The sequence below is a fragment of the Bacillus sp. RCC_6_1 genome (assembly GCF_041360755.1).
GTDB lineage: Bacteria > Bacillota > Bacilli > Bacillales > Bacillaceae_G > Bacillus_A > Bacillus_A cereus.
In genome coordinates, this window is sequence record NZ_JBFUPV010000002.1 from 1 (window position 1) to 115343 (window position 115343).

Genomic DNA, 115343 nt, shown 5'->3' on the forward strand with positions numbered 1-115343 from the left:
AAGGCTGAGCTGTGATGGGGAAGCTCCTTATGGAGCGAAGTCTTTGATTCCCCGCTGCCAAGAAAAGCTTCTAGCGAGATAAAAGGTGCCTGTACCGCAAACCGACACAGGTAGGCGAGGAGAGAATCCTAAGGTGTGCGAGAGAACTCTGGTTAAGGAACTCGGCAAAATGACCCCGTAACTTCGGGAGAAGGGGTGCTTTCTTAACGGAAAGCCGCAGTGAATAGGCCCAAGCGACTGTTTAGCAAAAACACAGCTCTCTGCGAAGCCGTAAGGCGAAGTATAGGGGGTGACACCTGCCCGGTGCTGGAAGGTTAAGGAGAGGGGTTAGCGTAAGCGAAGCTCTGAACTGAAGCCCCAGTAAACGGCGGCCGTAACTATAACGGTCCTAAGGTAGCGAAATTCCTTGTCGGGTAAGTTCCGACCCGCACGAAAGGTGTAACGATTTGGGCACTGTCTCAACCAGAGACTCGGTGAAATTATAGTACCTGTGAAGATGCAGGTTACCCGCGACAGGACGGAAAGACCCCGTGGAGCTTTACTGTAGCCTGATATTGAATTTTGGTACAGTTTGTACAGGATAGGCGGGAGCCATTGAAACCGGAGCGCTAGCTTCGGTGGAGGCGCTGGTGGGATACCGCCCTGACTGTATTGAAATTCTAACCTACGGGTCTTATCGACCCGGGAGACAGTGTCAGGTGGGCAGTTTGACTGGGGCGGTCGCCTCCTAAAGTGTAACGGAGGCGCCCAAAGGTTCCCTCAGAATGGTTGGAAATCATTCGTAGAGTGCAAAGGCATAAGGGAGCTTGACTGCGAGACCTACAAGTCGAGCAGGGACGAAAGTCGGGCTTAGTGATCCGGTGGTTCCGCATGGAAGGGCCATCGCTCAACGGATAAAAGCTACCCCGGGGATAACAGGCTTATCTCCCCCAAGAGTCCACATCGACGGGGAGGTTTGGCACCTCGATGTCGGCTCATCGCATCCTGGGGCTGTAGTCGGTCCCAAGGGTTGGGCTGTTCGCCCATTAAAGCGGTACGCGAGCTGGGTTCAGAACGTCGTGAGACAGTTCGGTCCCTATCCGTCGTGGGCGTAGGAAATTTGAGAGGAGCTGTCCTTAGTACGAGAGGACCGGGATGGACGCACCGCTGGTGTACCAGTTGTTCTGCCAAGGGCATAGCTGGGTAGCTATGTGCGGAAGGGATAAGTGCTGAAAGCATCTAAGCATGAAGCCCCCCTCAAGATGAGATTTCCCATAGCGTAAGCTAGTAAGATCCCTGAAAGATGATCAGGTTGATAGGTTCGAGGTGGAAGCATGGTGACATGTGGAGCTGACGAATACTAATAGATCGAGGACTTAACCATATAATATGTAGCAATGTTATCTAGTTTTGAAGGAATATAAAAAACTTGTTGACTTTAAAAGTTAAATGAGTTACAATGATTCTTGTCTTAAATGAATACAGTCTGGTAATGATGGCAGAGAGGTCACACCCGTTCCCATACCGAACACGGAAGTTAAGCTCTCTAGCGCCGATGGTAGTTGGGACCTTGTCCCTGTGAGAGTAGGACGTTGCCAGGCAAATGGAGGATTAGCTCAGCTGGGAGAGCACCTGCCTTACAAGCAGGGGGTCGGCGGTTCGATCCCGTCATCCTCCACCATTTAGCCGACTTAGCTCAATTGGTAGAGCAACTGACTTGTAATCAGTAGGTTGGGGGTTCAAGTCCTCTAGTCGGCACCAGAAATCATGGCGGTTGTGGCGAAGTGGTTAACGCACCGGATTGTGGCTCCGGCATTCGTGGGTTCGATTCCCATCAGTCGCCCCATTTTTCTTAAATAAATTAATATGCGGGTGTGGCGGAATTGGCAGACGCACCAGACTTAGGATCTGGCGCCTTTGGCGTGGGGGTTCGACTCCCTTCACCCGCACTTTTAATAAAATAACTCATACATGTCTTGCGGAAGTAGTTCAGTGGTAGAATACAACCTTGCCAAGGTTGGGGTCGCGGGTTCGAATCCCGTCTTCCGCTCCAATTTTCAATATGACATGCCGGGGTGGCGGAACAGGCAGACGCACAGGACTTAAAATCCTGCGGTGGGTGACCACCGTGCGGGTTCGACCCCCGCCCTCGGCACCATATGCGCCCGTAGCTCAATTGGATAGAGCGTTTGACTACGGATCAAGAGGTTAGGGGTTCGACTCCTCTCGGGCGCGCTTTTATTAACGGGAAGTGGCTCAGCTTGGTAGAGCACCTGGTTTGGGACCAGGGGGTCGCAGGTTCAAATCCTGTCTTCCCGATATTCCCAAAAAACATGGGGCCTTAGCTCAGCTGGGAGAGCGCCTGCCTTGCACGCAGGAGGTCAGCGGTTCGATCCCGCTAGGCTCCACTTATATTAATATCATTTATGGCGGTGTAGCTCAGCTGGCTAGAGCGTACGGTTCATACCCGTGAGGTCGGGGGTTCGATCCCCTCCGCCGCTACCATAAAGGACCTTTAGCTCAGCTGGTTAGAGCAGACGGCTCATAACCGTCCGGTCGTAGGTTCGAGTCCTACAAGGTCCACCATTAGACGTATATATCTCGGAGGTATACCCAAGTTCGGCTGAAGGGATCGGTCTTGAAAACCGACAGGCGGCGAGAGTCGCGCGGGGGTTCGAATCCCTCTACCTCCTCCATTTTTTCTAAAGTGAATATTTTATCATCGCGGGGTGGAGCAGCACGGTAGCTCGTCGGGCTCATAACCCGAAGGTCGCAGGTTCAAATCCTGTCCCCGCAACCAAATGGTCCCGTGGTGTAGTGGTTAACATGCCTGCCTGTCACGCAGGAGATCGCCGGTTCGACCCCGGTCGGGACCGCCATTTTTTACATAAAGGCTCGGTAGCTCAGTCGGTAGAGCAGAGGACTGAAAATCCTCGTGTCGGCGGTTCGATTCCGTCCCGAGCCACCATTTTGAAATCACGAGCCGACTTAGCTCAATTGGTAGAGCAACTGACTTGTAATCAGTAGGTTGGGGGTTCAAGTCCTCTAGTCGGCACCACTTTCAAAATGAGCCATTAGCTCAGTTGGTAGAGCATCTGACTTTTAATCAGAGGGTCGAAGGTTCGAGTCCTTCATGGCTCACCATTTACAATTTAATGCGGGTGTAGTTTAGTGGTAAAACAAGAGCCTTCCAAGCTCTGGTCGAGAGTTCGATTCTCTTCACCCGCTTTTTAATTATGGGCCTATAGCTCAGCTGGTTAGAGCGCACGCCTGATAAGCGTGAGGTCGATGGTTCGAGTCCATTTAGGCCCACCATAATTGTTCCGCAGTAGCTCAGTGGTAGAGCTATCGGCTGTTAACCGATCGGTCGTAGGTTCGAGTCCTACCTGCGGAGCCATATTTATAGAGAAGTACCCAAGTGGCTCAAGGGGCTCCCCTGCTAAGGGAGTAGATCGCGAACGCGGTGCGAGGGTTCGAATCCCTTCTTCTCTGCCAGAACTGGCCCGTTGGTCAAGTGGTTAAGACACCGCCCTTTCACGGCGGTAACACGGGTTCGAATCCCGTACGGGTCATACTAAAAGAGATAGCATAATCTGCTATCTCTTTTTTGTTGTATAAAAGTGAACTTTGGATAGTCTGCTTTTTTATGCAATAGAAGAAATATGAAGTATGGGCTGTTGCAGTTGGGTATATAGAGCGGTAAATACAATCATGTTGTTTATTTACCCCAGCTGTATGGCTGTAGCCTCCTACACTTGGAGAAACCGATGAAAATACATCCGGGAGCTACTGTGGAAAATAAATAATATATAGAAGAAGCTGCCTCTCAATAGGGTGACCTACTGGAGACAGCTTTTTATGTTGGCATTATTGTCGAGTTTTGTCGGTAAGTCGATATATTGCAAAAATCGCTGATATAATTTGAGTTACGATCGATAAATTTTAATAATCGCTGATATATTTGGAGTTACGGTCGATATATTCTAAAAATCGCCGATATAATTTCACTTACCGATGAAAACCACAAGAAAAACCCTTTCACAATCTAAAGAAAACGCCTCCATTGAAATGGATTCCACACCTATTCCAATAACTTTACACTCTATGTGAAAAAGTTCACAAATAGGTCATAATTTGTGAAGTAATTCACAATAATACGTGCTACAATATGAATGTAAAGAAGTTAAACAACATTAAATTAGTATTTTAATTAATTACTTAAACAATCATAAAAAAATATATGTGAACAATAGAGAGGGGAAATTACCATGAAAAAAGGTATCAATCGTGTAGTATTAGTAGGAACAGGAGCTGTAGGTTGTAGTTACGCTTACTCAATGATCAACCAAGGTGTAGCTGAAGAATTCGTATTAGTAGATGTTAATGAAGCAAAAGCAGAAGGGGAAGCAATGGACTTAAGCCATGCGGTACCATTCTCTCCATCACCAACAAAAGTTTGGAGCGGTAGCTATGCAGATTGTAAAGATGCAGATTTAGTTGTTATCACTGCTGGGTTACCACAAAAGCCAGGTGAAACTCGTTTAGACTTAGTTGAGAAAAATACAAAGATCTTTAAACAAATCGTTCGCGGCATTATGGATAGCGGATTCGATGGAATCTTCTTAATCGCAACTAATCCAGTTGATATTTTAACTTACGTAACTTGGAAAGAATCTGGTTTACCGAAAGAGCGCGTAATCGGTTCTGGTACTACTTTAGACTCTGCTCGTTTCCGTTACATGTTAGGTGACTACTTAGATGTAGATCCACGTAACGTTCATGCTTACATCGTTGGTGAACACGGTGACACTGAACTTCCAGTATGGAGCCACGCTACTATCGGTGTACAAAAATTAGAAACAATCTTAGCTAACAACGAACAGTACAAACAAGAAGACTTAGACAAAATCTTCGAAAACGTACGTGATGCAGCTTACCATATCATCGAGCGTAAAGGTGCAACTTACTACGGAATCGGTATGTCACTACTTCGTGTAACTAAAGCAATCTTAAACAACGAGAACAGCGTATTAACTGTATCTGCATACCTTGAAGGTCAATACGGCGAGAAAGATGCTTACGTAGGTGTTCCAGCTGTAATTAACCGCGAAGGTGTACGTGAAATCGTAGAACTTGAGCTAAATGAAGAGGAAAAAGTGAAGTTCGCTCATTCTGTAAAAGTATTAAAAGAAACAATGGCACCAGTACTATAATAATTGCTAAATAATTCAGAGGTGGGAAACTGCTTCTTACCTCTGAACTTATATAATTTAATATAAATTCCTTTTCCGGTTTCCCTTGTATATCCCCAATATACCCCTTTTGCTGGATAAGGGTCGTTTATAGAAAAGAGCACTCTATTTTACGTAGAGTGCTCTTTATTATTCCGCTATTTGCCGGGCAGTAAAAACCCACTGATTAAAGTTTCATTTTATTATTTTTTAGGTGTTAATCCTAATTTCTTTAAAATATCTGCCAGTGTACCGCTTTTGGATTTTTCTACAGGTGTTTGTGATTTAGATGCATCTGGACCTTTTTTCAAGAAGTTCCTTTCAACGAAGCGAATATCTTTTTCGTCGACAATACCATCTTTATTAAGGTCTCCGTCTTTTACAGTTACTCCTTTTTTACCATAGTTGCTAGCGATAATTTCAGCATCTTTAATATCGATTACTTTATCAGCATTTACATCGCCGGTAAGGTTTTCGTCAGGTCTTGCATAATAATATTGGCCAAGCAGCTTACCGTCTTTTTCAGTACCAAGTTTCGTTGTTAGGCGGCTTGTTAAATGTCCTGGCACCTCTACATATAAGTTATAGTCGCGTTTATTAACTGGAAGTCCATTTAGTTTGAAGTATCCGTATTTATCTAGTGAGCCTTCAAACTTATGATGGTAAGAATCAGTCGCATATACTTTTACGCCAAGCTTTGTATAATCGAACTTTTCATCTAAATATTCGCGTTCATTTAAGAACGCACCAGGTTTAATATTTCCTTCTACTAGTGAGTTTAAGGACATAACTGAGAATGTTTGATCTTGAAGTACACGCATTCTATTTGGTTCTGATTCACCTTGTTTCCAGTAAACAAAAATTGGTGACTCTAATTGAGCGTTTGCTTCATAAAATTCATCATTTTCTACTTTGAAAGTTACATCAATGAACGGGAAATCACCATCTAATCCAGCAAAGTTTTTGTCATCGATAGCGCCGCCAACTGTAACAGAACCTGCCTCTAATTTCGGTTCATTTACTTTTGCGGTTACTCCTTTTTCGGAAAGTAGCTTTTCAAAAGCAGGATTAAATTTCGCATTTCAATAATATTGTGACAAAAAATATTGAGAAACATTTTTTTATAACAGATTATTTTGTTTTGATTTTGAGTGGAAAATAGCATGAAAAATAGGATAAACATAATAAAATAAAGGTTGAGAAAAAATAATTGGTAAAAATATAGAAGAATAATAAAGCGTTTTCAATTAATATTCGTCAAAATTCGATATTTTACACGGAAATGTGAAGAAAAACTAACATTTTTAAGAAAAAAACGAATGTTTTTTATAAATTAACAAGGATATTGCAGTTTTTCGCAGAAATAGTTAAAGTATAAAAAATTCTGTCATCTAAGTGAGGTGAGCATATTGAGTGTAATAAATTGTGAAGAAGTGAAACGAGATGAGTTTCATACAGAAAAGTACTATGAAAGTTATAACATCTTTGGCGCACATGTTGTGACGGAAGATGAGATTCAAGGGGTACGATTTACAGTCTGGGCTCCTCATGCGAAAGCAATGAGTGTTGTTGGAGATTTTAATGAGTGGGATTATGAGCAACATAAGATGCTACAAGTGACAGAAGAAGGGATTTGGTCCTTATTTATACCGCATATTGAAGAAGGAGAAATATATAAATATGCGATTGAAACGTTGGCTGGTGACGTCATTTTAAAGGCAGATCCGTATGCTATATATGCAGAAGTAAGACCGAATACGGCATCTGTAGTTTTTGATATAAAAGGATATGAATGGAATGATAAAAACTGGAATCGTAAGAAAAAGAAAAAACCGATTTATAAAGAAGCGATGACAGTTTATGAATTACATTTTGGTTCTTGGAAAAAGAAAGAAGATGGAACACTATATTCTTACAGGGAAATGGCAGAAGAACTCATTCCGTATGTGGTGGAACATCAATTTACACATATTGAAATTATGCCGCTTGTTGAGCATCCATATGATCGTTCTTGGGGATATCAAGGAACAGGATATTATGCAGCGACGAGTAGATTTGGTACACCGCATGATTTAATGTATTTTGTCGACGAATGTCATAAATATGGAATCGGTGTCATTTTAGATTGGGTACCGGGGCATTTTTGTAAAGATGCTCACGGTTTATATTTGTTTGATGGCACACCGACCTATGAATATAAAGATAAAGATGTACAAGAAAATCTAGTATGGGGAACTGTCAATTTTGATTTAGGAAAGAGAGAGGTACGTAATTTCTTAATTTCAAATGCGTTATTTTGGATGAGATATTTCCATATTGATGGTTTCAGAGTAGATGCAGTTGCGAACATGTTGTACTGGAATAAAGAAGGACAAGAGCAAAGTAATGAGTACGCTGTGTCATTTTTACGGGAGTTAAATGAAGCAGTGTTTGCAGAGGATGAAGATTTTCTTATGACGGCAGAGGATTCAACAGCTTGGCCACTTGTAACAGCACCAACGTATGAAGGTGGGCTTGGATTCAATTACAAATGGAATATGGGCTGGATGAATGACGTGCTGAAATATATGGAGTGTGCGCCAGAGTACAGAAAATATATTCATGAGAAAATGACGTTCTCTTTACTATATGCTTACTCTGAAAACTTCATATTACCCCTTTCTCATGATGAAGTCGTTCATGGGAAAAAGTCGTTATTAAATAAAATGCCAGGTGATTACTGGGATAAGTTTGCTCAGCTTCGTTTGTTATATGGATATTTCTTTACTCACCCAGGAAAGAAATTACTTTTCATGGGAGGAGAATTCGGGCAGTTTGATGAGTGGAAAGACCTTGAAGATTTAGATTGGAATTTACATGATTTTGAAATGCATCGTTATATGCATGATTACTTTAAAGAGCTCATAGCATTGTATAAGCGCTCAAAACCACTTTGGCAGCTTGATCATTCGCCTGAAGGTTTTCAGTGGATTGATGCTAATAATAACGAGCAAAGTATTTTCTCGTTTATCCGCCAAGGGGATAAACAAGAAGATGCGTTAGTTATCGTATGTAATTTTACGAAAGCTACATATGAAAACTATAAAGTAGGTGTACCAGATTTCGAGTATTATAACGAGATTTTAAACAGTGATGCACAGCAATATGGCGGTTCGGGACAAGTGAATAAGAAACGTCTTAAGACGATTCTAGAACCGTACCATAATCAAGCAGCACATGTAGAGATTACAATTCCACCATTTGGCGTATCCATATTACGACCAGTGAAGACGAGAAAGGGGAGCAAAAAACAAGATGGCTCAAAAACAAAAGTGCGTAGCAATGTTACTAGCAGGGGGAAAAGGTAGTCGTTTAAGTGCATTAACAAAGAATTTAGCCAAGCCAGCTGTTCCATTTGGTGGTAAATATCGCATTATTGATTTTACGCTAAGTAACTGTGCGAATTCTGGTATTGAAACGGTTGGGATTTTAACGCAATATCAACCACTCGAACTTCATAATTATATCGGAATCGGAAATGCGTGGGATTTAGACCGAGTAAACGGTGGGGTCACAGTCTTACCTCCTTATGCGGAGTCTTCAGGGGTTAAGTGGTATACAGGTACGGCAAGTGCCATTTATCAAAACTTAAACTATTTAAGTCAGTATGAACCGGAGTATGTTCTCATTTTATCAGGCGACCATATTTATAAAATGGATTACAGTAAGATGCTAGATTACCATATTCAGAAAGAATCGGACGTATCCATTTCTGTTATTGAAGTACCTTGGGATGAAGCGAGTCGCTTTGGCATTATGAATACAAATGAAGAAATGGAGATTGTTGAGTTTGAAGAGAAACCACAATTTCCAAGAAGTAATCTTGCATCAATGGGAATCTATATTTTTAATTGGTCAATTTTGAAAGAGTATTTAGAGATGGATGCAAGAAACCCTGAATCTAGTAACGATTTTGGAAAAGACGTACTTCCGCTTTTATTGGATGAAGGGAAGAAGCTAATGGCGTATCCGTTTGAAGGATATTGGAAAGATGTTGGAACGGTGAAGAGCTTATGGGAAGCGAATATGGATTTGCTTCGCGATGAAACATCACTGAATTTAAACGATCGTAATTGGCGTATTTACTCTGTCAATCCAAACGAACCGCCTCAATATATTGCTGAAAAGGCGAAAGTAGAAGAATCGCTTATTAACGAAGGGTGCGTCATTGAAGGGGACGTGAAGCATTCTGTGTTATTCCAAGGAGTGACGGTGGAAGAAGGAAGTATGGTGATTGATTCTGTCGTTATGCCAGGGGCTAAGATTGGTAAAAATGTTGTGATTGAAAGAGCGATTGTTGGATCAGAAATGGTTATCGAGGATGGAACAATCATTCGTCCAGAAAAGAATGTTGACGATGTAGTATTAATTGCTGAAGGGAAATAGAAAAGGGGGATGAAATGAATGGGAGAAAAAATGTTAGGAATTATTAATGCAACGGGAAGTTTTCCTTCCTTAAAGAAAGTAACAGGGCATCGTTCACTAGCGGCGTTACCGTTTGGGGGCCGTTATCGACTCATTGATTTCATGCTTTCAAATATGGTGAATTCTAGTATTCATAGTGTGGCAGTTTTTACAAGCCATAAAAATCGTTCGTTAATGGACCATGTTGGTTCAGGAAAACAGTGGGATTTAGATAGAAAAAGAGACGGACTATTTTTATTCCCGCCAAACTGCCAATGTGACCAAGATGAATTTGGGTCTTTTGCACACTTTAGAAGACATATTGATTATTTTCTAAGAAGCAGAGAAGAGTACGTTGTTATTACGAATAGCCATCTCGTAACAGCATTAAATTTTCAAGCGGTGTTAGAGCGGCATATACATACGGCAGCTGATATTACGGAAGTTTGCCATGAAGGGGTTTCACTTCAAACATATGTGTTAAAGAAACAATTATTGTTAGACTTATTTGAGTCATATAAAGATGTGGAACAATACAGTTTATTTGATGTAGTGAGAGAAAAGCGCGGGAAATCATTACACATTGCTACATATGAACATACTGGATATGTAGCAATTATTGACTCGATTGAAAGTTACTATAAACATAGCTTAGAAATTTTGCAACCTGCTATTTGGAAGCAATTATTTAAGAAAGAAGCACCGATCTTTACGAAAGTAAAAGATGAGCCACCAACTCGTTATTTAAAGGGTGCAGTCGTGAAAAATACAATGATTGCAAACGGTAGTATTATTGAAGGGGAAGTCGAAAACAGTGTTGTTTCCCGTTCAGTTAAAATTGGAAAAGGTTCAATTATTCGTAACAGTATTATTATGCAAAAGAGCCAAATTGGAGATAACTGTATAATAGATGGTGTTATTATTGATAAAGACGTGAAAATTGGTGACGGTGTCGTATTAAAAGGAAACGCCGATGGGCCGTATGTTGTAGAAAAAGGAAGCGTACAAAACAGTACGATTAATAGTTATTCTTAAAAGAATCAGTGGGGGTCTTCCTCCACTGATTAAAGTTTTAATTCAAATGAAAACTCGAAGGGAGGAAGCTGCAAGAGGAGTAATAAAAACTTTTCGCGCAGTGGGACAACAAGTGAATATTTTATTTGCAGTATCAGAATGTGTACCGTTTGTGAAATCGGGAGGATTAGCTGATGTAGCGGGTGCGCTCCCAAAAGAGCTGAAAAAATTAGGAGTGGACGTTCGTATTATACTTCCGAATTATAGCCTCATTCCGCAAAAGTTAAGAGATGGATGTACGTTACATAAAGTAATTAACGTCCCGCTTGGGTGGAGAAATCAATATTGTGGAATTTTAAAAGGTGAGCAAGACGGAATTACGTATTACTTAATAGATAATGAATATTATTTTAAGAGAGATTCTTTGTATGGTCATTATGATGACGGAGAGCGTTTTTCTTATTTCTCAAAAGCGGTGTTAGAGTGTATTCCGCACCTTGATTTTGAAGTGGATGTTCTTCATAGCCACGATTGGCATACGGCTATGGTTAATTTCTTACTTCGTGAAAAGTATCAAGATAACCCGTTATATGAGCGTATTAAAACGGTATATACAATTCATAACTTACAGTTCCAAGGTGTATTTCCTCCTGAAGTAATGTACGACTTGTTAGAACTTGGTGATGAATATTTCCACAGTGAGCAGTTAGAGTTTTATGGGAATGTGAACTTTATGAAGGGCGGTATTATCGCTTCGGATCAAATTACAGCGGTGAGCCCGACATATAAAGAAGAAATTCAATATGAATTTTTCGGTGAGAAGTTAGATGGATTACTGCGAAAATATAATGATAAGCTTAGCGGCATTGTAAATGGTATTGATACGAGCGTATATAATCCAGAAACGGATTCGTATATTAAGGCTCAGTATGATGCAGAGTCATTATATGAAAAGAGTGAAAATAAACGCGCCTTGCAGCGTTATTTTGGTTTGCCAGAAAAAGAGGATACACCAATTATTTCAATGGTAACGAGATTAACGAAGCAAAAAGGTCTTGATTTAGTACGTACTGTATTCCGCGAACTAATGGAAGAAGATGTACAATGTATTATTTTAGGTTCAGGTGATTCGGAATATGAGCAATTCTTTGAGTGGATGGCATATGAGTATCCGGAGAAGGTAAAAGTTTATATCGGATTTAATGAAGAATTAGCTCACCAAGTGTATGCGGGAAGCGATTTGTTTTTAATGCCATCGCTGTTTGAACCGTGTGGACTTGGACAACTTATCGCATTAGCGTACGGTACGATTCCAATTGTAAGAGAAACAGGTGGATTAAACGATACAGTACATTCTTATGATGAAGAAACAGGCGAAGGAAATGGTTTCAGTTTCACGAATTTTAATGCACATGACATGCTGCATACGATTCATCGTGCAATTGAATTCTATCACGATAAACCGGTATGGGAGCAGCTTGTAAAACAAGCGATGACTGAAGATTACAGCTGGGAGCAATCGGCTCTTGCTTATAAGGAATTATATAAAAGTCTCATGGAATAACATGTAGGTGGTGAAAAAATGTTTACTCATGTTGAAAGTTTTAAATCAACTTTTCTAGAAAAGTTAGAGACGATGTATGGTAAAAGTTTTAAAGATTCTACAACTCGTGATCAATATAATACACTCGGCCATATGGTACGTGAGTATATGAATAGTCAATGGATTGCAACGAATGAGAGTTATCGATCCGGAGAGCAAAAGCAAATGTATTACTTGTCTATTGAGTTTTTGCTTGGACGTTTGCTTGGAAGTAACATCTTGAATTTAGGTATTAGAGATGTATGCGAGCAAGGGTTATCTGAACTAGGGATTTCGTTACAAGAGTTAGAAGAAGTGGAAGCAGATGCAGGCCTTGGTAATGGTGGGCTTGGACGCTTAGCAGCCTGTTTTCTCGATTCACTTGCATCTTTAAACTTGCCAGGACACGGCTGTGGAATTCGTTATAAACATGGTTTGTTTGATCAGAAAATTGTTGATGGTTATCAAGTCGAATTTCCAGAACAGTGGCTTCTTCATGAAAACGTATGGGAAGTAAGAAGGCATGATCAAGCTGTAGAAGTAAGTTATTTCGGCAGTGTTGAACCGCTAGAAATTGACGGGCGTTTAGAGTTTAGGCATACAAATGCAGAAGTCATTATGGCCGTGCCATATGATGTGCCGGTAGTTGGCTATGAGACGAGTACTGTAAATACACTTAGACTTTGGAATGCTGAACCAGTTCCTTTCCCGCAAAACTGCAAAGATATTTTGAAATATAAGCGTGAAACAGAGGCTGTATCGGAGTTTTTATATCCAGATGATACGCATGATGAGGGAAAAATACTTCGTTTAAAACAACAGTATTTCCTCGTATCAGCAAGTTTGCAAAATATCGTTCGAATGCATAGAGAAAGATACGGTGACCTTCGTCAACTACATGAAAAAATTGCGATCCACATTAACGATACACATCCGGTTTTAGCAATTCCGGAACTGATGCGTATTTTACTAGACGAAGAAAAGTTAGCATGGGAAGAAGCTTGGCACATAACGACGCAGACGATTTCTTATACGAATCATACGACGTTATCAGAAGCGCTCGAAAAGTGGCCAATTCACATTTTTAAACCGTTATTACCGAGAATTTATATGATTATTGAAGAGATTAATGAACGTTTCTGTCATGAACTGTGGGAACAGTATCCGTATGAGTGGGATCGTATTGAAGCAATGGCGATTATTGCACATGACCTTGTGAAAATGGCTCATTTAGCGATTGTCGGTAGCCATAGCGTAAACGGTGTAGCGAAAATTCATACGGAAATATTAAAGCAGCGGGAAATGCGATTGTTTTATGAATTTTATCCAGATAAGTTTAATAATAAGACGAATGGAATTGCTCATAGGCGCTGGCTTATGAAAGCAAATCCACAGTTAACAAATCTCATTTCAGAGGCGATTGGAACAGAGTGGAAGAAAGAACCGATTAAGCTTCAAGAGCTACAATTAGTTCAATATGATGCGAGTTTCCAAGAGAAATTTGCAGAGGTAAAACAAGAGCGTAAAGAGATTTTAGCGGAGCGTATTCATAATACAATGGGGATTACCATTGATCCAAATTCTATTTTTGATGTGCAAGTGAAAAGATTACATGCTTACAAACGACAATTATTAAATGTTCTTCATATTTTATATTTGTATAACCGTTTGAAAGAGGATGCTAGTTTTACATTTTATCCGCGTACTTTTATTTTTGGAGCGAAAGCATCACCTGGCTATTATTACGCGAAAAAAATTATTAAATTAATAAATGAACTCGCAAGAAAAGTAAATAATGACCCGTATGTCAGTCAATATATGAAAGTTATCTTTCTAGAAAACTATCGAGTTTCTTTAGCAGAAGATATATTCCCAGCGGCGGATGTAAGTGAACAAATTTCAACGGCGAGTAAAGAAGCATCGGGAACAGGTAATATGAAATTTATGATGAATGGTGCGATTACACTCGGAACGCTAGACGGTGCTAACGTTGAAATAAAAGACCGGGTCGGTGATGATAACTGTTTTATTTTCGGTTTAACAGCAGAAGAGGTTCTTCATTACTATCAAAATGGTGGATATCGTGCAAGTGATTATTATCACCACAATGGGCACATTAAAAAGGTAGTAAATCAGTTAACGAATGGTTTCTTTGCACAGTCGGGAGCCGAATTTGAAGCAATTTACGATTCTCTCGTTATTCAAAATGATGAATATTTTGTTCTGCGAGATTTTGGTCCATATGCTGAAAGACAAGAAGCTGTCGGTAGAGCTTATGAGAACCGAACGAAGTGGCTAGAAATGTCGATTTTAAATATTGCACAGTCTGGTCATTTTGCGAGCGATCGAACGATTTTGCAGTACAGTAATGAAATTTGGGGTATTGGTAATGCAGTTAAACAGTTTTAAAGAGGTTGCTATATTGGGAGATATATTATCGATTTACCAACAGAAATGGATATTAATAAATAAAACGTGCTTAATAAAATTAAGCTCGTTTTATTTATTTTGCTTAAGAAAGAAATGGAACAGTGGTATATATGATACCTGCCCCATCATACTCTCCTGTCGCAAAGTATGAAAATGTAAAGAAACCTGTAACCGTAAAAATTATAATAAGGAAAAATGCGAAGATAAATTTTAACATGTAAGGTCCCCTCATCCAAAAATAACTTCATAGATTATTATAGTATACGAATATTTTATTTCCAATTGTTTACTGGTTAAAAATGAGAAGTCAGACATGTTTTGTATGTTGTAATGGAATGATTATTTGTAATGGATTTTGTGTTTTTTGTAAATGTCATGTTGTGATGGACGTGTGCATACTCCCAATCATGATCATTAAAATTTATGTTTCGGGGAGGGAGAAGTGGGACGACATCGAATAAGTTGACGAAACGAAAGCTACTAGCTACTTGTAGTTTATAATAATTTCGAAAAGCGATATCTCCTACTTTTGGAGAAGCGAATGTATAAAGTCCATACTGTGCGAAGGCAGTATTTATACGTGCATCTAATATGTGTAATGTGGCAAGCGCGCCACCTAGACTATGCCCAGTAGCTAGCAGTTTTTTATGTGCTGGCAATGATACGAGCATATCCATAATAGAATCACGACAAGACTCATAAATAGAGAGAAAACCGTTATGGACATTTCCGCCATTTAAAGCATAAGGATAAGGTTTTTGATTGACGAGAGAATCAATAATCCAATCTGGATCTGTTTGAGTGCCTCTGAAGGCAACGATAATTGTATCCTCAGATTCTAATATAAATCCGAACCATTCTGTTGTTTGAATGGCCTTTCCTTGAAAACCTTGTACATATTGAAAACCATCTGGTATTTCGAAAATACCATTTTGTTTATATTGTTCATACGTTAACTCACAACAAGAAGCTAACAGTATGGCAGTGTCTTTATCAAAGGATAAAGGAGTACGCATTAAGGTAGCCCTCCTTAAGAAAAGGTATAGTTTAATATATGCGGTGAGGAACTTGATTCATTCTTTTGGAGGTGGGGAATAGCTTGTATCGCTTACCTAAATCAGTGGAGGAAATTATAATGTCAAAATAAAACAGTGCCTGATAAGGACACTGTTTACTCTTTTTCATCTCAAGGAATCGACTTTTTTAGTTATTCTTAATGAACTGACGCATGCGTTAGTTGCATAAGTAAGAGGTTTGAAAAAATAGCCTGTATATATTTGAATGATGAATAACTTACCTATTTTCTTGTGTTTGTTTGCGTTACATACAGAAAAAATTCGGAAAATAAAACATATTATTTATCTGTTTGTTTTTGCTTCTTTTTCAAATACTCCGTACGCAATTTTTCAAGTTGCTGCTTTTTATCAAATTTGGCAGGCTTCTGTTTTTCATGGAACTTTGCCACAGCTACCTGACTTTTGGAATCCAATTGATATTTTCCCACTTTGTTCACCTACTTTTCTTGTCTCTAAAGAGAATCTACTCAACAAATATAATATACCTTATTTTCCTTAAGTAAACCTTATTACTTTATTTTAACTGCTTTTTCTCGTTTGTAGACGTAAATTAAAACACCCTTTCACTTTATTACTGCAAGCAAGGGTGTTTTAATTTTATTATTTTATTAGTTGATGGCCATTCCCACATAAGGGCACAGTTTACTCTTTCCCATCTAATAAACGACCAAGGCCACCTAATACACTACCTTCGCCAGTACTTTGCGCTGCTGGGCTTGTAAGGCGTGCTGCTAATCGGCTAAGTGTTAAGGACTGAATCCAAACTGTTCCAGGTCCTTCTAACGTTGCGAAGAATAAACCTTCGCCGCCAAATAGAGCTGTTTTTACTTTTCCAACGAACTCGACATCATAGTTAATGTCTTTTGTCATAGCAACAAGACAACCTGTATCAATGCGAAGTTTCTCACCAGGTTTTAATTCACGTTTATATACAGTTCCACCTGCGTGCATGAAAGCAAGACCGTCACCTTCAAGTTTCTGCATGATAAAACCTTCACCACCGAAGAAACCAGTTCCTATTTTTTTCGTAAATTCAATTCCGATAGAAACACCTTTTGCGGCACAAAGAAAGGCATCTTTTTGACAAACTACTTTTCCTTGATATTCTGTTAAATCTACAGGAATAATTTTACCAGGATAAGGAGCAGCAAATGAGACGTGGCGTTTGCCGTGACCTGTATTTGTAAATACAGTCATAAACATACTTTCGCCTGTAACGAGACGCTTACCAGCGCCCATTAATTTTCCGAATAAACCTCCAGATGGGCCAGAACCATCACCGAAGATTGTTTCCATTTCTATGTAATCTTCCATCATCATCATTGCGCCAGCTTCTGCGATCACGCTTTCTTCTGGATCTAACTCAATTTCAACAAACTGCATATCATCTCCGTATAACTTATACTCGATTTCATGTGCTCTCATTTTTTTCACCTCGTATGTAATAGATACTTATATTGTACAGAATTTAATAGGATTAGAATACTTTAGTTTTGTTAATTTTCAAATAAAGTGGAACAAACCAAAACTGATTATCAGCTCCCGCCAATCAAGCTGTCCGCAAATACCGGGCTAAAATATGAATATGGAAATTCAACATTATATTAAAATTATAAAAAAATGGTGGAATGAAAGTGTTCTCATTTGACGTTTTGGATATAGCGTGATATAGTGAAATCACTATTGAGCTACATAATGTGGTACGGAAATAAAGCACGTTGAATTAAAGGCTGTAAGCTTGTTATACATTCATGTCCTTTATATCCACCTTTTCATGTGGATTCATAGTTTCATTTTTATTTAGGAGGTACATGACATGCAAACAGGTAAAGTTAAATGGTTCAACAGCGAAAAAGGTTTCGGTTTCATCGAAGTTGAAGGTGGAGACGATGTATTCGTTCACTTCTCAGCTATCCAAGGTGACGGATTCAAAACTTTAGAAGAAGGTCAAGAAGTTTCTTTCGAAATCGTTGAAGGTAACCGTGGACCACAAGCTGCTAACGTTACAAAAAACTAATTAGCTAGCGATAAAAAGCATTCCGATTTTCGGAATGCTTTTTTTTTATTCTTTGGAACTCGACTCATTTGAAGATAATTCGCCCTTAAAGGTACGCTCTTCAAAGTCATCAAGCATTTGCTCATATTCTTCATGTTCTTCCGTAGCGAAAACTTGCGGATTTTTTCCATACATATCTGTACCAATAAAGTTTTCGAAATCCTCTACGTAGCCTACGTTTTCTTCACTATTTACGTACATGCCATTATAGTTTTTCGAATCTTGTCTTTCTAAATCAGATGGTGTTTCAGATGTTCCGTAATTAGCAACATCTTGCCATGCATCTTCTGCATCATATTCAACAGAACGATCTTCATCATGTTTGTGGAAAGAAGGAGATAACACTTCTTCTTCGACTGGTCGTGTATTCATATTTAGCTTATTTGTCGCGTGCTGGATGCATGTTGTAGCAGTCGGCATTGCTTCTAATCTTTCAAATGGAATTTCTTCGCCAGACACTTCGCAAATGCCGTACGTACCCGCTTCTATTTTTTGCAAGGCATGTTTCGTATCCTCTAGCTGTTTATGCCAAAGTTCAATAAGCCCGAAGTCTTTTTCACGTTCATATAGCTCTGTTGCCATATCAGCTGGATGGTTATCATAGCTAGATAATTCTCCAACAGACTCACGTTCAGATGCACGATCTTCATTTTCGTGTGTTTGTATCGTTTGCTCTAGTTCGTGTTTTTGTTTTTCTAAAACGGATTTAAATTGATTTATTTGTTGTGGAGTTAACATAGTCGTCCACCTTCCTACAATTCAGTTTCTTTACATAGTATGAGCGTTGCGAGTAGGAATTATGAGATGAATTTCAGATATGAAAAAGGAGCCGCATAAGCAGCTCCTTTTATAGAAAGTATCCAAGTAATAATCCGATTCCCATGAGGAGACCGAAGATCGTATTTGTTTTTGCTGTTGCAATCATCGCAGGTACCATTTCCATTGGAATGCTTTTGCCGATAAAGCCTTTCGTCGCTTTAAATGCTTTCGGTGCACTTAAAAATACGATAAGCATCCATGGTGATACGATGCCCACGATAATTAAAGCAATTGTCCAAATGTAGGAAACGATGAACATAGAAGCAAGTACACCAACCGCTCTTTCACGTCCAACGAGAATTGCTAACGTTTTACGACCGTTTTCTTTATCGCCATCTAAGTCACGAATATTATTAGCTAGTAAAATGGCACCAATTAAAATGGAGCTTGGAATAGATAGTAAAATGACTTCTGATGTTACAGTTCCAGTTTGAATAAAGAATGAAATTCCAATAATGATAACACCCATAAATAATCCGGCTGTTAACTCTCCAAATGGTGTATAGGCAATGGGAAGTGGGCCACCCGTGTAAAGGTAAGCAACGGCCATACAAACAAGACCGATTGCAGCAAGCCACCAGCTAGAATTCATACAAATATAAACACCTAATAGTATTGCGATGCCGAAAAATCCAAATGCTAAGTTAAGCACTGTTTTTGGCTGAATGCCATCGCGAACGATAGCGCCGCCGATACCAACTGAACCTTCGTGATCGAGTCCTCTTTTATAATCAAAGTATTCATTAAACATGTTTGTTGCTGCCTGAATGAGAAGACAAGCAAGAAGCATTATAAGGAAAAGAGGGAGATGTATTTGATTTATACCTCCGACCTGCATTGCATAGGCTGTTCCGATGAAAACAGGAACGAAAGCTGCTGTTAATGTATGGGGACGTAGTAAACTCCACCAAATGCGCCAGCCTGTTTGCTTGCTTGGTTTTGGCGCCGTAGGAGAGGAATTCGTTTCGACGTTCATTTCCATGTTGAATCCTCCTTTGGTCACATATTGTACACAACTAAGTGTAGAAAAAGCATCATTTAGTGTCAACGTTTATTTTCTAGGAAGAGAAGGTGAATTTCTCAGAAATGCTAAACGTTGACAGGCCTTTCGTTTGAGGTGTATCTTAAAATCAAGCGTAATTATGACTATTTTTCGCCCATAGGGGGGAGACAATTGTGATTCAAACGAAACAAAAAGGCTTGCAAGAAGTTCTTAGTGCAGCCATTAAGCATGCAACTGATGAAAAAATATTGGTTAGTTTTGTAAAACAAATAGACTGGATGGATCCGCTTCTGTTTTATGCAGCAGGAAAAAGGATTGCATTGGAAAATAGATGTTATTTTGCAGATCCAGCTCAGCATGTAATATTTGCTGGAATTGGCTCTGTTTTCACTATAGCAAATTCTTCTCACAAACGCTTTCAAGCGGCTCGTGACGAGTGGAATAAAGTAAAAGAGAAAGCATTTGTACAAAGAGAAAAATATGAATTTGGAACAGGTCCTCTTTTATTTGGTGGATTTTCATTTGACCAAGAAAAAGAGAAAACGGACTTATGGAAAGAATTCGATGATACGACATTTTCACTACCAGCATTTTTATTAACTGTAAAAAATGAAAAAGCATGGTTAACAATGAATACATTCGTTTCAGCAACAGATTGTGCAGAAACTCTTTATAACGAAATGATTTCTTTAGAAGAGAAAATTTTTGGGGAGAGTAAATGTGCGCTAAACGGATCGAAATTAACTGTTATTTCTAAAGTAGAAGTGGATCCGAAAGGCTGGATGAAAGCCATTGAGAAAGTGCAAGATGAGATGAAGCAGGGTAACGTGCAGAAGGTTGTATTAGCGAGGGAGCTAAAAGTAGAAGTGGATCATCATATTGATTCTGCTCTTGTTTTAGAAGCACTTCGCATTGGGCAACCGGATTGTTACGTATTTTCTTTTGATTATAAAGGAGCATGCTTCTTAGGAGCGACGCCAGAGAGGTTAATTCGCAAAGAAGATAAGAAGTTTACTTCGATGTGTCTTGCTGGTTCAACTGGTCATGGTCAATCTATAGAAGAAAGTAAGCGAAATAGTAATGCGCTTCTTCATGATGAAAAGAATTTAGCTGAACACGGTTATGTTGTGAACATGATCAGGTCGGTATTAAATGAGCACTGCGAATACGTTAATATTCCGGAGAGTCCAGGTCTATTAACAACGAAAAACTTAATTCATTTATATACGCCTGTAGAGGCAAAAGGCACTGCGAGTCTTTTAACGATGGTAGAAGAATTACATCCAACACCAGCTCTTGGCGGGACACCTCGTTTGGAAGCGATGAAACTGATTCGTGATGTTGAATTGTTAGACAGAGGATTATATGGTGCACCGATTGGCTGGATAGATGATGAAGGAAATGGTGAATTTGCGGTTGCACTTCGCTGCGGATTATTAAATGGCGAGAAAGCATCCTTATTTGCCGGTTGCGGGATTGTAATTGATTCAGTACCGCAACTTGAATATGAAGAGACAAGTTTGAAGTTTAGACCGATGCTTGGTGCTTTGGAGGAATTAATGAAATGAACAATCATATAGAAGCATTATCATATTATTTAGGCGCGTTCGTGGATGAACTGACGCGTCTAAATGTATGTGATGTTGTCATTAGTCCAGGCTCACGGTCAACGCCGATTGCTCTACTAATGGAACAACACGAAGGAATGAACACATATTTACATGTAGATGAAAGATCTGCAGGATTTTTTGCGCTCGGTATCGCAAAAGCGAAAAAACGTCCGGTTGCATTATTATGTACGTCAGGAACGGCAGCAGCGAACTACTATCCAGCTGTATGTGAAGCTTTCCATTCACGAGTGCCGCTTATCGTCTTAACAGCAGATAGACCGCATGAATTAAGAGATGTCGGTGCACCACAAGCGATGAATCAATTTAATTTATACGGTACGTTTGTGAAGCAATTTACAGAGATGGCACTTCCAGAAGCGAGTGAAGCGATGTACCACTACGCTCGCATGACAACGCAGCGCATGATAGCAAGTGCTTGTTTAGCGCCGCAAGGACCTGTTCATCTTAATTTTCCAGTTCGTGAACCGCTTATCCCGGACTTTTCATTAGAAAGTTTATGGGATAAAGGACGCGGGGAATATACAGGAGTAGTTCAGCAAGGGAACGTGGTGATGCCGAGTGAATATGTAGATTCTCTTGTAGGGCGCCTTTCACATATGGAAAAGGGGCTTATTATTTGTGGAGATGATAGTCATTCAGAAATCGCAACGTTTGCAACGCAACTAGCTGAAAAAACGGGATACCCAATATTAGCAGACCCACTTTCTAATATTCGTAGCGGACACCACGATAAAACGATGGTAATCGACTGTTATGATACATTTTTACGAAATGAATTGTTAAAAGAGACGTGGAAGCCGGACGTTTTAATTCGTTTTGGTGGTATGCCTGTTTCGAAAGCATTAACGCAGTTCATTAAAAAACAAACGAAAGCTGTTCATATCGTTGTTGACGAATCCGGACAATGGAGAGATCCAGCTCTTGTTGCGACAGAAGTTGTACAGGCAAGTGATATTGCATTTTGCAGTACATTAATAGAAAAAATGCCAGTTATGAAAAAGAATGATTGGTCCCAAATGTGGCAACATATAAACGAAAAAACGAAGGAAACGCTTCGTGAAATGGAAACATATGAAACTGCATTTGAAGGAAAAGTCATTACAGATATTGTACGCGTATTACCAGAAGGAGCAACGTTATTTGCGAGTAATAGTATGCCAATTCGTGATACAGATTCATTCTTCTTCACATCAGATAAAAATATTCAAGTGATGGCAAACCGCGGTGTAAATGGGATTGATGGCATCATTTCGACAGCTTTAGGAGCGAGCATGATTTGCGATCCGCTCGTATTAGTCATCGGTGACTTATCATTCTATCACGATTTAAATGGACTATTAGCTGCAAAATTACATGAATTAAATATAACGATTGTCGTTGTAAATAATGATGGTGGGGGTATTTTCTCATTCTTACCACAATATGAGAAAAAGGAACACTTCGAATCGTTATTTGGAACGCCGATTGGGCTTGACTATGAGCATGTTGTTAAAATGTACGGTGGTTCATTTAGCCGTGTAAATGGTTGGGAGCAATTCCGGGAGGAAGTACAAAAGGGAGCAACGACAGAAGGTTTACACGTTGTAGAAATTTGTACGAACCGTGATGAAAACTTAACGTTGCACCGTACGTTATGGGCAAAAACACAGGACGTAATTACTACATCATTGCAAGGTGAATCAAAATGAAAGTAACGCTGCAAGGTGTATCGTATGAATATGAAGTAGTCGGAAGCGGGGAACCACTTCTACTTCTTCATGGTTTTACGGGAAGCATGGAAACGTGGCGTTCTTTTATCTCTTCATGGAGTGGGCAGTTTCAAGTTATTGTAGTGGATCTTGTTGGACACGGAAAGACCGAGAGTCCTGAAGATGTTGCGCATTATGACATTCGAAATGTGGCATTGCAAATGAAAGAACTATTAGATTACCTTCATATTGAAAAAGCACATATACTTGGCTATTCAATGGGCGGTAGACTGGCGATTACGATGGCGTGTCTATATCCAGAATATGTACGTTCTCTTTTATTAGAAAATTGTACAGCTGGACTCAAAAGTGAAGATGAGCGAAAAGAACGCTGTGAAAAAGATGAGCGACTTGCCGATAAAATTGAGCGAGAAGGCATAGAAAGTTTTGTATCGATGTGGGAAAATATTCCGCTGTTTGAAACGCAAAAACGTTTAGCAAAAAACGTACAAGAAGCGGTGCGAAAAGAACGACTTGCTAACAATCCAAAAGGACTTGCAAATAGCTTGCGCGGCATGGGAACAGGGGCTCAGCCTTCATGGTGGGATGAGCTACACAACTTGAAAATGCCTGTTCTTTTAATGAACGGAGAGCATGATGAAAAGTTCTTTCGCATATTAAAAAACATCGAAAAATGCGTCTCTGACGCGAAATTTGTCAAAATTGATGGTGCTGGCCATGCAATTCATGTGGAACAACCGGAAAAGTTTGATACAATAGTAAAGGGATTTCTAAAAACTATGCAGTGATGCTTTTTTCAGTTAAGAATGAAGTTACACTTATAGAGGAGATCAGAAATATACAAGGAGGTAGTTGTAATGGCTATTGAATGGGTAAAAGAAGGCAATTACGAAGATATTATTTATTCAACATACAATGGTATCGCAAAAATTTCGATTAACCGTCCTGAAGTACATAACGCATTCCGTCCAAAAACGGTAATGGAGTTAATCGACGCTTTTGCACAAGCTCGTGATGATGCAAATGTTGGCGTTATCATTTTAACAGGTGAAGGTGGACGTGCATTCTGTTCTGGCGGCGACCAAAAAGTTCGTGGTCATGGTGGATATGTAGGTGACGACCAAATCCCACGTCTAAACGTATTAGACTTACAACGTCTAATTCGTGCAATTCCTAAACCAGTTATCGCAATGGTAGCAGGTTATGCAATCGGTGGAGGACACGTACTTCATATCGTATGTGACTTAACAATCGCTGCAGACAACGCTGTATTCGGACAAACAGGTCCTAAAGTAGGAAGCTTTGACGGTGGATACGGAGCTGGTTACTTAGCTCGTATGGTAGGCCACAAGAAAGCTCGCGAAATTTGGTACCTATGCCGTCAATACAGTGCTGGGGAAGCGCTTGATATGGGCTTAGTAAATACAGTAGTACCATTAGAACAACTTGAAGCAGAAACAGTACAATGGGCACAAGAAATCTTAGCAAACAGCCCAATGGCACTTCGTTTCCTAAAAGCTGCATTCAACGCAGACACAGACGGTCTAGCTGGTATTCAACAACTAGCTGGAGATGCAACGTTATTGTACTACACAACTGACGAAGCAAAAGAAGGTCGCGACGCATTCAAAGAAAAACGCAGTCCGGACTTCGGTCAATTCCCTCGTTTCCCTTGATCAAATCAAAAGCGGAGCCGACTGTTTAGCCTCGTAGGCTAAGGTTCTTTCGCACAGAAAGTGTTTTTTACTTTCTCGTGCGGAAGGTTCTTAGACGGAAGGGGCTAGGAGGCGCAGCTAGATGAAACCAAAAGCGGAAGCGGCTCGCTTAGAACAAGAGGGCGTTGGAACTCCTGACGTAGAGGCGCTTTTTGCCTCGTAGGAAGGCGTGAAACGACCGACTGTTCTAGCCGCTGTAGCTAGATGAGATCAAACCGGAAACAAAACAACTAAGAGACTTGATGTCACATCAAGTCTCTTTCTTTCATGAAAGGAGAATGTATGATGGAGACGATGCCAAATTGGTTAAAGCAACGTGCATTTTTAACACCAGATCGTACTGCAATTGAAATAGAGGAAGAGAAAGTTACTTTTATGCAGCTGCATGAAAAGGTAGTATCTGTTTGTGAACACCTCACGCATGTAGGAGTGAAGCGAGGACAAAAGGTGGCTGTTCTGATGAAAAATGGTATGGAGATGATTACAGTTATTCACGCCCTATCGTACGTAGGGGCAGTAGCTGTGCTTTTAAATACGCGTCTTTCAAGAGAAGAGCTACTTTGGCAAATGGATGATGCTGAAGTTATTTGTTTAGTGACCGATCAAGAATTTGATGCTAAAGATGTTCCTGTCTATTCATTCGCCGAAGTGATGAATGGACCAAAAGAGGAAGCCTCTATACAAGAAGAATTCTCTTTAGAAGAAGCGATGACGATTATTTATACGTCAGGGACGACAGGGAAACCGAAAGGCGTTATTTTAACATATGGAAATCACTGGGCCAGCGCGGTTGGCTCTTCGCTTAATTTAGGACTTCGTGATGATGATTGCTGGTTAGCGTGTATGCCGATGTTCCATGTTGGCGGGTTATCTCTTCTAATGAAAAATATTATGTACGGCATGCGCATTTTACTCGTTCCGAAATATGATGCTGATTTTATTCATACAGCACTTCAAACGAGAGGCGTAACGATTATTTCAGTCGTATCAAAAATGTTAACTGATTTATTAGAGAGACTTGGAGAAGAAACATATCCTTCTTCTTTACGATGTATGTTACTTGGCGGAGGACCAGCGCCAAAACCGTTACTCGAAACATGTGTAGATAAAGGAATTCCTGTGTATCAAACGTACGGTATGACAGAAACGTCTTCGCAAATTTGTACGTTGTCCGCAGATTACATGTTAACGAAAGTAGGATCAGCTGGAAAGCCACTATTTCAGTGCCAACTTCGTATTGAAAAAGACGGCGTAGTAGTGCCGCCACATGCGGAAGGTGAAATCGTAGTAAAAGGACCGAACGTAACAGGTGGTTACTTTAACCGTGAAGATGCGACGCGTGAGACTATTCAAAACGGATGGCTTCATACTGGCGACCTCGGTTATTTAGATGAAGAAGGATTTTTATACGTATTAGATCGCCGCAGTGATTTAATTATTTCTGGCGGAGAGAATATATACCCAGCTCAAATTGAAGAAGTGTTACTCTCTCATCCGATGGTAGCGGAAGCCGGTGTTGTCGGTATGTCTGACGATAAATGGGGACAAGTACCCGCTGCTTTTGTTGTGAAAAGCGGGGCGGTAACAGAAGAAGAAATTCTTCACTTTTGCGAGGGGAAATTAGCGAAATATAAAGTGCCGAAGAAAGCATGTTTCTTAGAGGAATTACCACGTAACGCTTCGAAAAAATTGTTAAGACGAGAGTTAAGAGAATTAGTGGAGGAGAAAGAAACAGTAAACAAAAACATAGACAAAAGTAGGCATATATAATAAAAAGTAATTATGAAACAATATAAACCAAAAGAATTTTCAGAAATGCTTAATGTCTCTGTTAAGACATTGCAAAGGTGGGACAATCAAGGTGTTTTAACTGCTTACCGAAACCAAAAAGGAAGATGATACTATACAGAAGAACAGTATAAGGAATATATGGGTATTCAAGAAGAAAATAAAGTAGGCAAAGTAGTTATTTACACAAGAGTATCAAATCCAGGTCAGAAAGATGATTTAGAAAATCAGGTTGAGTTTTTAAAAACATTCGCAAATGCACGAGGGATGATTGTAGATGAAGTTATCAAAGATATTGGTAGCGGATTAAACTACAAAAGAAAACAGTGGAATAACCTGATTGACAGTTGTATGGAAAGAAATATTTCGACTATCATCATTGCACACAAAGATAGATTTGTACGTTTTGGATATGAGTGGTTTGAAAAGTTTCTTCGTAAAATGGGAGTGGAAATTATGATTGTTAACAATGAAAAACTATCTCCTCAAGAAGAACTTGTGCAGGATTTAATATCTATCATTCATGTATTTAGCGGTAGAATATATGGGTTGAGAAAATACAAAAAGAAAATGTCGGAGGATGAAGATTTATGAAAAGAGCATATTTAATAGAAATCAAACCGACAACTGAACAAGTTAGTAAAATCCGTCAAACTATTGGGGTGTGTCGATATGTATATAACCTGTATATCTCTAAAAATAAAGAGGCATATGAGTCGGATGGGAAATTTCTTAGTGGCTATGACTTTTCTAAATGGTTAAACAACATTCATACAAAAGAGTGTGACCAGTGGATTAAAGAAGTGTCGAGCAAAGCGGTAAAACAAGCGATTATGAATGGAGATAAAGCTTTTAAGCGATTTTTTAAAGGTTTATCTAAGTTTCCACGATATAAAAAAAAGAAGAAGCAAGATGTGAAGTGCTACTTTCCGAAAAACAACAAAACAGATTGGACAGTAGAAAGACATAGAGTAAAAGTCCCTACAATTGGTTGGATAAGGTTAAAAGAGTATGGATATATTTCAAAAAATACAACTGTAAAAAGTGGTACAGTATATCAAAGAGCAGGAAGATACTATGTGTCTATACTCTGTGAAGTGAAAGAGGTAAAACCAAATTCAATTCTCAATGCAGTAGGTATAGGAATTGATTTGGGAATTAAAGACTTCGCTGTACGTAGCGATGGAAAAACTCACAAAAATATAAATAAAACAGTACAAGTAAAAAAGATAGAAAAACGGTTAAAACGTGAACAACGCTCTTTATCACGCAAATTTGAAAATATAAGAAAGAGAGGTGAACAACCTGTTACTAATAAAAGAGCGAATATAAACAAAAATATTCTTAGGGTGCAACAGCTACATGCTAGGCTAGCAAATATTCGATTAGCGTATGTAAAGTCTATTGTAAATGATGTGGTGAAAACCAAGCCAATGTTTATTACAGTAGAAGATTTGAATGTGAAAGGTATGATGAAGAACAAACATCTATCTAAAGCTGTAGCGCAACAATGTTTTTATGCTTTTAAAACATGGTTATCAACGAAATGTAGGGAATATGGAATTGAACTACGGCAAGTGGACAGATTCTATCCATCTTCTAAAATATGTTCATGTTGCGGTCAAAAAAAGTCGGATTTAAAGCTGTCTGACCGAGTATATACATGTGATTGTGGAAATGTAATGGATAGAGATTTAAATGCATCTATCAACCTTTTACAAGCAAAAAAATATACAATACTAACGTAAATAGATTGTATATATGTACGGTGGGCTACATCGGAATTTACGCCTGTGGAGTGTCACAGCAAACTGTAGTAGCAAGTGATTAGCGAGGCAGGGCACGTAGAAGCAGGAATACTCTAAGAATATACATTTGTCTATATTTTTAGTAGCAGATGTAGGTGGAAATAAAAAAAGCGACACTTCATATAACAGAAATGCCACTCGTAATCCCGTTTGCTGCAAGCTACGGAACGTATGAGAAGCGTGAGAGCATCGTTATTAAATTAGAGGATACGGACGGGTACATTGGATTTGGCGAAGTCGTTGCGTTCTCTGAACCGTGGTATACGGAAGAAACGGTGAAGACGGCGCTGCATGTACTGCAAGACTTTTTAATACCTGATTTATTAAAGGCTGAAATTTCTCATCCGAATGAGGTACCGGGTCTATTTCAACATATAAAAAGAAACCGAATGGCAAAGGCCGGAATTGAAGGGGCTGTTTGGGATTTATATGCGAAGTGTCAAAAGAAATCGTTAGCGACAGTGCTTGGCGGAACGAAGTCTGAAATTGAAGTCGGCGTTGTAATTGGGATCAATACGATTCCGGTTATGTTAAAACAAATCGAGAAGTACGCAGAAGAAGGATACGAGCGTTTTAAAGTGAAAATAAAGCCAGAGCATGATTACGAATTATTGAAAGAGATTCGAAAAGAGTTTCCGCATATCCCGCTAATGGCAGATGCAAATTCAGCATATACATTAGGGGATACGGAGAGGCTGAAACGACTAGATGAATTCCAATTAATGATGATTGAACAACCGTTAGCCGATTATGATTTTCTTGATCACGCGGAGTTGCAAAAGAAAATTGAAACGCCGATTTGTTTAGATGAAAGTATTCATAGTTTAGAAGATGCACGCGTTGCGATTACCCTTGGTAGCTGCCAAATTGTGAACATTAAACCAGGGCGAGTGGGCGGATTAACAGAATCGGTTCAAATCCATAATTATTGCATGGAGCACAACATACCCGTTTGGTGCGGCGGTATGGTGGAGATGGGGATTTCAAGAGCACAAAATGTTGCGCTTGCCTCATTGCCGAACTTTACGATTCCAGGCGATATATCTGCTTCTAGCAGACATTGGGAGCAGGATATTATTTCGCCGGAAGTGACGCTTAAGGGCGGAAAAGTTATGGTGCCGCAAAGTGTTGAAGCTGAGTATGAAGTAGACCGCGGAAGGTTGGCGGAGATCACGAAACAGCGAATTGTTTTGGAGCGGTAACTTGAGTCTTTAAAGTAGCGGGCGAATTTCGTTGTTAATTGTCGGTAAGTCGATATATTTCAATAATCGCTGATATAATGCGAGTTACGGTCGATATATTTGGAAAATCGCTGATATAATTTTATTTACAAAGGTTACTCTAATGGGTAACCTTTTCGTATTGTACAAATTGGATAGACTAGTTTACAATCGAGCGTATAAAAGGGGGAGTAAAATGAAGCGCATTTCAATTTTAATAGTGGATGATGAGGCAGAAATTGCTGATTTAATTGAGATACATTTAGAAAAAGAAGGGTACCACGTCGTGAAGGCAGCAGACGGGGAAGAGGCTGTTCATATTATTGAAACGCAGCCAATCGACTTAGTGGTTTTAGATATTATGATGCCGAAAATGGATGGGTATGAGGTGACGCGTCAAATTCGCGCGAAGCACCATATGCCAATCATTTTCTTAAGTGCGAAAACTTCGGACTTTGATAAGGTGACAGGTCTTGTATTAGGTGCAGATGATTATATGACGAAACCTTTTACACCGATTGAATTAGTTGCGCGTGTAAATGCACAATTACGTAGGTTTCTTACATTAAATCAGCCGAAAGTAGCGGAGAATAAATCTGCTTTAGAGATAGGCGGAGTTATTATTGATCCTGAGCGAAGAACAGTGAACGTCTATGGAGAGCAAATTGAGTTAACACCGAAAGAGTTTGATATTTTATATTTATTAGCGAGCCATCCGAAGAAAGTGTATAATGTGGAAAATATTTTTCAGCAAGTATGGGCAGATGATTATTATGAAGGCGGAAATACAGTTATGGTACATATTCGTACGTTGCGGAAAAAGCTTGGGGAAGATAAAAGAAAGGATAAATTAATAAAAACAGTGTGGGGAGTAGGTTATACTTTCAATGGCTAATATGATGAAAAGTTTTCGATTTAAAATGATTGCCTTATTTGCGTTAAGTATGGTGCTTGCAGCAACTGTAACTTATATAATTTATAAAGGATTGCAGCTGTATTATAAAACGATGGTTCGCTACGAAGAGCCTTTAGCGCAATTTAGGTCAGTGGTAAGGGAAGTTGGAGACATTAACTTCTTTTTAATTTTCTTTATTCCGTTATCTATTATCTTTTTCTTCTTTTTGACAAAACCGTATTTAAAGTATTTTAGTGAGATTTCTAACGGGATTCATCATCTTGCGAACGGTAACTTTACGAATAAAGTTCAAGTTTCATCAAACGATGAGTTTGGAGATATCGCACGTGAAATAAATGTTGCGAGTGAAAAGTTAAAAGAAGCGGTGGAAAGAGGAGACTTTGCTGAAAGTAGTAAAGACCAGCTCGTTGTGAATTTAGCTCATGATCTAAGGACACCATTAACATCCGTGTTAGGGTATTTAGATTTAATTCTTAAAGATGAGAATTTAACAAAAGAACAAATTAAACATTTTTCCACGATTGCATATACGAAATCGCAAAGGCTCGAAAGTTTAATCGATGAGTTATTTGAAATTACACGTATGAATTATGGCATGCTAAAGCTGGATAAAAAGCCGATTGATATAAGTGAACTACTTATACAGTTAGATGAGGAATTGTATCCTTTATTAGAGAAACATCATTTACAAGCTAGGTTGAATATTGATCCTCATTTGCCAATTAACGGTGATGGAAAATTGTTAGCTAGAGTATTTGAAAACTTGTTAACAAATGCCGTTCGATACGGATATGATGGGCAATTTGTTGATCTGAATGGGTATATCGATAATGGAGAAGTTGTCGTACAAGTTATGAATTATGGAGACAGCATTCCAGAAGAAGATTTACCGTATCTTTTTGATATGTTTTATACAGGTGATAAGGCAAGATCAGAGCAGCAAGGTGGTACAGGCCTTGGGCTATTTATTGCGAAAAATATTGTTGAGCAGCATGACGGGACGATTTCTGCTGAAAGTAATGTAGTTAGAACAATATTTGAAGTGCGATTGCCAAAAGAAGAGAACTTAACAATTTAATAAAAATTTAAACTTTACCCCACTTTTTATTTTAATAGTTTTTTCTATTCTATACGTAAGTTACGTTAAGGAGGAACTAGAAATGAAAAAGTGGGTATTTATTTCTTTTTTTATAGCATGCACAGTATGTGTAGGCTTTTATATATCACCGTTATTTCAAAAGGAAATCGATGTTAAAATTGTCGGAAAAGATGAGCTAGTAAAGGCGGCAAATACCGAGAGGAAAGAGATTACGAAGGAACAAATTTATAAGGGTGATTTATTATTAGTTAATAGGGATTATCCAGTAAAAAAAGATAGTATTAGGTCTGATATTATAAATGTAAATCATAATAGTGAATTAGTAAGAGGCTACGTAATATTTGATAGAAATCTTTGTTTATCAAAGTATGTTGTAAAAAAGTTTTTGAACGTTGTCGATGCGGCTGGAAAAGATGGCGTACAGCATTTCTTAATGAGTAGTGGGTATCGAGATTTTAAAGAACAAAGTAAATTATATAAAGAAATGGGATCTGATTACGCGCTTCCAGCAGGATATAGTGAACATAATTTAGGATTATCACTAGACGTTGGATCAACGCAAAAGAAGATGGAGAAAGCGCCTGAAGGAAAATGGATCGAAGAGAACGTATGGAAGCATGGCTTTGTATTACGTTATCCGAAAAATAAAAGTAACATTACTGGAATTCAATATGAGCCATGGCATATCCGTTATGTTGGCCTACCTCATAGCGCAATTATGCAAAAAAAGAATTTCACACTAGAGGAATATTTAGAGTTTTTAAAAGAGGAAAAAGAGGTTTCAACTGAAGTAGAAGGTAAGAAATATACTGTTTCTTATTATAAAGTTTCTGAGAATACGAAAGTGAACGTTCCAGCAAACAAGCAGTATGAAATTTCCGGGAACAATATGGATGGGGTTATTGTGACGGTTCAGGAATAGAGAAGAAGGCTGTGCCATTTGGGACAGCCTTTTCTTATATAAGAAAGGAATTGACGTTTCTTGTCGGTAAATCGATATTCCTTGTCGAATCGTTGATATATTATAAGTTATGATAGATATAATTGAAAAATCGTTGATATATTGTAAGTTATGATAGATATATTCAAAAAATCGTTGATATAATTTCCTATACTATTACCATTTTGGAGGAGCATCTTTTTATTCACTTTCAAACATTATAACGTTATATTTACTTCTCCCTTTTTTTGTGTTACGCTAAACGTGTGAAAGACATATAAAATGAAACTTTAATGTAAGCGTATTCTTATGGCTTCTTATAGAAAAGGGTGGAAGTACAATGACAGAACGATTCGTACTACGTAATGTAAAACGTGTGAACGGGGAAGAGATTGACATTGTAATTGAAAATAATAAAATCGCACAGGTGACGAAAGCTGGTGCTGGCGAGGGTGGAAAGGTTCTTGATTACTCTGGTACTTACGTATCGAGTGGTTGGATTGATTTACATGTTCATGCTTTTCCGGAGTTTGATCCGTATGGCGATGAGGTGGATGAAATTGGCGTTAAGCAAGGGGTAACGACAATTGTTGATGCGGGTAGCTGCGGTACTGATCGTATTGCAGATTTAGTAAAAAGTAGAGAGCAGGCAAAAACGAATTTATTTGCCTTTTTAAATATTTCTCGTATCGGTTTGAAACGAATCGATGAATTATCCAATATGGAATGGATAGATAAAGAGAAAGTAATAGAAGCAGTAGAAAAGTATAAAGATGTAATCGTTGGGTTAAAGGCGAGAATGAGTAAAAGTGTCGTTTGTGATAGCGGAATTGAACCGCTTCATGTTGCACGCTCTTTATCTCGTGAAACATCATTACCAATTATGGTACATATCGGTTCAGCGCCTCCTCGCATTGAGGAAGTTGTACCTCTTTTAGAAAAAGATGATGTCATTACACATTACTTAAACGGGAAAGAAAATAATTTATTCGATGAAGAAGGCAAACCGCTACCTGTATTACTAGATGCAGTGAATCGTGGTGTTCATTTAGATGTTGGTCACGGTAATGCTAGTTTTTCTTTTAAAGTAGCAGAGGCGGCGAAGCATCACGGTATTGCTTTTAATACAATTAGTACAGATATTTACCGGAAGAATCGTATACACGGTCCCGTGTATAGTATGGCTCACGTTCTTTCGAAATTCCTTTACTTAGGTTATCCGCTAGAAGAAGTAATTGACGCGGTTACGAAAAATGCAGCAGAGTGGCTGAAAAAACCAGAGCTTGGCCGCATTCAAGAAGGAGATATTGCAAACTTAACTTTATTTACAGTGAAAGATGAGAAGGTTACGTTAATTGATTCAGAAGGGGATCAGCGCATTGCTGAAAGAAGGATTGATACGAAAGGGGTTGTAATCAATGGGTCATTCATTGAATGCTAAGTACGGATTAAAAAGAGTAATTAATGCGAGCGGTAGAATGAGTATTTTAGGTGTATCCGCTCCTACAGATACAGTTATGGATGCGATGAAACATGGTGGACAAAATTATGTGGAAATTGCTGATTTAGTAGATAAAGCGGGAGACCATATTGCGAGAATTCTAGATTCAGAGGCAGCGGTCGTTGTGAACTCAGCATCGAGTGGCATTGCGCTTTCTATCGCTGGTATCGTGACGGAAGGAAATCGCCGTAAAAGTGAAAGACTTCATCAAGAAGTAATCGCGAAAAACGAAGTAATTATGTTAAAAGGTCATAACGTTCAATACGGTGCTCCAGTTGAAACGATGATTTATTTAGGCGGCGGTAAGCTTGTTGAAGTGGGTTACGCAAATGAAGGGAAAGCAGAGCATATTGAAGATGCAATTGGTGAAAATACAGCAGCGATTCTGTATGTGAAATCACATCATGCAGTGCAAAAAAATATGATTTCTGTTGAAGAAGCATGGGAAGTAGCGCAGCGAAATAACGTACCACTTATCGTTGATGCGGCAGCTGAAGAAGACATTCAAAAATATGTGAAGTATTCAGACCTTGCCATTTATAGTGGTTCAAAGGCAATTGAAGGACCTACTTCTGGTATTGTTGGCGGTAAACGAAAATATATCGAATGGCTGAAAGTGCAATTACATTGCATCGGAAGAAGTATGAAAGTTGGGAAAGAAACAACTTTCGGCTTACTTCAAGCGCTTGATGAGTACGGCGTAAAAGAAGATAAAAGTGAGCAAGAAAAAGAATTGCTACAAGTACTTATGCCGCTAAAAGAATTAAAAGGTGTAAATGTAACGATCGTTCAAGATGAAGCTGGAAGAGCAATCTTTAGAGCACGTATTCATATTAGCGAAAAAGAGTTAAATAAATCGGCAAAAGACGTTGTGACAGCATTACGCGAAGGGGAAATCGCAATCTATACACGTGATTACGGAGTAAGACAAGGATTCTTTGATATTGATCCACGTCCACTTCAAGGTGATGACATACATGTAATTGAAGAAAAATTGAGAGAAATTGTAGGGGGAAACTAAAATGACAAATATTCAAAAACGTTTTTATAAAGGCCGCGTAGCATTAAATGTATTAGCGAACAATACCCGAAATGCGAAAGATATTTTTGAAGCAGCAGAAGGGTATGTAGTAGTGGGGGTATTATCAAAAGACTACCCAACAGTAGAAGAAGCCGTTACAGCGATGAAAGCATACGGAAAAGAAATTGATGACGCTGTATCAATCGGACTAGGAGCAGGAGATAATCGCCAAGCGGCAGTTGTAGCTGAGATTGCGAAGCATTATCCTGGCAGCCATATTAACCAAGTGTTCCCTTCAGTTGGAGCGACACGTGCAAATCTTGGCGAAAAAGATAGCTGGATTAATAGTTTAGTATCCCCAACAGGAAAAGTGGGTTACGTAAATATTTCTACTGGTCCAATTAGCGCAGCTGGAGAAGAAAAAGCAATCGTTCCAATTAAAACAGCAATTGCACTTGTACGTGATATGGGCGGAAATTCATTGAAATACTTCCCAATGAAAGGTTTAGCTCATGAGGAAGAATATCGCGCAGTTGCGAAGGCTTGTGCAGAAGAAGGATTTGCATTAGAGCCAACAGGCGGAATTGATAAAGAAAACTTCGAAACAATTGTACGTATTGCGCTTGAAGCAAACGTAGAGCAAGTTATCCCGCACGTGTACTCTTCTATTATTGATAAAGAAACTGGTAACACGAAAGTAGAAGATGTTCGTGAATTATTAGCAGTCGTGAAGAAGCTAGTTGATCAATATGCGTAAGAAAATTGCAGCGTTTGGCGAAGTAATGATGCGCATGCAAGTACCTGGATATGAATTGTTGTCGCAAGCTAACACGTTAAATTACTCATTTTCAGGTACAGGTGTGAACGTTGCAGCGGCACTTTCTCACTTAGGGCATGAAGGGCTTCTTATTTCAACTTTACCGGAAAATTCGGTTGGAGAGGCAGCTGTATCTTACATTCAAAAGTTAGGGATTCAAACTTCTCTTGTTTCAAGAGGCGGTAAATATGTAGGTATGTATTTTTTAGAAAATGGATTCGGTGCACGTGCAAGCCGCGTTACGTATTCGAATCGACTAGAAAGTAGCTTCAATACGGCGTCTGAAGAGATGTACCAATTTGAAGAAATTGCTAAGGAAATTGATATCGTTCATTTTTGCGGTATTACACTTGCGATGAATGATACGGTGCGCCATCATATGAAGTCTTTAGCGAGAGCAGTTAAAGAAAACGGAGGAACCGTCGTTTTTGATTGTAATTATCGTCCATCACTTTGGGGAGAAGACGGATATGAACAGGCAAAACCGCATTATGAAGAAATGCTGGGACTTGCTGATATCGTTATGATGAACGAAAAAGATGCAATGTTCGTTCTTGGAATGAAAACAGAAGAGACAGAGCGAGAGGCGCAACTTGTTGATCTTATTCCAAAGGTTGCTGAAACATATCATATCGCTACAATCGCTGGTACACATCGCTCTATTAATAGTGATAATACACACTCGCTACGCGGGTTTATATGTAAAGATGGTGCGTTCACTTTTGCAAAAACACTTGCGTTTTCTGTATATGATAGAATAGGTGCTGGAGATGCTTATACGAGCGGGATTATTCATGGCGAGATAGAAGAGTTTGCACCAGAGAAAGCTGTTTCATTTGCGTCAGCAGCTGGAATGCTTGCACATACAATCGTCGGTGATACGCCCATGTCATCAGAGAAGGATATACTTCGGGCAATGACGGCATCAGTAGGTGATGTAGAAAGGTAGTGGGTGTAACGGTGAACGTAACGAGGAAAAAAGGACCATTATATTTACAAATAAAAAATATTATTCGTGATCGAATATTGCATGGTGTATATGCGATTCATACGAATATTCCTTCTGAACCGCAGTTAGAAGAAGAGTTCAAAGTGAGCAAAATTACAGTGCGTAATGCAATTAAAGAACTCGCTCAAGAAGGATATTTAGAAAAGAAAAGCGGTAAAGGAACGAAAGTTATCCGTAATACTTCTGCGACAAAGTTGTCAAAAGGTAAGAAATTTACAGAAGTGTTAGTGGAAGAAGGATATAAAGTACAAAAGAAATTGCTAAAAGCAGAAATCGTTCATAATGAAGAAGGAACGGTGCCATTTCGATTATTCGGCAAGGAGAGTTTTCGTATTGAACGTTTATATACGTTAAATGATGCACCTTACATTCATTATACGCACTATTTCTCAGCAGGAATGGCAAGTACAGATTTATCGGACTTTGACTTGCAATCGCTTTATGATTTAGTTGAAGACCGAGGCATTCACTTAGAAAACTTCAGAGATGAATTCGCTGTTGGACTCGCGCCTAGTTTCGTTGCAGAAGCGCTAGGTGAAAAAGAGGGGACAGCGCTATTAAAACGTATGCGTTATTCTTACGATGAAGTTGGCGAAGTAATTGAATATAGCGAAGGCTACTACAATACAGAGATGCAGCATTATGTAGTGAATTATGACGTATAAAAAAGAGGGGATGTTCCCTCTTTTTTTATAAAGTAAAACTTTAATTAGTGGAGGAGGGCATCATCCACTAATTATTAGCTCACACCAATCGGGATAAAAATAAGGGGAATGAGAGATGGATATATACTTATTAATCGTCACGTTACTTGCGATCACAATTGTTATTTTAGGGGTATCATGGTGGAAATGGCATGCATTTATTAGTTTAACAGTTGCGAGTTTATTTTTAGCTATTATGTCTGGACTGAACTTAACGAAAATAGTGGCTGCCTATGAAACTGGTGTTGGTAGTGTACTAGGGCATTTAGTTGGTATTTTAGCACTTGGAACAATTTTAGGAAAAATGATGTCCGATTCAGGGGCAGGCATGCAAGTTGCAGATTTCTTTATTCGATTTTTCGGCGTAAAAAAATTACCTTGGGCTATGTTATTTGCAGGGTTTGTTATAGGGATTCCCGTATTTTTTGAAGTGGGGATTGTCATTTTATTACCACTCGTTATTTCAATTCGAAAAACGACGAAGCAAAATATATTATTAATTGCGTTACCTGTCATTGCAGGATTATCTATTGTTCACGGGCTCGTACCACCACATCCAGGGGCGATGACAGCAATCGGTATTTATAACGCGAACTTAGGAAAGGTACTTTTATATTCATTAATTATCGCGTTACCAACAGCCATTATCGCAGGCCCAATATTTGCAAAGTGGGTACATAAGAGGGTTATACCTGAAAATGAACCGGAGCTTGTTCGAGTTACGACAGTATCAACTGATTTGCCAAGTCGTAAAGTTTCATTCTTTATTATTTTATTACCAGTTGTATTGATGATTTTATCAGTAGTTGCACCATATATTTCATTACCGAAAAAATTGACTGAATTTTTTGTGTTTATAGGGAGTCCAGTAATCGCCTTACTTATTTCATGTTTCGCAGCATTTTATTTACTTGGTATCAAACAAGGTATTAATAAAAAGATGATTAAAAAATTAACAGATGAAAGTTTATTGCCTGTCGGTTCTATTATTTTAATAATTGGTGCAGGCGGTGGATTTAAACAAATATTAATTGAAAGTGGCGTTGGAACGGCGATTGCGCAAATGGCAGAACATATTTCGTTATCACCAATTGTATTAGCTTTCATGGTAGCTGGATTAATTCGAATTGCAACAGGTTCAGCTACAGTAGCATTAACGACAGCAGCAGGGATTGTTTCACCAGTTATTCAGCACATGTCTGGTGTGAATTTAGAGTTGCTAGTTATTGCAACCGGTGCAGGATCATTAATGTTTTCTCACGTAAATGATGCAGGGTTCTGGCTTGTAAAAGAGTATTTAGGTTTGACGGTGAAGGAAACATTTAAAACGTGGACGGTACTCGAGACATTGTTATCATTTATTGCATTTGGTTTTGCTCTTTTGTTGAATATGTTTCTTTAGGGAGAAAAGCCCATTTTAATTAATAAAACCCACAGGAGAAATTCAATTTCTCTGTGGGTTTTGCTATTTTTTAATCGTAGTTACTTACAAATATACAGGGCAAGGTGCTTTTTATATCTTTTTTCTATTGTCCTATTATTTAATAGAACGGACATACTGATTTTCTCCATCGTCTTTGACAAAGACTCCTAGCTCATTCAAATCTTTGCGTAAATGCTTCTTTTTTTTCGAGTTTCCTTCTCGAAGGGCATTTCGTCTTTCATACAAAATAGTATTTATGCTTTTATTAAATCGCTCATCCTCTAATTTCCATAAGCTATACTCATGTTTATAAGGATCTTGTTCCACCCAGGGGAAGCCGTGCATTAAGAAAGTATCTTTAATTTTGCTTGGGGTAATGTCAGATGTTTCACGTAACCATTCTCGGTCTTCTTGATCAATGATAACCACTTGACGCTTATCTACAAAAACGGCTTTTACATTTGATCTGGTGATTTGTTTCTTTTGATCGTCCTTATTCACGTGAATGCTTTCCGAAGTAATGTTCATTTTTAAAGCTTCACTATAAATAATTAAAGAAAATAAAATTCCTGCAATAACACCAATTAGCATGAGGATAATAGGAAGCCAGAAGGGATTAATAAAATTTAAAAGTTCTATAATTTTTGAATCAGAAAAGAGAGGAATCTTTTTTATAATCTCTATTAATTTAGGTGAAAAATATCCAATAACGCCTAAAAGGATTGGACTTACTATAGCAAGTAACTTTTCTAAAAAACCTAATCCAATGACAGATGCCTTTTTCATGTGTAGTTCATCCTTTCTTATATATATTTTTTAACCAGGGCATGTTTTAAATAGTGAGTTTTTTCACCATTTTTATGAGCTCATCTGAGTAATTTTCTATGGATATAGATGAATTTGCCTTCAACATTCTTTCTTCGATTGCTCCTAAAATAAATGAAGCTAATGTGTCGGTTTGAAAAGAGTTAGAAAACACACCATTTTGTTGTCCAGTCTTCAAAATATCTAATAACATCGTTCTAAGAGCATCCTCTTCGTCGTCTTCGATTCTGTAATAAGGAATGTTCTCTTCATTTCTTGCATTAAAGACAATCTCAATTAAGGCAATATTATTTTTGTAATGAGTTTCTTGATAAGCCAAGTGTGCTTCAATAAAAGCCTCTAGTTTATTTATTTCAGATTGAGCTAATAGTACTCGATTACTAATAAATTCATGTTGTTTGGCAACTAAAAATTGTAATGTACGGTTCATAAGGTAAAGCTTATCATTAAAATGATAAGAAATAAGTCCGGTACTAATCTTAGCCTTTTTTGCCACCTTCGTTAAGCTCAAGTTGTTATATCCAACCTCTTCTAATGTATCAATACATGCAAGAATAATTTGTTCACGCCTAGCCTCTGCAATAAAAGAATCAGTCACGCTATTCAACTCCTGATTTATATAATTTGAATGTATAATCAAAAAATTGATTGATCGTTCAATTAAATATTAGTAAGAAATTATTAGTATGTCAAATGTTTTATACCTACATCTTGATAAGGCTCATTTTCTGAAACAAGCCCGTTTTTAGGTAAGCCAAGCTTCCTATTCGCCCTGAAAACATAATATAAATGGAATCCCCTCATTTAGAGCAAGGTGAACTTGTTATGAATGATACTAAAGGAGGAATAGGGTAATGAGCGAAAAGTGTGAACACAGACATGATGATTGTAACCGCAGACATGGTTGCGGAGGCGGTTTTGCGCTTCTAATCGTATTGTTTATTTTATTAATTATCATCGGTGCTAGCTGCTTCGGCGGAGGCGGCGGTTGTGGTTATGGCGGTTACGGCGGCTACGGATATGGTGGCTACGGCGGATATTGCTGCTAATTATTAAAAACTATTGAAAATGGCCTTGTGCAATATGCACAAGGCCATTTTATTCATATTTTTATATGCTGTGATAATTTATTAATGTACAGAGAGCGGATTAAGAAGAAGAAAATAATCTCGATAATCCCGAAAAAGGTGAGTACGATACATGTCTCTTTTAGTAATGAGAAAGAAAACATGCTTTGTAAAAACTTAACCGCAAATAACGTGTGAACACCAGCAACGATGTAAGGAACGAAAAATAAAATTCCTAATTGAATGGTTGCAGAGCGAAACATTTCTGATTCAGTTAAGCCAAGCTTTGTAATCGTAATATACTTTTGTCTTTCAGTTGTTAAGTCATTATACATACGGAAGTATAGAACACTAGCCGCACCGATAAAGAAAATAAAGCCGAGAAATGCCCAAATAAAAAATTGAGCAACTGCATTTCCTTTACCGTAAATGAGTTCATCCGTAGCCGTATGTATGAAGAAAGGAACTTGAGCGTTCTCTTCAGTATGCTTTTCGTAGAACTCACGTGCATCACCACTAATAACACGTAACATATTTTTTGTTGGAACGATTGCATTTTCCCAGTTTTCTACGAAATAGTTATAGATTACAGTTGTTTCAATATGAGGAATCATATTATCAAATACATAATCTTGTACGACAGCTAAATGAGGGAATGCAAATGATGGTTCGATTCCCTTATTAATAAACCCTTTAATATGAAATTCTTTTTTATTAGATCCAAGTGTAATCGTATTTTGCTTTGCAAATGGATTAGATACGAGATCGAGAAGTTCTGGTGAGTGGCGAGAAATAATATACACTTCTGTAGAATCAATTGTTATTTCCGGTCTTTTCAATTGTTTAGCAATTGCGTTATAATCACTCATCTTCATAAGCATAATATCTTCTTTGGAAGCTGTATCTTTTAATACTGTAAACTTATATTTTTTGTAAAGAAAATTATTAGTTGTAAGCTCCGTTTCAATTGTAGAAATATGCTTTTGTTCAAGGGAATTGTCACCTTCTGATGTATACGTGAAGGGAACGGGATATCGCTCTAATACTGATGCCTTCGTATTGTTATTAGCGGCGAATAATCCAATAATAATCGTAAATGCAAGTGCAGATAGCATAGAAACAATAAAGAGTACATTAATATTACTGCGTGTACGAGAAACTAAATCTGAAATCCATAACATATTTATTTGTTTCAAATAAAACTTTCTGCGCTTCTTTAAAATATAGATGAAAAGAAGGAATGTTTGTGAAAAGAATAAATATGTCCCGACTATTACGAGCGGTAAAATAGATAACATAATAAAAAAGACAGATCCATTTTGCACATTTTTTTCCGTTACGTAGCCTCGCGGATAACCAGCGATATAATAGCATAGCCCTAAACAAATTAAAGCGAATAAAGAGATGAGTATAGATGGTCTTTTTTCAGCTGGCATTTTCTTGTTCCCTTTAATGAGGTGGGCTGTCTTTCGAGTACGAATAAACATTGGTGTAAATGTAGAAACGATTAAAAATAAAATGATAAACGTTACGGTTGTAACGATAATCGCTTCTGTTGGCCAATATAAATAGAGACCTTTCGCACTTGTTAATTTCGAAGTGACTAATAAGAAAAAGTTAGAAAATACAAGTCCACCTTGAATGCCGATAAAGATAGATAATATCCCAATTATCATGTTTTCGGTAAATAACAATCTTTTTAATTGTCTCTGTGAGATACCAAGAATAGTGAGTATCCCGAATTGCTGCTTCCGAACATTTAAAAATGTTCCAATTGAATATAAGAGAAAGAAGAACGAGAACATAACGATCACAAGTTGTGCTGTACTAGCTAAGTTCATTAGAGGATCACGTTCTTGAAAGCTTTGTACACTCTGTAAGCGCGGATGATACGCGTATACAGTAAATGAAAAGAAAACCATGATAGAAAAAGCACTACTTACAAAGTAGGCGAAATATGCTTTCGAATTACGTGAGACATTTTTAAATGCGAATTGCCAAAATGTCATCCACGTCTTCCTCCTAATAACGCTAGAACATCTAATATTTCTTGATAAAATTTCTCGCGATATAATCCGCGGTGTAGTTCATTGTAAAGCTCTCCATCTTTAATGAAAATAACACGGTTACAATAACTTGCTGCAAACGGATCGTGCGTAACCATTAAAATCGTTGCATCTTCTTCTTTATTTAATTTCGTAAATAACTCCATTACGTCAATTGCCGCTTTTGAATCTAAGTTTCCTGTCGGTTCATCGGCTAGTAAGAGAGAAGGGTGATGAATAACAGCACGTGCTACTGCGGTACGCTGTGCTTGCCCCCCAGAAACTTCAAAAATACGCTTGTCCAAAATATGATCAATTCCAAGCTTTTTTGAAATGTTATCAAGCTTTTCATCCATTTCTTTTAATGGAACATTATCTAATGTTAAAGGTAGTACGATATTTTCACCGATTGTTAGTGTATCTAGTAGGTTAAAGTTTTGGAAAACAAATCCTAACTCTTGTCTTCGGAAAATAGCTAACTTCTCTCTACGAAATGTGTGCGGTTTTTTTCCGTTAATTACGACATCACCAGAAGTCGGAGAATCGATTGTAGAGATAACGTTTAAAAATGTAGATTTTCCGCTACCAGATGGTCCCATAATGGCAACGAATTCCCCTTTATCCACGTGTAAATTTATATTTTTTAAAGCAGTATGAGGGACTTTCCCCTCATATACTTTTGAGACGTTTTTTATGTGTAATACTTCTTCCATAGTAATCACCTTTCTACTTTTTAAAACTTAATGTGTTGTGATAATTTTTGCATATAAAAGGAACGAATTAAAAGGAAAAATAAAATTTCAACTGTTCCAAAAATCAACAGTACGACTGTAATTTCAGCGAAGAACGAGAGATGTAATATTTCTTGTAGCATCTTTGTCGCAAACATCGTATGGATTGATGCCATAATGTAAGGTACGAAGAAAAGAATCGCAAGCTGAATTGTCGCTGAACGTTTCATTTCAGTCTCAGTTAAGCCGATTTTCGTAATCGTTATATATTTTTCTTGTTCATTTGTTAAATCTGTATACATCCGGAAGTAAAGAACACTGCCAGCACCGATAAAGAAAATAACTCCTAGGAAAATACCAATTAAGAAGAACGAAGCGACATTTAGTTTTGTCTTATATAGAGAATCGCTCGCTTCACTTGCATGGAAAGGTGGATGCTCTGCTTGAATTGCTGCATTATCGTTATGGATTTTTGTTATAAACGATGAACCGATATTATGTGCTTTTTCCCAATCTGTAACTTTGAAGTTATATACACTCATTTGTTTGGAAACGGTGGATAAGGCTTCTACATTTTCATCAGATAGTATGAGTAATTGGTATATTAAGCTGTTTGGGAATGGGCTATAACTTTTATATTCTTTCACTTGTAGTTGTAAATTGTTTTGAGTAAGTGTAAGAGTATTTTTCTGTTCTTTATTGTGAAGTGTTCCAATAACTTGATCATCTAAGTCTTTCATAAGAATATAAGATTCATTCTTATTTACCGTGAGTTTTTCCCAATTTAACGCTTTAGCAAGTACATTATAGTCACTTTGTTTAATGGCATAATAGAGCTGCGTGTTATCTTCAGCTGAAGATACTTCATATATATCTGTTTTAAATTTTGTATAAGTAAAGTGCTCTTCATTAAATTTCTGCTCTAACCAGTTTAAATGTTCATCAGCTAACGTATTTTCAGTATGCGATAAATAAGTAAACGGGAAAGGATTTTGTCTAATCGCATCAAACTTTGTAAATTTCCCGAAGCCATATAAGAATGTAATCATTGTAAAAGCGAGCGTCGATAACATCGCCACAATAAAGAGCATATTAATATTCGTCCGAATACGTGATGCTAGATCAGAAATCCAAAGCATATTAATTCGTTTCATATAAAACTTTCTTCGTGTTTTTAAAATACGAATAAGTAAAAAACTAATTTGTGAAAAGAAAAAGTATGTTCCAGCTGCAATAAGCGATGGGATGACAAATATACTAGAGACGGCATATAAAAGCCCAATTATGTCACCTAGCGACATAAAATACAGCGGATTTGCGGCTAACGCATATCCACATATTAAACAGGTCGCACCAAATAGAGAGATGAGCACGGATGCTTTTCTTTCTTTTTGTTGTTTTCCTTCTTTTAAAAGACGTACGGCTTTTCTCGTGCGAATGAGCATCGGTGTAAAAGATGATACGAGAATGAAGAGGCCGAGAAAGATGATGATAGTTAAAACGATAGCACTTGTAGGCGGATATAAATATAAACCAGGTACGTGTGTAATTTTGGCGGTAACTAACAAAAAGAACTGTGAAAAGACAAGTCCAAGTTGAATGCCAAAAAATATAGAAAGAGCACCAATTAACATATTTTCTATAAATATGAGTCGCTTTAATTGTTTTTGAGATATGCCAAGCACTGTTAAAATCCCGAACTGTTTTTTTCGTACTTTTAAAAACGTCCCGATTGAATACAGTAAAAAGAAAAATGAAAAGAACACAATGACAACTTCTGAAATTGTCATTAATATGTTCAGAGAAAAATTCACGTCTGTCATATGCAATTTAGGATGAAATAAATAAACTGCAAATGAGAAAAAGATTGCGATGGAGAACGCACTGCTTACAAAATAGGCGAAATAAGCTCTGGCGTTTCTTGAGACGTTTTTAAATGCAAACTGCCAAAATGTCATTCACCTAAACCTCCTAATAGGGTGAAGATGAAAAGAGTATGAGAGATACTCTTTTCATCAAGTTTGTTTTAAATATTTTGTCCACTCGTGTAATGTGATAATTTTTGCATATAAAGTGAACGAATGAATAAGAAAAATACGATTTCAACGAATCCAAAAATAATAAGAACGGCTGAAACTTCTTTGAACAGAGATAAACCAATTACATCTTGTAGCATTTTTGTTGCGAACATTGTATGAATGGATGCCATAATGTACGGAATGAAAAATAAAATACTAAGTTGAATGGTTGCAGATCGTTTCATCTCTGTATCTGTTACACCGATTTTAGAAATCGTTATATATTTCTCTTGTTCGTTCGTCAAATCCGTATACATTCTAAAGTAAAGAACGCTACCAGCTCCAATGAAGAAAATAACTCCTAAAAATGTCCCGATTAGGAAGTACGCGGCACTACCTGATGTTATTTTGTATAACGATCCTGCTGATTCAAAGGATCGAATAAGAGGCCCTTCATACTGGTATTTATTTCGATCTTTTTGCACTTTTTTTATAAAATTATCAGCAATTTCATATGTCTGTTCCCAGTTTTGAATTTTGTAATTGTATGCTGATATATGTTTTACGGTGTTAGGTAAGTTATTTACGATAACATCAGGCAACACTATCGTTTGATATGAAAAGTCAGATGGGATTGCGTTTACATGCTCATAGCCTTTAACTCTTAATTTCGTATTTGTACTAGAGAGTGTAATGTAATCTCTATTGTAGCTTTGCTCAAATTCGTTGAATATGGTGATATAAGATGTCCCTGTTAGCACATATGCTTCGTTATCATCCATAAATAGTTGTTTCATTCGTAAAGAATTCGCAAGTTTGTTATAGTCACTTTGCTTAATTGCGTATACGTCATTATAAATAGCTATATCTTTATCTTCTTTTAGTGGTGTTTCATATATATCAGCTTTTATTTTTTGATAAGGGAAATGCTCTTTTTGTAATTGGTGCTCAAGCCAATTTAAATGCTCTGTAACAAAAGGGTTCGCATCATAAGAGAAATAAGAAATTGGGAAAGGGGAAGTTCTATTCACCTCTAGCTTAATAAATTTCCCGAATCCATATAGGAACGTGATCATTGTGAAAGCAATTGTAGAGAGCATCGCTACAATAAAAAGCATATTAATATTCGTCCGAATACGGTTTGCTAAATCTGAAATCCAAAGCATATTAATCCGTTTCATATAAAATCTTCTTCTTTTCTTTAAAATATAAATCAGTAAGAAACTAATTTGAGAAAAGAAAAAATATGTTCCTATTGTAACAAGCATTGGGATAACGAAAATACTCGAAACCATATATATAACACCGATTTGCGGGCTTACTGATACGAAATATTTAGGATTTCCAGCTAACGCATAACCACTAAATAAACAAATCGCACCAAATAATGAAACAAGTATGGATGGTTTTCTTTCTTTTTGTTTTCCACCATTTGTTTTTAAAAGGTGTACCGCTTTTTTTGTACGAATAAGCATTGGTGTGAATGCAGATACAATGATAAAAAGACTAAGGAAAACAATGGTTGTTAAAATAAACGCGTTAGTAGGACCGTATAAATATATTCCTGGAACATGCGTAAGTTTGGCTGTTACTAATAAGAAAAATTGAGAAAAAACAACTCCAAACTGCATGCCGAAAAAGATAGATAAAATCCCGATTAACATATTCTCCATAAAAACAAGACGATGTAATTGTTTTCTCGATATTCCTAAAATGGTCAAAACACCAAATTGTTTTTTTCTAACTTTTAAAAAAGTACCAATGGAATATAGTAAAAAGAAGAAAGAGAAAAATACAATTACTACCTCTGAAAATATCATTAATCCTGAAATTTCAGAGGTCATGTCAAAGTTTTGTAATTTCGGATGGAATAAGTAAACAGCAAACGAAAAGAACACAGCAATGGAAAAGGAACTACTTACAAAGTAAGCAAAATAAGCTCTCGAGTTGCGCGTGACGTTTTTAAATGCAAATTGCCAAAATGTCATAGATTATACCTCCGGCTAGAAGATATAGAAGTAGTTGTATTGCAAAAAATGTATGAGAGTGTGTTCTCATACATTTTGCTTGCATATGTTACGATCATGCTTCGGTCACCTTCTCCGTATGTTCTGCTTGATTATTTGCAGCGTTGTGGAAGATGATTTTAATCGTCGTTCCTTTACCAACTTCAGAATCTAGTTTGACAGAGTGACCTAAATAATCACAAATTTTACTTACAATATAAAGCCCCATACCAGTAGATTCTCCGAATGCGCGACCGTTTTTCCCAGTGTAAAATGGTTCAAATACTCTTCGAATATCTTCTTGCGGAATACCAACACCTTCATCACGAACTTCTAAAATAATATCCTTTCCGTTTCGGTAAGCAGATAAGAAAACTTTCTTTCCGCGCTCACCAGAGTAACGAACAGCATTTGTCATTAACTGATAGATGATAAATTTTAGCCATTTCGCATCAGAAGCAACTTTTAAATCAGAATGGACTTCTAAAACAGGGAAGACACCATTACGAATGAATAGTTCTTTTAATCCGTTAATATTTTTTGTTACCGTATCTTTTAATGAAATCGTCTCAACATGGAAATCTTCATGGAAGTTATTTAACCTAGCCATGTATAAAGCCATATCAAGCCCTTGGTTTAGACGCTCTAATTCTTTTTTAAACTTTGGAATTAAATGCTCGTCTTCCATTTCTAGCACCATAAGCTGCATAACAGAAACAGGTGTCTTCATTTGATGTACCCAGTGGTTAATGAATAATTGATGTTCTTGTTGTTTTACTTCATACGATTGTAGTTCTTTTTGGAAGAGGCGGTACTGCGTACGCACGAGTTCATTGACACCGTGAGGCATCGGAGCAGTTGCTCTTTCAATAAACGCATCTTCCATTTTTTCTGGTTGCTCGCTTAATCTATGGTACATTCTACGATTGCGAACGTAACGGTAAGCGAGGAAACAAATAAATAAATATAAACTTAAAACGACGAAATAAAATTTATTGTTTTGAAATCCATCTACTGCATCATAAAGAACGAAAATGATACCGAAGTTTAAAACGTACAGTAGGAAAAATGCAAAATGATCACGTAAAAATAGCTTCATGCTTATTCACTCCAAGTTGCGTTAAAGCGATATCCAAGTCCACGTACTGTTTCAATAGAGTTCTCAATACCAAGCTCATTAAACTTTTTACGAAGACGCGTAATGTTTACGTTTAATGTATTTTCTTCAACGAAGCTTTCGTCATCCCAAAGCGCAGCTAATAAATCTTCACGGCTTGCTGTACGAGGGAATTTAGATAATAACATTTCAGCTAAAATAGCTTCTTTTTTCGTTAAAAGAACTTGTTCAGATCCGAAGTGAATTTCAGGACGTTCTGGGAATAGTTTTAAACCTTCTACTTCAACGATACGTTCAGAAATATTTGGTGCATAATCACCGTAAATACGGCGTAATTGTCCTTTAATTTTTGCCATTACAACGTCGTAGTGGAATGGTTTTGTAATGTAATCATCCGCACCGCTTTCAATTGCCATAATTTGTTCCATCTCACCAGCACGCGCTGAAATGAAAATAATTGGACAAGTAGATTCATGACGAATTTGACGGCACCAGTAGAAACCATCGAATTTCGGTAAGTTTACATCAAGTAAAACAAGATGTGGTTTCACAGCGTTAAACGATTCCATAATATCATCGAAATTCTCTGCAACAACAGCTTCATAACCGTACTTCTGAATGTGAGATTGCAGTAATGATGAAATATTTGGATCGTCTTCAACGATTAAAATTTTATACATATGTATATTCCTCCTCAGAAAAACAATTGTAGCTATAGTGTATCATGTGTTTCAAGTCTTTTCATTATGTTGAAAGATAAGCTAGTAAACAGTATAGGTTAAAAGTGAGAAAAGTAAAAAGGGCCTCGTATATAATTGACAATCAACTGAAATCATTTTAACATTTAGATAAGTATCTAAATGTCTAATTATCGAAAGGAAGAAAGACATTGAATCAAGCATTCAAAGCATTAGCAGATCCAACAAGGCGAAAAATTTTAGACTTATTAAAAGAAGGTGATCTAACCGCTGGTGAGATCGCTGAACATTTCAATATGACAAAACCAAGTATTTCACACCACTTAAACGCACTTAAAAATGCTGAACTTATTCAAGATGAAAAGAAAGGGCAATTCGTTGTGTACTCTTTAAACACAACGGTCTTTCAAGATTTGTTGACTTGGGTGTTTACATTTACGAATAAGGGGGAAGAGGGGAAATGAGAAAGCATATATTTCCGTTACTATTAATAGCTTTAACGATTATTGCATGGTGCATCGCGTGGCCGCATTTACCGGGAGAGGTTCCGAGTCATTGGAATGTGTCTGGTGAGGTAGATGGGCGTATGTCAAAAATGGGCATGATGATTTTGGATGTTGCAGTTATGGTTTTTATATATGCTTTATTGACTTTATTGCCTAAGATAGATCCTAAGCATGAGAATTATGAGAAATTTTCTAAAGGGTATAATGTAATAAATTATAGCGTATTATTCCTATTATTTTTAGTAAGTATCATTGGAATTGGAGCTGGATTAGGTTATGACATTCCAATGAATAGTACACCATATATTCTTGTTGGTCTTTTATTTATAATCATCGGTAACTATTTACCACAATGTAAACCAAATTACTTTGTAGGTATAAAAACACCGTGGACATTAAGTAACGAGGAAGTATGGAGAAAGACACACCGTTTTAGTGGGAAGGTGTTTGTTGTATTAGGAGTTATTATGATTTTAAGTATTTTTGCTCCGGCAGCGTGGAAAGGTTTCCTAATCATTGGCATTATTACCGGTGCAGTAGGATTAACAATGGGATATTCATATATTGCTTATAAAAAAGAAATAGGGGCTTAATAAAAAATTATGGGGGAGAGAGGATGAAAAGACACGTATTACCATGGAGTTTAATTATTGGCATTGTAATTGGATGGTATATTGTATGGCCACATTTACCAGAACAAATTCCACGTCATTATAATGCGGCAGGAGTAGTAGATGGATATTTTTCTAAAGTAGAAGCAAGTTCTGTTTCAATAGGTAGCATGATGTTGCTGTATTTGATATGGCTAGCTCTTGGGTATATTGACGTAACGAAAGATAAGTATAAACAGCATGCTAAAGTCCTTTCCGCAATCCGTTATGCTATTCTTTTGATAGGATTCGGCTGTAACTTATTTGCGCTATTAGCAGCGTCTAATTATATTGCATCGGGCTCAATTGCATTTAATTTTGGACTTGGAACATTGTTTCTTGTACTAGGTAATTACATGCAACAAACGAAGCCGAACGGGTTAGTAGGCATTCGAATGGACTGGACATTAGAAAATCCTGTAGTTTGGAGGAAAACACATAGATTTGCTTCGAGGGTATTTGTAATAGGTTCACTTTGTATATATGCCGGGGCTTTGCTTCCAGATCCATTTAATATTTTTATAGGGATTGGAATCATATTAATATGCATTATCGTATCAACAATAAAGTCATATAGTATTTATAAAGAAGAGTTGAAAATGTAAATAAAGCTGCTTTTCCTTTTAGGGAAGAGCAGCTTTGTTTTTAGGTTATTCGAATTACTATATTTAATAAGTTATATTCAAATTTTTAATTAACCAAGGCTTTATCAATGACAGAACTGTTATAGGTTGCATAGCTTTAGTGTGATCCATATCATTTCCTCTTAAGATTTCTATATCCCATCCAAGATGTTCTAACTTTTGTTTGTTTTTTTGAAGTATACCAATAATATCAACTACTACATTGCCAAAATTTTCACCGTAAACAATAGTGTCTTTTTCCCCAGAAAACGCTAATCTCGGAATGATTAGTTTATGTTGGATGTCTTGATCATCAAACTCCATCAAATTCTCGTACATTGTAACAAACTGTTTAGTTTGACTCATGTCGATCTTTATCTGTATGTTATCCCAATCAATTTTTTCAGGATTAATATGTGCTTGATCAATAACAGGAGAATTGTGATTATTCACAGCTTGCTCATATGTTTTATTTGTTACTACCATCATTTCTTTATATGGACCATCTATTGGTGGAAACCCGCCCATGATTATACTGTCTAATCTATCCGTTCGAATGGCTAATTGTAACCCAGCTAAAGCTAACCAAGAGTAACCATAATAACTAAACGTATTAATATTCATTTCGTCAGCAATTGTTAATAGGTCTTTTACTATATTTTCAGGTGTGAGATTCTCTGGATTTGGATGTTGCAAACGATGGCCTTCGTAGTCAAAATATAAAATCTGAAACTTATCTATGAGTCCATCAATAAAATGTTTTCCAAATTCAGGATCTACTCCCCACAACTTCAAAGTTTCAGCATCTTGCCCATATACAGATTCTTTAGCAACTGGGAGCATGATTGTTCTAAATTTTGGATTTCCAACCAAACCAACCTTTAATACTGATTCGTCCGTAAGTTTTATGATTTTCTCCATTTCTATCACTCCTAAATTGTTTATACTAAAATCATATAACATTCATGCAATCTTCCGGATTTATGACTTTTTTCTCGTATATATAAGGATTTTATTTGAAATATGTTAATGTAGCACTTTAAGGTTTTACTTTAAAAAGGAGTTAATAAATGGAGACATATAGCCCTAAACAAATTGCAAATGTCTTAAATGTTAGTACAACAACTTTGAGAAGATATGAAGAACAAAATCTCATTCCTGTTGTGCCAAGAACGGAAAGTAATCACCGGTTTTATACATCGATACACTTTCAAGCATTTATTACCATTAGAGCATTATTAAAAGGATATGATATACCTATTGTTTATAAAGTTATGAGGATGATTAAAAACGTAAAGTTTGAAGAAGCACTTTGGTTAATTAATGAACAGCAATTCAATGTTCAGGTGAAGAAAAAACGAGTAGAAGAAATACTAAACATGATTCAAAATGCTGATTTTACTAAATATAAAAATGTAGAGTTAAATGAACGCATGAGCATTGGAGAGGCTGCAAACATAGCAGGCGTAAATACTTCGGCTATCCGTCATTGGGAACATGAAGGGTTAGTCCACTCAGAAAGAAATAAAGAAAACGGTTATAGAATGTTTCCAATATCTGAACTGCGTAAAATACTGGTTATAAGCAGTTTGAGAAAAACCGTGTATTATATAGAAAATATGAAAAGCTTGCTAGATGATTTAGAAACATTACACTATGGAAAAATTGAACGTTCCTTTCAGTTGGCTTTAGAAAACTTGAACAATCAACTATTACTCCAATTTAAAGGAATCGAAGAACTGATGAAATATATACACTTTTACGAGTAAGCAAATATGTAAAAAGAGCTAGGCACAATGCTTAGCTCTTTTCCTTTTGTTATCACTTCTTCAAAACCGGTATCCAAATTTCACTTTTAAAGTTTGGAGAAGATATATCTTTCTGTTTATTCCACAATATCTCCGGTCCTTCCGCTAGTTCATAGTTCGAAGAAGGGAACCATTCAGAGTAAATACGTCCCCATACATTTTGTAATGCATCAGGAAATGGACCGACAGCTTCGAATATAGCCCATGTTGAAGCAGTAACTTCAAGCTGTTTAAACTGCTCTGGACAATCCTTTGTTGTGGCTACTCCAATGTAGTGATCGAGTTCTCCTTTTTCCTCCATTCTTCCTTCAGAAAAGTTAGTAGAAGCACTAATGATTCCAGTAGGTTCAATGTTTGAAAGGGACTTTAATGTTTGAATAGAATCTGGGTTTAAACTTTTCCACATAGAAGCAATTTCTTCATTTACACCGTTAAAAACGATTGGTACTCGTTTTGTAATACCTATAATTCGAAATGGCTCTTTTTCTTCAATTCGATAGTTCATTTCATTTCCTCCTTGAATGGATAATTGGAAGGTCATTGGTGAATAAGCCTTCAAAGAATGGCTACTATTTCGGGCCTCTGAAGGTGTTATACCGTGCAAGTTTTGAAATGCACGGGCGAATGAATCTGGTGAGTTGTAGCCATATTTTATAGCGACATCAATGACTTTTGCATCGCTATTTTTTAGTTCAAAGGCAGCGAGAGTAAGACGTCTACAGCGAATATAATCAGATAGTGATATACCTGCTAAAAACGAAAACATTCTTTTAAAGTGATACTCAGAACAGAGAGCTAGCCTCGCAACTTCTTTAAAATCAATTTCATTCGTAAGGTTATCTTCAATATAGCGCATTGCAGTATTCATATTTTTAAGTGAATCCATATTATGACCTCCTCTGTACATAGAATAGCAGGAACGAAATAGCTCCATCCGATATTTCGTGCACAACTTTGTAGGGGACATTTTTAACCTTACAAAATTGTAATGTTCCTGTAAGGAGAATGAATGGATGGTATGATATCCCAATGTTATAGTAACAAAGTACTTTTGTTCAGTAGGTTAAATTTTTATATCTTTACTTATGCGTCTTACATAACTGTCATGTTTGTGTAAGAAACATCGATAGTGGCAAGAGTAGAGAGTGTATATAGTTGAAAATAGAGAATAGAAGAAATGAGGGATGTCGAGATGAAAACAGTGTTAGAAGCAAAAAATATTGAAAAAGTGTACGACACGGGTGGGAATAAATTTGCAGCGTTAAAAGGTATTAACTTACAAGTAAAAGAAGGTGAGTTCGTTGGAATTATGGGACCTTCTGGTTCTGGTAAGACGACTTTACTAAATGTTCTTTCTACAATTGATAATGCGACGAACGGTGAAATTTTAATTGATGGAAAAGATATTGTAAAGATGAATGATGATAAGTTAGCGTTATTCCGCCGTGATCATTTAGGTTTCATTTTCCAAGATTATAACTTATTAGATACGTTAACGGTGAAAGAGAATATCGCTTTACCACTTGCGTTATCAAAGGTGAAAGCGAGTGAGATTGATCGCCGCGTTCTTGAAATCTCAAAGAAATTCGGTATTGATCATATTTTAAGTCAGTTCCCATATCAAGTATCTGGTGGACAGAAGCAGCGCTGTGCAGCATCGCGTGCAATTGTTACGAATCCAAGTATGATTTTCGGAGACGAGCCAACTGGAGCACTTGATTCTAAATCTGCAACAGATTTACTTGAAAGTATGAAGTCGTTAAATGAATATGATAACTCAACAATTTTAATGGTAACGCACGATGCATTTGCAGCAAGTTATTGTAAACGAGTTATTTTCATTAAAGATGGTGAACTATATAAAGAATTACACCGCGGTGAATCGACGCGTAAACAGTTCTTCCAAAAAATTGTTGACGTAATGTCTTCTATTTCTGGAGGTATGGCTGATGACCTTATCTAGCATTGCCCTCCGCAACATACAGCGGAACTTTAAAGACTACTTTGTATATTTTGCATCTATGATTTTTAGTATCGTTATTTATTTTACATTTAAAGCACTGCAATATAATTCACAAATGGAAAAAGCAGCAGAAGCTTCAAAAAAAATTAGCGGAGCGTTCCAAGTTTCAAGTGTGATGCTTATCATCTTCGTAGCAGTGTTTATTATATATTCGAACGGATTCTTTACACGTAAACGTAAAAAAGAAGTTGGACTCTATTCCTTATTAGGTATTCGTAAAAGACAAATTGGTAAAATGCTCTTTTATGAAAATATGTTAATGGGATTAATGTCATTAGTAATTGGGATTGCGATCGGTAGTGTCCTTTCAAAATTATTCCTTGAGTTATTAGTAAATATGATGGGATTAAATTTAAACGTTCATTTTGAAGTACCGATGGCTGCCATTATTGATACAGCAATTATTTTCTTTGTGATTATTTTATATACATCACTTCAAGGATATCGTTTAATTTATCGCTTTAAGTTAATTGAACTTTTCCGTGCAGAACGTGAAGGAGAAGCAATGCCAAAAGGATCTGTCATTATGGCATTAATTTCAGTTTTCTTAATCGGTTCAGGTTATTTTTTAGCATTAATGTACATGAAAGCAGTTATGTATGCAGACTTTATGGTCGTTGCATTATATATTTTATTAGCGACAGTAGCAGGGACTTATTTACTGTTCATGTTCTTCACAGTATTTGTATTGAAACGTGCAAGAAATAATAAGTCAGCATTTTATAATGGTATGAATATGGTAACGACATCACAGTTACTATATCGTATTAAAGGAAATGCGAAATCACTGGCGACAATCGCTATTTTAAGTGCGGTAACATTAACAGCGGTTGGTACGTCAGTTACGATGTATTACAACACATTTACGCAATCAAAAGTTGCTGCGCCGTATAGTTATTCCTATGAGAAAAAAGATGCAGCATTAGATAAAAAAGTAAATGAAATACTTGCTGGAGAGAAGAATAATCACCCAGTCACATATGAATCAGAAGTTGAAATGATTCCTGTGAAGGGAACATTTAAAGGTGAAAGAGCTGATCAAGTTCTGAACACACACTATAATGTTACGAATCAGTACCAGCTTATTTCTCAATCAAGCTTTAATACACTTGTGAAACATTTAGATGTAGAACCTGTAAATTTAAGTGCGAATGAAGCTTTCGTATATGATAGCTTATATATTGAGAAACTTGATTTTGGTCCTCTTTATACAGGAAATACAGCTGTATTCCCTGTTGGAAACGAGTCAAAAGAATTAAAAATTAAAGGTGTAAATAATAGAAGCCTTACAAATTTAAATGAACTATTTGTAATCGTTCCTGATAAAACATATGAGCAAGTGAAACAAGTAAACGAAACGCGTACTGTAAAAAATATTGATGTAAAAGGTGAGCGAAATAGTAAAGAGTTAACAGCAAAATTAGCAAGCATTATGCCAGCTGGAGAATCAGAAGTTTTAAAACCATTTAACGATTTCTATACAGGATTCCAAATGGGGCTTGAAACAACAGGCTTAATGATGTTTATTGGGTTATTCTTAGGATTAGTATTCCTATTAGCAACAGGCTCAATCATTTACTTTAAACAATTAACAGAAGCAAGTGCTGACCGTGATCGCTACGTTGTTCTTCATAAAATTGGTGTAACGAAGCAAGAGATGAAGAGAGCTATCGCAAAACAAGTGAGCTTTATCTTTGCTATTCCGTTAGTAATTGGTATTTTACACAGCCTATTTGCACTAAAAGGTTTATCAAATATATTACCATTTGAAATTATGATTCCGCTTCTAATTAGTATCGGAGTATACGGCGCGATTTATATTGGATATTACTTCTTAACAGTTCGTTCTTATTATAAGATCGTGAGTGCGAAGTAATAAGGGACAGCTATCGCTAGAGGCGATAGCTGTTTTTTTATTCTTCATAAAATCTTAAGAAATCTCCTCAATTTTTGTTAAGAAATAATAGTTATACTTAGAAACAAGTTAAAAACTATTGAACGAATGAGGAGAGGTTTATATGCAACTCATAACATTCTTACATGAATTTATTAAACATCCGAAACATACTGGTGCAATTGCGCCAAGTTCAAAAATATTAGCAAAGAAAATGGTAGATGTAATTGATTTTAATAAAGCGAAATGCATTGTAGAGTTAGGGCCTGGTACAGGAGTCTTTACGAAAGAAATTATGAAGAGAAAGAAGAAGGAAACAATATTTCTTCTTATTGAAATTAATGAAGTGTTTTGCAAGGAGCTAAAGAGAAAATTTAAAGATGAGCAGAATGTCATTGTTGTACACGGTTCAGCCGAAAATATAAAAAAGTATATAGAAGAGCTCGATATAGAATGTATTGATTACATTTTATCAGGGTTGCCTTTCACTTCTTTACCAGAAGAAGTTTCAAAGCGCATTTTAAGCAATGCGATGGAAGTGATACATGAGAATGGTGAATTCATTACATTTCAATATTCACTTGTGAAAAAAGGATTTATACAGCACTTCTTTCCTGAAATTACGCTAGAGAAAGTGTGGCTCAATTTCCCACCAGCGTACGTCTTTAGCTGTAAAAAAGAGCTAAGGAGAGCATATGCATAATGGAATTACATGAATTATTATCTTATATTGAACAATACGGTTATTGGGCATTATTTTTCTGTTTATGGCTAGGTATTATCGGTATGCCAATTCCAGACGAAATGATCGTAATGAGTGGTGGCTTTGTATCTTCACTAGGGATATTAAGTGTCATTCCTGCATTTTTATTAACATATTTAGGTGTTGTATCTGGGCTTTCTTTAGGTTATATATTAGGGAAAATATTTGGTACGAAAGTACTTGATAAGCTAATGAAAAAGAAAAAGGCGAAATATCTTTTGAAATCTCAACAAATGGTAGAGAAGTATGGTCATTATGCGTTAGTCACAAGTTACTTCATACCAGTTGTAAGACATATCGTACCGTATTTAGTTGGAATGAATAACATGTCATTTAAGACGTATGCTTTGTATTCTTATATGACAGGATTTGTTTGGACACTCGTTTACTTTGTGCTCGGTGCTTTATTTGGACAACATATTGAAAGTATTGTAGCGATCGCGATAGAATATGGCGTGTATTTTGGCGTGATTGTTTTTATAGTTACAGGTATTCTTTATTTATATAGACAAAAAAGAATCACACTGATGAGTAAATAGAAGTAAAGAAAGTTTCTTCCAGTATGAAGGACAAGATAGGATTATAAGTATAAAATTATCTTTATTTAATGGTAAAATATAGGTAAGTAGTTAAGGGAGGAAGAGCGTTGTGCTACTCATTTTTAGCCTTATCTTAATTGGAATTATGTGCAGTATGAAAATAGTATCTTTACACATGATAGAACGACAAAAGGTAGAGGAACGATATGTATATTGTCCAAAATGTGATACAAAAATTAGAAGAGGAAATTCAGCTCCTTTTTGTTCGAAATGTAATTTAATATTTTAAAAATAAAAAGTCCGAAATCACTTTATATAGTTTCGGACTTTTTATTCTTAAGTAAACATTAATCCACCTAGTTCTCTTTCGTTTGTTTATTAGCTAAAATGGATTATGAATAACAATAGTATGTAAACGAAAATAAATATAAATGTACACATGGAGTGTTATATTTGGAGATTTTAATCATAGTAGGATGTCTAAACTGTATGGATGTTAACCTTTTTAGAGAAAGATATCCCAGCTAATTTAGTTTGGAAGATTGAAAGAATAGATTGAAAATAGATGAGAAGTGGAGTGCATATGATGGAGACACAAATCGTTATTGGAGTACCTGGTTTATGGAAAGATAGAACAGAATTAATACAAGAAGTTGTGAGTAAAAGTAACTATATATTAGCGGGAAATGTTATGCACCATAAGGAGAAAGAGATTGGCTTTGAAATTGATATATATGAACAAGAGGATCCATTTTATAATCCGTGTGGGGTATGGAAGTTAGAGAGTGCTTCGGCAAAGAAATCTATCTTTCAAAAATTGGGGAGTGTGCTAAAAGGGTGGAAAAATACATAAAAGAACAGAAGAGTATATGTGATAAATATAAAGCGGAGTATGTAGAATCTCCGAATGATTTGAAATTAGGAATAGCGCAAAATGTGAAAGATGGTATCGCTCCGATTAATGGGTTACGAATGCCTATAGAAAATGGAACGACAGGTTGGTACATTTGGGCTGGTGAAGAAATGGGGACAGAAGAAGATTTCTTTCTTCCTTTACACGTTCAACATATTGATGAATGGGCACCTGAAATAAAGAAGTATTTAGGGTTACCACCTGGTTGGAGATTTTTAATTGCTGGAGATTACGAGGACGTGTGGTATGATCCGAATTTGTTTGATGAAGATTTAGAAGAGGATGCAGATGAATGGGAAGAAAATATGCTACAAGAGTATGGATGGTACATGCATAGCATATTAGCAGAAGATATTGATGGCATCCATGCTAATTATCATACGCATGGTCTAAGAGATAACTTTAATCATCAAGATTTACAAATAGCATTAAATATGGATCCTGAAGTCGCGCATAGTGTTTTTTGTACCATAATAGAAGAAATAAAGAGCGGAAAAAAGTTTGAACAAGGGATTGAGTATACGAATATTATTGAAGGATATCCCATTATTATGAAGTCTTTCGTAGAGATGGATCGAGAAGTTTTGAGGGTTTTATTACCTGATGAAAGAGGGATTCTTCCTACGAGGCCAGAGTGTGATGAATGTTATAAGACTCAATTGGATAGTATTGAGGAAATTTGATAAAAAATAGCTTGAAACCATTCAAGCTATTTTTGAATTATTACATATGCTGTAAAGTAGGTTTTCGATTTGTAGTAATATCTGCTACTGAATAACGTTTCGTTTTATTAGTGCCAGTTAGCCCATTTCGTATTTAGCATATTTTTTTCTTCTTCTGAAATTATATTGTCTTTATACCAGGGTAAATGTTTACAGGTGAAATTATCAGCTACCCTTACGGCATTATAAAAACCGTTACTAATAAATTTTTTATTGTAAACAGCAAAAGTTGTATCAATTCCAGCGTTGAAAACTTTAGGGTTATTGTATTTAGTTATAGGAAAAAGCCAATACTGCATTTCCCATTCTGTTACTGTACATTTTTCATTTGACATGAGCTCTCTGTTGAAATTAGAAGTAGGTATAATGTCTAAAGCAAGGCCGGCTTTAAAGAGTGAAAGCTCGATTGTTAACTGCTTTAAATACTCTAAAAAGTTATCTGGCATTTTTTCATTAAAAGATAAATCAGGATCAGTTACAGCAAAAAAATCTGGAAGTAAATCGAAAATATAAGGAACGGCAAAAAAACGTGGTCCATAGTTGGCATTATTTTTCACTAAATTATATTTAGTTGATATTTGCTCATAAAAAGCAAGCAAAGCGGGAGCGGTTGAATTATTGTCCCAAATCCATATATCTTCACTTTTTATCTTTTTGTTTTCTAATTGTTTTAACATATTTTTCACATAAGTAAGGTTATTGAAGGCTATTACTATTATAGGAATGTTTGAATTATATTTTAAGTTTTCTATATTAGAGAGACTTAGTTCGTTCTTACATTCGAACACGATTTATAACACCTCCGAGCAAAAATAAAACACACTGCATTAGAAGCAACAATATTCCAATATATGCGTAAGTAAGAGAAATGGAATCGGTGTACGGCCTATATATGATGGAAGTAGGAAAAGCATTTTTGTTAAGATAGATTGAGTATACGAATAGTGATGAAAGAGGAATTTTTCTAGCTACATGAGAGCACGGTAAACGTTAGATAATATTAATGAAAAGGTGATACATGTGCAAAAAGAGATTTTAAGGTTATTAGATAAAAAGCAAAGTAACTATGAATTTCCTGCCTTTGATAATGAATATATGGATATTTCACAAGTGAAATTCTCTCTTTTCTTTAAAGATGCTAAGGATTGGCTAATGGTGTTTCAAATTGTGGGTGTAGGTTCATTAGGTGTATGTAATGATATTCAAGTATATGGCGATAGAATTACTCATTCAATGGGTGATGATTGCATTTTACAATTAAATAATGGCGATTATGAGTTGTTTGATGATGAAGGTGAATTTATACCGAATATTTATAACGGCAGTTTAAAAATTCGCGAGCATCATTTTGAATATGAATTTACAGAAGAGGATTATATAAATAATGGAATAGAAGTACAAACGACAGAGCATTATCCAACATACTTTATGCGTATGCTTGCTACTAATGAGGAAGCTCAAAAATTATTGTGGTGGGATAAAGGAGAAATTTTAGAAGAGTTCGGTTTAGAAGGCGACTGGGAAGTAGCGTATGAAACGGAAGAATGGAAACATGTTGAAGACGAAAAAGTAAGTGAAAATGAATTCTTCCAATCAGTAGCCGCTGCAATAGAGAAGAAAGATCCAAGTGTTATTGTGAATGAAAATGCTAATACGCATTGGAGAAATTGGGTAGAGTTTGATTGTGACTGAAAAGGATAGGAGAAAGAATGACAAATGAAAAGAAGAAGAAAATCCGGAGAAAAAGTACAAATGCATCGTTTTGCACTACCTCTATGCTACGGAAGTGAAGCACCATATTATTATTACGAGGTAGCGCCCCATGAAAGAGAGGAACGCTTCCATTTAACATCAGATCTTTGTGTAATGGATGGTGAACATTATTTTATTAGAGGATGTTTAGAGATTCCTATAATTGACTACCACGAAAATTTCATATGGACTGTGTGGGTATCACTTAGTAAAGAAAGTTATGATGAAGTATTAGAAAAGTGGGATGAGAGAGGCCGAGAAAATAGTGATCCTTATTTTGGTTGGTTATCTGTAGAAATACCAGTTTATCCAGAAACATTAAATTTAAAAACAAATGTACATATAAGAGAAGTTGGAATGGCACCGTATGTTGAATTAGAGCCAACCGAGCATCCTTTAGCGATCGAACAAAGAAATGGAATTACTTTAGAGAGAGTTAAAGAAATAGAGGAAATGATCCAACAATATAACTAGATTAGAAGAGAAAAAACGAGTGCTAGCACTCGTTTTTTTATTACACAACCGCAGGATTATAAATCATCGTAAAGTGTCCTGGTAATAATTCAATGTGACAAGGTGTATGAAGCGAGCTTTCTCCATCTGTATCTACTTCTTTTTCTTCTTTCGTTTCAATATGAATGGATTTCGCTTTTACGTGGAAGATGTCATTTTCATTTGAGTCTTCAAATAGTTTCTTTCCGATGTAATCTTTAAATGCTTGAATACCTGTTGATTTGACTACGAAAATATCAAGTGTTCCGTCATCACATTTTACGTTCGGAATAAAGGATGGAATACCACCAAGATATTCACCATTTCCAACCATGACAAGGACAGCTTCGTCTTCATATACTTGTCCGTCATAAGTAATTTTTACTGGGAATGTTTCAGCATTTTTTACAGTTCGAATTGTGCTTAAATAGTAACCGATTTTACCAAGCTTTGCTTTTTCTTCTGCATCGATATTGTTTGATACTTCAGATACGAGTCCAATGCCCCAGAAGTTTAAGAAATGTTGTTCATTTGCTTTTGCAACGTCAACTGGTTTTATATGTTCTTTTGTAATAAGTTTTGCCGCTTCTGCAATGTTTTGCGGAACACCAAGTGTGCGAGAGAAGTCGTTGCAAGTTCCACCTGGAATGATTGCAAGTGTAGGTCTAGTTTCGAGAGGTGCTAAGCCATTTGTGCATTCAAATACTGTTCCATCACCACCAAAGACGATAATTAAATCTACTTTACTAGCAAACTCTTGGCAATATTTTGTTGCATCACCTTGTTTTTTCGTATGAAGGATATGTAGATCAGGAAAAGCTGCGGCAAGAGGTGGTACGATTTTCGTTAAATTTGTATGTAAGTCACCTTGACCAGCTTTCGGATTTACGATGAGGAGTACTTTTTCAAATTTTGTCTTTGTCATATTTCATCTCTCCCTGTAGTTTGTAATGGAAAGAAAGGAGCTGTTCCCATGTATTTTAGAACAGCTTCTCCCTATTAATTGGGTGCTAAGATTGTCAGTTATTGTCGGTAAGTCGATATATTTAAAAAATCGCCGATATACATTTTATGTACTATCGATTTTTTAAGTTATACGATTATTCCGTTACAACTGAAGCAATGAATGGTAAGTTACGATATTTTTCCGCACAGTCGATACCGTATCCAACGATGAATTCGTCTGGAATTTGGAAGCCAACATATTCAGCTGTTAAGTCTACTTTACGACGTTCTGGTTTATCAAGTAATGTACAGAACTTGAGTGCTTTTGGTTTATGCATAAAGAAGTGATCTTTTAGGAAATGAAGTGTTAAACCAGAATCGATAATATCTTCTACAACAATTACGTTTTTCCCAGTAATGTTTACGTCGATATCTTTTAGTAGTTTCACTTTTCCTGTTGTTTCTGTTTGATTTCCGTAGCTAGATGCAGAAATAAAGTCAATTGTTACATCATTTTTGATGTTACGAATTAAATCAGCAGCAAATACGAATGAACCTTTTAATACGGCGATAACTACGATTTCTTCTCCTTCAAAGTCACGTTCGATTTGAAGTGCTAATTCTTTAACTTTTGCTTGTAATTGTTCTTCAGAAATTAAAGTGTCTTTTATTTCAATATTCATTGTAATCCTCCTACAGTGTAAAACTTATGAACATTTCGACTGTAAAGGATAGAATAGAAAAAGTCAAAGGAGATAGTAATTTTTTACAAAGATAACGACAAAATCATCTGATGATATGATATACTAAGTATATTAAGAAAACGCTTCCATAAAGGGTGAATATGATGAAGAAGAAACAGTACACAAGTGTAACATTTATAAAAGCATTACTTTTAACAATTGTTCTTGGCCTGTTGGCTTACGTAATTGATGTACCTGCGATTCGTATTTCATTAATTGGAATGACTTTAGTGTTAGGAGCAATTTCGCACGGTATGATGTCGCAGCTAAAAGAAGCTGGACTTGATGATATGAGAGATCATATAGATAAAAAGTGAGAAACCTTCATTATATAGAGTGAAGGTTTTTTTGTTTCTTACAAAAATGTAAGGTAGTTGTAAGGCAAATCGATAGTTGCATAAGAGCATTTTGGATAAACTATGGGTGTAAGGTAAAAGGCAAGCATATTTTAGGTAAATTAAGTTTTAGGCACTCTATATGTGAAAAAGGAGTAGGAGGGCATGGAGAAACGTTGGACGACCTTTTCTTTTTTAGCGACTAGTAACACCGTAATGCTAGATGGAAAAATGGATTTTTTGCACTTGTTTGATCGTGAAAATGATCATTCTTCTTCTAAATTTACAATGAAATGGAATAAATGGAGCGAGAGTTGTAAGATTGAAGAAGAGGCCCCTAACGAAGAGCAAAAGATTATTTTAACAAACCCTATTAAAGCGTGGGTTGTTCAACGTCGTAAGTGTAACGTCAAAAATCACTTCAAGAAAACTGAGCCGAGACAATTAGTTATCGCTCCGGCCCGTTCTACTTCTAAATCACGCGAAAGTAACATGTAAATAATTGAGACACACACCCGAAAAAACATCGTACATATTGCGATGTTTTTTTCTTTTTCTACAATGAAATCTTTAAATGAAATATATTTCATCTGCATCTTATATTTATATCTCTTGCTTATTCTAGTAATACATCCGATGCGAGTAGATGTGAATAAAATATAAGGAGAGAGTGAAAATGAAAAAGAAACTATTACCAATTTGTGCAATGGCACTTTTAACAGTAGGATATTCTTCAGTAGCGAGTGCGGATACTGGAACAGTAACAAAGGAAGAAGAAGCGCAGGTACAACAGGATAAAGCTAAAAAAGAAGAAGCAATTAAGGAACAGCAAAAAAGTGAAGTAGAGAAAAAGCAAGCGGCACAAGTACAAGAAAAAAATGATATGGCTAAAAAAGAGGAAGCAATAAAAGCTGAGAAAAAAAGTGAAGAAGAGAAAAAGAGAATAGCGCAAGAACAGTTAAAAAACGATATGGCCAAAAAAGAAGCAGCGATAAAAGCCGAGCAAAAGAATGAAGTAGCTAAAAAAGAAGTAGCAAAGCCAGTTGTACAAGGTGAAAAATTACCAAATACAGCATCAAATAATGTAGCAATGATGGGATTAAGTGCATGTCTTGTAGCGGTAGGTACATTATTTGGTTTGAATCGTCGCAATAAGATTAAAGCGTAAATAAAATATTTTCCTATAAAGAATGGGATAATTTCATATATTAAAAATGGTAGGTTACTCCTACCATTTTTGGCATGGAGGAATGAAGAATGAAGTTACTCAATTATATCGGTATCATATTGATGGCTATAGGGCTATTCATGGGATCCTATTATGCTGTGGAATGGTATAAAGGAAGAAGCTCTGCCGGGCAATTAACGGCAGAAGAAATAAAGAGCCTTAAAAATATACAAGGTACTCAACTTTCTCATGAAACACCTGTAACTTCTCAAGTGCCTTCTTCTCAAACAGAACATAAAGAAGGAGAAAAGGTAGCGATGTTAAACATACCGAAAATAAAGAAGAAGTTTTCTATATATTGGGGAGCAGATGATACGACTTTGAAAAAAGGAGTGGGTATGTTCGTTAGTGATTTAACGACAACTCCATCTGGAGGGGGACATACTGTACTGAGTGGACATCGAGATACTGTATTTACAGATTTAGAAGAGTTGAAAGAAAAGGATACCCTTGTTTTAGAGTATGATAATAAAACGTACACATATGAAATTCAAAAGACATGGATTACTCATGCGGATGATCGTACTGTTATTATAAAAAAAGAAGAACCGATATTAACACTGACAACTTGTTACCCATTTGATTATATAGGGGATGCACCAGATAGATATATTATTGAGGCGAAGTTAACTGGCAGTTATTCAAAGTGAAATTATAGTTTCTGAAAGCGAGAGGGGGATATATAAGTTATGTCAAAAAACATTTTAATTGTTGAAGATGAAGACATATTACGTGAAATATTAAAAGATTATTTTTTAAGTGAACAATATGTAGTGTTTGAAGCGAGGGACGGGAAAGAGGCTTTAGTTGTATTTGAAGAAGAAGAGGTTGATTTAGTTATTTTAGATATCATGTTGCCAGAACTCGATGGATGGTCTGTTTGCCGAAGGATTAGGAAGACGTCCGAGGTGCCTATTATTATGCTGACGGCGCGTGTAGATGAAGACGATACGTTACTTGGTTTTGAACTTGGAGCAGATGACTATGTGACGAAGCCGTATAGTCCTCCAATTTTATTAGCAAGAGCGAAACGATTATTAGAAAGTAGAAAAGCATCGAAGAAACCTTTAGAGAACGAAGATGATACGTTATCGATTCATGGCATCCATGTCCATTTTCCGTCGCGTACTGTTACTGTTGATGAGGCAGATGTTAGTTTAACGCATACGGAGTTTGAAATATTGGTGTATTTCATGAAAAATCAAGGAATCGTTTTAACGCGAGAGCAACTCATTTCAAGAATTTGGGGATATGAATTTGCTGGCGATGATCGAACGGTGAATAGCCATATTCGTAATTTAAGAAATAAATTAGGAGAGAAAGCAAAGTATATTACAACTGTAGTACGAACTGGTTATAAATTTGAGGGGAATGTATGAAGAAAGGAATTGTACTAAAATTATTTACTCTTACAACAGCATTATGTATGTTGATTTTAGCGACGATATTTATTGGACAAACGATATTTTTTAAACAATATTATGCGAATCGAAAAGTGGAAGATATTAAAGTGAATTTAAATTCTTTTGAGAAGAATTATTTAAATTATGCAGGAAATGCAGAAGAAATTCAGAAACTAGAGCAAGACTTTTTAAGAGAAAATAATACGTGGATTACGACATTAGATAAGAACGGGAATTTAAAACATGCAGATGATTTTTATTTTGAAGTAACGATAGATCGTAGGCAACAAAAGAGCTTTGGACAACAAATATTTAAAATTCCCTTAGGTAATCTCGTCAATATAGAGGAAATTGATAATAAATTATCAGAGCAGTTTTTAGGGCAAGAAATTTATTTTTCTGGAGTGAGAAAAGAAGATAGTTTTATTCCATTCTCTTTTTCTTTATCTAAGCAGAATTTAAGTGGATCTAATAAACCGTTAGAAAAAGCATTTAATGAGAAAATGAGCAAATTAAATGAGGAGAAAAAGAGAGCAGTTGAGGAACAACTTGTTAAGGAAAAGAAACCAGCTGTTCAGGAGCAAGCTGCTCAAGAATTAAATGTTTACATAGGAGGACGTGTTACAAAAGTACAGTTACCAGATGTAAAAGGTCCTGTGAATCCAATTTATAAAAATGGCATCTTCTTAGATAGCATAAAAGAATTTCAAACTAATTTATTATTAAAAGAGAGCAAGCCCATACAATATACAACACAAACAATGGACTATGAAAAAAATGATATTAAATATAAATTATTAATCAAGCCAATAGAAAAAGACGGATCAGTAACATATATTTATGCGATGGCTTCTTTACAGCCCGTAGATGAAGCTGTACAAATGGTGCAAGATTACTATATCTATATCATTGCATTTGTAGTTGTTCTTATTTTTTTAGCTTCGTTCTATTACTCAAAACAAATTGCCAAACCGTTATTAAAAATAAATGATACGACGAAGAAAATAGCACAATTAGATTTTACAGAAAAAATACCGATTACTTCAAAAGATGAAATTGGAGATTTATCGAAAAATATTAATGTGCTATCAAATAAACTCCATTCCCATATTGGACAGTTAGAAGAAGATATTGAAAAGGAAAGAAAGTTAGAAAATACACGGAAAGAATTCATTTCTGGTGTTTCGCATGAATTAAAAACACCGCTAAGTATTATGAAAAGTTGTATTTCCATTTTAAAAGACGGGGTAGCTGAGCATAAAAAAGAGTATTATTTTCAAGCGATGGAGAGAGAAGTAGACAAAATGGATACTTTAATTTTGGATATGCTTGAGTTAGCTAAATTTGAATCTGGTACATATAAAATGAAAAAGTCTTCGTTTTATATTGATACAGTAATTGAAGATATATGTGAACATCTATCTGTGGAAATAGAGAAAAAAGAACTTCATGTTCATAAAAATATATGTTCATTTGAAGTGATTGCAAATCAAGGCCGGATTGAACAAGTCATCGTTAACTTCATTACGAATGCCATACGTTATACACCAAATAAAGAAGATATTATTATTTCTACAATAGATGAGAAGGATCGTATAAAAGTGTGCATTGAAAATAAAGGTACTCACATTGAAGAAGAACAATTAGATAAAATTTGGGATCGTTTTTATCGCGTGGATACAGCTCGTCAGCGTTCACAAGGTGGGACGGGACTTGGGCTTGCTATTTCTAAAAATATTTTAGAATTACACAATGCTGAATATGGAGTGAAAAATACAGAAGACAGTGTATTATTTTACTTTTACTTACCGAAAAAAGCGTAGATAATGCATGCTACGCTTTTTTTAATTTATTTTCATATTATCTTTACCTAATCTTTATTTTTAAGCGATATAATCTGGTTAGAAAATGAGGTTATGTAAGGAGTCGATGAACCGTGCATAGCAATTGGCTAAGTATAATGGTATTTATTTTCTTTTGCGCATTTATTGTATTTTTAATTAATATTACGATATGAAAAAAGAGCGCTCATTAAGCGCCCTTTTTTTGTGTATTCATTTGATAAGCACTGATGCTTTTGAATAAGCGTGGGGAAGTGAGGAATAAAAATATAAGTAAAACTGTACATAAAATAAAAGAACCAAGCATTGTACTTCCATTTACGATTAATGAATATAACACAGCTGATTGACCTTTCGGCGCATATTGTCCCCAGAAAATAATACCGGCAATAAAGTGACAGAAATAGCGAGCAAAGCTACCGACAAATGTAGCAAGGATAATGTAAACAAGGATTTTCTTACCATGGTTTTGTTTTGCTGAAGGTTTTTCATTGCGACTACCTAAACTTGAATGTTCTTCACTATTTTCATTAGACGTTAAAAGTGCTTTTTGAATTGGACGATAGAATAAGCCAGCAAATCCGATAAAAGCAAAGGCAATGAAGTACTCAATGAATGCTTGAACAGGTGTTAAAATATAAGCATCCCCCACGACTATTTGTAATAGTCCCCAAACTAAACCACCTAAGAAAGCTGATTTAAAGCCCCAGCGGTAAGCAATAATAAAAATAGGAATCATAGCGAATGAGATAGAACCGCCTGTTGGAAGTTTAAGTGATAATGGTAAAATATCGATAATCATGGCAAAGGCTGCAAGAATAGCAGATTCGATCATCGCTTGTAAATTAGTGTTACGCATGTTGTCTCCCCCTAAATCCAAGTTGTACAAAAAAGAATAGATATCATAGGAGGATACGAAATACGTAAATAAAAATGAGGTATGTATTTCGGACGTTTGCACAATCCCTGCGTTAGCATTAACTAACAGGTTCGAAGGGTCGGAACGAAGTGTTCCCTCTCAGCGGCATGGCTCCCCCAGTGATAACGAGATTCTTTATTTGCTATTGTTTATTGTAAGCGAAATGGATGAGAATGGCAAACGAATACAGTATGACAATAATTGAAATAGAATTGTAGCGAAATGTTAATAAATATGAAGCAAAAGGGTATAGTACAAGAGAAATTGGGTGTGGTATAATTTTTTTGAAAATAATTATCATTCTCTTCTGAGGGGGAAGGTTATGAGTTTAGTAGATATTAAAATTGGAGAGAAAGTGTTAGTAAAAAGTATTCAGTCTTTAGATCAGCTATTAAAGCGTAGACTAGCTGCTTTCGGTCTTGCTGAAGGAAGCGAACTTCGCCTGAAACAGAAAGCGATGTTTAAAGGTCCTTGTACATTGGAGTGTCGTGGACAGTTAATTAGTATTCGTCATTGTGACGCGAAAATGATAAAGGTGGAATTAGCGTGAATAAGGTAGCTTTGCTAGGGAATCCGAATACAGGGAAGACATCATTATTTAATGCACTTACTGGTTCTTATGAGTATGTAGGAAACTGGAGCGGTGTAACAGTAGAAAAGAAGGTTGGTAAATTAAAAGATAGACAAGGAACATTAATTGATTTACCAGGTGTTTATGATTTAAATCCAGTTTCACGTGATGAAGGTGTTGTAACAAACTTTCTATTAACAGAAGAATTTAATCATATGTTAAATATCGTAGATTCCTCGCAGTTTGAAAGAAATATGCATTTAACGTTGCAGTTACTTGAATTTGGTAAGCCAGTCTCAATTGGTTTAAACATGGTTGATGTGGCGAAGCAAAGAGGAATTGTCATTGATGTAAAACGATTATCAGAACTATTAGGTGTAACAGTCGTTCCTGTTGTTGCAAGGAGTGGAAAAGGCTGTGAAGAACTGCTTACGACTCTTAAAGAAAATGACAAAAAAGAGAAAAAGCCATTCCTTATTTCATATGGTGTACAAATGGATGAAGGAATTGGAGAAGTAATTGCTCTTTTAGAGACAGTGAATTACGAGCATCCGAGATGGTTAGCACTTCAATTTTTAAGCAATAACGAAGTAGTAGAAAAAGAAATGAAAGCATTACCAATTTATAAGGAACTCATAGCCATTCGATCTCGCTTAGAAGGAAAACTTGATTGTACGTTAGAAGAGCACATTTACAAAACTCGTGAAGCGTATATTGAAAAGTTAAAAACAAATGTTATGAAGCATGAGAAAGAAGGAAAAATTCCTTTTTCAGAAAAAATTGATAGATTAATTACACATAAAATTTTAGGACTTCCAATCTTTTTAGCAGTTATGTTTTTTATTTTTCAGGTTACGTTTACGTGGATTGGTACACCTTTATCTGATATGTTAGATGAGTTTTTTGGTGGCCAGCTTACGGATTGGGTGACGGCTGGACTTACAAGTATTGGAGCTTCTCATTTTATTCAAGCACTCGTTACAGAAGGTATTATTGCCGGTGTTGGTGCTGTATTAGTATTCGTACCACAAATCTTTGCACTATTCTTTTTCATTTCATTATTAGAAGACTCGGGGTATATGGCGCGAATTGCAGTTGTTATGGATAGAATTATGGAGTTTTTCGGCTTAAACGGAAAAGCTTTTATTCCGATGATTATCGGTTTTGGATGTAACGTTCCAGGTATTATGGCTGCGAGAACGATTGAACAGGAGAAAGAACGTTTACTTACCATTTTAGTAACACCATTTATGTCTTGTTCAGCACGATTACCTGTATATGCATTATTTGCGGGCGTATTCTTCCCGCATAGTCAGGCGACTGTTGTATTTTCTTTATATGTTGCAGGGATTGTTCTTGCGTTATTAGTTACAAAAATTATGTCTCTTACGATTTTGAAAGCGGAAAAGTCTATTTTCGTAATTGAATTACCGCCTTACCGTGTGCCACAAGCGAAAACATTATGGCTGAGCACGTGGGAGAAAGGAAAAGGATTTGTTCGTAAAGCTGGTACATTCATCTTTGGTGGTTCGGTTGTCATTTGGTTATTAAACTATGCAGGTCCATCAGGATTTGGTGTTGATATGGGAGACAGTTACTTAGCGATGATTGGTGGATTTATCGCACCACTATTTGCACCGCTCGGCTTCGGAACGTGGCAAGCTGCAGCATCCCTTTTAACAGGATTTTTAGCGAAGGAAGTTGTCGTTTCAACAATGGCAATTATTTATGCAGTTAAAGAAGATGTGCTTGGAAACGTAATGGGAGCACATTATACAGCATTATCAGCTTATGCATTTATGTTCTTTATTTTATTATACGTTCCATGTTTAGCGACGGTGGCTGTTATTAAACGTGAAACAGGATCAGTGAAATGGACGATTTTCTCAGTCGTTTACCCGCTTGTTGTTGCTTATGTATTAACGCTTATTATATACCAAGTTGGATCTTTACTAGGATTCTAAAAGGAGATGTATAATGATGGTCAATATTATAATTGGAGCTATCATTTTTGGTTATGCAGCATACACGTTAGTTAATTTTGTAAAGAGAAGTAAAAAAGGAAAATGCGCAGCATGTTCTTTAAATAAGTCATGTCAGTCGAAAACTTGTAGTCCAGATATGGAACAAGTTGCTCATAATAAATAGAAAAAAGCTTTGCGAATGTCGCAAAGCTTTTTTGTTTTACTTTTTAATTTTTACAAGTTGAGAAGCTTCGACGCCGTTGTAACCAGGGAATTCTTTACTTGGGTCTTTATCAAATTTTAATACACCTACAGATTTTTCATCACCTTTTACATTGTTGTAAGTTGCGTCATCGACAATCGCATACATATCTGTATATGCACGGCCACTTCCGATAATTGTGTTGCCTTCATATTTTAATTTCGCTCCATCAAGTGTAGCATTTTCTACTTTTTCTTTTGCAAATAATACACCTTGTTCTGTTGTTACAGCTGGTAATTTATCAAGTGGTTTCGTGTTGTCTTTTTCATCAACTTTGCTAAGTAACTCTTTTTTCACTAGTTCCTCACCAGTTTTCTTATCCATTACAAGAACTTTTTTACCATCTAATGTTGTCATTTTCATTTTATAGAAGTCTTTTTCTTTCACTTCTTTTTTGTTTTTATCTGTAATTTGCTGAACTTGTTCTTCTGAGCCGTACAGTACAAAACCGTTCGCTTTCTCTCCTAATAAAGAACAACCTGATAATGCTCCAAGTGAAATTGCTGCTGCTAATCCGATTCCTACTAATTTTTTCATGATGATTTCTCCTTTTATATGTTTTATATTAAATACAATTTTTGTATTATTGCTTACAAGTGAAGAAGCTTGTTTGTTGCTTCTGGTATTAGTGTATAAGAAATATTAGAATGCAACTATCGAGTTAGCTTACAGTAACATTACACTTATGTAATTTAGTGAAATTGCATAAAAGTAAGTTAATTTCAAAAAGGGATAATGAGAATATATTAGAAATACAATATTGTATATAGAATGTCATATTATAATGGATGTATTTTGGAAATAACATGTAAGGACATATTAGTTTTGTTATAATAAACACATAGGCTGTAAAAATGAATATTCTTTACTGTAAAGGGAGATTTTTCAGTTTTCCAAGTAGTGAATTTGAAATATGAGGTATATCATAGGAGGAATTTAGATGTCTGTATTCAAACGATTAAGAGATTTAACAATGTCGAATGTATATTCATTAATTGAAAAAGCGGAAGATCCAGTTAAGATGACTGATCAATATTTACGCGATATGCAAGCGGATGTACAAGAAGCTGAGAAAAGTGTAGCAGCTCAAATCGCGCTTGAGAAGAAATTCAAAATATTATTTGAAGAGCAAGAAGCACTTGTGAAAAAACGTGAAGAGCAGGCTCATATGGCTGTTCAAGCTAATAACCTAGATCTTGCGCGTCGTGCATTAGAAGAAAAACAAAATGCAGAGCAAAAGATGAATGAGTATAAAGCAAGCTATGAGCAAAATAAAGCTGCTGCTGATAACCTGCGCCTAAAGCTAGAAGAAATGCGTAAGCAATTAAATGAGCTGAAAAATAAACGTGAAACACTTGTAGCACGTGTAAATGCGGCGAAAGCACAAAAGAATATTAATCAGGCGATGTCTGGATTTGATTCAAACTCAGCAAAAGCTGGTTTAAGCCGTATGGAAGAGAAAGCTCTTCAATTAGAGGCTGAAGCAGAAGCAAGCGGTGAAGTTTATAAGAAAGAAAAATCATTAGATGATGAATTCGCAAGCTTAAACAAAAATTCTGCTGTTGACGATGAATTAGCTCGTATTATGAAGCAGTATGAGAAATAATATAGAATAAAGACAAATGAACCGACATGTCTAAATATATTCATGTCGGTTTTCTATTATATTTAGAGGAGGTTTTGCAATGACATGGATGAATGTAGTTGCCATGCTTGTATGGACTGGAGCGAGTGCAGTACTTTTATTTGCAATTATGTGGATTGATTCAATTTTTACAAAATACAATGATTTAAAAGAAATTAAAAATGGAAATACAGCTGTAACAACTCGTTTTATTATGAAATTATTTGCACAAGGGTACATTTTATCCCAATCAATTACGAAAGCAAATGACTTATGGCAGGCACTTCTTGCTTCAGCAGTTTCTTTCGTTATTTTATTAGTGGTAGAAATGTTTATCGAATTTGTATTAAAGAAAATGTCTGGTCTTGATTTAGAAGAAGGTACGAAAGAAGGTAGCGTTGCACATGCGATGTTAGCCGGATCATTACATATTGTTGGTGCACTAATTTTAGGTGCTTGTTTATAAAGAGAAAAGGAGGGGTAGATCATGAGTTTATTTAAACGAATTAAAAATATAATGAAAAGCCCAGAGCCACCGAAGCCGGAAAAGAGTCTTTTAACGTTAGCTCCTGGCGATATGATTGAAGTGTCATTAGTTATGTATGAATTAATTGGGAAAACGAGTATGCATTCGCGTAAGGAAATTGTTTTGACATTGCAAGATGGAAAAGACATTCGTTATTTAAAAATTGAAGATCGTGAAAATACGTATTACAAATTATATACACCAATTGATGGTCGCTTAGATTCAATTGATGAAATTCCGACGACAATTGAAATGGATGATACCGAGTACCATATGGAAGAACAATATAACGGACGTGTTGTTGTTATGGGAAAAACTCCATTCTCAGCTTCAGAAGAACAGTACGTATGGGAATTCCAATCAGACAATCGAAAATTATTGCGTATTGAATGGCAAAATGGTCGCACAATGATGTATGAGGGAGAAGCAATCATTCCTGCTGATGTACAAATTATAAGAGCAACGTAAGGGGGCGTAATCATGTCAAACCGATTGTTTACCATGATTAAATCGTTTGTAATCCCTATACTTGCTATCGTTATATTACTTGTTGTTGCTGGTTATGCCTTATCAGGTTGTCAAGGCGGGCAGACAAAGTCGATTCAAGACCGTTATCCACTTGAATCTGTTGCCAAGGAAGGTAAACAAGAATCTTACGTGTATAGGGCCGCCAATCGGTCAGTTCCTGAAGTAGCGAAGGAACTCATTAACGAAAGAGAACCGAAGCAAGCATCTAAAGAAGACGAAAATCAAATGTTCCTCGTTTATTCTGATAAGATTTATAACCTGCAAAAGGATAAAGAGAAACCATCTGATACGTTAATTGAAATAAGTAATAAAGAATTTGTCCGTCAAAATTACCAACCGTCCTTCTTGCAAGGATATATTATGGGTAGCATATTAAACGATATATTCGGTTCAAAAAGATCATCATCCGGTGATTACCGAGGATATAATGACAGACAAAATCATCAACCAGTTATTCCAGAAAGACCACCTACGAAAGAAGAAAAGAAAACCCCACCTCCAATTACGAAGGAAGGGAAAGGATCTATCATTAAGCGAGGCGATAATGTAGATTCGAAACCATCAGTAGGTGATAAGGGAAGTATTACTGAAAAAGGAAGTAATACGACGCCCCCACCTTCTACTGGAAGCAAGGGGAAAATTACGAAAACACCAGGCGGTTCAAGCGGATCAGATGTGAAGCCAAAATCATCTATTAAAACGCCGCCAAGGAATACATCTCCTCCGAAAACGAGGGTCGGTGGTTCAGGAAAGATTACGAAGAGAAGATAGTGTAGAGACCGAAAAGTGTAAATTGCTTTTTGGTCTTTTTTTGTTATGGGAATTAATCCCTTTCAGTTGGTACGATTTAGGCATAAGGGGGCGAGTAAAAATATATCAGCGATTATTAGAATATATCGACCGTAATTTAAAATATATCAGCGATTATTGGAATATATCGACCACAACTCAAAATATATCAGCGATTATTGAAATATATCGACTTACCGACAAAAACTGACAACGATAGCAACTTAATAATAAAAAGAGGGTGTGCCAAAATTTTGGCACACCCTCTTTTATATAACGATTAATGAATATCACGTTTCTTGAAATTACCGCCTTTTACTTCTGCTACGTCATAAACTGTAATAAAGGCGTGTGGATCGATTTCATTAATAAGTTCTTTCATTTTACTTTCTTCTAAACGGTTAATTACACATGAAATTTCTTTGAATTTCTCTCTTGAATAACCACCGTATACTTCGTTATATGTTGCACTTCGGCCTAAACGATCGCGAATTGTTTCTACCATTAATTCAGGCTCTTTTGTAATAATTTTAAATGCTTTTGAACCACTTAAACCAACTTCAACGATATGAATCACTTTCGAAGCGATAAAGTAAGCAATTGCCGAAAGGATAGCTCCTTGAAGACCGAATACCGTTGATACGAAAATAAATACGAACATGTTTAAGAATAAAATAAGGTCACTCGTTCCAAATGGTAACTTACGAGAAAGCAATACAGCAAGCATATCGATTCCATCTAATGCCCCACCGTTACGTAATGCTAGTCCCATACCAAAACCGATGATAATACCACCAACAACTGTAACTAATAATGTATCGCCTTCAATAATAGCTGGTATTCCGTGCATGACAACGGTACCTACTGCTAATGAAGCAATTCCGATAATAGAATAAATCGCAAAGCTTTTACCGATTTGCTTATACCCTAACCAAACGAAAGGAATGTTAATAACTGCGATTAGAGCTCCTAATGGCAATCCAAATAATCTTGAACTAACGATACTTAAACCAGTCACACCACCGTCTGATACGTTATTTGGAATTAATACTGCTTCTAATCCGTACGCTGTGATAAATGCCCCAATAATAATCATCAAAGCTTTTGAAGCAATTTTTAGCTTATTGGGCTTGTTTTTGATAATTTTCTCCATATAATTTCCTCGTTTCAAACTAGTTTCTTATTTGTTACGTAATTCACACCTAAATTTTATTTTAACATTTAATTTGAAAAAATTCTCCTTTAATGGATGTATGCAGGGAATATTATCACCATATTATCTTTAAAATATTTTTGAAATCAGTATAAGAAATCCCATCCTTTCAAAGGATGGGATGCTATTAAGAAAATATAAAACTAAGTACTGATACGAATAAAGCGAAACCTAAAATAGTTCCACATATTTTCATATGGCGCTTACGTCCCATTACGACAATCGCAACATATTCGCGAATCATTGCGTTAGGCCAGTAATAAAATGCAGTTTTTGACCCGATTCCTTGGCTATTAAGACCAGCTTGTCTAGCGTATATGCCAGCGCGGAAAAGGTGGAAATTATTTGTGGTAAAAATACTTTTATATTTACCTTCAGGTTTTAAAGAATCCATAATTTCTTTAGAGAACAACATATTTTGATATGTGTTTACAGAGCGATTTTCTTGCACCGTATGTTCAAGAGGAATTCCTTTTTCAACAGCATAATTTTGCATTGCTTCTGCCTCTGGAAGACCTTCATCTGGACCTTGACCACCAGAGAAAATAATTGTTGGTGGTGTATTTACAGCTGCTTGTTTCCAATAGAAGTCGATAGCTTTATTAATGCGGCTTGCAAGTAATGGTGGTACTTTATCATTAATTAAGCCGCTACCAAGAACGATAATGAAATCTTGATTACGTCTTGGTCTGTTGAATTGGTATAAAAAATATGCGCTTAAGAAGTTAGATAAGTGTATAAAGAAATAGAAGCTTATAAGAGAAATAGCTGCAAAAATAGGCTCTAAATGCGATGAGACCAAACTTGCTGGGTTTATAATAGGGAGTAACATAAAGAATAACATCCCTAAAGCAGCAAGGAGTGTTAAACAGTTAGTGAACCGTCTTCCTTCTCGCTTCATTAAAATTCTAGCATTAAGAAATAGCCCAAACATTAAAGCAACAATACCGAAAGGAAGCATAATAAGAAGTGCTAAAATAGGTAAAATTATAATATAGCGTAGGACATCACTACTTGAATTTACAGATATAATCACACAAAAAAGAAGGAAAAAACAGACAAAGGAATTAAATAAAAAGCCGTTTATTATTTTTCGCGGATCTTTTAAATATGAGATAAGAAAAATAATAAATAATATAAGAGGAATAATTCCGAAATACATCATAAATATAGTACACCTCAATTTGTATAAGAATTTGACATACCTTTTATATTACATGATTTTATAAGTGAAAATGAAAGAAAAAGGATTTTGAATTTTCTCAATAAAATATATGGATACATATGTTACAATATATTCAAAGCGATATATTAAAAGTAAAATGGTTGAAAAGGCACTCAATAGAGTGCTTTTTCTTTTTGTATGCAATTGTGCATATTATATTTTTTTTCAAATGAAGAGGATTACAATATAATTTGTAGACAGACTTTATAAAGCAGAATTTAATACAAACATTTCCCTCTACTTTTTGTATCTAACAATCGTATAACAATAAATAATTCTGTTTTATAGTGTCTGTTTTTGAAAGGTGTCTTTTTTGAAGGCACCTTTTTTTATTAGTATAGATAGTTTTCACTGTTAGCATAGTGTAAACTATCTATACTAAACATTAGCAATCTTCCGTATAAATATTATCAATTTACTATATATTCCAGTGGTGTTAACCTACATATGAAAGGCTTTCTTTTTCAAAATATTACCCCTAATAAAATTTTGAAGAAGTCAACTGTCTCCAAACTTGTCTTTATGCTTAAAGAAAAAGCACTCAAATTGAGTGCTTTTTCTTATTGAAACATGCTATTTTTCTAGGCGATTTTCATAAAATAAAAGTAAAGAAATGAAAGTGGGTGACAAAATGCCGGCAGTTGTGGAAGGTGTTATTATTGAAAACTGCAATGGAACAATTAATGTAGGGGATAAATATAACGTACAGCCGATTGAAAAGACGAAAGCTTATAATGGATCGGGATCATCAAATACAGGAATGAAAGTACAAACGTTTAGCGGGATTAGTACGGCGGATGTAAGGGATAATGATGCGTATGATCAAGTTATTCAATCAACGTTATAATTTTAAAATGCAAAATTGCATAAAGTAACATGTTTGTTGTATGTTACACTCTAGCTGTGAGCTGTTAATGATTCTTCTGTATTATAGTTGTTAGATTAGAAATATAACATCTTATCGAAAATCATACGTACAAAAAAAGACACTTCAAACGAAGTGTCTTTTTTTACTTTAGTGATACCCTTTAGCAGAGTCTTTATGAATTTTATTTTTAAAAATACTGTAGCTCCAAAGCTGATATCCAATAACGATTGGTACCATAACCATTGCAACGAAGAACATAATTTTTAAGTTTAATTGACTACCAGCTGCGTTATATAACGTTGTACTGTATGCATCGTTAATACGAGATGGTAACATTCTTGGGAACATACCTGCAAAGCCAGTTGTCATAAACATTGCGATTGTTAGGCAAACGAATGTGAATGCAAGGCCAATTTTATGTTTGTACACCATAATAAGTGCGAGTACACTCATTAGCATTGCAAGTACTGGAAGAATGAATAGTACCGGATATTCCGTAAAGTTTTGGAATAAGTTTGTCCGATTAGCAGTTGCTACATAGAAGATAGCTAAAATAATAGCAGCTGCCATTGAAAATGGTCTTGCGATTTTATAAGCACGATCAGATACTTCACCAGTCGTTTTAATCATGACCCAAAGGGCACCGGATACGACAAATATAGCAGTGAAGAAAAGACCACCTAATATACCGTAATGGTTTAGTAAGCTAAGTAAATTTCCTTCATAGCCATTTTTTCCGATTTGTAGTCCGTAATAAAGATTAGCGAATGTAACACCGAATAAGAAGGCGATTAGGAAACTGCCAATTGCAAATGCCCATTTACAAGTTTTTTGCCAAATTGGTGAATCATCTTTATGCATGAATTCCAGTCCAGCGGCACGAGCAAATAGTGCAAGTAATACTAAGAATAACGGTGTATATAAATAACTAAACATATTAGCATATGTGACTGGGAAGGCAGCAAATGTTGCGCCACCAGCTGTAATTAACCATACTTCATTACCGCCCCAGAACGGGCCAATTGCTTCTTGTAATTGATTTCGTTCTTGTCGATCTTTCGTAACGAAAGGAAAAATCATTCCGTTACCAAGTGCATACCCGTCAAGAATGAAGTAAACTGTCCAAATCACGCCCCATAAACCGAACCAGATGATTGCAAGCATATCATGAGACATGAGCTACACCTCCCTCAGTAGCAGGTTCTTCTAATGCGGCAGGTCCTTTTTTCGCGAACTTCAGCATTAAGTATACGTCTGCGATTAAAAGTAAAGTGTAGAATAAAATTAAACTAATTAATGAGAACCAAATTTGCGGGACAGATATAGGTGATACAGATTCTGCTGTACGCATTAGTTTATATACTGTCCATGGTTGACGACCTACTTCAGCGACAATCCATCCTGCGTTAATTGCGATATAAGGAAGTAAGACAGACCATATTGTAATTTTCAAATAACGTTTTGAGTTTTCTAGTTTTCCTTTTCGGTTTAAATAGAAGCCATACCAAGTTAATGCCATAAAGAACATGCCGAGTGCAACCATTAAGCGGAAGCTATAATACACGAGGTTAACATTTGGACGTTCATCTTTCGGAATATCTTTTAAACCAACAATTTCGCCATTAAATGAATTTGTGTAGAAGAAGCTTCCGAGTTTTGGAATCGTAAGGAATTCAAAGTTCTTCTCATTTTTTACATCAGGAATTTGAACAATTGAGAAGCCTTGTCCTTTTCCAGTTTCCCAAACTGCTTCCATTGCAGCACCTTTTGCGGGTTGATATTTAGCCGCTGATACACCAGATTGATGTCCCATAAACGGTGTAATTGTTGCGGCGAATAAGCCTAACATTAAACCAAACTTAAATGATTTTTTGAAGAATTCTACTTCATTTTTACGTAATAAGTGATAGGCACTAATTGCCATAACGAAGAAAGCACCTACGATATAACAACCAACTACAGTATGGAAGAACATGTTCCAAGCGTATGGATTCGTAACGAGTGCCCAGAAATCATTTAATTCAGCGCGGCCGTTACGCACGACGTATCCAACAGGGTTTTGCATAAAGCCGTTTGCTGTAATAATCCAAAGGGCGGAAATGTTTGTTCCAAGTGCAACCATCCACATACAGAAGGCACGGAACTTTGGTGAAATTTTGTCTTTACCGAATAACCATATTCCCATGAAAGTAGATTCTAAGAAGAAGGCAACGAGTGCTTCGATTGCGAGAGGTGATCCGAAAATGTCTCCCATATATTTGGAGTACTCAGACCAGTTTGTTCCAAATTGGAATTCCATCGTAATCCCGGTTATAATCCCCATTACGAAGTTAATTGTAAATAATTTACCCCAGAAATTTGCCATTTTACGGTATGTTGGATTCAATGTGCGGGCGTATTGAGTTTCCATACATGCTACTAAAATGACAAGTCCGATTGTCAAAGGTACAAATAAAAAGTGATAAAAAATAGTAATTGCAAATTGAAAACGACTCAGTAACAGAACGTCGGACATAATAAATATTCACTCCTTTTTTACATTATCTACAATCAGTTTATAGTGAAAATACGTTTAAAGTATGTGAAACTTGTTACAAAGATGTGTGTATATTTTGAAAGAATTATGTCGATTATCTGAAAATATCTTATTTTTACTATAAAGCGATATCCTTTTTGAGTTTTTCATATTTTGGTACACTATTTATGTAGTGTAAACGAGAGAAAAGAGGGTCCTTTACTATGAAGTCATTAGAAGAGATTTTGCAGTACAATGAGAAATTTGTTGAAGAGAAAAAATATGAAGAGTTTGTAGCGGGGAAATTTCCAAACAAAAAGATGGTAATTATTTCTTGTATGGATACACGACTTGTCGAACTATTACCAAAAGCGATGAATATGCGTAACGGTGATGTGAAAATTATTAAAGTAGCAGGCGCTGTTATTTCACATCCATTTGGAAGTATTATGCGTAGTATTTTAGTCGCTGTATACGAACTTGGCGCTGATGAAGTATGTGTAGTTGGTCACCATGATTGTGGTATGGCAAAAATTCAAGCAAGCAGTACGATTGAGAGAATGAAAGAACGCGGTATAACAGAAGAGAAATTAGATATGCTTCGTTATTCTGGAATCGATTTAGAACAATTCTTGCGCGGTTTCTCTAGTGTGGAAGAAAGTGTAGAACATAGCGTATCAGTACTTCGCAACCACCCATTACTTCCGGAAGAAGTACCTGTTCACGGTCTTGTTATAGATCCTGATACAGGAAAATTAGATTTAGTTGTGAATGGTTACGACAATTAAGAATTTACTTTGTCATCCTTTTTATCTGGGACAGGATCAAATCCTCCCGGGTGGAAAGGGTGACATTTTAATATACGCTTACAAGTAAGCCAAAAGCCTTTGAGTGCACCATGTTTTTGAAACGCCTCTAATCCGTAATGAGAACAAGTTGGATAAAAACGACATGTTGGTGGCGTCATCGGAGAAATGAACTTTTGATAAAAGCGTATAATCCCAATAAAAATCTGTTTCATAACGGTCTCCTTTTCAGCATATTCTTAAAGTATTATAGCACGACTGTACATAATACTTTACTAATGTGCATTTCCGTTATATCATATTGGATATAACGGAATTAAATTAAAAGCGGGAGAGATGTTGTATGCCATCAGTAGAAAGCTTTGAATTAGATCATACGATTGTAAAGGCACCTTATGTAAGACATTGCGGAGTTCACAATGTAGGTAGTGACGGTATTGTAAATAAATTCGATATTCGTTTCTGCCAACCGAATAAACAAGCAATGAAACCAGATGTTATTCATACGTTAGAGCATTTATTAGCATTTAATTTACGTAAATATATTGATCGTTATCCGCACTTTGATATTATCGATATTTCACCGATGGGCTGCCAAACAGGATATTATCTTGTAGTGAGCGGAACGCCGACAGTTCGAGAAATCATTGATTTATTAGAACTAACATTAAAAGATGCGGTTCAAATTACAGAAATTCCGGCTGCAAATGAAACGCAATGTGGTCAAGCGAAGCTTCACGACTTAGAAGGAGCACAACGCTTAATGAACTTCTGGTTAAGCCAAGATAAAGATGAACTTGAGAAAGTTTTTGGATAAAAAGAAAAACTGCCTGTGAAAGGGCAGTTTTTTTATTGTGCTAAGAGCGACCATACTCTTCTTTTGTATGAAAATATATTAGATACTCCAACATATAAAATAAAGGCAGAACAGAGAAAATAAACAAATGCTTTCGCTTTTTGCTGCTTCTTTATTTCATCGATTCCAAAAAGGATACACATAATACTTAAAAGGATAGACACGTAAGGTAAAAGAATAGTGAAGTTTGCAAAGAAGCTAAATAGGGCGAGAGAAAGAGCGATAGTGGCGATTATAATTTGAATGTTTTTTAACATGGAATCCCCCTTAAGTAGAAAGAAATAGTTACTGAGAGAAAATAATTATAAATGCTAAATTGGTCAAAATTTCATTCTACATATAACGAAAGTAGTTTGATATTAAAAAGAAGAATATGAGACTGGAAACGAAAAAATACGGGATACTCATTGATTTTCGTCCGGATTTCAATTCATTAATTCCTAGAAGAATAAAGAAACAACTGAGAATAAATTGTACGTATGGGAGAAGTGAAAAATTATCGGTAACATGGATATAAGTGCTTAGAATGAGTAAGAGAAGCATGAGAAATGCTAAAAAACTCCGTAATATAGTTAGAGTTAGCATTGTATAGCCTCCTTTAGACCATTTACTAGAATATTTCTGTGAAACCAATAAATAAAGCAGCGGCCCCTGCTAGTAGAGCGAGCAGACTACCTCCTGTTTGTCGTTTTAATATTTCCTCTAAACTTATGGTGAGGGCCATACCTCCTAAAAAGATGAACATATAAGGCATTATTTCTCTACTACCAGTAAAAAATCCATAGATTGCTATAGATAAGGCAATAAGTGATAAAGTAATCCGACCCCCTTTTAGCATAAAAGACCTCCTCTATTTTATGTAGGTAATAATGAGAACTATCCAAATGAAAGCACCGGCAATAATACAAATAAATCCAGTTGCTGCCTCCTTTTTCTTTATTTGTTCAAATGCGATGAGAAACATTAAAGCCCCTAATAGAAATTGTGAAAGAGGTAAAAAATTATTTTGACCTGTATATAATCCAATTGCCGACATAACGATCACAGTGAGTGCTACTATGATGCGAAGTATACGAAGCATATTAGGAATTCTCCTTATTCTTTTTTGTATAAGGATTGTCTTCTAGTTTATCGACGGAATGTTTATAAGCATAGCCTTTATTAATTGTCATGATGGAGAGTACGAGGATGATTAGGACGATGATAATACCGATAATTAATATTTTGAACATAAAATCCCTCCTTTTCTTTATTTTACATAATTTTGTAATTGATGAAAACAATAGAAAATAAAAGGATGAAAGAAGGGTGTTACATGGAGACGAAAAAAACATATTATATATCAATAGGAAATGGTCAAATTTCACAAGTGAAGACGGCGGATACGTATAATTTTGAGATTTCCGCAAATGATGAGGAAATTACGGAATTAAGAGAGCACTTTGATCAAGCATATGTAGAAGATTTAGGGTCATTTGTACGCTCCCACGTTCCATTTGTTGAGTATCATCACGATTCAAATAATGACCGATATGATGAACAACTACAAAAAGCATATAAAATGATTTACGATTTAGGAAATCATGAGACGAAAGAATTAGTCGCGCAAATGGGAATAATCAATGGATTGTAATTGGATAATATTATGCAGAAAAGCGAGAATATGCTACAATTTGTGGTAGGAAAAACTTGTAACCATCAATAGGGGAGTAATGGCATGTACAAATTTAAAGATTATTACCACAACACTGTACAATTATCGTTTGAACGTTATCCATTTTCTCCTGAGCCAAAGCATGTTTGGGTTGTATGCCGGTACGGGGATCAATGGTTATTAACGCATCATTTACGTCGCGGTCTTGAATTTCCAGGTGGTAAAGTAGAACTAGGGGAAACACCGGAAGAAGCGGCAGTTCGAGAGGTTCATGAAGAAACCGGCGGCATAGTTTCTGATTTAACTTACTTAGGACAATACAAAGTATCTGGAAAAGACAAAATAATCATTAAAAACATTTATTTTGCAACAATTAGTGCGGTAGAAGAACATACGCATTACGAAGAAACGAAAGGGTCTGTTTTATTAAAAGACATTCCTGACAACATTAAAACGAATAGAAAATTTAGCTTTATAATGCGCGATGACGTATTAGCGCGTACGATGAAACATATAGAAGAAATCGGCTGTTTTACGAAGTAAAGTAGCCGGTTTCTTTTTTTGTATGTAAGAATAAATGTAAATATATCTTTACATTTTTTGGGTATATTATACAATTTTGTAAAGATATATTTACATTTTAGGAGGGGGAAGATGGATAAAAGAAAAGAAACGACTGTTACTGTTTCGATGGTTAAATTAAACTTTTCTTTATTTTTTATAATAATTGCTTTGTCGTTTGGAATTGGTTATTTGCATATATTTCTTTCAGGTGGGGTTCAAGTTGAAGTTACATTATTAACGATGTTTCTTTTTATTATCGCAATGATTGTTCTCGTTTGTATTCATGAGGCGATACATTTAATTGGCTTTCGCTATATCGGAGGTGTTCCGTGGAGTGAACTAAAATGGGGCGTTAATTGGAAATTAGGTGTTGCATATGCTCATTCTAAACAGGCGGTTACAGTAAAGCAAATGAAGAAAGTGTTAATGCTTCCGTTTTTACCAACTGGAATTTTTCCAATTGTATTGGGATTAGCTATGAATCTGGAGCCACTCTCATTTTTAGGAATTCTACTAACAGGAGGTTGTATCGGTGACATTGCCGTATATCAAAAAGTTTCAAAGTTTCCAGATGATGCGCTAGTAAAAGATCATCCGAGTAAACCTCAGTTTACAGTGTATGAATAATAAGAGGAGGCGTTTGTGAAAAACGCCTCCTCTTATTATTGTTACTTTTGGTTGGTGAATTGATATATTGTGAAAATCGCTGATATAATTTATTTGTTATTATTGTGTTGATACCTCCACCTCTAAAAACGAAAGCACCTCCAACAAATCATCTACGATACGTGAATGCTTAAAATTCCCCCAAAACGAATCTTTTTTCCAAACACCAAGAATCCCTACTTGTTCAGAACCAAGCACATCGTTTTCTGGATGATCTCCAACATAAAGACATTCTTCTGCCTTCACATCTAGTCTTTGCAAAGCACGTTCGAAAATTTCAGGATGAGGTTTTTTAATTCCTTCAGCTTCTGAAACGAGAATGGTGTTTGTATACGTATGTATATGTAGTGCTCGAAGGTTGCTCATCTGAAATTCAGTAAAACCATTTGTAATAATACCAATTTTAATGTTTCGCTGTTTTAACTGTTGAAGTAGTTCATGCGTGTTTTTGAAAGGAATACAATGATGTTGGAAGTTTGTAATATAGTCGTGTAGTAGTTGTTCTTGCGTTAAAGTAGTAATGTTGTATTCGGAAAGGAGAGTAGCATATACTTTATCCTTCCACGTATAGCCATTATTATCGAGTTCAAGAAATCGAGAACAATACTTTGATTTCTCTATGCTCTTCAAATGTGAGGCGAAGCGATTATATTGCTCACAAATAAATTGTTCTAAAGATTGGCGCCGATCTAATAGTGTTCCATCTAAGTCGAATAAGATTGCACGAATCATGGGAAGCCTCCTTGCAGTTTTTATAATTAATTATCGCATATTCGTAAAAAAATGATTATGATATTTTGTAGAATGGAATAATGGGGGATTGTATGAAGAAACTGTATGGCAAGTTAGTGTGTTGTATTATAGCAAGCAGTTTAGTTGCAGGATGCGAGAGTGCTATCGAGGTTACGAATGAAAAAGAAATTTGTAAAACAGAAGAAGAGTGCACGCAAATAGGAGATAAAACATTACAAAAAGTATATAAAAAGATAGAGGGACTTTCAGAACTTGAAAAAGTAGAGGATTATGATATAGAAGAGTATGAAAGTATGAATATGAAAGAGGCGGAACAGAAAAAAGAAGAGGATGACAATTACTTCTTTTTAGCTTCTTATTATATCGATGATGATGAAATTGTAGATCCTTATTTTGAGAAATTGGATCGTAAGAGATTGAATAAAGTTTTTGCAGATGACAAAGTAGCAAAAGATGATTTGTTAAGCCAGCGGCAAGATAGAGAGTATCATGAAACGTTATGGGACATGTATCGCACTCTCATTCCAGTGAAATATCGTGAGAATATAACAGGGTTGGATTTAATAACGGATGGTTATGACGGCGTTGTTGCCCATGTCATGCCAAGTATGGATGACCCGAGAGATTGGTTGCTTAGTTTAGACGTGCTCGATTCTGGGGTGAATATAGATGAAGTGATGAAAACATTAATTCATGAAACGGCTCACGTATTAACGATTGGGCATAAACAAGTACCAGTGGATAGGAAATATTTAGAGGCGTTTGATGAAGAGAAAGACATTTCATCATATCGAAATAAATGTAACACGGTGTTCTTGAAAAATGGATGTGCGAGAAAAACTTCGTATATTAACCAATTTTATAATGAATTTTGGAAACCAATTGAGCAAGAGTGGACAGAAAAGAAAGTAGAAGAAAGTGAAGAGGCACAAATTGAATTTTATAAAGAAAAGCATGATGATTTTGTATCGCTGTATGGAACAACAAATGTAACGGAGGATATCGCAGATACATTTACAGCGTTCATTTTACAAGATTCAAAAAAGGTGAAAGAAGGAACAGAGTTAAAATATAAAAAAATTGCTTTCTTCTATCAGTTCCCTGAGCTTGTAAAAATGAGAGCGGAAGTGCTGTCGGGATTATATGATGTTTCAAAAACGATAGAACAACAAAGTGGAGACTAATGTGAGGTATGCTTTCGATATAGTTGCGTTAAAGAAAAGCGTGAAGAATTTTTAATTCTTTGCGTTTTTTTATGTTGATAAAATTGAAAATTCTGTATTTTTCTTAAAAAGAAGAAGGAACTTGCGGTATAAAATAGAATTAGTATAAAAATGTCACAATTTAGACACAATTATAATGCGCGTGTTGTAGGGACTATAAGTTTACTCTCGAGGAGGTAATGAAACGTATGAAAACGATTCTTGCTGTTGCTGGTCTCATTTGGGTAATGTCTCACGGTTTTCCGATTTTTGAAGGGGAGCAAATTCGTAGTGCTTTGAATGAAAAGTTTAATGATTATCATGTGATAGATCGAAAAGATAATGTCGTTACAGTACGTGTGAAAGACTGTTTCCATACAGTTACGGTTGCGGATGGAAACATTACAAATGAAACGAAAATGTGTGATAAAAGGTAAAAGAAAGAAGCTGACTATAGCGCACTGTTTTGAGTCAGCTTCTTTTTCTTTTTCCAATTAGAATTTTTTCAAATGCCTCAACAAATACATACATAAGAGTTGCAAGAACACATGTGAGTAGTACGCTAAGTAAGACGAGTGTGAAGTTAAAGACTTGGAATCCGTAGCTAATTAAGTAGCCAAGTCCTTGTTTGGAAACGAGAAGTTCTCCGAAAATAACACCGACCCAGGATAAACCAACATTTACTTTTAACGTTGAGATAATTGCTGGAAAGGATGCAGGGAGAACGACTTGCTTATAACATTGCCATTTATTTGCGCCAAATGTGTCCATCACTTTTATATAGTTAGAATCGACTTCTTGAAATGCACTGTAAATAACGAGAATGGTAATGATGATGGAAATGATTACTCCCATTGCGATAGAAGATGAAATGTTTGGACCGAAAATAACGATGATGATTGGACCGAGTGCAACTTTTGGCATTGCATTTAGGACGACGAGGTAAGGATCAAGTACGCGGGCTAGAAGTGGCATCCACCAAAGAAATGTGGCAATAATAGCACCGAGTACCGTTCCGAGAATGAAGCCTACTCCTGTTTCCAGCAATGTCGTCCATATGTGGGCCCAAAGTGAACCGTCGATCCATTTCGTTAAGAAGAGATCCCAAATACTCGAAGGAGAACTAAAGAGTAAAGGATCGATCCATTCTTTTTTGCTAGCTATTTCCCATAGTGCAAAGAAAAGAATAAGTAGTAAAAGCTGTAATGAGCGAGCAATCCAAGCACGCCTGCGTTCTTTCTTTCGAAATTGTTCATGTAGTTGTTTTATATTATCCAAGTCGTTCCAGCTCCTTCCATATATCTTGAAAGAGGGCTGGGAAATCGTAGTGATGGCGTGCTTCTAACGGTGATAAAGAACGGATACTTTCCGGGACGATAAAGGTTTTTGCGATTTTTCCAGGATTCGCTTGCAGTAAATAAATACGATCACTCATCGCAATCGCCTCTTCAATATCGTGAGTAACAAGTAGTGATGTTTTCTTATATTTATTTAGTAAGTTGAAAACGAGTTCTTCTAGTTTTAATTTCGTTTGATAATCGAGTGCGGAGAATGGTTCATCTAGTAATAAAATTTTCGGATCAGTTGCTAACGTTCGAACGAGAGCAGCACGTTGACGCATACCGCCGGATAGTTCACGAGGATATTGTCCTTCTACCCCATGTAGACCGACTTGTTTTAAAAGATTTAAAGTATGTTCTTTCATCTGTTCATCATAAATCTTTCGAATATGAAGTCCAAGCATAATATTTTCTTCAATTGTTTTCCACGGGAATAAGTAATCTTGCTGCAACATATATCCCATAGATGAAGTTTTCGTTGTAATTGGTTCACCATCTAAAAAGACGATACCATCAATTGGATCAAGTAGTCCAGCAATGATTGAGAGGAGCGTTGTTTTACCGCAACCACTTGGGCCGAGTATAGAAATAAATTCGCCTTCTTCCACTTGTAAGCTCATATCTTCGAGAATAAGTTTGGCATTCTCTTTTGCGAAAAAACAGTGAGAAACGTTACGTATTTGTAAAAAACTCATACACTTCGCCTCTATTTCTTAATAACGCTTTCGGCAATTTTTGTATTGACGAGCGCTTCATGTGGGACTTCTTTTTGTAATTCACCAGCATCTTTCATAATCGTTTGGAGCTGTTTCCATTCTTCCGCATCTAGTAGTGGATTTGTCGCATAAGAATGTTGTTTTTTATACCGTTCAATTACTTTTACTGTAATGTCTTTCGAAGTGTCTTTAAATAGCGGAGAAACAGCATCAGCAATCTCTTCTGGACTATGTGTATCAACCCATTGCTGTGCTTTATAGAGCGCACGTGTGAACTTTTCAGCAGCAGCTTTATCTTTCTTTAAGAAACTTTCTTTTGCCATGAACGTTGTATAAGGAACAGTACCAGATTCATTTCCGAATGAAGCGACGATATAACCTTTACCTTCTTTTTCGAATATGCTTGCAGTCGGTTCAAAGAGCTGCACAAACTCTCCTGTACCAGATGCAAAGGCATTTGCAATATTAGCAAATTCGATATTTTGAATTAAGTTCGTATCTTTCCGAGGATCAATGCCATTTTTCTTTAAAACGTATTCCCCAACCATTTGCGGCATGCCGCCTTTACGCTGTCCTAAAAATGTAACACCTTTTACGTCATTCCAATTAAAAGAGTCTAGTTTTTTACGTGAAACTAAAAATGTCCCATCTGTTTGTGTAAGCTGTGCAAAGTTAATGACAGGGTCTTTCGCTCCTTGTTGATGAACGTAAATAGACGTTTCAGAACCGACGAGAGCAATATCAATTCCGCCAGATAATAGGGCGGTCATCGTTTTATCGCCACCAGCTGTTGTTTGTAGGTCAATATTTAGTCCTTCATCTTTAAAAAATCCTTTTTCAATCCCGACATATAATGGGGCATAGAAGAGAGAATGGGTAACTTCGCCAACGCGAATGTTTTGAGTTTGTTCTTTCGTACTTTCTTTTTTACTACTACAAGCAGCAAAAGTAAAAACAGCTAGTAACATGATGCAAAAAATCGCGATTAATTTTTTCACTATATAACACCTCCTAGAAGTCACTCTACAAGCATGATATGTAGGTAAGTGCCCATATGTGAGTGTAGATAGCAGGAATTTTTTGGGTGGTAAAGAAGTACAAATATAAGGGGTGATAAAATGGAGTACGAATACGATGATAGCGTACATTTACATCTTGATTATTTCGGGACAGAATGTGATATGGAATCGATCGCTTATAAGAGGAAGAATGAAGACGTATGGGATGTGTATTTTAATTTTGGAGTATACGGTATTCAGAAAGACGATGTAGAGTTAGGTAGGTTTATGGACGAATATGCCGGTTATTACGTTTTTTCTGTACATGCTCGCGATCTTAGTTGGGAATTTGGAAGTGCCCAGTTTGAAGAGTGGGTTTTGAAAAATCGGATAGTAGAAAAAACGCTACAAAAATAGGAGGAATTTTGTGATTGGATTTCTCATCTTATTATTTATTTTTGTGGCCGGATTTTTTATTATGCAAATGCTTATTTACCGATTTGCAAAGAAAAACATCCATAAATATACAAAAATAAAATGGTTTCATATGTGGCTACATATGAATATGAAAAAAGGACCGAGATTAGATTTTTTTGATTTTGTAGTTATAGTGCTCGTATGTATCGTATGGAAAATATGGCTGCTTCCTTTTATATAATACACATACTAATCATTTTCTCTTTTCGTTATAGTAATAGTTGTAAAAAACTTGCATTTATACGTAAAACAGTGAGTGGTGTTGTGAAAGATATTTTGACAAATACAGACACACATACATACGGAATTAAAGTGTGATTACAGAATGGACAAATTGGCCGTGTGTAAAGTGTGGGGGAATAAGAAAGAGGTCGTCCAACGGTGGACGACCTCTTTCTTATTATGCTTGATTAGTGCGGAAGAATGGAAGCTTCTGCACAATGTGAATTAATCCGTATGCAAGAATTAAGCACATAAGAGGATTAATGAAAAATCCATAGCGATTAATTGCTAAGAATAAGTTTGAGAAGATAATGTAAATAATTGAACTTGCTACTAGCATCATAACGCGTTTATGTTTAAATGAATTTAGCATGAAGCAGAAGCTGCTCAAGAATGTACCGATGATAAACACTCTATGACATAGTTGCATAAAGTTGTGAATACGATATTGGTCTACAGCAGGAGCTGTTTTGAATAATTCAATTGTTTTACCGACAGTGAACCAAGAGAACCAATAAGTGAAGTCCGTCTTAAATCCGTTCTTAATTAATTCTTTTGCGTATGCACCTTTGTCATCTAAGCCTTTAGCTCTCATTTCATTTACTATATTTTCATATCCAATTTTATTAAATGGATCTGCACCGGCAATTAGTGGATCTGCACCTTGGGTTGAGAATAAAATAAATTGGTTGAGTGCTAAGTAGTTACGAACAACCCATGCGCCAATAATAAAGAAAGGTCCGATAAACCATAACAATCCGATTCGAATGGATTCTTTAAATCCATATGTAAATAACACAACAAGAACAGGAATGAGCATCATTGGAGCTGGATTTGGACGGAACATAAGTAAAATTGAAACGACAATTCCAAACCATATATGGAATTTCACTTTATTGTATTTCCATGCGAGAACAAATACATATACACATAACGCCAATAAGAATATGGATGGAACTTCTGTTAGCAATGTACGGAAGTATGTATAGTTACTTGGATAAATAGCATATAAAATACTTGCAACAATTCCATAAATGTTTTTTTCGAACAATTCTTTTCCTATTAAGAATACTAATAGCACTGTGCAAAGGTTCATGATCATGTTAATAACAGTTGCTACGTAATAGTAAGGAATTGATGTAATATCAGAAATAATCATAGCGCCAGCTAATAGTAATGGCTGACCTGGTGTAATATATGCATTTTTCCCTGGAACTTCACTAGGTTCTAAATACACATAACCAAATACACCATGTTTTAATAGTTGTTCAGCTGTTAACGAATAGTTAAAGGCATCATTTGCACCATATGTTACTTTGACTAACTCTCCATCTAATCCTGGCTGTTTTACTAAACAAAAAACGTGCAACAGGAAAGAAAGCGCCAAAATTGCATATACCGCTTTAGGCAAACTCTTAAACTTAGTAAGCAAAAATGAGCAACTCCTTTTTTATTAATTCTTTCGTATTTTTATGTGAAATCTTTAATAGTATTAAGGATTTCCAAAACATAGTTATTATATCATAAAGTGGAATGCTGAAATTAAGTTTTTCAAGAATGAGTAATTTGTATACCACAATTTAACTGTTGATTAAGGGAATATTAAGACAATACATTTATGGTAGAAGCAAGTATGCAGACGAAATATGTAATATATGTTATTTTAATAGAAATAGTTCTTTCGATGCGGGGGAAATTAAGACATAGAAACGAGGGAATGAATTGAAGTATGGTTCTACACTTTTTCATCTTCCAAAAAGAAATATATTAATTTCTAGCATTATAAGTAGTATGGTGACTTTATTAGTAATAACTATGCTGTTTATGATTTTAAAGGTTTTTAATTTAGACATGATGAAAGATCATTTAAATCAAAAGCTTGTTTTAAGTGTTATGATGATTTTCATATGGGGCATAACGTTTTATATTACGCATTTCAATAAAAAAGAGATGTCTATACTTAGAGCATCCCTGCGAGTGCATTTTATATTACTTTTATTAGCTCATACAGTAGCGTTATTTTATATTGTCATGCAAGTTAATATGAGTTTCATAGAGGCAATAAATTGGATTTACTTTTATAATATGCAGTTTATATTAAGTTTTGTAGTAATTTATGCAATATATATTCTTGTATATAATTTAATAGGTAAGGTTTTTCTAAGTATGGTTTTAACGAGCTGTACGTTAGTCATTTTATGTATTGTGAATTATTTGAAGCTTATTTTTAGAGGTGATCCGTTATATCCTTCTGATTTCACACAAATTACGCATATGCAATCTGTTATACCGATGGTGATGGACTATTTTAGTTGGAGTTATATTTTTGTCATTATCTTAAGTATCGTAGCTTGTATTGTAGTAGGGATATATATGAGAAGGTATATTCAAAATGTAAAGATTCATCTAGGAATAAGAGCCTCATTAGTAGTAGGATCTATTTTTGTTCTATATGCGTATGGCAATTTTGCGAATACATTTATGAATAAAGTATTTCAAAAATCAGGTGTAGATTTTGTTTTGTGGAATCAAAATGAGAACTACGCTTCAAATGGTTTTGTACTTGGGTTTATTAGCAATTTAGATACAACAGTTATGGAAAAACCAAAAAATTATTCTAAAGAAAATATGCTTCAAATAGCAAACGATATAAAAAAACAATATAGTGGAAATATAGGGAATCAAAAGAAAAAAGAGAAACCGAATATTATTTTTGTAATGAGTGAATCGTTTTGGGATCCGACGAAAGTAACCAACCTTTCTTTTAGTGAAGATCCTGTACCAAATTTGCATCATTATATAGAAAACTTTCCTGGGGGACAAACTATTTCTCCTACATTTGGGGGAAATACAGCGAACGTTGAATTTGAGGCATTAACAAGTTATTCAATGAGTTTGTTAAAGCCAGGTTCTATACCATATCAGCAGGTTATTACAAATAAGAAAGAAATTCCATCAATCCCTACGGCGTTGAAAAAAGAAGGGTATTACACAAGTGCAATTCATTCATTTGGTCGCACATTCTTTAAACGTGATGATGTATATAAGGTGTTAGGATTTGATAAGTTTAATGCAGAGGACACGATGAAAAATGTGGATATTGATGGAGATTATATTAGTGATTTAGCGATGAGTAAAGAGATAATTGCTGAGTTAGAGAAACAAAAACAACCTACATTTATTCATGCAGTTACGATGCAAAATCATTTTCCATTTACAGAGGACCGATTTGGTGAAAACCTAATAGAAATTAGCGGGCTAGAAAATGAAGAATCAAAAGGAGAATTAGAGACGTATACAGAAGGATTAAGACGTTCAGATGAGGCACTTCAATATTTAATAGAGCAACTAGATAATTTAGATAGACCTACATTATTAGTATTCTTTGGAGATCATCTTCCATCACTAGGAACAAATAAATCTTTTTATAAAGAAAATGGGTATATAACGAATGAAAAAACACCGAGTGAACGTTTAGCGATGGCGCAAACGCCGCTATTAATGTATGCAAACTTTGATATGCCAAATGATAATTTAGGTTTAGTAAGCCCAATTCATTTTTCTAATCTTATTTTTGATTATGCAGGATTAAATAAATCCTTATTTTATCAATTTTTATCGGAACTTTACAAGGAAATACCAGTGCTTAGAGATGAATTAAAAGTTGATAAAAACGGAGAAGTAATCAATGATTTAACAAAGAAACAAAAAGAAATGTTAGAGCAATATAAAATGCTCCAATATGATTTACTCGTTGGAAATCAATATAGTACAGATATCCTCTTTAAATAAAAGAAACAAAAAGAACTTGTATAACGATACAAGTTCTTTTTTCATAGTATTTAACGGGGTAACCAGACAAGCTGGGTTTAGGGAGTATTACCTGTACATTTAGTATATATGAAAATGTAATCGTTTTATTTGTGTATTTGTGAGAAATATGTGAATTTTATGTTTTGTGAAAAAATCTATTATATTAACTTTCGTTCTTGTATTGCAGTTGTTATGCATGTAAAAATTTTATCAGTTCTTTATTTAATTCATCCGCTTGATCGATTGGTGAACCATGACCACTATTTGTAAGAGCATGTAACTGAGAATTTTTAATTCGTTGTTGCGTAAGCTCAGCACTTTTGTAAGGAATTAGTTGGTCGTGAACGCCGTGGAAGATTTTTGTTGGGACGTTAATTTTATTTAAATCTTTCGTTACATCTTCATTTGCAGCTGCTTGTAAAATTTTGATAAGGGCATAAGAAGCGGACTGCATACCGAGATAAGAAAACCATTCAAGGGTTGCAGCCCCTAAGTTTCTATTGAAAAAGGATAAAGATACGTCATTTAAAAATTTTGGTAAATTAGCATACATTTGATTAATGAGAGCATCTGCTTGTTCTTTCGGTACACCGTAAGGGGACTCTTGATTTTTAACGAAAGAGGGGGAGACAGCGTCAATTAATGCGAGCTTAGAAATGCGGCGCCCATGATAGCGAGACATATAGCGAATAGAAAGAGCACCACCAACTGAGAAACCGACTAATGTAGCGTTCTCTACTTGGAGTGCTTCTAGAACAATTGCGATATCATCGGCTAATCGATCATACGTGTAACCAGTCCATGGCTTATCAGATTGCCCATTCCCTCGTATATCCATGGCGATACAACGAAAGCCATGCTCTGGTAAAACATTGATTTGATATTGATACATTTGATGATTTAAAGGCCATCCGTGAACGAAGAAAACAGTCTTACTACCTGGACCAGGATTAACGTCTTGCACAAAAATATGCACATCTTTCTCGACAGTAACAAACATAAAACTCCCCCTGTTCTATCAATAGGCTCCATTCTAAAAGCTTTGTTTTACTTTTTAGGCCGTCTATATAAAACATCCTCCATAATATACGTATTAATGATCATAGATTTTATGCTCTGTATATAGTCTAAATATATTGCGTTTTTGGTACGATTTTCCTCAAATGTTCGATTTATCTTTGTTTGTCTATGAAAATCATTTATTATAATAAATGGTATTCTTCGAGATATTATTTTGAAGGGGTGTTGAAGTGAAAGAAAGTTTTCTATCATATAAAGAAGAAGAAAGGAATGCAAAAATCCTTTTATGGGTGTTATATGTCATTGTTATTGTATATCAAATTTTCTATGCAATCGTATTAGAAGATAAATCAATAATGGATAAGGGATACAACATAATATGGCAAGTTATTTGCGGAGTAGCAATACTATGCGTGAATATATATTTACTGAAAAAAGAAAAGGCAAACCTTGTTAAATATGCATGGATATTTGCATACATAGGGATAGAAATCGCTAATATAGTTTCGTATATTTTTTATAATAAGGCGGCGTTTGATGCGACAAATATAATAGAAATTATTCTCATTTTCTTTGTACCCATATTTTTAAATAAAAAATTTTATGTGTTTTTGCTTTCCTCTATTGTAGGAAAATATTTAATTTATTTATTTGTATTAGAGGAAATAAAAGCATTTATGTTCCTTATTATGTGTACGCTTATGTTAATAGCTGCATATATCATTTTAAATCGATTTTTACAATATCTTTCAGCTGTAAAGGAAAGTATTGCGATTGCTAGTGAATCACAAAAATTAGCAGTAATCGGAAAAATGGCAGCGACTGTTGGACATGAAATTAAAAATCCACTGGCTTCATTAAAAGGATTTACGCAATTACAACGAGAGAAGCATGAAGAGGATCCTATTTATAAACGTATGATTTTTGAAATAGAAAATATGAATAATATGATAAGTGAGTTGATGGAAGTTGCTACATGCAAACCTTCTATTTATAAGAAACATGATGTAGGAAAAATTGTATTACAAGTAATAACAAGTCTTCGCGGAAAAATGAATGAATTAAACGTGCAGTTTATTTCTAATGTGGAAGAAAAAACAATAGAAGTTGAATGTGATGAACGAAAAATAAGAGGAGTCTTTTTATATACGATAAAAAATGCTTTAGAGGCAATGGAACAAGGTGGCATATTACATTTGCAATTAGAGAATAAAGGGAAAGAATATGTAATAATCAGCGTAATCGATAATGGTCATGGTATTAAGCAAGAAAACTTAACCCGTGTTACAGAAGCCTTTTATACAACGAAACAAGATAAAATTGGTCTGGGACTTACGGTAGCGAATCGAATTGTCGCCGAGCACCTTGGTGAGCTGCATATTTCAAGTGAAAGAGATACTGGAACGAGAATAGACATCATTCTCCCAAGGAAGTGTGGAAATACTGAAATCCAAGTGGAAGAAAAGCTAGGAGTTACCATATGAATAAAGGCTATATATTTAAAAATGAAGAAATAAAGGCATTGAAAGTATTTTTAAGTTTATTTTTTATTATATTTTTTGTGTATGATCTTGCCTATGAATTTATCGTACCTTTAATCGCGGGAGAGCAAGAAGGCGTAGGAAAGTTTGAAGATGGTTTAGGTTTATGGCTTTACTTTTTGACGGTAGTATTGTTTTGCAGTGGAATATACTTTATGAAATGGAAGAATGTTTTTGTGGTAAAGTATATTATTCTAATTGGCTATAATGTATTAGATTGTATCCATAACATTATGATTTATTATGGTAGCGATGCGGAATTTGACGGTGGAAATATAGTAGAAGTATTTTTTATTTTGTTCGCACCAATCTTTGTGAACAAAAGATATTTCTGGTTAGTTCCAGCGATACTTGTCGGGAAGTACGCTCTTACAGGAATCATTATTCAATCTTCTCTCGTTTTAATCCCAATGGCATTATATAGTGTATTTACTATTATATGTTGGATTATATTTTTGAGGGTTCAGTCTTACGTTCGTACGCTTGAGATGATGGACAAAGAAATAAAACAGACAGAAAAACTAGCAGCTGTTGGAAAAATGGCAACGGTTATTGGTTATAAGATTAGAAGACCTTTAGCAAACTTAAAAAAACTTGTGAATAAACAAGCCGACAAGCATCCAGAGGATAAAATTTATAGTGATATTATGAAACAAGAAGTAGATCGGATTCATATAATTGCTACAGAACTTAGTGGATTTGAGAAATCTAAATCACTAGAATCAGAAACTCATAACATACAAGAAATTATCTCTTATGTTATTCGAGTTATGGAAAAGCCTGCTTTAAAACAAGGAGTCCACATACAAGGTATTTACAGTAAAGACTTACCGTCCATTACATGTGATGAAAAACGATTAAAACAGGTCTTTTTTAATTTAATCAAAAATGCAATTGAAGCAATGTCAGTTGGAGGAACAATTACGATTAAAGTTACTGTAAAAGATGGAATCATCGTTCAAGTGAAAGATGAGGGATGTGGTATTCCAAAAGATAAAATTCCAAAGTTAAATGAAGCCTTTTATACAACGAAAGAAACAGGAACTGGTCTAGGTTTAGTAGTTACAGAAAAAATTATTAAAGACCACAATGGTAAAATGAGTTTTGAAAGTGAAGTTGGGGTTGGAACAACGGTTGAGGTTATGTTACCACTGCATTAAATAGAAAAAACATCACTTATTTGGAAGTAATGCTTTTGTGTTCTTCTTAGGTAGACGTTCTAAAAAAGAGGACGATAACGAAAAATAATATATTGATAGTGTAAAAAGAAAATAATGGATGTTTTACTATGAAAAATATATAATGGCTTTGTCTGTTATTTGTTGTAGTTCATTTATATTTCTATTTGTTGACCCGAATCTCGGGTCTTTTTTTTATGAAATGAATTGCTATATGTCAGTGATTAGAAAAATAGAATATATATTCATGCTGTAATACTGGTAGCGTCAGTAAACTCGGTGCTACCAGTAGGTTCGTTTTCCGGCACAACGAAAGCATTTACGTTGGTACAGGTGGTGCTTTCACATTTCTCTATTTTTCTGTGGTCGATTGTATTGTGTATATAAATTTAAAAAATGATAGCGTTAGAGCCACCATTTCTCCTGCGGAAGCAAAATAACATCCACATCAAAATTTTCTTTAAACCACTCATACATCAATGTCTCTTTCACTAAATATTCAGAGGCAGAGTGTGACACACCAATTAGAGACATATTCGTTTCTTTTACATAATCCATAATGAGCGAGTATTTATGTCGGCCGTAATCATTGTCGATATGGCAATGGATTTCTCCTGTAATATATGCTTCAGCACCTTTTTCTTCTGCTTCCTTCATTAAAGATACAACATCGCCACATCCAGCGATAATTGCGATTTTTTTGATGGAATCATGTCGTTTACCTTCGAAGTCTGTGTAAGGAATCTGGAAGAGTTGTTTTAGATGTTTTTGGAGTGCTTCTGTTGATGTTTCATCTATTTCACAAATAAGGCCAATTGGTTCTTGTTCTGGACCTCCATATGCAAAGTCGTCCACTACAGTAGCGTTTAATGCTTTTGCAATTGAAATACTCGTTCCATGCGTTTGATGAAAATCCATTGGTACGTGACATGTATATATAGAAAGTTGTTTTTCTTTTATTCCTTGCAAATATTTTTCAGGAATTGGTATGAAACCGCGACCGGATCTTCCAAGCGGATCACCACACTCCATTACAAGGGGATGGTGCATAAAGAGTAAATCACCAGGTGTGGATTGTGAAATGAATGTTTCGAGAACGTCATCTGTAGGGAATACAGCTAAAAATACTTTGTTTACATTTTCAGATCCGTGCATCATAAGGCCGTTAAATAAATCTACAAAATTTGCTTCGAAAAATTGTTGCCAAGGAAATTTGATAGGATCATATACGGCTGGGATAAATCGACTAAAGGCACTATCTTTTCCGTATTTTTCAATTTGGAATAAGTGATTGAGTGATTGCTCTATTTTTTTTAAGGCTGGCATGTTTGATAATCCTCCTTAAGATGATTCTTGCTTTATGAGTTGTTTGTATTCTTCGTAGTAAAATAAGAAGCGGATAGGTAACAAATAAAACCTAGAATCCAGCCGATAGAAGGAGGATAGGGAAGTACATGCTGTAATAGCATTCCGCTAGAAATGAAGAAACTACCCAATAGACCTAATAATATAGGATATCGTTGTAGTTTGAACACGGATAGTAAACATCCTTTCTCCTGCATGAACTACTCATAAAAGCTCGATTGCTGAAACTTTATCACATACATTGTATATTAGTCTTAATTTTCTGTATATAACTTTTAAGAAAAATGGTGATACAATATATGAATGATAAGAGAAGAGAGGATGAAGATTAACATATGTACGTTACTGTAACAGAAGCAGCATATAAAAAGATTAAAGATACGATTCCAAGTGAAGCGAAATATATAAAGTTATTTTACGATAATGAGGGTTGCGGTTGTGTCATGAGCGGAATTATCGATTTAGTAGCTGTAGCAGAGAAAGATGAGCGCGATGTGGATATTGAATCAAGCACAATGAACTTTATCGCTGATCGTACAAAGCTTGTATTTATGGACGATAAGTTAACGGTTGATTGGCATGAAGGTGGAGGAACTTTTCAGTTGAAGAGCCCAAGCCAGTTTTATAATCCAAATATGAAGTTACACGTTCGAATATAGTAAAGGAAAGGTGATTCCAAAATGTATTTTGGAATCACCTTTTTTATTTTATAAGTGGCTATTATTGTCGATTTTTGTTGATAAGTCGATATATTGAAAAAATCGCTGATATAAATGGAGTTGCGCTGATATATTTAGGAAATCGCCGATATAAATGGAGTTGCGCCGATATATTCAGAAAATCGCTGATATAATTTCATTTACCAAAACGTTTCAATAGTAAAAAGATTTTTTCACATAATGAAATGTACATATGATTGAATTTTCTGTATAATCTTCTTTGCGGAGGGGATACGCATGAGAAGATGGGGAATTGAGTTGTTAATTTTAAGTGTTGTTATTATTTGGGGGATTAACTATACAATTGCGAAGTATGGACTTTTAGAATTTACAGCAATTGAGTTTACTGCACTTCGCATGATGGCGGCGGCACCGCTTCTGTTACTCCTTACCTTTTTTATTGAAAAGTCGGTTTATATGGAGCGAAAGGATATACCTAGATTAATTATCGTTAGCATTGTAGGTATTGTACTGTATCAAACGTTATTTATGGAAACTGTCAAATATACATCCGCTACAAATGCCTCTTTACTCATTTCTATTTCACCTATTTTTACAACTGCATTTGCGATTTTCTTGAAACAAGAAAAGTTTTCTTCTCGAAAGTTAATCGGTTCTATGACTGCCTTTGTTGGTGCAGCATTAGTTTTAGTAGCAGGACATTCGCTTACTAGTTCTTTTTATGGCAATGGAATTGGACTGATTACATCAATATGCTGGGGGCTTTATCCTGTTTTAGCAGGACCATTAATTAAAAAATATTCAGCATTACGTGTTACAGCATGGTCTGCATTAGTGGGTGCGATTCCGCTATTATTGTTAAGTGGTCCACATGTGTTTGTCATGCCATTTCACATTACTCACGGAATGACACTATTTGCTTTACTATATTCTATTTTCTTTGTAACAGTATTTGGTCTAGTAATGTGGTATGTTGGTGTTCAAAAAATTGGGGCGTCACATACGATGGTATATATGTATATAACGCCGCTTGTAGCGGTTTTATTTGCAGCTGTCTGGGCAAATGAATATGTATCGTTTCAACAAATCATCGGTGGAATTATCATTTTTGTCGGTCTATGGTTTGTGAAATCGGAGAAAGTAAAAGTTCATTCTATTGCAGGGGAACCTATATCAAAATAGGAAAACAGATCACCTATGATCTGCTTTCCTATTTTTTTATTTTTGGTAAGAAGATGAGAAATAAGATAGCAGTAATAAGTGGAATTAAGTTTAAAAATGGAATACGGAAGAGTGTAATAAGAATAATACCTGGAAGAAGAACACCGAGGACAGCGTAAAAAATGCTATGGTTTTTCGTGTACCAATACAATGAAAGTCCAATAAGTGCAGGGATAATGAGGTGAATGAGAGCCATTAAAAAATAAATCATTAGACGCCCCCTTTATTTGTGTACTTATTACATCATATCCGTATGTTCATAGATTGATATCATTTTTTTCATAAATGGACGAAAAAAGTTTGAAAAACCGTCACAAAATGTGAGAATATGATGTTTGAAATCTTGTATAATATTATTTTCTAAAAACATTTAAACAACATAAACATACTGTTTATGTTGTTTTTAATTTGAATGAAATGGATGTAAGGAATATGAATTTGAAAGAAATTTTTTGTTGGATAGATAAGAACGAATGAAGAGAGGTACAGCATGATTAGTATGTCATTAAGGTCGTTTAAAATTCAATCGTATTATATACTAGGTATTCTTTTACTAGGCTGGATGGTAACACCGTTTTCAGCACATTTTTTAGGTGCAGGAATTGGACTTATCGTAAGTATGTATTGCGTTTGGCTTTTAGGGAGAAGAATTGAGAAGCTTGGAGATAGTATTGTAAAGAAGACGAAAGCACCGACACTCGGTATGTTTAACCGTTTTGCAGCTGCCATTTTGGGTGCTATTATTATGTACGAAATTGAGCACCACATGGTTATGTGGGCATTTGCAGTAGGGATTTTGGGTGGGTATTTCTTAATTGTTGTTAATTTAGGATACTATAGCATGAAAGATGAGAAAGAACTAACAAAGAGCTAAAAAAGGTAAAAGACTTCTTTTTAGATGGAATAGATGATCCAGCCACGGATAGAAGCGGTCAGGGCCTTTTTTAGCCCCATACGATGTGAAACCCAGTAGGGATATAATGTATATATTCGAAGCTGTAATTTTATAATCTAGGTCACAGATGAAGAGATTAGCGTTTCACTTTATATAAGATATAGAAAGAAGCTTACGTTTTCACGTAAGCTTCTTTTTTATGTAAGTGTGTGTAACCGTTAAGCCGCATTGGGTTTTGTCGGTGAGTACGCGAAACTTTACGGTTACACGACACTTATTCATATGAGTAAAGGGTTATTCCAACAGAAAGTTTTAATTTAAGCGATTGGACCGCCTAAGTTAATAATGTCTTCAGATACGCTGTCGAACTTTTTGAAGTTAGCTTTGAATTCATTTGCAAGTTCGATTGCTTTTGCTTTGTAAGCAGCTTTATCAGCCCAAGTTTGTTCAGGCATTAACACTTCGTCAGGTACACCTGGTACGTGAAGTGGAACTTCAAGACCGAAGATGTCATGTTTAGCTGTTTCAGTTTTCGCAAGTTCACCGTTTAATGCAGCTTGAATCATTGCACGAGTGTAACCTAAGTTCATACGTTTACCAACGCCGTATTCGCCACCAGTCCAGCCAGTGTTTACTAAGAATACTTTCGCATCGTGTTTCTCAATTTTTTCACCAAGCATTTCAGCATAGCGAGATGCATCAAGTGGTAAGAATGGTGAACCGAAGCAAGTTGAGAATGTTGCTTGCGGAGATGTAACACCGCGCTCTGTTCCTGCTAGTTTACTAGTGTAACCACTTAAGAAATGATACATAGCTTGTTCTTTTGATAACTTACTGATTGGAGGCAATACGCCAGATGCATCAGCAGTTAAGAAAATGATTGTATTTGGGTGTCCAGCAACACTTGGCAGTACGATATTGTCGATCGCATGCATAGGGTATGCAGCACGAGTATTTTCTGTTAAAGTAGTATCGTTATAGTCTGCGATACGCGTTTGGTCATTAATGATAACGTTTTCTAAAACAGATCCAAATGTGATTGCATCGAAAATTTGTGGTTCTTTCTCGTGAGAAAGGTTTACACATTTCGCGTAGCAACCGCCTTCAATATTGAATACACCGTTATCAGACCAACCGTGCTCATCATCACCAATTAATTTACGGTTTGGATCAGCAGATAATGTTGTTTTACCTGTTCCAGATAAACCGAAGAATAATGCTACATCGCCTTCTTCACCTACGTTTGCAGAACAGTGCATAGAAAGAATATCTTGTTCAGGTAATAAGAAGTTCATAATAGAGAAGATTGATTTTTTCATTTCTCCAGCGTATTCTGTACCACCAATTAATACGATGCGTTTTTCGAATGAAACCATAATGAATGCTTCAGAGTTTGTACCGTCAACAGCTGGATCAGCTTTGAAATTCGGTGCAGAAACAATTGTGAACTCTGATTCATGAGTCGTTAATTCTTCTTCAGTTGGACGAATGAATAATTGATGTACAAATAAATTGTGCCATGCATATTCGTTAATAACTTGAATTGGTAGGCGGTAATTGCGGTCAGCGCCTGCAAATCCTTTGAAGACGAATAACTCTTCTTTTTCTTTTAAGTATTCTAAAACTTTAGTATATAATTTATTAAAATGTTCTTCAGAAATCGGTTGGTTCACAGCTCCCCAAGCAATTTTGTCAGCAACCGATGCTTCTTTCACAATAAATTTATCTTTAGGAGAACGTCCTGTATATTTTCCTGTTGAAGCAGAAACGGCACCAGTAGAAGTTAATTTCCCTTCATTTCGCATTAATACTTTTTCCACTAATTGCGGAACACTTAGTTGAATCTGTGCATTGCTTCCGTTCAATAATTCGTGTAAACCAATTTGGACATTCACAGTACTCATATTTATATACCATCCTTTTCATTTAATGAAATATTTCTCGTAATCCCCAACAATAGTATAACACAATTATATAAATAATGTATACTATTTATTTCTTTTTGTTTGTGTGAATGCATTATTTCCTTATTAATATTTCATTTCAGGCGTATTGAGAAAAACTTTCAGGAAAATGTGAATATTAATTGACAAATGAATATCATTTCTTTAGTATAGGTTGGGACGGATACTCTCTTATCCCGAGCTGGCGGAGGGACAGGCCCGATGAAGCCCAGCAACCTCACTTGTATTGATAAATGCAGGTGAATAGGTGCTAAAACCTGTGCGAGGCTACAGGTCTCGAACGATAAGAGCGAAGGGCAAAAAGCAGTATGCAAGTAGCAAATTAAACCTTTCCTCTATGTAAAGTAGGAAAGGTTTTTCTGTATGCTTGTGTGGGAGAATAAATGTATGTCGCAGTTTGTGGCAAATTAAGGATGAGTTCCGTACAATATATACAATTACTGTAGGGAGGTTTACCACATGACAAAAAAACGTCATCTGTTCACATCTGAGTCTGTAACTGAAGGACATCCAGATAAAATTTGTGACCAAATTTCTGATTCAATTTTAGATGCGATCTTATCAAAAGACGCAAATGCACGTGTAGCTTGTGAAACAACTGTAACAACTGGTTTAGTATTGGTAGCGGGGGAAATTACGACTTCTACTTACGTAGATATTCCGAAAATCGTTCGTGAAACAATTCAAGGCATTGGTTACACACGCGCAAAATACGGATTCGATGCAGAAACTTGTGCTGTTTTAACATCTATCGATGAGCAGTCTGCTGACATCGCTATGGGTGTTGACCAAGCGCTAGAAGCACGCGAAGGTCAAATGACTGACGCTGAGATTGAGGCAATTGGTGCAGGAGACCAAGGTTTAATGTTTGGTTTTGCATGTAATGAAACACAAGAATTAATGCCACTTCCAATCTCGCTTGCTCACAAATTAGCTCGCCGTTTAACTGAAGTACGTAAAGATGATACATTATCATACTTACGTCCAGATGGAAAAACGCAAGTTACAGTTGAGTATGATGAAAATGGTAAACCAGTACGTGTTGATACTATCGTAATTTCTACACAACATCACCCAGATGTTACATGGGAAGAAATCGATCGCGACTTAAAAGAGCACGTAATTAAAGCTGTAGTACCAGCAGAATTAATGGATGGAGAAACGAAATTCTTCATTAATCCAACTGGCCGCTTCGTAATTGGTGGACCACAAGGTGATGCTGGTTTAACAGGACGTAAAATCATCGTTGATACTTACGGTGGATACGCTCGCCACGGTGGCGGTGCATTCTCTGGTAAAGATGCAACAAAAGTTGACCGTTCTGCAGCATATGCAGCTCGTTATGTTGCGAAAAACATCGTAGCAGCTGGTCTTGCTGAAAAAGCAGAAGTACAACTTGCATACGCAATCGGTGTAGCACAACCAGTATCAATTTCAGTTGATACATTCGGCACTGGTAAAGTATCTGAAGACGTACTAGTAGAACTAGTTCGTAACAACTTCGATCTTCGCCCGGCTGGTATTATTAAAATGTTAGACTTACGTCGCCCAATTTACAAACAAACAGCAGCTTACGGCCACTTCGGACGTACTGATGTAGATCTATCATGGGAACGTACAGACAAAGCTGCAGCTTTAAAAGAGCAAGCTGGTCTATAATATATGAAAAAAAGCTTTGCGCGGTGAGCGCAAAGCTTTTTTTATTTATAATTACGTTGGAATAAAGCGAAGAGTTCAATGTCATGCCAAGTGCCGTTGCGGAATATAGCTTCTTTACAAGTTCCTTCATGTTGAAAACCAAGTGATTTATATAATTTAACTGCTCTATCGTTAAAAGAAAATACTCGTAAAGAAAGGCGATGTAAATTTAATTCTAAAAATGCATAATCCAATAATAGGGTTAAAGCTTCCTGCCCATAACCTTGCCCCCAGTAATCCTTTTTACCAATATCAATAATGCATTCAGCGTTTCGATTATACGAATCAATATGAATTAAAGAAGTAATACCAATTGGAAGATGCGTAGCTTTTTCTTCAATGATATAGCTCTTAGAGTTCGAAGAATGAATAAATTGCCGGCAAAGTTTTTCTGTGTCTTGAAAGGAATATTTATCAAGAGTGAGTGTAGTTGAACTCATAACGTCTATATCATTATGCCATTTATAATATGTTAGAATATCATCTTCGGAAAACTTTCGTAACTGGATACGGTTGGATTCAAACAATGTAAACACCCCTTTTGTATTTACTGGTTTTTGTTCATTATCTCAACACACGAACTACAATAAATTTGTCCTTCTAATTCAATATACTTTTTCATACGTTTGTATTTCTGTTTTACATGATTTACAAAAGATTGATTTCTTTTTGAACATATGTGATCAACCTTTCATTTGACGTGCTTTACTTGCGCAAAAGGCACTACTTAGTAAAAATAGTGTCGCGAATATAATGCTTACTAATGTAGCGTATGGAATTGCGCCTTTTAAGGAAAAGCCGATAGTGATTGAAGCGATGGATAAGAGGATAAATGTTGTTGTTAATTTTTTATAAAGTTCCATACAATGTAGACCTCCAATTTATTTTTTAGTACAAGTTTTAAAATTGAATTCTATTATGTAGAAAATATAAAGAGTAGCTAAAGATGTGTAGTCTAGGAGTATAAGAAAGTACACTTTCCTTTTTGTGGGTTAGTATACTTATATTGTATCATGGTGCATGATTGGCTTCATACATAATTGTGTAAAGGTATGTATGATAAAATGAAGAAAAGTCTTTAAGAAAGGAAAGATAAAAAATGAGTGTAACTGAACATAAAAAACAAGCTCCAAAAGAAGTGCGTTGCAAGATTGTTACAATTTCCGATACACGTACGGAAGAAACAGATAAGAGCGGACAACTATTACATGAATTGTTAAAAGAAGCGGGACATAAAGTAACTTCTTATGAAATTGTAAAAGATGATAAAGAAAGTATTCAGCAAGCGGTGTTAGCTGGTTATCATAAGGAAGATGTAGATGTTGTATTAACAAACGGCGGTACTGGTATTACGAAACGTGATGTCACAATTGAAGCAGTATCAGCGTTATTAGATAAAGAAATTGTTGGATTTGGTGAGCTGTTCCGTATGATTAGTTATTTAGAAGATATCGGAAGCAGCGCAATGTTAAGTAGAGCGATTGGTGGTACAATTGGGCGCAAAGTAGTCTTCTCGATGCCAGGGTCTAGCGGAGCGGTTCGACTTGCGATGAATAAATTAATTTTACCGGAATTAGGCCATATTACATTTGAGCTGCATCGCCAATGAGTAAGTGTGCTGGAATTGTATTAGCGGGCGGTATGTCGAGTAGATTTGGTGAGCCGAAAGCGTTAGCAATTTGGAAGGGAACTACTTTTGTTGAGCATATTGTGAAAGTGATGGGAACTACTTTGCAAGACATTGTAGTAATTAGCCATACTGATATAAAAGAGCGAGTAGAGCAATTCGTACAAGTTCCTGTTATAGAAGATATCCCGCACTATAAAGGAAATGGACCGCTTGCGGGCATTGTATCAGGTATGGAATACATAGAAGCAGATTGGTACGCTATTATGCCTTGCGATGCACCAAACGTTTCGCATCAATGGTTTGCCATTTTACTAGAGCAAACGAGCAATGAATATGATGCGGTTGTACCTATTATTAATGGAAGAAAACAACCGCTACTTGCGGCGTATCATAACCGCGTGAAAGAAAAGATTTATGCTTTACTTCAGGAAGAAAAAAGAAGTATGGGCCAGCTTTTATCACTATGTAATGTGAAGTATGTTTCTGGAGAAGATGTACAGGCGAATGCGGATTGGTTTATAAATGTAAATACGAAAGAAGAATATGTGCAGGCTCAAAAAGACCTTTCAAATGAATGAAAGGTTTTTTGATATACAGAATTGGGGAACAATTGCTGTATAAAGGTATGTGAGTAAGTTGATTTTAAGGGGAATTCTTAAAATCATTATACAGTTTAAAATACTGTATAACCATATATTAATTTTTATGGGTTTTTATTACAAGTCTGTTTAGTTATGTTTATTTTTGATATAATTAATATAGAAATAAAACAATGTTTAACCTTATGTATCATTTATTAAACTAAAATTTATGACCATGTAATAAACTCCCTTCGTTTTTTTGAAGGGAGTTTTTCTATTTAAGCAAGCAACTCTGATGCGTTATGCTGCAGGACTTCTTCATAATGGTTAAGCAAACCGCGAAAGATCTCATCCCAGCTCTTTGATTTCGCAAAAGATGAAGCTGCTATTCCCATCTGCTCAAGTTTTTCTTCATTTTGTAATAAAAAATAAATGGATGATAGAAATGCATCTTCATTTTTAGGCGGACAAAGAACTCCCGTTTTTCCATCTGTAATAATATTTTTAACCCCGCCACTATTTGCACCAATGACAGGTGTACCGCATGCGAGTGATTCAAGTACGACATTTCCGAATGTTTCAGTAGCTGATGGAAACACCATTATGTTAGAACAAGCATATGCTTCAGCTAAATCTGTACTTTGTAAATAGCCAGTAAAAGTGATATTTGTTTTCGAAACAGCTTCACGTAAACTTGTTGCTAGAGGACCGTCTCCTGCGATGAGCCAATGAATATCGTTTCGAGTATGTGCTGTTTTAACGATAAGGTATTGCAGTGTATCAATATCTTTTTCAGGAGCAATTCGTCCAACATAGGAAAGGACATACTTCGCTGTAATATTATATTTTTTTCGGAATAGGTCTGTATTGTAAGCAGGATGAAAGAGTGTGCAATCTACACCACGTCCCCATATAGAGAGGGTCTGAAAGCCTTTGTTTTTTAATTGATGTAATGTTTCAAAGGAAGGTACAAAATTTTTTTGCATATGACTATGAAACCATTTTAAATAGTTCCACAGCATATTGGAGAGGAATTCGATTTTGTAATAACGTAAATAGGCATCGAAATCAGTATGATAAGAACCGACAACTGGGATGTTTAACTTTTTTGCATAATACAATCCACAAAGTCCCATGTTGAAAGGTGTGGCAATGTGAATAATGTCAGGTTTAAAGGAAAGTAGTTCCCGTTTAATGCGCGGAGTAGGAAAAGAAAAACGACATTCTGGATATAATATTGTTAACGGGATACTTCTCATCTTATTCACATTCGCTACAAAATTATCTTCAGCTGTATGCTGAGGGGCGAAAACAGAATAGGCGATCTGTTCTTTCTGAAAATATTGTGTTAATCGCTCTAACGTTTTCGCAACCCCGTTAACTTGTGGCGTAAAAGTATCGGTAAAAATGGCGACTCTCATCATATCACTCCTTTATGTGAAAAGTGGGATGAATTGATAAAAAGAGATGATGCCAGAACAAGTGCCAAGGCACATACCGACGAATACATCTGACGGATAGTGAAGGCCTAAATAAATACGTGAAATACCGACGCATAACGCTAACGGTAATAGGAAAGCAAGTAAGCTTGGATTATAGCAAATAAATGGAATGAAGACAGAGAAAACGGCTGTTGTATGACCAGACGGGAAAGAGTGGTCTTTTAATGGATGGACTGGATATTTTGCATCCTGAATTGTTAAATAAGGACGTTTTCGCGGATACCACCTTTTTAATATTTGCACAGGAATATGGCTAATTGCTAACGAAATAGCAGTTGCAATTGCAGCTTGATGCAAAGTTCCCTTTGCGAAAATTAAAAAGAAAAGTGTGAGTCCGATGGAGAAAGTCGCGCCACCGATATGAGTAATATTGCTGAAAAAGATATTTAATGTTTTTTGATCAAAGTAGCGGTTAATTCCTCTGAAAATGTAACATTCTATTTTATATAATCCACTGACCTTCATGAAAATTCTCCTCCCTCATCTACATATATATGGAGATATTAGCTTTTATTTTAATAAGATTTTGTTGAGGGAGTAATAATGTTTTGTAAAGAAAAAGTTAGATTTTATATAAAAAAAGCTGCCAATCTTATGGCAGCGGAAATTTACTTCTGTAATGATTTATAATATTGACCTTTTTCAACGTATTGCGTGCGAATACGCTCCATATCTTTACGGTCTTCTTCTGTTAATTCACGAATGACTTTCGCGGGACGACCGAAAGCTAACGTGTTCGGCGGAATTTTCTTTCCTTGTGAAACGAGGCTTCCAGCGCCGATAAAAGCTCCTTCGCCAATTTCAGCACCATCTAATATAATAGATCCCATTCCAATTAAAGCATCTTTCTTAATATGGCAACTATGTAAAATGACTTGATGCCCAATTGTTACGTCGTTTTCTAAAATAAGAGGATACTGCGGGCTTTGGTGAAGTGTACATTGGTCTTGTACATTTACTCGGTCTCCAATGATTGTCGGTGACACATCACCAAGGATGACTGTATTAAACCAAATACTTGATTCCTCGCCAACGGAAACATCGCCTGTAATCGTAACATAGTCAGCGATAAAAGCACTACTCGCAATTTTCGGTTTTTTTTCTTTGTAAGGATATATCATGTAAAGTCTTCCTTTCCTAGAGACTAGTTTTAGTGTATCAAATTATGAGAAAGAGTGAAATGGAGGAGAGCCGTATGTGGAATTATGAAGCGGAGGAAGCAAAGGCGGTCATTGTTATTGTGCACGGCGCAATGGAATATCACGGACGTTACGAAGCCGTTGCGGAAATGTGGAATCATATCGGCTACCACGTCGTGATGGGGGATCTTCCGTCACATGGAACGACTTCAAGAAATAGAGGACATATTGATTCATTTGATGAATACATAGAGGAAGTTAAATTATGGGTGAAAGAAGCAAGAAAGTATAGGTTACCTATTTTTCTATTCGGTCATAGTATGGGTGGTCTTATTGTCATTCGTATGATGCAAGAAACGAAGAGAGAAGATGTAGAAGGTATTATTTTGAGTTCGCCTTGTTTAGGGGTAGTGACTGGACCCTCTGCTCCGCTTCAATTTGCTTCAAGAATATTAAATGTTGTGGCTCCAAAATTGCAATTTGCAACGAATCTTACGGTGGAAATGTCAACACGTAACCATGAAGTGAGAGATGCAATGGAGAATGATTCTTTGTTCTTGCGTAAAGTATCAGTACGTTGGTATAGTGAATTGATTAAGTCTATCGAAATTGCTCATAAAAAAATAGATGATTTTCCAGATGTTCCGCTCTTGCTAATGCAAGCTTGTGAGGATAAACTTGTAGATAAAACACGTGTCCGCACTTGGTTTGATAATGTTAAAATAAGTGATAAGGCTTTTAAAGAATGGCCGAATTGTTATCACGAGCTATTAAATGAGTATGAGCGTGATGAAATTTTGAGTTATATTCAGTCATTTACTGAAATGCATGTCAATAATATAGTAAAAACAAACAAATAAATCATTATTTGTACATTTAATAGAGGAGATGAAGGAAGAAGTGAACGTACCGAGTAATCCCATAACGCTCATGGCGAAAGTATACCGTGATGTGTTTCCGGTTGTACACCATGAGCTAGCGATGTGGAAAGAGCGTGCCTACCATATTCCGAATGATGAGCTTCATAGTCAGGCAATCGCAAGTATTGAGCATAAAACGTTTCATTGTGAGGGCGGTGGCATTTTAGCTCTGCTAGCAAATGAACACCGAGAAGAATGTATTCGTTTTATCGTAGCGTATCAAACGATCAGCGACTATTTAGATAATTTATGTGATCGCAGTACATCACTTGATCCAAATGATTTTGCCGCACTGCATGAATCGATGTTAATGGCATTATCACCTGAAGTAGAAGGCGGCGGTAATTATTATCGTTATCGTGATGATCAAGATGATGGTGGTTATTTAGATGAACTTGTTGAAACATGCCAAGATGTTTTAAAGAAAACGAAGCACTATGACAAAATTGCTCCTATTCTGCATGAACTTGCTTGTTATTATTGTGATTTGCAAATTCATAAACACGTGAAATTAGAAGAAAGAGAGCCGCGCCTGAAAAATTGGTTTGAAGCACATAAAGAAAACTTACCAGAGATGAGTTGGTTTGAATTTTCAGCATGTGCCGGTTCTACGCTTGGAATCTTCTGTCTTGTCGCATATGCCTTTCATGATGAATTACATGATGAAGATATTGCGAAAATTAGACAAGGATACTTCCCTTACGTACAAGGGCTTCATATCTTACTTGATTATTTCATTGATCAAGAAGAAGACCGTATAGGCGGAGATTTGAATTTCTGTAGTTATTACGAAAACGAGCAAGCGATATTAGATCGGATGAAACATTTTGTAGAAGAAGCGGAGAAGAGCATTGGTGATTTGCCTCATGCGAAGTTTCATCGCCTTATAAGCCGAGGGTTACTTGGTATTTATTTATCAGATCAAAAAGTATCAGCACAAAAGAATATGCATAAAATGGCACGGCGCATTGTAAAGTACGGAGGCCTCACTTCACGATTCTTCTATTGGAACGGGAAGATGTACCGAAAGAAAACAGCGCAGTGATGAAGAAAACCACTCATGTAGAGTGGTTTTCTTTTCATTATGATTGTATTTTTGAAAATACATATATAAGAAGTTCAATCGCAAAAATCACTAATACAGATAATCCAAATAAAGGCATGACAGCGCCCAGTATAACCATCATGATAAAGAAAACGAATATACTGTTCTTATCTCTTTGTTTTGGAGGTGCTGCTAATTTTCCTTTCGGCTTTCTTGCTAACCACATTTTTACTCCGTAATAAATAAGAAGTAGTAGAGATAATGTTGTTAGTAAGCATAATATTTTATTTGGCCATCCAAATAAATGTCCTTCATGAAGCGGGATGCCGTAAGTGAACCATTGTGCAAGTAATCCATAATCACGATAGTCCGTTTTGGAAATAAGCTTTCCGCTATATTGATCAAAGTAAGCTGTTATCTCTTCATTTGGTGCAACATGCATACCTGTAATACCAGAACCGCTCGATTTCGAAACAGTGAATACACCTTTCGGATCAGCTGGTAGTGAGATAACGTATGGCTTCTTTATTTCAATTCCTTTTTGTAATTCATCGACAGAAATAGCTTTCGGTTCATTTGAATCCGATTCAGGAGGAGCTTCTTTTCTTGTTGCCCATGGCAATTCTTTTACCTTTGATTCAGGCGGCGCCATATACAATTTCGGATATCCGAGCGATTCATTCGACGACGCAATTTTATAAATTTGGTTACCCATAAATCCTGACCATGGCAATCCAGATGCGACTAGCAGAACGAGTGGAATTGTAAATATAATACCGATAATAGAATGACGTCGTTTTGCTTTTTCTCGCTTATTGGATACTGGTGTGTTTTTGAACTGTCGTATACTCATATACAAACCAGTTACAATTAAAAAGATTGTCCAGCACGCCGCAAGTTCTACAGTATAGTTGATGACAGTGCCACCAACTAAAAGAGAACTATGTAATTCCCGCATTATATTGGCAAACGTTTCACTTGCGTTTTGATCTCCGACAATTTGATTATTGCTATCTAAATATACATACTTTTGTTGCCCTGTATATTCATTTGTAATCGTAAGTCTTGTATTATAATCCCCATTAAACTCACTAATTTTCGCCACACTATAATGTGGATATTTTTTCTCGGTTAAGGAAATAGAATCAGACATCGAAATAGACTCTGTTTGGGCGCTCTTCCCAAAATATAAATCTTTATAGATGAAATCTTCAACTTCCTCCCGAAATAAATACCCAATTCCGCTCAGTGACAAAGTAATAAGAAGCGGCG

At 36.0% G+C, this 115343-nt stretch carries 116 protein-coding genes, 22 tRNA genes, 2 rRNA genes, 3 pseudogenes and 2 riboswitches (1 of these 145 running past the window's edge); of the genes and pseudogenes, 97 read left to right on the top strand and 46 right to left on the bottom strand.

The features are described 5' to 3' along the window. The 25 genes from AB6801_RS05950 to AB6801_RS06070 form a co-directional block, all read left to right on the top strand. Positions 1 to 1363 (top strand): 23S ribosomal RNA (locus tag AB6801_RS05950); the annotation flags it as partial. Between the two features lie 101 nt (positions 1364 to 1464). After that, a 5S ribosomal RNA gene (rrf, locus tag AB6801_RS05955) occupies positions 1465 to 1580 on the top strand. A 4-nt stretch (positions 1581 to 1584) separates the two neighbouring features. Continuing rightward, positions 1585 to 1660 (top strand) — tRNA-Val (locus AB6801_RS05960). 4 nt (positions 1661 to 1664) lie between these two features. After that, a tRNA-Thr gene (locus AB6801_RS05965) sits at positions 1665 to 1740 on the top strand. A gap of 9 nt (positions 1741 to 1749) precedes the next feature. Further along, positions 1750 to 1825: transfer RNA gene (locus AB6801_RS05970), tRNA-His, on the top strand. 22 nt (positions 1826 to 1847) lie between these two features. After that, a tRNA-Leu gene (locus tag AB6801_RS05975) sits at positions 1848 to 1928 on the top strand. A gap of 29 nt (positions 1929 to 1957) precedes the next feature. Continuing rightward, a tRNA-Gly gene (locus AB6801_RS05980) sits at positions 1958 to 2032 on the top strand. Between the two features lie 16 nt (positions 2033 to 2048). Beyond that, positions 2049 to 2137: transfer RNA gene (locus tag AB6801_RS05985), tRNA-Leu, on the top strand. Between the two features lie 3 nt (positions 2138 to 2140). Further along, positions 2141 to 2214: transfer RNA gene (locus tag AB6801_RS05990), tRNA-Arg, on the top strand. 10 nt (positions 2215 to 2224) lie between these two features. After that, positions 2225 to 2298, top strand: a tRNA-Pro gene (locus AB6801_RS05995). A 16-nt stretch (positions 2299 to 2314) separates the two neighbouring features. Beyond that, positions 2315 to 2387, top strand: a tRNA-Ala gene (locus tag AB6801_RS06000). Between the two features lie 20 nt (positions 2388 to 2407). Beyond that, positions 2408 to 2484, top strand: a tRNA-Met gene (locus AB6801_RS06005). Between the two features lie 4 nt (positions 2485 to 2488). Beyond that, positions 2489 to 2565, top strand: a tRNA-Ile gene (locus tag AB6801_RS06010). Positions 2566 to 2582: 17 nt separating this feature from the next. Next, a tRNA-Ser gene (locus AB6801_RS06015) sits at positions 2583 to 2675 on the top strand. Between the two features lie 27 nt (positions 2676 to 2702). Next, positions 2703 to 2779, top strand: a tRNA-Met gene (locus AB6801_RS06020). A gap of 3 nt (positions 2780 to 2782) precedes the next feature. Further along, positions 2783 to 2858 (top strand) — tRNA-Asp (locus AB6801_RS06025). Between the two features lie 13 nt (positions 2859 to 2871). Further along, positions 2872 to 2947: transfer RNA gene (locus AB6801_RS06030), tRNA-Phe, on the top strand. 14 nt (positions 2948 to 2961) lie between these two features. Next, positions 2962 to 3037, top strand: a tRNA-Thr gene (locus tag AB6801_RS06035). Between the two features lie 10 nt (positions 3038 to 3047). Continuing rightward, positions 3048 to 3123, top strand: a tRNA-Lys gene (locus AB6801_RS06040). A gap of 13 nt (positions 3124 to 3136) precedes the next feature. Beyond that, positions 3137 to 3207: transfer RNA gene (locus tag AB6801_RS06045), tRNA-Gly, on the top strand. A gap of 10 nt (positions 3208 to 3217) precedes the next feature. Next, positions 3218 to 3294, top strand: a tRNA-Ile gene (locus AB6801_RS06050). Positions 3295 to 3301: 7 nt separating this feature from the next. Next, positions 3302 to 3376 (top strand) — tRNA-Asn (locus AB6801_RS06055). 7 nt (positions 3377 to 3383) lie between these two features. Next, positions 3384 to 3474 (top strand) — tRNA-Ser (locus tag AB6801_RS06060). 5 nt (positions 3475 to 3479) lie between these two features. Further along, positions 3480 to 3551: transfer RNA gene (locus AB6801_RS06065), tRNA-Glu, on the top strand. Between the two features lie 696 nt (positions 3552 to 4247). Next, a complete protein-coding gene (locus AB6801_RS06070; protein ID WP_000715340.1) occupies positions 4248 to 5192 on the top strand; it encodes an L-lactate dehydrogenase in 945 nt (314 codons plus the stop codon). A 221-nt stretch (positions 5193 to 5413) separates the two neighbouring features. Here AB6801_RS06070 and AB6801_RS06075 read toward each other — a convergent pair. After that, a pseudogene (locus AB6801_RS06075) lies at positions 5414 to 6292 on the bottom strand (dockerin type I domain-containing protein); the annotation flags it as partial. 327 nt (positions 6293 to 6619) lie between these two features. On the opposite strand from AB6801_RS06075, the gene glgB reads away from it, so the two are divergent. From glgB to glgP, 5 genes are all read left to right on the top strand, one after another. Then, a complete protein-coding gene (glgB, locus tag AB6801_RS06080) occupies positions 6620 to 8557 on the top strand; it encodes a 1,4-alpha-glucan branching protein GlgB (RefSeq protein WP_000111398.1) in 1938 nt (645 codons plus the stop codon). Further along, positions 8505 to 9635 carry a glucose-1-phosphate adenylyltransferase gene (glgC, locus tag AB6801_RS06085; protein WP_000057606.1) on the top strand — a complete coding sequence of 377 codons (1131 nt, stop codon included), beginning with the start codon at positions 8505 to 8507 and terminating at the stop codon, positions 9633 to 9635. Before glgB ends, glgC begins: the two co-directional genes overlap by 53 nt. Positions 9636 to 9653: 18 nt before the next feature. Further along, a complete protein-coding gene (glgD, locus tag AB6801_RS06090; RefSeq protein ID WP_000504164.1) occupies positions 9654 to 10688 on the top strand; it encodes a glucose-1-phosphate adenylyltransferase subunit GlgD in 1035 nt (344 codons plus the stop codon). A gap of 112 nt (positions 10689 to 10800) precedes the next feature. Next, positions 10801 to 12231, top strand: coding sequence for a glycogen synthase GlgA (glgA, locus tag AB6801_RS06095; protein WP_048568044.1), 1431 nt, complete (start codon positions 10801 to 10803; stop codon positions 12229 to 12231). Positions 12232 to 12249: 18 nt separating this feature from the next. After that, complete coding sequence (glgP, locus tag AB6801_RS06100; protein WP_087948460.1) at positions 12250 to 14658, top strand: glycogen phosphorylase; 2409 nt, start codon at positions 12250 to 12252, stop codon at positions 14656 to 14658. Between the two features lie 103 nt (positions 14659 to 14761). Here the strand turns inward: glgP and AB6801_RS06105 are convergent, their stop codons facing one another. The 4 genes from AB6801_RS06105 to AB6801_RS06120 form a co-directional block, all read right to left on the bottom strand. Then, positions 14762 to 14896, bottom strand: a complete 135-nt coding sequence (locus AB6801_RS06105) for a hypothetical protein (RefSeq protein WP_000911064.1) — start codon at positions 14894 to 14896, stop codon at positions 14762 to 14764. Between the two features lie 76 nt (positions 14897 to 14972). Beyond that, positions 14973 to 15695 carry a lipase family protein gene (locus AB6801_RS06110; RefSeq protein WP_001260111.1) on the bottom strand — a complete coding sequence of 241 codons (723 nt, stop codon included), beginning with the start codon at positions 15693 to 15695 and terminating at the stop codon, positions 14973 to 14975. A gap of 338 nt (positions 15696 to 16033) precedes the next feature. Next, positions 16034 to 16183, bottom strand: a complete 150-nt coding sequence (locus AB6801_RS06115) for a hypothetical protein (protein ID WP_000521639.1) — start codon at positions 16181 to 16183, stop codon at positions 16034 to 16036. Positions 16184 to 16397: 214 nt separating this feature from the next. Beyond that, entirely contained in the window at positions 16398 to 17180 is a 783-nt protein-coding gene (locus AB6801_RS06120; RefSeq protein WP_001201257.1) for a TIGR00266 family protein, read from the bottom strand. Positions 17181 to 17571: 391 nt separating this feature from the next. Between AB6801_RS06120 and cspD the strand changes: the two genes are divergently transcribed. Further along, entirely contained in the window at positions 17572 to 17772 is a 201-nt protein-coding gene (gene cspD, locus AB6801_RS06125; protein ID WP_001193054.1) for a cold-shock protein CspD, read from the top strand. A 45-nt stretch (positions 17773 to 17817) separates the two neighbouring features. Here the strand turns inward: cspD and AB6801_RS06130 are convergent, their stop codons facing one another. Together AB6801_RS06130 and AB6801_RS06135 are read right to left on the bottom strand one after the other, a co-directional pair. Beyond that, positions 17818 to 18549 (bottom strand): yteA family sporulation protein, encoded by a 732-nt coding sequence (locus AB6801_RS06130; protein ID WP_000957365.1) that lies wholly within the window; start codon positions 18547 to 18549, stop codon positions 17818 to 17820. A 109-nt stretch (positions 18550 to 18658) separates the two neighbouring features. Further along, positions 18659 to 19612, bottom strand: coding sequence for a 1,4-dihydroxy-2-naphthoate polyprenyltransferase (locus tag AB6801_RS06135; protein WP_000425740.1), 954 nt, complete (start codon positions 19610 to 19612; stop codon positions 18659 to 18661). Between the two features lie 194 nt (positions 19613 to 19806). Between AB6801_RS06135 and AB6801_RS06140 the strand changes: the two genes are divergently transcribed. From AB6801_RS06140 to gntP, 17 genes and pseudogenes are all read left to right on the top strand, one after another. Further along, positions 19807 to 21201: an isochorismate synthase gene (locus tag AB6801_RS06140; protein ID WP_097999322.1), complete on the top strand. Its 1395-nt coding sequence runs from the start codon at positions 19807 to 19809 to the stop codon at positions 21199 to 21201. After that, positions 21198 to 22952, top strand: coding sequence for a 2-succinyl-5-enolpyruvyl-6-hydroxy-3-cyclohexene-1-carboxylic-acid synthase (gene menD, locus AB6801_RS06145; RefSeq protein ID WP_001059220.1), 1755 nt, complete (start codon positions 21198 to 21200; stop codon positions 22950 to 22952). Before AB6801_RS06140 ends, menD begins: the two co-directional genes overlap by 4 nt. Further along, positions 22949 to 23761: a 2-succinyl-6-hydroxy-2,4-cyclohexadiene-1-carboxylate synthase gene (menH, locus tag AB6801_RS06150; protein WP_000869215.1), complete on the top strand. Its 813-nt coding sequence runs from the start codon at positions 22949 to 22951 to the stop codon at positions 23759 to 23761. Before menD ends, menH begins: the two co-directional genes overlap by 4 nt. Before the next feature lie 69 nt (positions 23762 to 23830). Continuing rightward, a complete protein-coding gene (gene menB / locus AB6801_RS06155; protein WP_000963884.1) occupies positions 23831 to 24649 on the top strand; it encodes a 1,4-dihydroxy-2-naphthoyl-CoA synthase in 819 nt (272 codons plus the stop codon). A 324-nt stretch (positions 24650 to 24973) separates the two neighbouring features. Next, the gene (locus tag AB6801_RS06160; RefSeq protein WP_065702968.1) at positions 24974 to 26458 is read left to right on the top strand and encodes an o-succinylbenzoate--CoA ligase; all 1485 of its coding nucleotides are present in this window, start codon (positions 24974 to 24976) and stop codon (positions 26456 to 26458) included. A gap of 12 nt (positions 26459 to 26470) precedes the next feature. After that, positions 26471 to 27070, top strand: a pseudogene (locus AB6801_RS06165) (IS607 family transposase). Continuing rightward, positions 27067 to 28224 (top strand): RNA-guided endonuclease InsQ/TnpB family protein, encoded by a 1158-nt coding sequence (locus tag AB6801_RS06170; protein ID WP_000817282.1) that lies wholly within the window; start codon positions 27067 to 27069, stop codon positions 28222 to 28224. Before AB6801_RS06165 ends, AB6801_RS06170 begins: the two are co-directional and overlap by 4 nt. Positions 28225 to 28379: 155 nt before the next feature. Continuing rightward, complete coding sequence (menC, locus tag AB6801_RS06175) at positions 28380 to 29486, top strand: o-succinylbenzoate synthase (protein ID WP_065702970.1); 1107 nt, start codon at positions 28380 to 28382, stop codon at positions 29484 to 29486. Positions 29487 to 29700: 214 nt separating this feature from the next. Further along, on the top strand, positions 29701 to 30399 hold the full coding sequence (locus AB6801_RS06180) for a response regulator transcription factor (protein ID WP_000822516.1): 699 nt from the start codon (positions 29701 to 29703) through the stop codon (positions 30397 to 30399). Then, complete coding sequence (locus tag AB6801_RS06185; RefSeq protein ID WP_087948464.1) at positions 30392 to 31498, top strand: sensor histidine kinase; 1107 nt, start codon at positions 30392 to 30394, stop codon at positions 31496 to 31498. The genes AB6801_RS06180 and AB6801_RS06185 overlap by 8 nt, the downstream gene beginning before the upstream one ends. Before the next feature lie 82 nt (positions 31499 to 31580). Beyond that, entirely contained in the window at positions 31581 to 32441 is an 861-nt protein-coding gene (locus AB6801_RS06190) for a M15 family metallopeptidase (protein ID WP_065702974.1), read from the top strand. A gap of 358 nt (positions 32442 to 32799) precedes the next feature. Then, positions 32800 to 33900, top strand: a complete 1101-nt coding sequence (locus AB6801_RS06195; RefSeq protein WP_087948465.1) for an amidohydrolase/deacetylase family metallohydrolase — start codon at positions 32800 to 32802, stop codon at positions 33898 to 33900. Continuing rightward, positions 33878 to 34981 carry a DgaE family pyridoxal phosphate-dependent ammonia lyase gene (locus tag AB6801_RS06200; RefSeq protein WP_000510107.1) on the top strand — a complete coding sequence of 368 codons (1104 nt, stop codon included), beginning with the start codon at positions 33878 to 33880 and terminating at the stop codon, positions 34979 to 34981. The genes AB6801_RS06195 and AB6801_RS06200 overlap by 23 nt, the downstream gene beginning before the upstream one ends. Before the next feature lies 1 nt (position 34982). After that, positions 34983 to 35738, top strand: a complete 756-nt coding sequence (gene dagF, locus AB6801_RS06205; protein ID WP_000181937.1) for a 2-dehydro-3-deoxy-phosphogluconate aldolase — start codon at positions 34983 to 34985, stop codon at positions 35736 to 35738. Continuing rightward, on the top strand, positions 35731 to 36747 hold the full coding sequence (locus AB6801_RS06210; RefSeq protein ID WP_001227523.1) for a sugar kinase: 1017 nt from the start codon (positions 35731 to 35733) through the stop codon (positions 36745 to 36747). Before dagF ends, AB6801_RS06210 begins: the two co-directional genes overlap by 8 nt. Then, positions 36747 to 37472, top strand: a complete 726-nt coding sequence (locus AB6801_RS06215; protein ID WP_000539261.1) for a GntR family transcriptional regulator — start codon at positions 36747 to 36749, stop codon at positions 37470 to 37472. The genes AB6801_RS06210 and AB6801_RS06215 overlap by 1 nt, the downstream gene beginning before the upstream one ends. Positions 37473 to 37587: 115 nt before the next feature. After that, entirely contained in the window at positions 37588 to 38913 is a 1326-nt protein-coding gene (gene gntP, locus AB6801_RS06220) for a gluconate permease GntP (protein ID WP_000356187.1), read from the top strand. Positions 38914 to 39048: 135 nt separating this feature from the next. Here the strand turns inward: gntP and AB6801_RS06225 are convergent, their stop codons facing one another. Further along, positions 39049 to 39720 carry a YqeB family protein gene (locus AB6801_RS06225; protein WP_087948466.1) on the bottom strand — a complete coding sequence of 224 codons (672 nt, stop codon included), beginning with the start codon at positions 39718 to 39720 and terminating at the stop codon, positions 39049 to 39051. Positions 39721 to 39766: 46 nt separating this feature from the next. Further along, a complete protein-coding gene (locus AB6801_RS06230; RefSeq protein ID WP_000132246.1) occupies positions 39767 to 40357 on the bottom strand; it encodes a TetR/AcrR family transcriptional regulator in 591 nt (196 codons plus the stop codon). Positions 40358 to 40613: 256 nt separating this feature from the next. Here AB6801_RS06230 and AB6801_RS06235 point away from each other — a divergent pair, with 256 nt between their 5' ends. Beyond that, on the top strand, positions 40614 to 40808 hold the full coding sequence (locus AB6801_RS06235) for a YjcZ family sporulation protein (RefSeq protein WP_001290395.1): 195 nt from the start codon (positions 40614 to 40616) through the stop codon (positions 40806 to 40808). Between the two features lie 53 nt (positions 40809 to 40861). On the opposite strand, the gene AB6801_RS06240 is transcribed toward AB6801_RS06235, so the two are convergent. From AB6801_RS06240 to AB6801_RS06265, 6 genes are all read right to left on the bottom strand, one after another. Beyond that, entirely contained in the window at positions 40862 to 42835 is a 1974-nt protein-coding gene (locus tag AB6801_RS06240) for an FtsX-like permease family protein (RefSeq protein ID WP_000144954.1), read from the bottom strand. Further along, a complete protein-coding gene (locus tag AB6801_RS06245; RefSeq protein ID WP_000393250.1) occupies positions 42832 to 43584 on the bottom strand; it encodes an ABC transporter ATP-binding protein in 753 nt (250 codons plus the stop codon). Before AB6801_RS06245 ends, AB6801_RS06240 begins: the two co-directional genes overlap by 4 nt. Before the next feature lie 20 nt (positions 43585 to 43604). After that, positions 43605 to 45560, bottom strand: a complete 1956-nt coding sequence (locus AB6801_RS06250) for an FtsX-like permease family protein (RefSeq protein ID WP_370941040.1) — start codon at positions 45558 to 45560, stop codon at positions 43605 to 43607. A 68-nt stretch (positions 45561 to 45628) separates the two neighbouring features. After that, a complete protein-coding gene (locus AB6801_RS06255) occupies positions 45629 to 47608 on the bottom strand; it encodes an ABC transporter permease (protein ID WP_087948468.1) in 1980 nt (659 codons plus the stop codon). A 94-nt stretch (positions 47609 to 47702) separates the two neighbouring features. Continuing rightward, positions 47703 to 48725, bottom strand: a complete 1023-nt coding sequence (locus tag AB6801_RS06260) for a sensor histidine kinase (protein ID WP_000765341.1) — start codon at positions 48723 to 48725, stop codon at positions 47703 to 47705. A gap of 2 nt (positions 48726 to 48727) precedes the next feature. Next, positions 48728 to 49423 (bottom strand): response regulator transcription factor, encoded by a 696-nt coding sequence (locus tag AB6801_RS06265; protein WP_000276738.1) that lies wholly within the window; start codon positions 49421 to 49423, stop codon positions 48728 to 48730. Positions 49424 to 49632: 209 nt separating this feature from the next. On the opposite strand from AB6801_RS06265, the gene AB6801_RS06270 reads away from it, so the two are divergent. The 3 genes from AB6801_RS06270 to AB6801_RS06280 are packed head-to-tail and all read left to right on the top strand — an operon-like array spanning position 49633 to position 51202. Continuing rightward, a complete protein-coding gene (locus AB6801_RS06270; protein WP_001070526.1) occupies positions 49633 to 49905 on the top strand; it encodes an autorepressor SdpR family transcription factor in 273 nt (90 codons plus the stop codon). Then, the gene (locus tag AB6801_RS06275; RefSeq protein WP_053514582.1) at positions 49902 to 50540 is read left to right on the top strand and encodes an SdpI family protein; all 639 of its coding nucleotides are present in this window, start codon (positions 49902 to 49904) and stop codon (positions 50538 to 50540) included. Before AB6801_RS06270 ends, AB6801_RS06275 begins: the two co-directional genes overlap by 4 nt. Positions 50541 to 50563: 23 nt before the next feature. Beyond that, positions 50564 to 51202 carry an SdpI family protein gene (locus AB6801_RS06280; protein WP_000820678.1) on the top strand — a complete coding sequence of 213 codons (639 nt, stop codon included), beginning with the start codon at positions 50564 to 50566 and terminating at the stop codon, positions 51200 to 51202. 63 nt (positions 51203 to 51265) lie between these two features. Here AB6801_RS06280 and AB6801_RS06285 read toward each other — a convergent pair whose 3' ends face one another. Continuing rightward, positions 51266 to 52141, bottom strand: coding sequence for an alpha/beta fold hydrolase (locus tag AB6801_RS06285; protein ID WP_098518497.1), 876 nt, complete (start codon positions 52139 to 52141; stop codon positions 51266 to 51268). A gap of 149 nt (positions 52142 to 52290) precedes the next feature. Between AB6801_RS06285 and AB6801_RS06290 the strand changes: the two genes are divergently transcribed. After that, entirely contained in the window at positions 52291 to 52989 is a 699-nt protein-coding gene (locus AB6801_RS06290) for a MerR family DNA-binding transcriptional regulator (protein ID WP_370941041.1), read from the top strand. A gap of 52 nt (positions 52990 to 53041) precedes the next feature. On the opposite strand, the gene AB6801_RS06295 is transcribed toward AB6801_RS06290, so the two are convergent. Beyond that, entirely contained in the window at positions 53042 to 53914 is an 873-nt protein-coding gene (locus AB6801_RS06295; protein ID WP_000377728.1) for an AraC family transcriptional regulator, read from the bottom strand. A 306-nt stretch (positions 53915 to 54220) separates the two neighbouring features. Between AB6801_RS06295 and AB6801_RS06300 the strand changes: the two genes are divergently transcribed. The 7 genes from AB6801_RS06300 (at position 54221) to AB6801_RS06330 (ending at position 59843) form a co-directional block, all read left to right on the top strand. After that, the gene (locus AB6801_RS06300; RefSeq protein WP_000859655.1) at positions 54221 to 54991 is read left to right on the top strand and encodes an ABC transporter ATP-binding protein; all 771 of its coding nucleotides are present in this window, start codon (positions 54221 to 54223) and stop codon (positions 54989 to 54991) included. Further along, entirely contained in the window at positions 54978 to 56927 is a 1950-nt protein-coding gene (locus AB6801_RS06305; protein ID WP_000176154.1) for an ABC transporter permease, read from the top strand. Before AB6801_RS06300 ends, AB6801_RS06305 begins: the two co-directional genes overlap by 14 nt. A 142-nt stretch (positions 56928 to 57069) precedes the next feature. Further along, positions 57070 to 57648 carry a class I SAM-dependent methyltransferase gene (locus AB6801_RS06310; RefSeq protein ID WP_001176054.1) on the top strand — a complete coding sequence of 193 codons (579 nt, stop codon included), beginning with the start codon at positions 57070 to 57072 and terminating at the stop codon, positions 57646 to 57648. After that, the gene (locus tag AB6801_RS06315; protein WP_000418923.1) at positions 57648 to 58247 is read left to right on the top strand and encodes a DedA family protein; all 600 of its coding nucleotides are present in this window, start codon (positions 57648 to 57650) and stop codon (positions 58245 to 58247) included. The genes AB6801_RS06310 and AB6801_RS06315 overlap by 1 nt, the downstream gene beginning before the upstream one ends. Positions 58248 to 58356: 109 nt before the next feature. Then, positions 58357 to 58536, top strand: a complete 180-nt coding sequence (locus AB6801_RS06320) for a hypothetical protein (protein ID WP_001986677.1) — start codon at positions 58357 to 58359, stop codon at positions 58534 to 58536. 294 nt (positions 58537 to 58830) lie between these two features. Beyond that, positions 58831 to 59100: a hypothetical protein gene (locus tag AB6801_RS06325; RefSeq protein WP_000970753.1), complete on the top strand. Its 270-nt coding sequence runs from the start codon at positions 58831 to 58833 to the stop codon at positions 59098 to 59100. After that, the gene (locus tag AB6801_RS06330; protein ID WP_000417356.1) at positions 59085 to 59843 is read left to right on the top strand and encodes a DUF4262 domain-containing protein; all 759 of its coding nucleotides are present in this window, start codon (positions 59085 to 59087) and stop codon (positions 59841 to 59843) included. Before AB6801_RS06325 ends, AB6801_RS06330 begins: the two co-directional genes overlap by 16 nt. 107 nt (positions 59844 to 59950) lie before the next feature. Here the strand turns inward: AB6801_RS06330 and AB6801_RS06335 are convergent, their stop codons facing one another. After that, a complete protein-coding gene (locus AB6801_RS06335; protein ID WP_000461059.1) occupies positions 59951 to 60670 on the bottom strand; it encodes a glycosyltransferase family protein in 720 nt (239 codons plus the stop codon). Positions 60671 to 60902: 232 nt separating this feature from the next. On the opposite strand from AB6801_RS06335, the gene AB6801_RS06340 reads away from it, so the two are divergent. Both AB6801_RS06340 and AB6801_RS06345 read left to right on the top strand, forming a co-directional pair. Continuing rightward, a complete protein-coding gene (locus AB6801_RS06340; protein ID WP_001168352.1) occupies positions 60903 to 61574 on the top strand; it encodes a DUF7003 family protein in 672 nt (223 codons plus the stop codon). A gap of 24 nt (positions 61575 to 61598) precedes the next feature. After that, positions 61599 to 62108, top strand: a complete 510-nt coding sequence (locus tag AB6801_RS06345) for a DUF2199 domain-containing protein (RefSeq protein WP_000830212.1) — start codon at positions 61599 to 61601, stop codon at positions 62106 to 62108. A 40-nt stretch (positions 62109 to 62148) separates the two neighbouring features. On the opposite strand, the gene AB6801_RS06350 is transcribed toward AB6801_RS06345, so the two are convergent. Both AB6801_RS06350 and hpt read right to left on the bottom strand, forming a co-directional pair. Then, positions 62149 to 63051, bottom strand: coding sequence for a diacylglycerol/lipid kinase family protein (locus AB6801_RS06350; protein ID WP_000167895.1), 903 nt, complete (start codon positions 63049 to 63051; stop codon positions 62149 to 62151). A 175-nt stretch (positions 63052 to 63226) separates the two neighbouring features. Then, complete coding sequence (gene hpt, locus AB6801_RS06355; RefSeq protein ID WP_001019298.1) at positions 63227 to 63754, bottom strand: hypoxanthine phosphoribosyltransferase; 528 nt, start codon at positions 63752 to 63754, stop codon at positions 63227 to 63229. Between the two features lie 161 nt (positions 63755 to 63915). Here hpt and AB6801_RS06360 point away from each other — a divergent pair, with 161 nt between their 5' ends. From AB6801_RS06360 to AB6801_RS06385, 6 genes are all read left to right on the top strand, one after another. Beyond that, entirely contained in the window at positions 63916 to 64131 is a 216-nt protein-coding gene (locus AB6801_RS06360; RefSeq protein ID WP_002001286.1) for a hypothetical protein, read from the top strand. Positions 64132 to 64314: 183 nt separating this feature from the next. Then, positions 64315 to 64647, top strand: a complete 333-nt coding sequence (locus AB6801_RS06365; protein ID WP_000415619.1) for a hypothetical protein — start codon at positions 64315 to 64317, stop codon at positions 64645 to 64647. A gap of 178 nt (positions 64648 to 64825) precedes the next feature. After that, the gene (locus AB6801_RS06370) at positions 64826 to 65317 is read left to right on the top strand and encodes an LPXTG cell wall anchor domain-containing protein (protein ID WP_098218454.1); all 492 of its coding nucleotides are present in this window, start codon (positions 64826 to 64828) and stop codon (positions 65315 to 65317) included. An 89-nt stretch (positions 65318 to 65406) separates the two neighbouring features. After that, positions 65407 to 66027, top strand: a complete 621-nt coding sequence (locus AB6801_RS06375) for a class D sortase (RefSeq protein WP_098286619.1) — start codon at positions 65407 to 65409, stop codon at positions 66025 to 66027. Between the two features lie 39 nt (positions 66028 to 66066). Then, on the top strand, positions 66067 to 66756 hold the full coding sequence (locus AB6801_RS06380) for a response regulator transcription factor (RefSeq protein WP_000041848.1): 690 nt from the start codon (positions 66067 to 66069) through the stop codon (positions 66754 to 66756). Beyond that, entirely contained in the window at positions 66753 to 68603 is a 1851-nt protein-coding gene (locus AB6801_RS06385) for a sensor histidine kinase (RefSeq protein ID WP_370941042.1), read from the top strand. Before AB6801_RS06380 ends, AB6801_RS06385 begins: the two co-directional genes overlap by 4 nt. A 208-nt stretch (positions 68604 to 68811) precedes the next feature. On the opposite strand, the gene thiT is transcribed toward AB6801_RS06385, so the two are convergent. Continuing rightward, the gene (gene thiT, locus AB6801_RS06390) at positions 68812 to 69480 is read right to left on the bottom strand and encodes an energy-coupled thiamine transporter ThiT (protein ID WP_001246585.1); all 669 of its coding nucleotides are present in this window, start codon (positions 69478 to 69480) and stop codon (positions 68812 to 68814) included. Positions 69481 to 69566: 86 nt separating this feature from the next. Beyond that, a riboswitch (TPP riboswitch) is annotated at positions 69567 to 69668 on the bottom strand. Between the two features lie 194 nt (positions 69669 to 69862). On the opposite strand from thiT, the gene AB6801_RS06395 reads away from it, so the two are divergent. Genes AB6801_RS06395 through AB6801_RS06405 form a run of 3 tightly spaced genes read left to right on the top strand, consistent with a single transcriptional unit; the run spans position 69863 to position 72259 of the window. Beyond that, entirely contained in the window at positions 69863 to 70090 is a 228-nt protein-coding gene (locus AB6801_RS06395; protein WP_000060512.1) for a FeoA family protein, read from the top strand. Next, a complete protein-coding gene (feoB, locus tag AB6801_RS06400) occupies positions 70087 to 72075 on the top strand; it encodes a ferrous iron transport protein B (RefSeq protein WP_001044843.1) in 1989 nt (662 codons plus the stop codon). The genes AB6801_RS06395 and feoB overlap by 4 nt, the downstream gene beginning before the upstream one ends. 13 nt (positions 72076 to 72088) lie before the next feature. Next, positions 72089 to 72259, top strand: coding sequence for a FeoB-associated Cys-rich membrane protein (locus AB6801_RS06405; protein ID WP_000989593.1), 171 nt, complete (start codon positions 72089 to 72091; stop codon positions 72257 to 72259). Positions 72260 to 72295: 36 nt separating this feature from the next. Here AB6801_RS06405 and AB6801_RS06410 read toward each other — a convergent pair whose 3' ends face one another. Beyond that, a complete protein-coding gene (locus AB6801_RS06410; RefSeq protein WP_000737502.1) occupies positions 72296 to 72874 on the bottom strand; it encodes a lipoprotein BA_5634 family protein in 579 nt (192 codons plus the stop codon). Between the two features lie 403 nt (positions 72875 to 73277). Between AB6801_RS06410 and AB6801_RS06415 the strand changes: the two genes are divergently transcribed. From AB6801_RS06415 to AB6801_RS06430, 4 genes are all read left to right on the top strand, one after another. Next, entirely contained in the window at positions 73278 to 73943 is a 666-nt protein-coding gene (locus AB6801_RS06415; RefSeq protein ID WP_000110280.1) for a PspA/IM30 family protein, read from the top strand. A gap of 79 nt (positions 73944 to 74022) precedes the next feature. Further along, positions 74023 to 74427 carry a DUF350 domain-containing protein gene (locus AB6801_RS06420; RefSeq protein ID WP_097813955.1) on the top strand — a complete coding sequence of 135 codons (405 nt, stop codon included), beginning with the start codon at positions 74023 to 74025 and terminating at the stop codon, positions 74425 to 74427. Between the two features lie 21 nt (positions 74428 to 74448). Beyond that, positions 74449 to 74955: a DUF4178 domain-containing protein gene (locus tag AB6801_RS06425; RefSeq protein ID WP_000051746.1), complete on the top strand. Its 507-nt coding sequence runs from the start codon at positions 74449 to 74451 to the stop codon at positions 74953 to 74955. Between the two features lie 12 nt (positions 74956 to 74967). Beyond that, the gene (locus AB6801_RS06430) at positions 74968 to 75786 is read left to right on the top strand and encodes a DUF4247 domain-containing protein (RefSeq protein ID WP_000071185.1); all 819 of its coding nucleotides are present in this window, start codon (positions 74968 to 74970) and stop codon (positions 75784 to 75786) included. A 298-nt stretch (positions 75787 to 76084) separates the two neighbouring features. Here AB6801_RS06430 and AB6801_RS06435 read toward each other — a convergent pair whose 3' ends face one another. Next, on the bottom strand, positions 76085 to 76957 hold the full coding sequence (locus tag AB6801_RS06435) for a YitT family protein (protein WP_000411244.1): 873 nt from the start codon (positions 76955 to 76957) through the stop codon (positions 76085 to 76087). Positions 76958 to 77144: 187 nt separating this feature from the next. Next, the gene (locus tag AB6801_RS06440) at positions 77145 to 78182 is read right to left on the bottom strand and encodes a YdcF family protein (RefSeq protein ID WP_000990102.1); all 1038 of its coding nucleotides are present in this window, start codon (positions 78180 to 78182) and stop codon (positions 77145 to 77147) included. 673 nt (positions 78183 to 78855) lie between these two features. Between AB6801_RS06440 and AB6801_RS06445 the strand changes: the two genes are divergently transcribed. Further along, the gene (locus tag AB6801_RS06445; protein ID WP_002062565.1) at positions 78856 to 79089 is read left to right on the top strand and encodes a spore germination protein; all 234 of its coding nucleotides are present in this window, start codon (positions 78856 to 78858) and stop codon (positions 79087 to 79089) included. Between the two features lie 168 nt (positions 79090 to 79257). On the opposite strand, the gene cydB is transcribed toward AB6801_RS06445, so the two are convergent. Then, positions 79258 to 80286 (bottom strand): cytochrome d ubiquinol oxidase subunit II, encoded by a 1029-nt coding sequence (gene cydB / locus AB6801_RS06450; protein ID WP_000017662.1) that lies wholly within the window; start codon positions 80284 to 80286, stop codon positions 79258 to 79260. Beyond that, on the bottom strand, positions 80276 to 81625 hold the full coding sequence (cydA, locus tag AB6801_RS06455) for a cytochrome ubiquinol oxidase subunit I (RefSeq protein WP_001286194.1): 1350 nt from the start codon (positions 81623 to 81625) through the stop codon (positions 80276 to 80278). The genes cydB and cydA overlap by 11 nt, the downstream gene beginning before the upstream one ends. Positions 81626 to 81849: 224 nt before the next feature. Here cydA and AB6801_RS06460 point away from each other — a divergent pair, with 224 nt between their 5' ends. Further along, entirely contained in the window at positions 81850 to 82413 is a 564-nt protein-coding gene (locus tag AB6801_RS06460; RefSeq protein WP_000838164.1) for a beta-class carbonic anhydrase, read from the top strand. Here the strand turns inward: AB6801_RS06460 and yidD are convergent. Beyond that, the gene (gene yidD / locus AB6801_RS06465) at positions 82410 to 82646 is read right to left on the bottom strand and encodes a membrane protein insertion efficiency factor YidD (RefSeq protein WP_000809334.1); all 237 of its coding nucleotides are present in this window, start codon (positions 82644 to 82646) and stop codon (positions 82410 to 82412) included. The genes AB6801_RS06460 and yidD overlap by 4 nt on opposite strands. A gap of 128 nt (positions 82647 to 82774) precedes the next feature. Between yidD and luxS the strand changes: the two genes are divergently transcribed. After that, the gene (gene luxS, locus AB6801_RS06470) at positions 82775 to 83248 is read left to right on the top strand and encodes an S-ribosylhomocysteine lyase LuxS (RefSeq protein ID WP_001141371.1); all 474 of its coding nucleotides are present in this window, start codon (positions 82775 to 82777) and stop codon (positions 83246 to 83248) included. Between the two features lie 32 nt (positions 83249 to 83280). Here the strand turns inward: luxS and AB6801_RS06475 are convergent, their stop codons facing one another. From AB6801_RS06475 to ytzI, 4 genes are all read right to left on the bottom strand, one after another. Next, on the bottom strand, positions 83281 to 83544 hold the full coding sequence (locus tag AB6801_RS06475; RefSeq protein WP_053514591.1) for a YczI family protein: 264 nt from the start codon (positions 83542 to 83544) through the stop codon (positions 83281 to 83283). A 353-nt stretch (positions 83545 to 83897) separates the two neighbouring features. Further along, on the bottom strand, positions 83898 to 84125 hold the full coding sequence (locus AB6801_RS06480; protein ID WP_000911652.1) for a DUF3953 domain-containing protein: 228 nt from the start codon (positions 84123 to 84125) through the stop codon (positions 83898 to 83900). Between the two features lie 12 nt (positions 84126 to 84137). Continuing rightward, positions 84138 to 84368, bottom strand: coding sequence for a DUF3953 domain-containing protein (locus AB6801_RS06485; protein WP_000944456.1), 231 nt, complete (start codon positions 84366 to 84368; stop codon positions 84138 to 84140). A 1-nt stretch (position 84369) separates the two neighbouring features. Then, positions 84370 to 84519 (bottom strand): YtzI protein, encoded by a 150-nt coding sequence (gene ytzI, locus AB6801_RS06490; RefSeq protein ID WP_000472791.1) that lies wholly within the window; start codon positions 84517 to 84519, stop codon positions 84370 to 84372. Positions 84520 to 84602: 83 nt separating this feature from the next. On the opposite strand from ytzI, the gene AB6801_RS06495 reads away from it, so the two are divergent. From AB6801_RS06495 to AB6801_RS06505, 3 genes are all read left to right on the top strand, one after another. Continuing rightward, positions 84603 to 84920 (top strand): hypothetical protein, encoded by a 318-nt coding sequence (locus tag AB6801_RS06495; RefSeq protein ID WP_000448409.1) that lies wholly within the window; start codon positions 84603 to 84605, stop codon positions 84918 to 84920. 84 nt (positions 84921 to 85004) lie between these two features. Next, the gene (gene mutTA / locus AB6801_RS06500; protein ID WP_000276385.1) at positions 85005 to 85484 is read left to right on the top strand and encodes an antimutator 8-oxo-(dGTP/GTP)ase; all 480 of its coding nucleotides are present in this window, start codon (positions 85005 to 85007) and stop codon (positions 85482 to 85484) included. A gap of 111 nt (positions 85485 to 85595) precedes the next feature. Further along, entirely contained in the window at positions 85596 to 86132 is a 537-nt protein-coding gene (locus AB6801_RS06505) for a DUF3267 domain-containing protein (RefSeq protein ID WP_000361286.1), read from the top strand. A 99-nt stretch (positions 86133 to 86231) separates the two neighbouring features. Here AB6801_RS06505 and AB6801_RS06510 read toward each other — a convergent pair whose 3' ends face one another. Further along, a complete protein-coding gene (locus AB6801_RS06510; protein WP_000617256.1) occupies positions 86232 to 86903 on the bottom strand; it encodes an HAD family hydrolase in 672 nt (223 codons plus the stop codon). Positions 86904 to 86995: 92 nt separating this feature from the next. On the opposite strand from AB6801_RS06510, the gene AB6801_RS06515 reads away from it, so the two are divergent. Together AB6801_RS06515 and AB6801_RS06520 are read left to right on the top strand one after the other, a co-directional pair. Next, entirely contained in the window at positions 86996 to 88108 is a 1113-nt protein-coding gene (locus AB6801_RS06515) for a hypothetical protein (RefSeq protein ID WP_000737832.1), read from the top strand. A gap of 227 nt (positions 88109 to 88335) precedes the next feature. Further along, positions 88336 to 88563 carry a hypothetical protein gene (locus AB6801_RS06520; RefSeq protein WP_000849112.1) on the top strand — a complete coding sequence of 76 codons (228 nt, stop codon included), beginning with the start codon at positions 88336 to 88338 and terminating at the stop codon, positions 88561 to 88563. Between the two features lie 34 nt (positions 88564 to 88597). Here AB6801_RS06520 and AB6801_RS06525 read toward each other — a convergent pair whose 3' ends face one another. The 3 genes from AB6801_RS06525 to AB6801_RS06535 are packed head-to-tail and all read right to left on the bottom strand — an operon-like array spanning position 88598 to position 91180. After that, positions 88598 to 89404, bottom strand: coding sequence for an ABC transporter permease (locus AB6801_RS06525; protein ID WP_016118773.1), 807 nt, complete (start codon positions 89402 to 89404; stop codon positions 88598 to 88600). Further along, positions 89397 to 90161 carry an ABC transporter ATP-binding protein gene (locus AB6801_RS06530; RefSeq protein ID WP_000009025.1) on the bottom strand — a complete coding sequence of 255 codons (765 nt, stop codon included), beginning with the start codon at positions 90159 to 90161 and terminating at the stop codon, positions 89397 to 89399. The genes AB6801_RS06525 and AB6801_RS06530 overlap by 8 nt, the downstream gene beginning before the upstream one ends. A gap of 11 nt (positions 90162 to 90172) precedes the next feature. After that, positions 90173 to 91180, bottom strand: coding sequence for an ABC transporter substrate-binding protein (locus AB6801_RS06535; RefSeq protein WP_000733151.1), 1008 nt, complete (start codon positions 91178 to 91180; stop codon positions 90173 to 90175). Positions 91181 to 91300: 120 nt separating this feature from the next. Between AB6801_RS06535 and AB6801_RS06540 the strand changes: the two genes are divergently transcribed. The 3 genes and pseudogenes from AB6801_RS06540 to AB6801_RS06550 all read left to right on the top strand — a co-directional run. Further along, positions 91301 to 91597: a DUF3986 family protein gene (locus tag AB6801_RS06540; RefSeq protein ID WP_000455580.1), complete on the top strand. Its 297-nt coding sequence runs from the start codon at positions 91301 to 91303 to the stop codon at positions 91595 to 91597. 10 nt (positions 91598 to 91607) lie between these two features. Next, entirely contained in the window at positions 91608 to 91838 is a 231-nt protein-coding gene (locus AB6801_RS06545; protein WP_000578981.1) for a hypothetical protein, read from the top strand. A 65-nt stretch (positions 91839 to 91903) separates the two neighbouring features. Further along, a pseudogene (locus AB6801_RS06550) lies at positions 91904 to 91975 on the top strand (DUF2196 domain-containing protein); the annotation flags it as partial. 82 nt (positions 91976 to 92057) lie between these two features. On the opposite strand, the gene AB6801_RS06555 reads toward AB6801_RS06550, so the two are convergent. Beyond that, entirely contained in the window at positions 92058 to 93311 is a 1254-nt protein-coding gene (locus tag AB6801_RS06555) for a glycosyltransferase family 39 protein (RefSeq protein ID WP_000956220.1), read from the bottom strand. A gap of 290 nt (positions 93312 to 93601) precedes the next feature. Here AB6801_RS06555 and AB6801_RS06560 point away from each other — a divergent pair, with 290 nt between their 5' ends. Beyond that, positions 93602 to 95671 carry an LTA synthase family protein gene (locus AB6801_RS06560; RefSeq protein ID WP_097842348.1) on the top strand — a complete coding sequence of 690 codons (2070 nt, stop codon included), beginning with the start codon at positions 93602 to 93604 and terminating at the stop codon, positions 95669 to 95671. Between the two features lie 211 nt (positions 95672 to 95882). On the opposite strand, the gene AB6801_RS06565 is transcribed toward AB6801_RS06560, so the two are convergent. Beyond that, the gene (locus AB6801_RS06565) at positions 95883 to 96692 is read right to left on the bottom strand and encodes an alpha/beta fold hydrolase (protein ID WP_097813950.1); all 810 of its coding nucleotides are present in this window, start codon (positions 96690 to 96692) and stop codon (positions 95883 to 95885) included. A gap of 250 nt (positions 96693 to 96942) precedes the next feature. Here AB6801_RS06565 and AB6801_RS06570 point away from each other — a divergent pair, with 250 nt between their 5' ends. Then, positions 96943 to 98196 (top strand): ATP-binding protein, encoded by a 1254-nt coding sequence (locus AB6801_RS06570; protein ID WP_000664888.1) that lies wholly within the window; start codon positions 96943 to 96945, stop codon positions 98194 to 98196. Beyond that, complete coding sequence (locus tag AB6801_RS06575) at positions 98193 to 99413, top strand: ATP-binding protein (protein WP_001032637.1); 1221 nt, start codon at positions 98193 to 98195, stop codon at positions 99411 to 99413. Before AB6801_RS06570 ends, AB6801_RS06575 begins: the two co-directional genes overlap by 4 nt. Positions 99414 to 99836: 423 nt before the next feature. Here AB6801_RS06575 and AB6801_RS06580 read toward each other — a convergent pair whose 3' ends face one another. Beyond that, positions 99837 to 100757 carry a Nif3-like dinuclear metal center hexameric protein gene (locus AB6801_RS06580; protein WP_061654616.1) on the bottom strand — a complete coding sequence of 307 codons (921 nt, stop codon included), beginning with the start codon at positions 100755 to 100757 and terminating at the stop codon, positions 99837 to 99839. Between the two features lie 374 nt (positions 100758 to 101131). Between AB6801_RS06580 and AB6801_RS06585 the strand changes: the two genes are divergently transcribed. Both AB6801_RS06585 and AB6801_RS06590 read left to right on the top strand, forming a co-directional pair. Further along, on the top strand, positions 101132 to 101455 hold the full coding sequence (locus AB6801_RS06585; protein ID WP_097842345.1) for an iron-sulfur cluster biosynthesis family protein: 324 nt from the start codon (positions 101132 to 101134) through the stop codon (positions 101453 to 101455). 297 nt (positions 101456 to 101752) lie between these two features. Then, complete coding sequence (locus AB6801_RS06590) at positions 101753 to 102658, top strand: DMT family transporter (RefSeq protein WP_001255414.1); 906 nt, start codon at positions 101753 to 101755, stop codon at positions 102656 to 102658. A gap of 28 nt (positions 102659 to 102686) precedes the next feature. Here the strand turns inward: AB6801_RS06590 and AB6801_RS06595 are convergent, their stop codons facing one another. Then, complete coding sequence (locus tag AB6801_RS06595; protein WP_000639042.1) at positions 102687 to 102908, bottom strand: hypothetical protein; 222 nt, start codon at positions 102906 to 102908, stop codon at positions 102687 to 102689. Positions 102909 to 103187: 279 nt separating this feature from the next. Here AB6801_RS06595 and AB6801_RS06600 point away from each other — a divergent pair, with 279 nt between their 5' ends. Continuing rightward, positions 103188 to 103571, top strand: coding sequence for an ATP synthase subunit I (locus tag AB6801_RS06600; protein ID WP_000624929.1), 384 nt, complete (start codon positions 103188 to 103190; stop codon positions 103569 to 103571). Between the two features lie 338 nt (positions 103572 to 103909). Here AB6801_RS06600 and pckA read toward each other — a convergent pair whose 3' ends face one another. After that, the gene (pckA, locus tag AB6801_RS06605; protein ID WP_000108802.1) at positions 103910 to 105496 is read right to left on the bottom strand and encodes a phosphoenolpyruvate carboxykinase (ATP); all 1587 of its coding nucleotides are present in this window, start codon (positions 105494 to 105496) and stop codon (positions 103910 to 103912) included. Positions 105497 to 105724: 228 nt separating this feature from the next. Further along, a riboswitch (SAM riboswitch) is annotated at positions 105725 to 105846 on the top strand. Between the two features lie 169 nt (positions 105847 to 106015). Between pckA and metK the strand changes: the two genes are divergently transcribed. Further along, positions 106016 to 107215, top strand: a complete 1200-nt coding sequence (gene metK / locus AB6801_RS06610) for a methionine adenosyltransferase (RefSeq protein ID WP_000163123.1) — start codon at positions 106016 to 106018, stop codon at positions 107213 to 107215. Positions 107216 to 107256: 41 nt separating this feature from the next. Here the strand turns inward: metK and AB6801_RS06615 are convergent, their stop codons facing one another. Continuing rightward, positions 107257 to 107781 (bottom strand): GNAT family N-acetyltransferase, encoded by a 525-nt coding sequence (locus AB6801_RS06615; RefSeq protein WP_000464120.1) that lies wholly within the window; start codon positions 107779 to 107781, stop codon positions 107257 to 107259. Between the two features lie 156 nt (positions 107782 to 107937). Then, complete coding sequence (locus AB6801_RS06620) at positions 107938 to 108117, bottom strand: hypothetical protein (protein WP_097999334.1); 180 nt, start codon at positions 108115 to 108117, stop codon at positions 107938 to 107940. Positions 108118 to 108353: 236 nt separating this feature from the next. On the opposite strand from AB6801_RS06620, the gene AB6801_RS06625 reads away from it, so the two are divergent. Both AB6801_RS06625 and AB6801_RS06630 read left to right on the top strand, forming a co-directional pair. After that, the gene (locus AB6801_RS06625; protein ID WP_000117124.1) at positions 108354 to 108863 is read left to right on the top strand and encodes a MogA/MoaB family molybdenum cofactor biosynthesis protein; all 510 of its coding nucleotides are present in this window, start codon (positions 108354 to 108356) and stop codon (positions 108861 to 108863) included. Further along, positions 108860 to 109462, top strand: a complete 603-nt coding sequence (locus AB6801_RS06630; protein WP_000030834.1) for a molybdenum cofactor guanylyltransferase — start codon at positions 108860 to 108862, stop codon at positions 109460 to 109462. The genes AB6801_RS06625 and AB6801_RS06630 overlap by 4 nt, the downstream gene beginning before the upstream one ends. 281 nt (positions 109463 to 109743) lie before the next feature. Here the strand turns inward: AB6801_RS06630 and AB6801_RS06635 are convergent, their stop codons facing one another. From AB6801_RS06635 to AB6801_RS06645, 3 genes are all read right to left on the bottom strand, one after another. Then, the gene (locus tag AB6801_RS06635; protein ID WP_097999335.1) at positions 109744 to 110886 is read right to left on the bottom strand and encodes a glycosyltransferase family 4 protein; all 1143 of its coding nucleotides are present in this window, start codon (positions 110884 to 110886) and stop codon (positions 109744 to 109746) included. Between the two features lie 12 nt (positions 110887 to 110898). Continuing rightward, positions 110899 to 111432: a phosphatase PAP2 family protein gene (locus tag AB6801_RS06640; protein WP_000868595.1), complete on the bottom strand. Its 534-nt coding sequence runs from the start codon at positions 111430 to 111432 to the stop codon at positions 110899 to 110901. 143 nt (positions 111433 to 111575) lie between these two features. Next, on the bottom strand, positions 111576 to 112088 hold the full coding sequence (locus AB6801_RS06645) for a gamma carbonic anhydrase (RefSeq protein ID WP_097999336.1): 513 nt from the start codon (positions 112086 to 112088) through the stop codon (positions 111576 to 111578). Between the two features lie 74 nt (positions 112089 to 112162). On the opposite strand from AB6801_RS06645, the gene AB6801_RS06650 reads away from it, so the two are divergent. Then, on the top strand, positions 112163 to 112966 hold the full coding sequence (locus tag AB6801_RS06650; RefSeq protein WP_000267424.1) for an alpha/beta hydrolase: 804 nt from the start codon (positions 112163 to 112165) through the stop codon (positions 112964 to 112966). A gap of 40 nt (positions 112967 to 113006) precedes the next feature. Next, entirely contained in the window at positions 113007 to 114071 is a 1065-nt protein-coding gene (locus AB6801_RS06655) for a tetraprenyl-beta-curcumene synthase family protein (RefSeq protein ID WP_141530631.1), read from the top strand. 37 nt (positions 114072 to 114108) lie between these two features. Here AB6801_RS06655 and AB6801_RS06660 read toward each other — a convergent pair whose 3' ends face one another. Further along, positions 114109 to 115343 carry the 3' portion of a PepSY-associated TM helix domain-containing protein gene (locus tag AB6801_RS06660; RefSeq protein WP_061654613.1) on the bottom strand. 67 nt of this gene lie beyond the right edge of the window, so 1235 of the gene's 1302 nt are visible here — the last part of the coding sequence; its start codon lies beyond the right edge, outside the window — the gene reads right to left on this strand; its stop codon occupies positions 114109 to 114111.

Excerpts from the sequence above, each read along its gene's own strand:
- AB6801_RS06070 (WP_000715340.1), top strand. The coding sequence starts at position 4,248 with ATGAAAAAAGGTATCAATCGTGTAGTATTAGTAGGAACAGGAGCTGTA.
- glgC (WP_000057606.1), top strand. The coding sequence starts at position 8,505 with ATGGCTCAAAAACAAAAGTGCGTAGCAATGTTACTAGCAGGGGGAAAA.
- glgD (WP_000504164.1), top strand. The coding sequence starts at position 9,654 with ATGGGAGAAAAAATGTTAGGAATTATTAATGCAACGGGAAGTTTTCCT.
- glgP (WP_087948460.1), top strand. The coding sequence starts at position 12,250 with ATGTTTACTCATGTTGAAAGTTTTAAATCAACTTTTCTAGAAAAGTTA.
- AB6801_RS06105 (WP_000911064.1), bottom strand. The coding sequence starts at position 14,896 with ATGTTAAAATTTATCTTCGCATTTTTCCTTATTATAATTTTTACGGTT.
- AB6801_RS06110 (WP_001260111.1), bottom strand. The coding sequence starts at position 15,695 with ATGCGTACTCCTTTATCCTTTGATAAAGACACTGCCATACTGTTAGCT.
- AB6801_RS06120 (WP_001201257.1), bottom strand. The coding sequence starts at position 17,180 with ATGAGAGCACATGAAATCGAGTATAAGTTATACGGAGATGATATGCAG.
- cspD (WP_001193054.1), top strand. The coding sequence starts at position 17,572 with ATGCAAACAGGTAAAGTTAAATGGTTCAACAGCGAAAAAGGTTTCGGT.
- AB6801_RS06130 (WP_000957365.1), bottom strand. The coding sequence starts at position 18,549 with ATGTTAACTCCACAACAAATAAATCAATTTAAATCCGTTTTAGAAAAA.
- AB6801_RS06135 (WP_000425740.1), bottom strand. The coding sequence starts at position 19,612 with ATGGAAATGAACGTCGAAACGAATTCCTCTCCTACGGCGCCAAAACCA.
- menD (WP_001059220.1), top strand. The coding sequence starts at position 21,198 with ATGAACAATCATATAGAAGCATTATCATATTATTTAGGCGCGTTCGTG.
- menH (WP_000869215.1), top strand. The coding sequence starts at position 22,949 with ATGAAAGTAACGCTGCAAGGTGTATCGTATGAATATGAAGTAGTCGGA.
- menB (WP_000963884.1), top strand. The coding sequence starts at position 23,831 with ATGGCTATTGAATGGGTAAAAGAAGGCAATTACGAAGATATTATTTAT.
- AB6801_RS06160 (WP_065702968.1), top strand. The coding sequence starts at position 24,974 with ATGGAGACGATGCCAAATTGGTTAAAGCAACGTGCATTTTTAACACCA.
- AB6801_RS06170 (WP_000817282.1), top strand. The coding sequence starts at position 27,067 with ATGAAAAGAGCATATTTAATAGAAATCAAACCGACAACTGAACAAGTT.
- AB6801_RS06180 (WP_000822516.1), top strand. The coding sequence starts at position 29,701 with ATGAAGCGCATTTCAATTTTAATAGTGGATGATGAGGCAGAAATTGCT.
- AB6801_RS06185 (WP_087948464.1), top strand. The coding sequence starts at position 30,392 with ATGGCTAATATGATGAAAAGTTTTCGATTTAAAATGATTGCCTTATTT.
- AB6801_RS06190 (WP_065702974.1), top strand. The coding sequence starts at position 31,581 with ATGAAAAAGTGGGTATTTATTTCTTTTTTTATAGCATGCACAGTATGT.
- AB6801_RS06195 (WP_087948465.1), top strand. The coding sequence starts at position 32,800 with ATGACAGAACGATTCGTACTACGTAATGTAAAACGTGTGAACGGGGAA.
- AB6801_RS06200 (WP_000510107.1), top strand. The coding sequence starts at position 33,878 with ATGGGTCATTCATTGAATGCTAAGTACGGATTAAAAAGAGTAATTAAT.
- dagF (WP_000181937.1), top strand. The coding sequence starts at position 34,983 with ATGACAAATATTCAAAAACGTTTTTATAAAGGCCGCGTAGCATTAAAT.
- AB6801_RS06210 (WP_001227523.1), top strand. The coding sequence starts at position 35,731 with ATGCGTAAGAAAATTGCAGCGTTTGGCGAAGTAATGATGCGCATGCAA.
- gntP (WP_000356187.1), top strand. The coding sequence starts at position 37,588 with ATGGATATATACTTATTAATCGTCACGTTACTTGCGATCACAATTGTT.
- AB6801_RS06225 (WP_087948466.1), bottom strand. The coding sequence starts at position 39,720 with ATGAAAAAGGCATCTGTCATTGGATTAGGTTTTTTAGAAAAGTTACTT.
- AB6801_RS06235 (WP_001290395.1), top strand. The coding sequence starts at position 40,614 with ATGAGCGAAAAGTGTGAACACAGACATGATGATTGTAACCGCAGACAT.
- AB6801_RS06240 (WP_000144954.1), bottom strand. The coding sequence starts at position 42,835 with ATGACATTTTGGCAATTCGCATTTAAAAATGTCTCACGTAATTCGAAA.
- AB6801_RS06245 (WP_000393250.1), bottom strand. The coding sequence starts at position 43,584 with ATGGAAGAAGTATTACACATAAAAAACGTCTCAAAAGTATATGAGGGG.
- AB6801_RS06250 (WP_370941040.1), bottom strand. The coding sequence starts at position 45,560 with ATGACATTTTGGCAGTTTGCATTTAAAAACGTCTCAAGAAACGCCAGA.
- AB6801_RS06255 (WP_087948468.1), bottom strand. The coding sequence starts at position 47,608 with ATGACATTTTGGCAATTTGCATTTAAAAACGTCACGCGCAACTCGAGA.
- AB6801_RS06260 (WP_000765341.1), bottom strand. The coding sequence starts at position 48,725 with ATGAAGCTATTTTTACGTGATCATTTTGCATTTTTCCTACTGTACGTT.
- AB6801_RS06265 (WP_000276738.1), bottom strand. The coding sequence starts at position 49,423 with ATGTATAAAATTTTAATCGTTGAAGACGATCCAAATATTTCATCATTA.
- AB6801_RS06275 (WP_053514582.1), top strand. The coding sequence starts at position 49,902 with ATGAGAAAGCATATATTTCCGTTACTATTAATAGCTTTAACGATTATT.
- AB6801_RS06280 (WP_000820678.1), top strand. The coding sequence starts at position 50,564 with ATGAAAAGACACGTATTACCATGGAGTTTAATTATTGGCATTGTAATT.
- AB6801_RS06285 (WP_098518497.1), bottom strand. The coding sequence starts at position 52,141 with ATGGAGAAAATCATAAAACTTACGGACGAATCAGTATTAAAGGTTGGT.
- AB6801_RS06290 (WP_370941041.1), top strand. The coding sequence starts at position 52,291 with ATGGAGACATATAGCCCTAAACAAATTGCAAATGTCTTAAATGTTAGT.
- AB6801_RS06295 (WP_000377728.1), bottom strand. The coding sequence starts at position 53,914 with ATGGATTCACTTAAAAATATGAATACTGCAATGCGCTATATTGAAGAT.
- AB6801_RS06300 (WP_000859655.1), top strand. The coding sequence starts at position 54,221 with ATGAAAACAGTGTTAGAAGCAAAAAATATTGAAAAAGTGTACGACACG.
- AB6801_RS06305 (WP_000176154.1), top strand. The coding sequence starts at position 54,978 with ATGACCTTATCTAGCATTGCCCTCCGCAACATACAGCGGAACTTTAAA.
- AB6801_RS06310 (WP_001176054.1), top strand. The coding sequence starts at position 57,070 with ATGCAACTCATAACATTCTTACATGAATTTATTAAACATCCGAAACAT.
- AB6801_RS06315 (WP_000418923.1), top strand. The coding sequence starts at position 57,648 with ATGGAATTACATGAATTATTATCTTATATTGAACAATACGGTTATTGG.
- AB6801_RS06325 (WP_000970753.1), top strand. The coding sequence starts at position 58,831 with ATGATGGAGACACAAATCGTTATTGGAGTACCTGGTTTATGGAAAGAT.
- AB6801_RS06345 (WP_000830212.1), top strand. The coding sequence starts at position 61,599 with ATGAAAAGAAGAAGAAAATCCGGAGAAAAAGTACAAATGCATCGTTTT.
- AB6801_RS06350 (WP_000167895.1), bottom strand. The coding sequence starts at position 63,051 with ATGACAAAGACAAAATTTGAAAAAGTACTCCTCATCGTAAATCCGAAA.
- hpt (WP_001019298.1), bottom strand. The coding sequence starts at position 63,754 with ATGAATATTGAAATAAAAGACACTTTAATTTCTGAAGAACAATTACAA.
- AB6801_RS06360 (WP_002001286.1), top strand. The coding sequence starts at position 63,916 with ATGATGAAGAAGAAACAGTACACAAGTGTAACATTTATAAAAGCATTA.
- AB6801_RS06365 (WP_000415619.1), top strand. The coding sequence starts at position 64,315 with ATGGAGAAACGTTGGACGACCTTTTCTTTTTTAGCGACTAGTAACACC.
- AB6801_RS06370 (WP_098218454.1), top strand. The coding sequence starts at position 64,826 with ATGAAAAAGAAACTATTACCAATTTGTGCAATGGCACTTTTAACAGTA.
- AB6801_RS06375 (WP_098286619.1), top strand. The coding sequence starts at position 65,407 with ATGAAGTTACTCAATTATATCGGTATCATATTGATGGCTATAGGGCTA.
- AB6801_RS06380 (WP_000041848.1), top strand. The coding sequence starts at position 66,067 with ATGTCAAAAAACATTTTAATTGTTGAAGATGAAGACATATTACGTGAA.
- AB6801_RS06385 (WP_370941042.1), top strand. The coding sequence starts at position 66,753 with ATGAAGAAAGGAATTGTACTAAAATTATTTACTCTTACAACAGCATTA.
- thiT (WP_001246585.1), bottom strand. The coding sequence starts at position 69,480 with ATGCGTAACACTAATTTACAAGCGATGATCGAATCTGCTATTCTTGCA.
- AB6801_RS06395 (WP_000060512.1), top strand. The coding sequence starts at position 69,863 with ATGAGTTTAGTAGATATTAAAATTGGAGAGAAAGTGTTAGTAAAAAGT.
- AB6801_RS06405 (WP_000989593.1), top strand. The coding sequence starts at position 72,089 with ATGATGGTCAATATTATAATTGGAGCTATCATTTTTGGTTATGCAGCA.
- AB6801_RS06410 (WP_000737502.1), bottom strand. The coding sequence starts at position 72,874 with ATGAAAAAATTAGTAGGAATCGGATTAGCAGCAGCAATTTCACTTGGA.
- AB6801_RS06415 (WP_000110280.1), top strand. The coding sequence starts at position 73,278 with ATGTCTGTATTCAAACGATTAAGAGATTTAACAATGTCGAATGTATAT.
- AB6801_RS06420 (WP_097813955.1), top strand. The coding sequence starts at position 74,023 with ATGACATGGATGAATGTAGTTGCCATGCTTGTATGGACTGGAGCGAGT.
- AB6801_RS06425 (WP_000051746.1), top strand. The coding sequence starts at position 74,449 with ATGAGTTTATTTAAACGAATTAAAAATATAATGAAAAGCCCAGAGCCA.
- AB6801_RS06430 (WP_000071185.1), top strand. The coding sequence starts at position 74,968 with ATGTCAAACCGATTGTTTACCATGATTAAATCGTTTGTAATCCCTATA.
- AB6801_RS06435 (WP_000411244.1), bottom strand. The coding sequence starts at position 76,957 with ATGGAGAAAATTATCAAAAACAAGCCCAATAAGCTAAAAATTGCTTCA.
- AB6801_RS06440 (WP_000990102.1), bottom strand. The coding sequence starts at position 78,182 with ATGATGTATTTCGGAATTATTCCTCTTATATTATTTATTATTTTTCTT.
- AB6801_RS06445 (WP_002062565.1), top strand. The coding sequence starts at position 78,856 with ATGAAAGTGGGTGACAAAATGCCGGCAGTTGTGGAAGGTGTTATTATT.
- cydB (WP_000017662.1), bottom strand. The coding sequence starts at position 80,286 with ATGTCTCATGATATGCTTGCAATCATCTGGTTCGGTTTATGGGGCGTG.
- cydA (WP_001286194.1), bottom strand. The coding sequence starts at position 81,625 with ATGTCCGACGTTCTGTTACTGAGTCGTTTTCAATTTGCAATTACTATT.
- AB6801_RS06460 (WP_000838164.1), top strand. The coding sequence starts at position 81,850 with ATGAAGTCATTAGAAGAGATTTTGCAGTACAATGAGAAATTTGTTGAA.
- yidD (WP_000809334.1), bottom strand. The coding sequence starts at position 82,646 with ATGAAACAGATTTTTATTGGGATTATACGCTTTTATCAAAAGTTCATT.
- luxS (WP_001141371.1), top strand. The coding sequence starts at position 82,775 with ATGCCATCAGTAGAAAGCTTTGAATTAGATCATACGATTGTAAAGGCA.
- AB6801_RS06475 (WP_053514591.1), bottom strand. The coding sequence starts at position 83,544 with ATGTTAAAAAACATTCAAATTATAATCGCCACTATCGCTCTTTCTCTC.
- AB6801_RS06480 (WP_000911652.1), bottom strand. The coding sequence starts at position 84,125 with ATGCTAAAAGGGGGTCGGATTACTTTATCACTTATTGCCTTATCTATA.
- AB6801_RS06485 (WP_000944456.1), bottom strand. The coding sequence starts at position 84,368 with ATGCTTCGTATACTTCGCATCATAGTAGCACTCACTGTGATCGTTATG.
- ytzI (WP_000472791.1), bottom strand. The coding sequence starts at position 84,519 with ATGTTCAAAATATTAATTATCGGTATTATCATCGTCCTAATCATCCTC.
- AB6801_RS06495 (WP_000448409.1), top strand. The coding sequence starts at position 84,603 with ATGGAGACGAAAAAAACATATTATATATCAATAGGAAATGGTCAAATT.
- mutTA (WP_000276385.1), top strand. The coding sequence starts at position 85,005 with ATGTACAAATTTAAAGATTATTACCACAACACTGTACAATTATCGTTT.
- AB6801_RS06505 (WP_000361286.1), top strand. The coding sequence starts at position 85,596 with ATGGATAAAAGAAAAGAAACGACTGTTACTGTTTCGATGGTTAAATTA.
- AB6801_RS06510 (WP_000617256.1), bottom strand. The coding sequence starts at position 86,903 with ATGATTCGTGCAATCTTATTCGACTTAGATGGAACACTATTAGATCGG.
- AB6801_RS06515 (WP_000737832.1), top strand. The coding sequence starts at position 86,996 with ATGAAGAAACTGTATGGCAAGTTAGTGTGTTGTATTATAGCAAGCAGT.
- AB6801_RS06520 (WP_000849112.1), top strand. The coding sequence starts at position 88,336 with ATGAAAACGATTCTTGCTGTTGCTGGTCTCATTTGGGTAATGTCTCAC.
- AB6801_RS06530 (WP_000009025.1), bottom strand. The coding sequence starts at position 90,161 with ATGAGTTTTTTACAAATACGTAACGTTTCTCACTGTTTTTTCGCAAAA.
- AB6801_RS06540 (WP_000455580.1), top strand. The coding sequence starts at position 91,301 with ATGGAGTACGAATACGATGATAGCGTACATTTACATCTTGATTATTTC.
- AB6801_RS06565 (WP_097813950.1), bottom strand. The coding sequence starts at position 96,692 with ATGTTTGTTACTGTCGAGAAAGATGTGCATATTTTTGTGCAAGACGTT.
- AB6801_RS06575 (WP_001032637.1), top strand. The coding sequence starts at position 98,193 with ATGAATAAAGGCTATATATTTAAAAATGAAGAAATAAAGGCATTGAAA.
- AB6801_RS06580 (WP_061654616.1), bottom strand. The coding sequence starts at position 100,757 with ATGCCAGCCTTAAAAAAAATAGAGCAATCACTCAATCACTTATTCCAA.
- AB6801_RS06585 (WP_097842345.1), top strand. The coding sequence starts at position 101,132 with ATGTACGTTACTGTAACAGAAGCAGCATATAAAAAGATTAAAGATACG.
- AB6801_RS06590 (WP_001255414.1), top strand. The coding sequence starts at position 101,753 with ATGAGAAGATGGGGAATTGAGTTGTTAATTTTAAGTGTTGTTATTATT.
- AB6801_RS06595 (WP_000639042.1), bottom strand. The coding sequence starts at position 102,908 with ATGATTTATTTTTTAATGGCTCTCATTCACCTCATTATCCCTGCACTT.
- AB6801_RS06600 (WP_000624929.1), top strand. The coding sequence starts at position 103,188 with ATGATTAGTATGTCATTAAGGTCGTTTAAAATTCAATCGTATTATATA.
- pckA (WP_000108802.1), bottom strand. The coding sequence starts at position 105,496 with ATGAGTACTGTGAATGTCCAAATTGGTTTACACGAATTATTGAACGGA.
- metK (WP_000163123.1), top strand. The coding sequence starts at position 106,016 with ATGACAAAAAAACGTCATCTGTTCACATCTGAGTCTGTAACTGAAGGA.
- AB6801_RS06620 (WP_097999334.1), bottom strand. The coding sequence starts at position 108,117 with ATGGAACTTTATAAAAAATTAACAACAACATTTATCCTCTTATCCATC.
- AB6801_RS06625 (WP_000117124.1), top strand. The coding sequence starts at position 108,354 with ATGAGTGTAACTGAACATAAAAAACAAGCTCCAAAAGAAGTGCGTTGC.
- AB6801_RS06630 (WP_000030834.1), top strand. The coding sequence starts at position 108,860 with ATGAGTAAGTGTGCTGGAATTGTATTAGCGGGCGGTATGTCGAGTAGA.
- AB6801_RS06635 (WP_097999335.1), bottom strand. The coding sequence starts at position 110,886 with ATGAGAGTCGCCATTTTTACCGATACTTTTACGCCACAAGTTAACGGG.
- AB6801_RS06640 (WP_000868595.1), bottom strand. The coding sequence starts at position 111,432 with ATGAAGGTCAGTGGATTATATAAAATAGAATGTTACATTTTCAGAGGA.
- AB6801_RS06645 (WP_097999336.1), bottom strand. The coding sequence starts at position 112,088 with ATGATATATCCTTACAAAGAAAAAAAACCGAAAATTGCGAGTAGTGCT.
- AB6801_RS06650 (WP_000267424.1), top strand. The coding sequence starts at position 112,163 with ATGTGGAATTATGAAGCGGAGGAAGCAAAGGCGGTCATTGTTATTGTG.